A 115,343-nucleotide genomic window follows, 5' to 3' on the forward strand; every position below is an offset into this window, starting at 1 on the left:
CCCACACACTATCTCACACCCCCCCCCCCCCACCCCCCCCCCCCCCCCGCCCGCGGGCGGCCCCCCCTCACCCCCACCCCCCCCCCCCCCCCCCCCCCCCCCCCCCCCCCCCCCCCCCCCCGACCCTCCCCACAAGGGGGAGGGTGAAGACCCCACCATCTGCCTCGCCTTGTCGATCGCGATGTACTCGAGCTGACCGCCGCCGATCGTGCCAAAAGTCGCCGCCTGCGAGACGAGCATGAAGGCGCCCTTCTCGCGGGGGGTCGAGCCCTTGGTACTGGCCACTTCGACCAAGGCAAACCGGTCGGCGCTGGCGAGAAAAGCTCTGAGGCTTTGCACTTTCGACTTCATATTTCGCATTCCCGTACGGGAAATATAGGGTTTTTCAGTCTGAATTGCACGTTTTGCCAGAATCCAGGTCAGAGTCAGGCGCTATTCTTGGCTTCACCCTTCAGCCGTTCGATCGCCATCAGCACCCGTTCTGGTGTTGCAGGAGCGTCGAGACGCGGACAGACCTTATGATCGGCCACACTTGCCACCGCGTCCGACAGCGCATGCAGCACAGACATGCCGAGCGGGAAGGGCGGTTCGCCGACCGCCTTGGAACGGTGCACCGTCGGCTCGTTGGCCTCCGGCCAGTCGGCCAGCGTGACGTTGAATATCTTCGGCCGGTCGGACGCGAGCGGGATCTTATAGGTCGACGGCGCGTGCGTGCGCAGCCGGCCCTTGTCGTCCCACCACAGTTCCTCCGTCGTCAGCCAGCCCATACCCTGGATGAAGCCGCCCTCGATCTGGCCGAGATCGATGGCGCGGTTCAGCGAGCGGCCGGTGTCATGCAATATGTCGGTGCGCTCGACGACATATTCGCCGGTCAACGTGTCGACCGAGACTTCCGAGCACGAGGCGCCATAGGCGAAATAATAGAACGGACGGCCCTCGCCCTTGTCACGGTTCCAGTGGATTTTCGGCGTCTTGTGAAAACCCGCCGCCGACAGTTGGATGCGGGCCATATAGGCCTGCTTGACGAGGTCGGTGAAGGCGATCTCCTGATTGCCGATGCGCACCCGGTTGGGCAGGAAAAGCACCTGCTCGCGCGGCACCTGGTATTTTTCGGCGGCGAAGTCGGTCAGCCGTTCCTTGATCTGGCGGGCGCCGTTCTGCGCCGCCATGCCGTTGAGGTCGGTGCCGGACGACGCCGCGGTGGCCGAAGTGTTCGGCACCTTGCCGGTGGTCGTCGCGGTGATCTTGACCTGGTCGAGGTCGATCTGGAACTCTTCCGCCACCACCTGCGCCACCTTGACGTAGAGGCCTTGCCCCATCTCGGTGCCGCCGTGATTCAGATGCACCGAACCGTCGGTGTAGACATGCACCAGCGCGCCGGCCTGGTTGTAGTGGGTGGCCGTGAAAGAGATGCCGAATTTGACCGGCGTCAGCGCCAGGCCGCGCTTGATGAAGCGGCTGTTGGCGTTGAAGGCCTGGATGATGCGGCGGCGCCCCGCATAGTCGGCGCTCGCCTCCAGCTCGGCGACGATGCGGTGGATGATGTTGTCCTCGACCGTCTGGTGATACGGGGTGACGTTGCGGCCCCCGTCTTTATCACCACTGGTGCCATAAAAATTCTGCTTGCGGATTTCGAGCGGGTCCTTGCCGACGGCAAAGGCAACCTCGTCGATGACGCGTTCGGCGCCGACCATCCCTTGCGGGCCGCCGAAGCCGCGAAACGCCGTGTTCGACACGGTGTTGGTGTAAAGCGGCGCCGATTGCGCATGCACCGCCGGCCAGAAATAGGTGTTATCGCAATGGAACAGCGCGCGGTCGGTGACCGGGCCGGACAGGTCCGATGAAAAGCCGCAACGCGCCGCGAACATGAAGTCGACGCCAAGAATGTTGCCGGCGTCGTCGAAACCTACTTCGTAGTCGACGAGGAAGTCATGGCGCTTGCCGGTGGCAATCATGTCGTCGTCACGGTCGGGCCGAATCTTGACCGCGCGATGGTGTTTCTTGGCGGCGATCGCCGCCAATGCCGCAAACTGGTTGCCTTGCGTCTCCTTCCCGCCGAAGCCACCGCCCATACGGCGGATTTCCACCGTGATGGCATTGCTCGGCACGCCCAGCGCATGGCTGACCATATGCTGGACTTCGCTCGGATGCTGGGTCGAGGAATAGATGGTGACGTCCTGGTCCTCGCCGGGAATGGCCACTGCGATATGGCCTTCGAGATAGAAATGCTCTTGGCCGCCGATGCGCATCTTGCCCTTCAGCCGGCGGGGCGCCGCCTTGATCGCGGCAGCGGCATCGCCACGCTTCAGCGTGAGCGGCGGCGTGACCAGCTTGTCCTTGCGGGGGTCGAGATCGCCAATGTCGGTGACGAAAGGCAATGGACTGTATTCGACCTTGGCCAGCCGGGTGGCGCGGCGCGCCTGTTCGCGCGTCTTGGCAATAACGCAGAAGATCGGCTGACCATAAAACTGCACCTTGTCGTCGGCCAGCACCGGCTCGTCGTGTCGACCGGTCGGCGAAATGTCATTTTCGCCCGGAACGTCCTTGGCCGTCAGCACATCGACGACGCCCGGCGCCGCGCGCACCGCCGACAGATCCATTTTGCTGATCGTCGCATGCGTCGCCGTGGACAGGCCGAGGCAGCCATGCAGCATGCCCGCCGGTTCCGGCATATCGTCGATATAGACCGCGCTGCCGCTGACATGCTTGTGCGCGGAATCGTGGCGCTGGTCGGCGGCGACGCCACCGGAAATCTTCTGCGCCTTGAGATCTGGAGAGGCGTGCTTGTTCATCAGGCCGCCTCGTTGCGTGACACCTGGAACGGCGCCTTGCTGCCGCTGGTTTCGGCAAAAAAGCGCAGCAGCAGGTTCCTGGCCGCCAGCGCCCGGTACTCGGCCGATGCCCGCATATCGGTCAGCGGGGTGAAATCGCCGGCATATTCAGCCATGGCCGCTTCCACCGTTGTCTCCGTCCACGGCTTGCCGAGCAGCGCTTTTTCGACACCGAAAGCCCGCTTCGGGGTGGCCGCCATGCCGCCATAGGCGATGCATATATCGGCCACGGTTCCGTCCTTGGCCAAGTCGAGGAAAAAGGCGCCAAGGGCTGCGGTGATGTCCTCGTCGCGGCGCTTGGTGATCTTGTAGACGGCAAACTTCGTGCCCTTGGCCGGCACGGGAACGTGCACGGCCTCGACGAATTCGCCTGGCTGCCGGTCCTGCTTGCCATAGGCGATGAAGAAATCCTCGAGCGCGATGGTGCGCCGCTTCTTGCCGCGGCGCAGCGTCAGTTGCGCACCAAGCGCGATCAGGGGCGGCGGCGTGTCGCCGATCGGCGAGCCATTGGCGATGTTGCCGCCGATGGTGCCCATGTTTCGTACCTGTTCGCCGCCGATGCGGTCGAACAATGGCCCGAGCGCGGGGATGCGCTTGGCCAGTGTCGCGAAGGCGTCGGTGTAGGTAACGCCGGCGCCGATGGTGATGACGTCATTGTCTTCGGAGATCGCGCACAGCCCCTCGAGATTGCCGATGAAGACTACCGGTGAGATGTCGCGCATGTGCTTGGTGACCCACAGGCCGACGTCGGTCGAGCCGGCGACAACAGTGGCGTCGGGTTCCTTATCCAGTACAGCGGCGAAATCATCGGCGTTGGCCGGGACGACCAACCTCAGCTTGCCGGCGCCGATTTCGACGCGGGCACCGTCATGCATAGCCTCGAGCCTGGCGGTGATCGCCTTGCGCTCGGCCGCCAGCGGATCCTTCGCCGCCTTGCCGTAGCTGGAGATGGCACGCGCGGCGCGCATGATTGCCTCATAGCCGGTGCAGCGGCAAAGATTGCCTTGCAAGGCCTTCTCGATCGCCGCATTCGACGGGTCCGGCGACTTCATCCACAAGCCGTAGAGCGACATGACGAAGCCCGGCGTGCAGAAGCCGCATTGCGAAGCGTGGAAATCGACCATCGCCTGCTGCACCGGATGCAATTGGCCAGGCGCGCCGCGCAGATGCTCGACGGTGACGACATGGGTGCCGTCGAGCGAACCGAGGAAACGGATGCAGGCGTTGACGCTTTCATAAACCAGCTTGCCGGCGGACAATTTTCCGACCAGGACCGTGCAGGCGCCGCAATCGCCCTCGGCGCAGCCTTCCTTGGTGCCGCGCAGCGAGCGGTCGAGCCGCAGCCAGTCGAGCAAGGTCGCGTCGGGCGCCACCGACGACAGCGCGACATCCCTGCCATTGAGGATGAAGCGGATCTCGTTGCGTATTGTGATCTTGGCCATGCGTCAGCTCCCCCTGTAGGTCGAGTAGCCATAAGGAGAGATAAGCAACGGCACATGATAATGCACGGATTCCGCCATGCCGAAGCGGATCGGCACACTGTCGAGGAAGGCCGGTTCCGGCAGTTTGGTGCCCTGGCCGCGTAGATAGTCACCGGCGGCGAACACCAGTTCGTATTCGCCGAGGCGGAATTCCGCTCCTGCCAGCAGCGGCGCATCGCAGCGGCCGTCGGCATTTGTGACGACGGTCTTCAAATGTATCCGCGCGTCGCTCTCAAGATGATAAAGCGCGATCGACAGGCCCGCCGCCGGCTTGCCGGTCGCGGTGTCGAGCACATGCGTCGTCAGACGTCCGCCATCGGCTTTCGACGTTTCTGCCACTGGCGCCTCCCATTTCCGATACAGCCGAACAAAGCAGTGAATTGTGCGCCAATTAAAGGCGATGCATAAGTCCCGGTCGAGCGGAGTGGCACAAAAACACTTTCAAAAATTTCGGGGGAATGCGCGAGCAACCCTTTCGACTATCCTGATCACAACTTCCGGCAGCGTCCGGCGGGGAGGGGCAATGCGTTACTCTAGAGACATGCGCGGCTACGGAGCCAATCCGCCGGATCCGAAATGGCCGGGCGGTGCGCATGTGGCCGTCCAATTCGTCGTCAACTACGAGGAAGGCGGCGAGAACTGCGTGCTGCACGGCGACAAGGCCTCGGAAGCCTTCCTGTCGGAAATCGTCGGCGCCGCGCCCTGGGTCGGCCTGCGCCACTGGAACATGGAATCGATCTACGAATATGGCGCGCGGGCAGGCTTCTGGCGGCTGCTGCGCCTGTTCAGCGAGGCGCAAGTGCCGGTGACCTGCTATGGGGTCGCCTCAGCATTAGCCCGGTCGCCCGACCAGGTGGCGGCGATGCAGGAGGCCGGCTGGGAAATGGCCTCGCACGGCCTGAAATGGATCGACTACCGCGACCACAGCGCCGAGGACGAGCGCCGCGACCTCGAAGCGGCGATCAAGCTGCACTACGAGGTGACGGGCCAACGGCCGACCGGCTGGTACACCGGCCGCACCTCGGTCAATACGGTGCGGTTGGTGGCCGAAGAGGGCGGCTTCGACTATGTGTCGGACACTTATGACGACGAACTGCCCTACTGGTTCGAGCACAGCGGCGGCGCGCAACTCGTCATCCCCTACACGCTCGATGCCAACGACATGCGTTTCGCCACGCCGCAGGGATTCAATTCCGGCGACCAGTTCTTCGCCTATTTGAAGGACAGTTTCGACACGCTCTTTGCCGAGGGCAAAGCGGGCCGGCCGCGGATGATGAACATCGGCCTGCATTGCCGCCTCGTCGGACGTCCTGGTCGGGTGGCGGCGCTGAAGCGCTTCGTCGACTATGTGAAATCGCACGACAAGGTCTGGCTGGCGCGGCGGATCGATATCGCCAGGCACTGGCAGAAGAACCACCCCTACCAGCCGGCGGCGCTCAAGCCGTCGAAGATGGAGTTCGAAACCTTCGTCGACACTTTCGGCGGCGTGTTCGAACATTCGCCCTGGATCGCCGAACGTGCCTATGAGCTGGAGCTTGGGCCGGCGCATGACAGCGCCGGCGGCCTGCACAATGCGCTCTGCCGCGTCTTCCGCGCCGCCAGCGAAACCGAGCGGATCGGCGTCCTCAACGCCCATCCCGATCTCGCTGGCAAACTGGCCGAAGCGAGACGCCTCACTGCGGAATCCACACGCGAGCAGGCCTCCGCCGGCCTCGACGCGCTGACCGACAAGGAGCGCGAGCTGTTTTCCAAGCTCAACGCCGCTTACGTCACCACCTTCGGCTTTCCCTTCATCATCGCGGTGCGGGGCAAGACCAAGGAGGAGATCCTCGCCGAGTTCGAGGCGCGCATCGGCAACAGCCGTGGCGTAGAACTCGATACCTCCTGCAAACAGGTCGAGCGCATCGCGCTGCTCCGCCTGAAAGACATGCTCCCGCTCTAATGAAATGACTGAGGGGTCAGGACCCAATGGATATGATCAAGACTGACCAGAAAACCTATTATGCACCGCATGGCGGCCATCCCGGCCAAACTGAGCTTTTGACCGGCCGCGCCGTCTTCACCGAGGCCTATGCCGTCATACCGAAGGGAGTGATGCAGGACATCGTCACCAGCCCACTGCCGTTCTGGGACGAGACCAGGGCCTGGATCATCGCCAGGCCGCTTTCGGGTTTCGCCGAGACATTTTCGCAGTACATCGTCGAGATCCTGCCTGGCGGCGGCAGCGACCGGCCCGAGCCGGACGCCGGCGCCGAGGGCGTGCTGTTCGTGGTCGAGGGCGAGTTGACCGTTTCGCTGGCCGGCAAGAAGCACGTGCTTCAAGCCGGCGGTTTTGCCTTCCTGCCGCCGGCCAGCGGCTGGACGGTGCGCAACGAAGGTCGCGACGCCGTACGCTTCCACTGGATCAGGAAGGCCTATGAGGCCGTCGACGGCATCGACGCGCCGGAAGCCCTGTTCAGCAGTGACCAGCAAGTGGCGCCGACGCCGATGCCCGGCACCGAGGGCCGCTGGGCGACGACCCGTTTCGTCGATCCGGCCGACATGCGCCACGACATGCATGTCACCATCGTCACGCTCGAGCCCGGCGCCGTCATCCCGTTTGCCGAGACGCATGTCATGGAGCACGGGCTCTATGTCTTGGAAGGCAAGGCGGTCTACCGCCTCAACCAGGACTGGGTCGAGGTCGAGGCCGGCGACTTCATGTGGCTGCGCGCCTTCTGCCCGCAGGCCTGCTACGCGGGCGGCCCAGGCAAATTCCGCTATCTCCTTTACAAGGACGTCAACCGGCACGCCAAGCTCGGCGGGGCGGGCATTGGCGGTCGCGCGCGGTGACCCGCATCACAGCGCGGCCGCTGACCCGCGAAAGCTTTGCCGGCTTCGGCGATGTCATCGACATGGGCGGCGGCAATCACTACCCGATCAATGGCGGCAAGACCGAGCGCTACCACAATCTCGCCACCGCTGAAGCCGCGGGACCGAATGCCTGCGTGCTGATCTCGATGGCGCGCGGCACGCCTTACGACCTGCCGCTGAAGCTGACCATGGTCGAGCGCCATCCCTTAGGCAGCCAGGCGTTCATCCCGCTGTCACCGCGCCCTTTCCTGGTCGTCGTCTGCCATGACGGCAAGGACGGTCCGGGCGAGCCGCACGCCTTCATCACCGCACCCGGGCAAGGCGTCAACTATCCGCGCAATCTCTGGCACGGCGTGCTGACGCCGCTCGGCGAAGCGCAGGATTTCGTCATCGTCGACCGCGGCGGTGACGGCTCCAACCTCGAAGAGTTCCATTTCTCGCACACCTACGAAATCCATCTCCCCAACGAGACCTGAGAAATGACCGACATATCGCTGATCGACCGCCTGCTCGATGTCATCGAGCACGACATCGTGCCGAAAACGGCAGAGGGCGTGGCCCATGGGAACAAGCTGTTCGGCGCCGCCATCCTGCGGAAGGGCGACCGCTCGCTGGTGCTGGCCGAAACCAACAACGAGATGGAAAATCCGCTCTGGCATGGCGAGGTGCACTGCCTGAAGCGTTTCTATGAAATGCCGAAAGCCGAGCGCGTCGACACCAAGGACGCCATCTTCATCGCCACGCATGAGCCCTGCTCGCTCTGCCTGTCGGCGATCACCTGGACCGGCTTCGACAATTTCTACTACCTCTTCAGCCACGAGGATTCACGCGACAGCTTTGCGATCCCGCACGATCTGAAAATCCTGAAAGAGGTCTTCACTCTTGATCCCGGCGGCTACAATGCCGAGAACGCTTATTGGAAGAGTTTTTCCATTCGCAGGCTGGTGCGGACGCTGCCCGAGGCCGAGCGCGGCCGGCTTGAGGCAAGGATCGGCAATATTTCCGCCCGCTACGACGAACTGTCCGGCGCTTATCAGGCGCGCAAGGCCGAAAACGACATTCCGCTGAACTGACGCGGATTGCCTAGCCTACCTTCGCGTTTTTCAGCACCTCGTTGATCCTGGCCTGCCAGCCCTTGCCGGTCGCCTTGAATTTACTGATGACATCCTGATCCAGACGGATGGACACGACTTGCTTAGGCTTCTCCACGGCTGGCCGGCCACGAGCACGCCTTATGCTCTCGAAAAGTTCTGGAAACACTTCCGCGAAAGGCCTGGCTTGCGCCAACTGTTCGTCTGTCGTCTCCGCATCGTCGGGATCATCAACAATTTGTCTTTGAATTTCCACTTCCTCCGCATCGGTAAGCGGTCGAACACGCGATTTAGGATTGTTCATATACTGACCTTTCCTTTCGGCTGGCACGGCGCATCGAGATCACCTCCGAACCAAGCGGCTTGAAAATCACGGCCAGGATGATCTCTCCGAATTCGCCAATCGCCTTGAACCGGTCGGCCTTGGCTGGAAGGACGGTTGAAGTCGCAAAAAAACTCAATATCGAGTTCGGCAAAATCGAGACCCCGGCTGTCCAGGTTCGTCACGCGCTTTGGCTCATCCCAAACGATTTTCAGGCGAAATCCTCATCACGTTGGGTTCAGTTAATAAATGTAATACATTAATTATAATCCTGCAACATCAGGGCAAAACAATCGGGCTACATATCGTGGCGTCGTCGCGGCGACACCGGCCGTCGCCCGTTTGACTTCATGACATGCCCGCTCCATGCGTCACTGACATCCTGGAGCATCGCATGAAAACCATCACCGAATTTCCCCGCAAGGTCGTCGAATTCCCCGATATGGGCATCGTCATGCCGGATGGTTGCCGGCTGTCGGCGCGGGTTTGGATGCCGGAGGACGCCAGCAGCGATCCGGTGCCGGCGATCCTCGAGCACCTGCCCTACCGCAAGCGCGACGGCACCATCTTTCGCGATCAGCTGACGCATCCCTATTTTGCCGGCCACGGCTACGCCTCGATCCGCCTCGACATGCGCGGCAATGGCGATTCCGAAGGTCTGATGGACGACGAATATTCCGAGCAGGAATTGCAGGACGCCTGCGATGTGATTGCCTGGGCGGCAGCACAGCCCTGGTGCAACGGCAGTGTCGGCATGATGGGCATTTCCTGGGGTGGCTTCAACTGCCTGCAGGTGGCGGCCAAGCAGCCGCCGGCGCTGAAGTCGGTGATCAGCCTGTGCTCGACCGTCGACCGCTACGCCGATGACATCCACTACAAGGGCGGCTGCCTTTTGACGGAAAATTTCGGCTGGGCCTCGACCATGTTGTCCTATTCGTCGCGACCGCCGGATCCGCTGATTGCGGGCAACCGCTGGCGCGACCTCTGGCTGACGCGGCTGGAGAACCAGTCTTTCCTTCTGCCGCTCTGGCTCAGCCATCAGCATCGCGACGCCTATTGGAAACGCGGTTCGATCTGCGAGGATTTCTCCGCGGTCAAAGCCGCCGTGCTGTCGATCGGCGGCTGGCATGACGGCTACCGCAACACGATTTCGCATCTGGTCACCAACATCCAGGCGCCGGTGAAGGGCATTGTCGGGCCATGGATCCACAAATACCCGCATTATGCCGAACCCAAACCCGCCATCGGCTTCCTGCAGGAGGCTTTGCGCTGGTGGGACAGCTGGTTGAAGGGCGTCGACACCGGCGTCGAGGCCGACCCGGACTACCGCGCCTATGTCATGGACAGTGTGCGGCCGGCGCGCTGGCACCCGGAGCGGCCGGGCCGTTGGGTGGCCGAACAGGAATGGCCGTCTCCCAACATCAAGGTCGGGGCGATCGAACTCATTGCTGACGGCGTCAGGCCGGCGATCGTGGCGACCCCGCAAAGCTGCGGGCTCGCCGGCGGCGAATATTTTCCCTTCACCTTTGGCCCGGAACTGCCCGGCGACCAGCGCCCGGACGATGCGCTGTCCGTCTGCTTCGATCAGCCTGTGCTTGCCGAGGCACTCGACATCGTCGGCGCGCCGGAGCTTCTCATCCGGGTGTCGTCCGATCGCCCGCAGGCGAACATCGCGGTGCGGCTGTGCGACGTGCACCCCGACGGCGCCTCGGAACTGATCTCCTACGGCGTGCTCAACCTGACGCATCGCGCTTCGCACGAACAGCCGCAAGCGCTGGTGCCGGGCGAAACGGTTTCGGCGCGCGTTATTCTCGACCAGTGCGCCTACCGCGTGCCGGCCGGACACCGCCTGCGCATCGCTGTTTCCAACGCTTACTGGCCGATGATCTGGCCGTCGCCGGAGCCGGTGCGGCTCGACCTTTCAGCGGCGACGCTGAGGCTGCCGCTGCGCCCGCTCGCAACAAGCGACGAGACTTCATTCCAGTCTCCCGAAGGCGCAACACCCTGGGCAACCGCGACAGTTCGTGCAGCGAATTCCGAGCGTCACGTCGATCGCGATGAGAAGACCGGCATCGTCACGCTCTCGATCACGGATGATTTCGGCGAAGTGCGCGATCTCGCGCATGGACTGGCCAATGGCAGCATTGCCCGCGAGAGCTGGACGATCCATCCCTACGACCCGCTGTCTGCCTCGGGCCGGACGCACTGGACGCAGACCTTGTCGCGAAACGGATGGTCGGTGCGCACCGAGACATCGGCTGAAATGCGCAGCGACGCGCAAAACTTCGTCGTCAGCGCCAGAATCGAAGCCTATGAGGGCGAAACGCTGGTTTTCGAACGCGATTTCGAAGAGACGATCCCGCGCGACCTGCTCTGAGCGTCCACGCGACTGGTCCAGTTGCGACGCACGATTTACGCCACGGCATGTCGCATTCCGTCTTGCTTACCGCTTTGCCTTCCGGTCAATATCCCTTTGGTAACAACAAGCAAAAAACGACCATAAGGTCGAACCAACAGAGTGAGGAACTCAAATGTCCAACGAACTCGAATATCTGAGCCGGCGCGTTGCGTCCGGCAAGCTGAGCCGTCGTGATTTCCTCGGCCGCGCCGCAGCACTCGGCGTCACAGCGCCCTTCGCCAATATGCTGCTTTCCAGTGCGGCTCGCGCGGAAGGCCCGGTCAAGGGCGGCACGCTGAAGGCCGGCCTCGTAGGCGGCGAATCCACGAACAGCCTGGACCCGGCTTTGTTCATGACGCAAGTGCCGTTCGCCTTTGGCAAGATGTGGGGCGAGCTGATCGTCGAGCTGTCCCCGGAAGGCAAACTCGAGAACCGCATCGCCGAAGAGATCGGCTCGTCGGACGACGCCAAGGTGTGGACGCTGAAAATCCGCGACGGCGTCGAATTCCACAACGGCAAGACGGTGACCGCTGAGGATGTGGCGGCAACCCTCGAGCGCCATTCCGATGAAAAATCGAAGTCCGGCGCGCTGGGCTACATGAAAGGCATCGATAGCATCAAGGCCAGTGGCAAGGAAGTCGTCCTGACGCTGAAGGAGGCCAACGCCGACCTTCCCTATCTCCTCAGCGACTACCACCTCATCGTCCAGCCCAACGGCGGCAAGGACAAGGCGGATGCCGGCATCTCGGCAGGACCCTACAAGGTCACCACCAACGAGCCCGGCGTGCGCCATGGCGGCGAGCGCTTCGCCAATTACTGGCAGGCCGACAAGATGGGCCATGCCGACCAGATCGAGATCATCGTCATCAACGACGCGACCGCGCGCACGGCGGCCCTGCAGGGCGGCCAGGTCAACATGATCAACCGCGTCGAGCCGAAGATCGTCGACCTCATCAAGCGCGTACCGGGCGTCACCATCCGCAACCATGCCGGCCCCGGCCACTATGTCTTCATCATGCATTGCAACACCGCGCCCTTCGACAACAGCGACCTGCGCATGGCGCTGAAGCTCGCGATCGACCGCGAAGAGATGCTGAACAAGGTGCTGCGCGGCTACGGCTCGCTCGGCAACGACTTCCCGATCAATTCGTCCTATCCGCTGTTTTCCGAGATCGAGCAGCGCAAATATGATCCCGACAAGGCCAAGTTCCACTACAAGAAGTCGGGCCATGACGGCACCGTGCTGCTGCGCACCTCCGACGTCGCCTTCCCGGGCGCGGTCGACGCCTCGCAGCTCTTCCAGCAGAGCGCGGCCAAGGCCGGCATCAAGATCGAGCTCAAGCGCGAGCCCGGCGACGGCTACTGGAACGAGGTCTGGAACAAGCAGCCCTTCTGCGCCTCCTATTGGGGCGGCCGCTCGACCCAGGACCAGATGTACTCGACCGCCTATCTGTCGACCGCCGACTGGAACGACACCCGTTTCAAGCGTCCGGACTTCGACAAGCTGGTGCTGGCCGCACGCGCCGAACTCGACGAGACCAAGCGCAAGCAGATGTACCACGACATGGCCGTGCTGGTGCGCGACGAGGGCGGCCTGATCCTGCCGATGTTCAATCAGTTCATCGATGCGACAGGCGCCAAGGTCGGCGGCTGGGTAGACGATCCGCATCAGGAGCTGATGAACGGCTACGCGCTGGCGAAGTGCTGGCTCGAAGCCTGAGCCCGGCTTTGCGGATATGTCCTCACCCGTCGTGAAACTTGTGGCCCAGCGCGTTGCGCTGGGCATCGTCCTCTTGCTGGCCGTTTCGGTCCTGATCTTCGCCGGCACCCAGATCCTGCCCGGCGACGTCGCGCAAGCCATTCTCGGACAGTCGGCGACGCCGGAATCGCTCGCCAATCTGCGCGAGCAGCTCGGCCTGAATCAGCCGGCTTACATCAGGTATTTCCATTGGCTAGGCGGTGTGCTCACCGGCGATCTTGGCACGGCGATGTCGAGCGGCCAGGATATTGCCACGTCGATCAAGGGGCGGCTGTGGAACACGCTGTTCCTCGCCTTCTGGGCTGCGATCGTGGCCGTGCCGCTGGCCATCATCCTCGGCCTGATCGCCGTGCGTTACCGCAATGGCTGGGTCGACAAGCTGATCTCCGGCCTGGCGCTCGCCTCGACATCTTTCCCGGAATTCTTCATCGGCTATGTGCTCGTCTATTTCTTTGCCGTGAAGTATCAATGGTTCCCGGCCATTTCCACGGTCTATGACGGCATGCCGTTCGGTGAGCGCATGCAGGCGATCGCGTTGCCAGCCACCGCGCTGACGCTGGTTGTGCTGGCGCATATGATGCGTATGACCCGCGCGGCCATCCTCAACGTCATGCAGTCGGCCTATGTCGAGACGGCAGAACTGAAAGGCCTGTCGGCCTTCAACGTCATCCGCAAGCATGCGTTCCCCAATGCCATAGCGCCGATCATCAACGTCGTCATGCTCAACCTCGCCTACCTCATCGTCGGCGTCGTCGTGGTCGAGGTGATCTTTGTCTATCCCGGCATGGGACAATATCTGGTCGACCACGTCACCAAGCGCGACGTGCCGGTGGTGCAGGCGGTCGGCCTGGTCTTCGCCGCCGTTTATATCAGCCTGAACATCATTGCGGACATCGGGGCGATCGTCGCCAATCCGCGCCTCAGACATCCGAAATAGGCGGCGGGCATGCTCGACATCAAACGCATCCCCATCCCCGCGCTGATCGGCATCGTGCTGACGGCTATGTTCGTGTTGGCGGCAGTTTTCGCACCGTTGATCGCACCGTACGGCAATGCCGAAATCGTCGGCGATGTCTGGGAACCGATGACGGCGGCACATTTGCTGGGCACCGACAATCTCGGTCGCGATCTTCTGTCGCGCATGATCTACGGCGCTCGCATCACGCTGTTCATCGCGGTGCTGGCCACCGCGCTGTCATTCTCGCTCGGCGCCATCCTCGGCTTTTCGGCGGCGGTGTTCGGCGGCTGGTTCGACACGCTTCTGTCGCGCCTTGTCGATCTGCTGATGTCGATCCCGACCCTGATCATGGCGCTCGTCGTGCTTTCGGTGCTGCCGACCAATCTGGTGACGCTGATCCTGGTGATGGGCGTCCTCGACTCGACCCGCGTCTACCGGCTGTCGCGCGCGGTGGCCGTCGACATCAACGTCATGGACTATGTCGAGGCCGCCAAGCTGCGGGGCGAAGGCAGCGGCTGGATCATCTTCCGCGAGATCCTGCCCAACGCGCTTTCGCCGCTGGTCTCGGAACTTGGCCTGCGCTTCATCTACGCGGTGCTGTTCTTGTCGACGCTCTCCTTTCTCGGGCTTGGCGTGCAACCGCCGGATGCCGACTGGGGCGGCATGGTCAAGGAGAACAAGGACGGCATCGTCTTCGGTATCGGGGCGGCACTCATTCCCGCCGCGGCGATCGCAGCACTGGCGATTTCGGTCAATCTGGTCGCCGACTGGGTGCTCAACCGCACGACAAGCCTGAAGGGAGGACGCGGGTGATGGCTGACACAAAAGCAAAGCCCGGCCTGCTGCTCGATATCCGCAATCTGCGCATCGAAGCGACAGTGTTTCCGCCCGGCGAGGCGCCGAAGAACATCGTTTTGGTCCACGATGTCTCGCTGACGCTGGAAAAGGGCAAGGTGCTCGGCCTGATCGGCGAGTCCGGCGCCGGCAAGTCGACCATCGGCCTGTCGTCGATGGGCTATGGCCGTGGCGGCGTGCGCATCACCGGCGGAGAGGTGCTGCTCAACGGCCGCGATATTCTCAAGGGCGGCAAGGAAGGTTTCCGCAAATTGCGCGGCCGCGAGGTCTGCTATGTCGCGCAGTCGGCGGCCGCGGCCTTCAATCCGGCGCACAAGCTGATGGACCAGGTGGTGGAAGCAACGCTGCTGCACGGCACGGCGACACGCGCCGAGGCCGAGAAACGTGCCGTGGCGTTGTTCAAGAAGCTCAGCCTGCCAAACCCCGAAATCATCGGCGAACGCTTCCCGCACCAGGTCTCAGGCGGCCAGTTGCAGCGCGTGATGACGGCTATGGCGCTGTGTTCGGAACCTGACCTGATCGTCTTCGACGAGCCGACCACGGCGCTCGACGTGACGACGCAGATCGACGTGCTGGCGGCGATCAAGGACGCCATCCGCGACACCCATGTCGCGGCGCTCTACATTACCCACGATCTTGCCGTCGTCGCCCAGGTCTCGGACGAGATCATGGTGCTGCGCCATGGCAGGCTGGTCGAATGGGGCGGCACTCGCCAGATCATCAAGGAGCCGCGCCAGGAATACACCAATGCGCTGGTCTCGGTGCATGAGATCGAGCATGCCGAGCAGAAGCCCGGCGCCGCGCCGTTCCTGTCGGTCAAGAACGTCACCGCCGCTTACGGCGGCAGCCACGTCAAGGTGCTGAAGAACGTCTCGGTCGAGATCTATCCGGGACAGACGCTGGCGGTCGTCGGTGAATCCGGCTCTGGCAAGTCGACGCTGGCGCGCGCTATCACCGGGCTGTTGCCGCCCGAGGAAGGCACCGTCACCTTCGATGGCAGGCCGCTCGCCAACCGGCTTGCCGACCGGCCGAAGGAGGATCTGCGCCAGTTGCAGATGATCTATCAGATGGCCGACGTGGCGATGAACCCGCGCCAGACCGTCGGCACCATCATTGGCCGGCCGCTGGAATTCTACTTCGGCATACGCGGCCGCGAGCGCGACAAGCGCGTCGCCGAACTGCTCGACGAGATCGAGATGGGCAAGGGCTTTCTCGATCGTTATCCGGCCGAACTCTCCGGAGGCCAGAAACAGCGCGTCTGTATCGCCCGCTCGCTCGCCGCCAAGCCCAAGCTGATCATCTGCGACGAGGTGACATCGGCGCTCGACCCGCTGGTGGCCAACGGCATTCTCAAGCTGCTGCTCAACCTGCAGCAGCACGAGAAGGTCGCCTACCTCTTTATCACCCACGATCTGGCGACGGTGAAGTCGATCGCCGATTCGATCGCGGTGATGTACCGCGGCGAGGTGGTGCGCTATGGCGCCAAGAGCAAGGTGCTGACGCCGCCCTTCGACGCCTATACCGACCTGCTGCTGTCGTCCGTTCCCGAGATGGAGATCGGCTGGCTGGAAAAGGCGATCAAGGGACGGCGCATGGCGAGCGCGGGGAATTAGTAGGGAATTCGCGGCCTTTGTCGCGAAAACTTCCTTCAACGGCAAAAGCTTTCCGGAGCCGCCCATGGCGCTCAAGACCAAACTGCTGCTCATCATTCTCGACGGCGTGCCCTACCGGAACTGGCGCCGGCTGATGGGCAATCTCGAGGGCTGGGTGCAGTCGGGCGAGGCGCAGGTGTGGAAGATGCGCTCGGTGCTGCCGTCGACCTCGGCCTGCTGCTATGCCTCGATCCACACCGGGGTTTCGCCGCAGGAGCACGGCATCCTATCCAACGAGAACCGTTTTCTCGTCAACAAGCCGGATATTTTCTCCGAGGTCAGCAAGGCCGGCGGCAAGACCGGCGCGGTGACGCATTCCTACTGGTCGGAATTCTTTCGTTCCTATCCGTTCGATCTGGTCGAGGACATGGAGTATGACGAGCCCAACGGACCGATCGCGCATGGCCGCTTCCACACCATGACCGGCTACAATTTGCGCAACCAGATGACGCCGAGCGATGTCGATTTGTTTGCGACACTGACCCAGCTGACCCGGCGCCACGCCATCGACTACGGGATCCTGCACACCTGCACGCTGGATTCGATGGGCCATCGCTTCGGCCATGACTGCCACGAAATGGACCATGCCTGCTATGCGATGGACGGCATGCTGGCAGCCTTCCTGCCGGGCTGGCGGCAGGCCGGTTACGAGGTGATCGTCACCGCCGACCACGGCCAGACAGACCGCGGCCATCATGGCGGCCGTGACGATGAAATGCAGGATTTCGCGCTGTATTATTTCGGAGCCGGCAAAGGGCCGGATCCGGACACGCTGCTTGATCAGCTGCAACTGGCGCCGACGGTGCTGAAGCGGCTGGGTGTGCCGGTGCCGGAGACCATGAAGGCTAAGCCGTTTTTGGGGTGACGGAGGTCCCGCCGTTCGCTACCCCCTCTCCCCGTCGCTATACGGGGAGAGGGTAAGGGTGAGGGGCAGCGCTAACATCAAAATAAATACCCCAACGCCGGCGCCGCCCCTCATCCGCCTGCCGGCACCTTCTCCCCGTATAGTGACGGGGAGAAGGGAGACGCTCTGGCAACACTCCCTCTCTTCGGTTAGCTTCGCCAAAATTCCTTGGCGGAAGGATGAACCTTTTTGAACCTATCGGCGACAGAGCAGACAGGAGCCAGGCGGCTCGACCGGCCATGACGGCAGCGACCGAGACTGATCGCGCGCTTGTCGACCGGGTCGCGAAGGGCGACCGTGCCGCTGTTCGGCTGCTGTTCATGCGTCACCACGCGCGGGTCTACCGCTTCGTGGTGCGCCAGACGGGATCGGAAATGATGGCCGACGATATCGCAAACGAGGTCTTTCTCGAGCTGTGGCGCCAGGCGCCCGGTTTCGAAGGGCGCTCGGAAGTCTCGACATGGCTGCTCGGCATCGCCCGGTTCAAGGCGCTGTCGATGCTGCGCAAGAAAAAAGAAGACTGGATCGATGACGATGATGCGGCGCAGGTTCCCGATGGCGCCGACACGCCGGAAGTCGCCACCATGAAGGAAGACAAGGGCGCCGCCTTGCGGCGCTTCGTCGATGCCTTGCCGGAGGAACACCGCTCGGTGATCGACCTTGCCTATTACCATGGACAGTCGGTGACGGAGATCGGCGAGGTACTCGGCATCCCGGTCGCCACTGTCAAGACCCGAATGTTCTACGCCCGCAAGAAACTCGGCGAAGCCCTCAAGGCCGCCGGTTACGACAGGGGGTGGCCATGAGCAATCCTGAAGACATGAGCGCCGCTGAAAAAATGTCGCGCCGTGACGAAATGGAAACGCTGCTGCCGTTCTACCTGAACGGCTCGCTGGAAGGCTCGGACCTCGAAGCCGTCGAGGAATGGCTGGCGTCCGATCCGGCGGCGATGGCGGCGCTTGGCGAGGCTGAGGCGGAATTCTCCGGCGCCACCGCCGCCAACGAGGCGATCCGGCCACCGGCCGATGCGCTCAGCCGCTTTGCCAGGGCGCTCGACGCCGAAGCCGGACCGGTCCGCGCTCCCGCGGGCCGTTCCTGGCTGGCGCAGGCACTCGGCCGTTTCATGGCGGTGCCGGTCGGTGTCGCCTGGGCGGCAGCGGCGGTGCTGCTGGCGTTGGTCGTGGTGCAGTCCTACGTGCAGACCGGCGGCAAGAGCCATGATTTCGAGATTGCCGGCGCCGAGGATGATCTGGCCAAACTGCCGTTCGCGCTGGTCAAGTTCAAGCCGGATGCGAAGATGTCCGACATCGCTGTTTTCCTCGACCAGAACGCGCTGAAGATCGCCGGCGGGCCGGCCGCCTCGGGCGTCTTCCGCATTGCCATCCCGGTCAAGACCGGAGCAGACTACACCAGGCTCGTCGGCCTTATTGCCGCCCAGCCGTTCGCGGAGACTGTGATCGAGGGAAGGAAACCGGTTGATGGCAGCTAGGGCGGTCATTCGATTTGCGGCGATCCTGGTGGCGGCGACGACAATCGTCGCCGTGCCGGCGTCGGCGCAGACCAATGATCCCAATGCCGGCCGGGCCGACTGCACCGACGCGGCCGGAGCGGCGGCTGCCGACTGCCCGAAAGACGGCAATGAGGCCAACGTCGGCGGCGAACCAGGCGCAGTTACCCTTCCGGCCCTGATCGTCGACCTGTTTCCCAACCCACCGGCTCCCGTAGCGCCCGTGCCGACGCCGCGGCCGTCAGCGCCGCCTGCCGACACGCAGGCCGGGCCACCCGCCGGCGGGGCGATCGTTTCGCCGACCGATCTTGTCGCGACCGCGCCGCGCCGTGCCATCGCCGGCGAGTTCGTGCCCGACGAGGTGCTGGTGACCGTCGACGGCGATGCCGGCGCCGTCCAGCAGATCGCCGCCTCCTTCGGCCTTGAAGTGCGCTCGCAGCGCCAGTCGCGGCTGCTCGGCACCACGCTGGTGCGCTTCGGCATTCCCGACGGCCGCCCGGTCGGCGCCGTGCTGGCGCAGCTGGCCGCCGATGGCCGCACCCTGCGGCGCGAGCCAAACCATATCTATTCGCTGCAGCAGGCGGCCGGCATCGTCAACTATGCCTTCGAGCGCATTCAGCTCGACAACAAGCAAGCCAGTGGCGAAAACGTGCGCATCGCCGTCATCGACACCGGCATAGACGACACCAATCCGGCGCTGACCGGCGTCATTGCCGACCAGTTCGACGCCATGCCCAACGTGCCGGTCGAAAAGCGTGACCACGGTACCTCGGTCGACGGGCTGATCGCCGGCGTCGGCGCGCTCGAAGGCATGGCGCCCGGCGCCAGGATCTATCACGCCCGCGCCTTCGAGGACGGCAGGTCGACCATGGATGTCATCCTGTCGGCGCTCGACTGGGCGGCGGACCAGAATGTCAGCATCATCAATATGAGTTTCGTCGGCCCCAAGAACGATCTGCTCGCCACCGCCTGCCGCAATGCGCGCGGGCTCGGCATCATCCTGGTCGCTGCTGCCGGCAACAACGGGCCGAAAGCGCCCTATGGCTACCCCGCCGCCTATGACGGCGTGATCGCGGTCACCGCCACCGACGCCAAGGACGGGCTGATGCAGCAGGCCAATCGCGGCGCTTATGTCTTCATCTCGGCGCCCGGCGTCGAGATGGTGGCGCCGAGCGGCGCCGGCTCTGACGTCGTCACCGGCACCTCGTTTGCCGCCGCGATCGTGTCCGGCGCTATCGCCAATTTGATCCACGCTTCACCCGAGCGCTCCGCCGACGACATCGAAAAGGCGCTGGCCGCCACCGCCAGGGATCTCGGTCCGAAGGGACGGGACAATGATTTCGGTTATGGGCTGCTGGATACGAAGGCGGCGGCGAACAAGTAAACCGGGCGAAATTCGCGCCACCAATTCAGAGCGCCGGGCCCAGCCGGACAGGGCTGCCATCATGGAAGCGTGACAGGCGGAAGCGGCTGAGGTCGTGTCCGGTCTCGTTTCCCTGAATCATGTCCGCAACGACCCGGCCTATGCCAGGCCCGATACCGAAGCCGTGACCGCTCATTCCCGTCGCGACGAAAAGACCGCCGACGGCCTGCACATGATCCACGATGGGGACGACGTCCGGCATGGCGTCGATCATGCCGCCCCAGCCTGCCTTCAGGCGAACCGTCTCGAACTGCGGAAAGAGGTGCTTGAACTTGCGTTCTATCGAACGCAGACGGGCCGGTTCCGGGGCCGGGTCGAGCACCCGCATTCTCTCGAAAGGGCTGTGCGAATCCGGCGCCCAATCGCGCGGCGTCGACCAGGCATCGGGGTAACCTGACGGCGCGAACGGAAAGTAGCGTGTCCCCAGCGGATTGTCCCTCAGCGCAGGAAGGTATTTGGAGGCGTGCCGGAATGCATCAGGTCCCAGGTAATGCAGATGGCTGCCGCCCGCGGCGAGCGTGTAGCCGCCATCCTGCCGGCGCCGGAAAGCGATGTGTTCGTCAGTCGCCGCGCCTGCATAGATTTCAGCCAGGGGCTCGGTTGCGGCGACGGTTACCCTGACACTGAGCTGGGGGATGGAGACGCCGTGTCTTCTCAGGAACAGGGATGACCAGGCGCCTCCGGCGACCAATACGCTGGAGGCCTCGATATACCCCGCCTCGGTCCACACGCCCTTGACCTTGCCGGCCGAGATTTCGAGGGTTCGCGCCGCGCAGTTCTCCACGATTTTGACGCCTTTTCGCACGGCGAGCCGGGCAAGTGCAGGCACCGCCAGCCAAGGCTCCGCACGCATGTCGGAGGGCGTCGTCATCGCGCCCTTGAATTTGCGCGACATGCCTTTGATGAGTGTCGCGGTTTCGTCTGCATCCAGGAGACGGGTGTCGAGCGCATGCATCGCGGCGATCTTCATGAACGCTTCGAAGCCGGCCATGTCCTTGTCGGTGTTCGCCAGGTAGGTCACACCTGTTTGGGTCAGGCCGATGTCCTCGCCGCATTCCTCAGCCAGTTGCCGCCACAGGCGAATAGCCTCGATGACGATGGGCAACTCGTCGGCGTCGCGTCCTTGCTTTCGAATCCAGCCCCAATTCCGGGACGACTGTTCAGCCGCAATGCGTCCTTTTTCCAGCAGCGTCACCGGGATGTTCCGCTGTGCCAGGAAAAGCGCCGTCGTCACACCGATGATGCCGCCACCGACAATGACCACCTCCGACGTTTTCGGCGGTGGGCCAGGATGCCGGATTGGATCCGTTTCGGAGAACGGGAATATGGGCAAGTGGCGCACCCTGAGGACTGGTTGATGGCTCTGGCTTACTGGTTGCCACCCACTCGAAGCCAAATCAAGGACAGGTCCAGGCAGACCGTTGTCCCAACGAAGTCAATCTATCTGCGGGCAACATCCACATGGGTGAACTTGCCCAGCGGAGCAATTGGATTAATCCCTAAACCGGCGCGCCGGCGACCGAGCCTCTCACCACCAGGTCGACAGGCCAGACCTCGCCTCGCGCCCCTTCTTCCAAGCCGGAAATGCGCGCTGCCAGGCGTTCGGCGATGCGGGCGCCGGCGAGGCGGATCGACGAGCGCGTCGTCGACAGCGGCACGGAAAAATTCTCCGGCTTCAGCCATGGAAAGACGTCGTCATGGGCAATCAACGACAGGTCGCCGGGAATGGTCAGGCCAAGGTCGCGCACCGCGCGCACGACGCCGAGCGACATGATCAGGCTGGAGCAGGCGATCGCCGTCGGCCGCTCGCTCTGTTCGAGCAGGCGCCTGGCGGCGCGGTAGCCGTTCTCCTCGGTCATGGTGAGTGAACAGACATGGCGCTCGCCGAGCGTCAGGCCGCTCGCGGCCAGCGCCCTGCGCATGCCGCGCTCGCGGTGGATGGCGAAGGTCTCGCGGTCGTCGCCATTGATCAGCGCCAGCCGGCGGTGGCCGAGCTGAACCAGCAGCCGGGCGGCGTCGTGGAAGCCGCCCTCATTGTCGATGTCGGTGAAGGGGTAGTCGAAATCGAAGCCTTCGCTGCGGCCATGGACGATGAAGGGAATGCCGAGCGTGTTGACCAGCGCCACCCGCCGGTCGGCCGGGCGCGGCGAGGAGATGTAGACGGCGTCGACCTGGCGGTTGGCGACGATGCGGCGATAGGTGGTTTCCTGGTCGTCGGCATCGGCCGGCGACAGCACCAGGTCGAGCTCGTGCGAGCGGGCATAGTCGCCGAGACCCGACAGGAACTCGACGAAATGCGGGTCGATGTCGACGGAGGCGCCCGTCGGCAGCACATACCCGATCATGCCCGTCTTGCCGGTCGCCAGCCGGCGCGCGCTCGGGTTGGGCCGGTAGCCGTGGCGCTTGGCGGCATCCAACACACGCCGGCGGGTTTCCTCGTTGACCTCGGGATAGCCGTTGAGCGCACGGCTTACCGTTGTCTGCGACAGGGCCAGCATATGAGAGAGCTGCTTCAGGTTCACTGGGAGGCCTCCAAGCCTCAAAGCGCTTTTAATTTTGAAGCCACGCGGCGCCACAATGGGCGCGGCCGAACTGGTCGACCATACGCACTGGTCCGGCCAGTTTGAAGCTTAATACGGTGCTGCACCGCCGTAAAACTGTGCTGCAGTGCACTTTACCAAGTCTTGCGGCCCGCAATTAAATCGATTAGCCCACCGCCCTCTTGACTTCCAGCCGATTCAATGGCGAGATCAAAAAGACCAAAGCGCTTTGGAAGACTCTTTCGAAAGGTTGCGGTTCCTTTCTGAACGAGTCACAGTCCTGCAGCGTCGGCGGGCGGAATGGAGGTTCCGCCCGGGTGTATGTGTCCACACTGGGAGGAATACCGATGAAGAAGATGCTTCTGCTTGGCGCAGCGTTTGCCACACTCGCCTTGTCCCTGCCGGCGCAAGCCGAACTGAAGTTCAAGCCCGGGGAAGACAAGCGCTTCAACTGGGCCAATTACGAAGAGCTGAAGAAGGTCGATCTCAAGGGCGAGACGCTGACCATCTTCGGGCCCTGGCGCGGCGAGGACGAAGGCCTCATTCGCACTGTTCTCGAATATTTTCAGGAAGCCACCGGCGCCGAGATCAAATACTCCTCGTCGGAAAATTACGAACAGCAGATCGTCATCGATACCCAGGCCGGCAGCCCGCCCAATATCGCCGTACTGCCGCAGCCGGGCCTGATCCAGGATCTGGCGTCCAAGGGCCTTTTGACGCCGCTGGGCGACGACACCGCCAAATGGATCAAGGACAATTACGGCGCCGGCCAGTCATGGGTCGATCTCGGCACCTTCAAGGACAAGGACGGCAAGCCGGGCTTCTTCGCCTTCCCCTACAAGGCCGACGTGAAATCGCTGGTCTGGTATTCGCCCGACAATTTCGAGGAAGCCGGCTACAAGGTTCCCAAGACCCAGGAAGAGCTCGCCGACCTCGAGAAGAAGATCATCGCCGACGGCGGCACGCCGTGGTGCATCGGCCTCGGCTCAGGCGGCGCTACCGGCTGGCCGGCGACCGACTGGGTCGAAGACATCATGCTGCGCACCCAGACGCCCGACGTGTATGACAAGTGGGTAAAGAACGAGATCCCGTTCAGCGATCCGGCGGTGGTCAACGCCATCGACATTTTCGGCAAGATCGCGACCGACGACAAGATGGTCGACGGTGGGGCCAAGGCGGTTGCCGCGACCGACTTCCGCGACAGCCCGAAGGGCCTCTTCTCGGTGCCGCCGAAATGCTACCTGCACCATCAGGCATCGTTCATCCCGACCTTCTTCCCGGAAGGCACAAAGGTTGGACAGGACGCCGACTTCTTCTACTTCCCGCCCTATGCATCCAAGCCCGAGCTGGGCACGCCTGTGCTCGGCGCCGGCACGCTGGCCATGATCACCAAGGATTCGAAGGGTGCACGCGCGTTCATCGAATTTCTGAAAATGCCGCTGGCACATGAAATCTGGATGGCCCAGGGCGGCTTCGTCACCCCGCTCAAGTCGGTCAACAAGGATGCCTATGCCAGCGACGCGCTGAAGAAGCAGGGCGATATCCTTGCCAATGCCTCGACCTTCCGCTTCGACGGTTCGGACCTGATGCCGGGCAAGATCGGCGCCGGCGCCTTCTGGACCGGCATGATCGATCTGGTCGGCGGCAAGTCGGCGCAGGATGTCGCCACCGACATCCAGAAGAGCTGGGACGCTATCAAGTAGTCAGCTGGCAAGCAGTCAGCTGGCAAGTAACCACTGCCAAGTAATCAGCCGCTTTGGCGGCAAATTCAGGACTTCCTCCACAGACTGGGTCCGGGCCGCTATGGCCCGGATCCGACCGGCGCCTTACGCCGGACCGATTTGCGTTCGTTCGTTTCAGAATAACTTAAATCGGCGCAGAGCCACATCGCCAGGGCTGTTCAAGGCCCGGCCGATCATGCGCAGGGAAGAGGGACCCATGGCTGCTCAGATCTTATCGGCCATTTTTGTCATCATCATCGGCGTCGGCGGCTGCGTCGCCTATTTCTGGGGCGCCAACAAGCTGGTCGACCTGATATTCCCGTCGCGCGGCGTGGCCGGGGCTGCGGCCATCGACAATCTGCGCCGGCAAGGACTGGTCCGTCCGTGGCTGTTCGTCGGCCCGGCGATGATCATCCTCACCGTCTACCTGATCTATCCGGTGGTGGCGACGCTCTGGCTGTCCTTCCTCGACCGCGGCGGCCAGCATTTTGTCGGCTTCGCCAACTATGAATGGGCGTTCGGCGACCGCGAGTTCCGCAACTCGATCCTGAATAACATCATCTGGCTGGCGGTGGTGCCCGCCGCCTGCACCTTTCTAGGGTTGATAATCGCCGTGCTCACGGACAAGATCTGGTGGGGCACAATCGCCAAGAGCCTGATCTTCCTGCCGCTGGCGATCTCCTTCGTCGGCGCCAGCGTGATCTGGAAATTCATCTACGAATATCGCGGCGAGGGCCAGACGCAGATCGGCCTGCTCAACGCCATCATCCAGTATTTCGGCGGCCAGCCGCAGGTCTGGATATCGCTGCCGTTCTGGAACAATTTCTTCCTGATGATCATCCTGATCTGGATCCAGACCGGCTTTGCCATGGTCATCCTGTCTTCGGCGTTGCGCGGCATCCCCGAAGAGACGCTTGAAGCCGCGGTCATCGACGGCGCCAATCCGTTCCAGATCTTCTGGAAGATCATGGTGCCGCAGATCTGGGGCACCATCGCCGTGGTCTGGACGACGATCACCATCCTGGTGCTGAAAGTGTTCGACATCGTGCTGACCATGACCAACGGCCAATGGAACAGCCAGGTGCTGGCCAATCTGATGTTCGATTGGATGTTCCGCGGCGGCGGCGATTTCGGCCGCGGCGCCACCATCGCCATCATCATCATGATCGCGGTCATCCCGATCATGGTCTGGAACATCCGCCAGGCGAACAAAGAGACGGGAGGACATTGAGATGGCCGTCGCGACCGGAAAGTCCTTTGCCAGCCGCTTCGGCGTCCACATCGCCGTGCTTGTCTTCGTCGCCGTCTGGACCGTGCCGACGCTCGGCATCCTGGTCTCGTCGCTGCGCGACAAGGACCAGATCATCGCCTCGGGCTGGTGGAACTCGTTCTCCAGCTCCAGCCAGACTGAAGCCGGCCGCCTGCCGCCGGCCTCGGCGCAGGTCGAGAAGGACGGCAAGTTCGTGCTTGCCGGCAATATCTTCGGCGACGGTGCTGCGCGCAACATCAGCGCCTTCGGCGTCAAGTCGGCGGCACCGACGCAATATCCGGCCGGCACCACTGCCGATCTCGGCGACGGCGTGACCTTGCAGCTCAATGCCGACGGAACGTTCGTCATGAGTTCGCCCAAGGCTTTCGAAGGCGACCGTGGCCAGCGCGTCTATTACGCCTCGTCGGCGCCACCGAAATTCACCACCGACAATTACAAGACCGTGCTGTTTTCGGAGGGCATCGGCCGCTCGTTCATAAACTCGCTGACCGTCACCATCCCGGCGACGGTCATCCCGATCCTGATCGCCGCCTTCGCCGCCTATGCATTGGCGTGGATGCGTTTTCCCGGCCGCGCCTTGCTGATCGCCACAATCATCGGCCTGCTGGTCGTGCCGCTGCAGATGTCCTTGATCCCGCTTTTGAAGATCTACAACGGCGTCGGCATCTTCTTCGGTGTGCCGTCGAAAACCTATCTCGGCATCTGGCTGGCGCATACCGGCTTCGGCCTGCCCTTCGCCATCTATCTCCTGCGCAGCTATATTGCCGGCCTGCCGCGCGAGATCATGGAATCGGCGCGCATAGATGGCGCCAGCGATTTCGAAATCTTCGTCAAGATCGTGCTGCCGCTGTCCTTCCCGGTGCTGGCGTCCTTTGCAATCTTCCAGTTCCTGTGGGTGTGGAACGATTTGTTGGTGGCAATGGTTTTCCTCGGTACCGAAGGGGACCAGATCGTGCTGACCGCGAAGCTCAACGCGTTGCTCGGCTCGCGCGGCGGCGACTGGGAAATCCTGACGACATCGGCCTTCGTCACCATTATCGTGCCGCTGATCGTGTTCTTCTCGCTGCAGCGCTATTTCGTCCGCGGGCTGCTGGCCGGCTCGGTCAAAGGAGGTTGAGACTTATGCAAGCCGCTTTGAAGGCGACCTCGAAGCCCGATCTCGCCGTCGATCGCGACTGGTGGCGGGGCGCGGTGATCTACCAGATCTATCCGCGCTCCTATCAGGACTCCAATGGCGACGGCATCGGCGACCTCAAGGGCATCATCCGCAGGCTGCCCTACATCGCCTCGCTCGGCGTCGACGCCATCTGGATTTCGCCCTTCTTCAAGTCGCCGATGAAGGATTTCGGCTACGACGTCTCGGACTATTGCGACGTCGACCCGATGTTCGGGACGCTCGCCGATTTCGACGCGCTGGTTGCGGAAGCCCATCACCTCGGCCTCAAGGTGATGATCGACGAGGTGCTGTCGCACACCGCCGACAACCATCCATGGTTCAAGGAGAGCCGCGCCAGCCGTAGCAATCCCAAGGCCGATTGGTATGTCTGGGCCGACGCCAGGCCGGACGGCACGCCGCCCAACAACTGGCTGTCGATCTTCGGCGGCTCGGCCTGGCAGTGGGACACCAGCCGCCAGCAATATTATCTGCATAATTTCCTGTCCGAGCAGCCGGACCTCAACTTCCACAATCGGGAAGTCCAGGACGCGCTGCTCGACGTCACCCGCTTCTGGCTGGAGCGCGGCGTCGACGGCTTCCGCCTCGACACCATCAATTTCTACTTCCACAGCCAGGGGCTGGAGAACAATCCGCCGCTGCCGCCCGAAGAGCGCAACGACCAGACAGCACCTGCGGTCAATCCCTACAACTACCAGGACCATATCTACGACAAGAGCCGGCCGGAAAACCTTGCCTTCCTCGAACGGTTCCGGGCGCTGCTCGACGAATATCCGGCGGCCGCCGCGGTCGGCGAAGTCGGCGATTCGCAGCGTGGGCTGGAAGTGGTCGCCGCCTACACCGCCGGCGGCAAACGCGTCCACATGTGCTATTCCTTCGATTTCCTGGCGCCGGAAAAGATCAGCGCCGCCAAGGTGCGCCAGGTGCTGGAAGCCTTCGGCAAGGTCGCCAGCGACGGCTGGTCGTGCTGGGCCTTTTCCAACCACGACGTGATGCGTCCGGCCTCGCGCTGGGCCGCCGACGAGGCCGACCCGGCCGCCTATCTGAAGGTTATCTCGGCGCTGCTGATGTCGCTGCGCGGTTCGGTCTGCCTCTATCAGGGAGAGGAGCTTGGGCTGGGCGAAGCCGAGTTGCAGTTCGAGGATCTGCAGGACCCCTACGGCATTCGCTTCTGGCCCGAATTCAAGGGCCGCGACGGCTGCCGCACGCCGATGGTGTGGGATGCAACCGCCAGCAATGCCGGCTTTTCGACGGCCAAGCCCTGGCTGCCGGTGCCGGGCAAGCACTTGTCGCAAGCGGTCAATGTTCAGCAGGGCGACGCGGCCTCGCTGCTCGAGCACTACCGGCGCTTTCTCGGTTTCCGCCGCCAGCATCCGGCCCTGGCCAAAGGCGACATCGAGTTCATCGAAAGCGAGGGCGACACCGTCGCCTTCACCCGCCGTGAGGGCAATGAGCAGATCGTCTGCGTCTTCAATCTGGCCAGCAAGCCGGCCGAGGTCGATCTCGGTGGTCAGGCGCTGCTGCCATTGGCCGGGCACGGTTTTTCGGGACAATCCGGCACAGGTTCCATCCGCCTCGGCGGCTACGGCGCCTGGTTCGGGCGCATCGACTGAGTTTTTGACGAAACTGGATTTTTTGAGGAAATCCAGGTTCTCTAGGGAAATCACTGGGAGGAAATTATGGCCGATGTCACGCTGAGACAGGTGAAGAAATCATACGGCAATCTGCACATTCTCCACGGCATCGACCTCGACATAAAGTCGGGCGAGTTCATCGTCTTCGTCGGCCCGTCGGGTTGCGGCAAGTCGACCTTGCTGCGGTCCATCGCCGGGCTTGAGGAGATCACCTCCGGCGAGCTGAAGATCGCCGGCGAGGTGGTGAACGACGTGCCGCCTTCCAAGCGCGGCATTGCCATGGTGTTCCAGTCCTATGCGCTCTATCCGCACATGACCGTCTACGACAACATGGCCTTCTCGATGAAGATCGGCAAGGAAAGCAAGGCCGAGATCGACAAGCGGGTGCGGCAGGCCGCCGAAATCCTGCAGCTGACCAAATATCTCGACCGCCTGCCCAAGGCGATGTCGGGCGGCCAGCGCCAGCGTGTCGCCATCGGTCGCGCCATCGTGCGCAATCCGAAAGTGTTCCTGTTCGACGAGCCGCTGTCGAATCTCGACGCGGCGCTGCGCGTCGCGACCCGCATCGAGATCGCCAAGCTCAAGGAATCGATGCCTGCCACGACCATGATCTACGTCACCCACGATCAGGTCGAAGCGATGACGCTCGCCGACCGCATCGTCGTGCTGAAGGACGGCCATATCGAGCAGGTCGGCACGCCGATGGACCTCTACAAGAAGCCCGGCAATCTGTTCGTTGCCCAGTTCATCGGCTCGCCGGCCATGAACATCCTGCCGGCGACAATCGACAGGACGGGCAACCCGACAATCGTCAGCCATGTCGGCGGCCGCAAGGCAACGGTGCCGATCGCAACGCCGGCGTCAGCAAAGGGTGCGGCAGTCAGCTTCGGCGTGCGGCCGGAGGATCTGTCGGCCGCCACCGGCGCGGAATATCTTTTCGAGGGCGTGGTGGACTATGTCGAGCAACTCGGCGAGGTGCAGCTTGTCTATGTCGATATCGGCCGCGCCGACCTGCCGTTGGTGACCAAGCTGCCCGGCAATGTCGAGGTCAAGCGCGGGGCAAAGCTGCGACTGACCGCGGATGCCGGGGACCTGCACATCTTCGACGCCGATGGGCACTCCTTCTCGCTCAAGCCGGTGGAAGTGAAGGCGGCTTGAGATAGCTGCGTCGTACAGGCATGAAAAAAGAGCGGCGGGCCAGGCCCGCCGCTCTTTTTTTAAGCTTCGGCTGTTAGTTGTTGCCGAACCGATCCCTGTCGCTGCTCTGAGGAACGAACTTCTGTTGGTCGTTCGACGAGTTCAGCAGCTTGTAGACCGCCGAGTTGGTGCCGGTCGACGAAGTGCGGGTGGTGTCGACGGCAGCGGCCGGCTGGTTGGCGCCATTGGAGCCATAATTGTCGCTGCCGGCAAAGGCAGCGCTCGAAACAGCCAGAACGGCTGCGGTGGCAAGAACGATCTTCTTCATTTTAGTCTCCTGAATTTTTCTGATGCCGCCAGCTGCAGCGGATAAGCCCGCCACGTGCTGGAAACCGGCTTTTAGCGGCCGAAAAGGTTACGGTCGGCACCGTGGGCAGGCGCCTGCTCGGCTGGAGCCGACTTCTCAACCGAAGCCGTATGGCCACTATCGGTCGACGTAATCGCAGGCTGGTTGGCGCCGTTCGAACCGTAGTTGTCGCTACCGGCGAAAGCGCTGCCGGAGATGGCCAAAACGGCGGCGGCAGCAAGGATGATCTTTTTCATTTCAAATACTCCTGAATTTTTTGGGATCCCGAGAGCGACGGGTTAGCCGCCCTTCTTTGGTCGGGATCAGCGATTGCCGTAGAGGTCGCGGTCGGCGCCCTGAACGACAGGCTGCTTGTCAGCGTGCGCCGGCTTCTGAATGGAAGCCGTATACGAGCTGTCGACCGAGACGGCTGGCTGGTTCGCACCATTGGAACCGTAATTGTCGCTACCGGCGAAGGCGCTGCCGGTGATCGCCAAAACGGCTGCGGCAGTGAGGATGATCTTTTTCATTTTTAGGACTCCAGTTTGTCTGTCCGTCTAGCGGCGTGTCTTGGGAGGAATTCGCGTCGTTCGGACAGCCCCGATGTGGGAAAGCCATAGGCTGGTTTCCAATCACGAAGTTGTTCCGTGTGGACCACGGTCCTGCACCTTGAAATTGTGCCAGGAAGTTCTTCTATGGTCATTTATCGTATTGTTTTCAGTTGCTTATGTCGAACCGAGTGGTTCGCTCCGGTGTCGGTTTCCGGGCCGTCGTTCACACCGTCCTGCACGCATTGTCAACAGAAACGAACCGTTCGGTTCGATTAGAGATTGCTAATAGTAACTTTTCGATACCGTTGAGCCCTTTTTGCCCCCGATCGGAACTGGATCCGCAGCGATTCGAAACGGCGATGATAGCGCCGCAAGACAGGATCTCAGCCCTTCGGTGGTCGGCGGGGCGTATGCCGCGCGTGTCGCGCCGCATGGATATGATGTCGCTTTCATGCCGACGTCGCGATCGCTGCCGTGATTAGATGATCGCATCTCAGGTGCCGCTTCGTGACGACGCAGCGGAGAATTGGGAAGCCGGTCAGAATCCGGCGCTGCCCCCGCAACGGTGGTGGAGTTGAAGTCGCAACGGGAGACCACTGGGCAAGAGCCTGGGAAGGTGTCGCGATGGTCCGCAAGGACAACTCCAGAGCCCGGAAACCAGCCCGAGATGCATAGACTCGACTGATCGCGGTGGGCGGTCAAGAGGTGGATAGTGCATGTCCGGCGCCGCGCCGGCCTGAGTCCGATCCTTCCTCCATCACCACCAAGTTCAGTCCTTAAACCACGAGGACAGAACTATGGATACGCGCAACGACATGCTGAGGCTCCTGAACGGCCGCAAGCAAGGCTTTTCGCTGGAACAGCCCTTCTACACCGACCCGGACTATTTCAAGCTCGACATGGAGCACATCTGGTATCGCGACTGGCTGTTCATCGGCCATGATTGCGAACTGCCGAAGCCCGGCAGCTATATCACCGTGCAGATCGGCGATTATCCGGTGGTGCTGGTCCGCGACCAGAAGGGCAACATCAACGCCTTTCACAATTCCTGCCGCCATCGCGGCAGCCGTGTCTGCAACACTGAGAAGGGCATGGCGGCAAAGCTTGTCTGCCCCTATCACCAGTGGACCTACGAGCTTGACGGCCGGCTGCTGTTTGCCCGCCAGATGGCCGACGGTTTCGACAAGAGCCAGTTCGGCCTGAAGCCCGTCGCCTGCGAGAGCGTCGGCGGCTACATCTTCATCTGCCTGGCGAAAGAACCTGCCGACTTTGCGCCGATGCGCGCCATGATAGAGCCCTACCTCAAGCCGCACCGGCTGAATGAAGCCAAGGTCGCCTTCGAGAGCACCATCATCGAGAAGGGCAACTGGAAGCTGGTCTGGGAAAACAACCGCGAATGCTATCACTGCGCCGGCAATCATCCGGAGCTGTGCAAGACATTCCCCGAAGCGCCGACGGTGACCGGCGTGCAGGGCGCCGACAGCGATCCGGAGATGCTGGCGCACTGGGCGAAATGCGAGGCGGCGGGCCTGCCGAGCAAGTTCCGCATCGATCCGGCCGGGCAATACCGCGCCACCCGCGCGCCGCTGCTGCGCGATGCCGTCAGCTACACGATGTCCGGAAAGCGCGCGGTGACGAAGAACCTGTCCGACACTGTTGCCGCCGACCGCATCGGCACCTTGATGCATTACCACTATCCGACGACCTGGAACCACATACTGATCGACCATGCGGTCACCTTCCGGGTGCTGCCGATCAGCGCCACCGAAACCGCGGTGACGACCAAGTGGCTGGTGCACAAGGATGCGGTCGAGGGGGTCGACTACAACCTTGAGGAGCTCACCCATGTCTGGACGGAGACCAACGACCAGGACCGCCGCATCGTCGAGGAAAACGCCTTTGGCATCCTGTCTCCGGCCTATGAGCCCGGCCCCTATTCGGAGCTGCACGAGGGCGGCGTGATCCAGTTCGTCGAATGGTACGCGGCCTTCATCGGCCCGCGCCTTGCCGAAGGCGGCCGGCCGGCGCTGCGCAGCGTCGCGTGAGCTGGAGCAGGCGAAGAGGGACCAGAGGATGAATGCGATGACGGATCTTGGGCTCTATCGCCATCTCGACCAGATGGCGCCGTGGAACGATAGGCTGCAGGTGCTGGAAGTGATCGGCGTCAGCGACGAGGCGCCCGACGTCAAGACCTTCACCTTCCGCTCCGACAACCAGACCTGGTTCCGCTACAAGCCGGGCCAGTTCCTGACGCTGGAACTGCCGACACCGGACGGGCCGCTGATGCGCACCTACACGCTGTCGTCGTCGCCATCGCGGCCGTTTTCGATCGCGGTGACGATCAAGGCGCAGGCCGGCAGCATCGGCACGCGCTGGATGTTCGACCATCTGGCACCCGGCTCGCACGTCAAGGCCTATGGACCGGCGGGCGACTTCTCGTTGCACAGCCACCCGGCGGCCAAATACCTGTTCATTTCGGCCGGCTCCGGCGTGACGCCGATGATGTCGATGCTGCGCTGGCTGAACGACTGCGCGCCATGGACCGATGTCGGTTTCGTCAACTGCGCGCGGCGTGCCGAAGAGATCATCTTCCGCAAGGAACTCGAACTGCTCGGCGGCCATATGCCCGGCCTGTCGCTCGGCTTCATGATCGAGGAACGTTCCAGCCGCGAGGGCTGGTACGGTCATATGGGGCGCATCGACGCGATCCGGCTGCCCCTGCTGGCTCCGGATTTCCGCGAGCGCGAAATCTTCTGCTGCGGCCCCGATCCGTTCATGCGCGCCGTGCGCGGCATGCTGGATGCCGCCGGCTTCGACATGACGAAATACCATCAGGAGAGCTTTGCCGCGCCTGTGGTGGAGGAAATTCCGGCGCCGTTTGCCTCCCCGGTCGAGGACGGCATCGCTGCACCTGTCGAAGCCGTGACGCCGATCCGCTTCTCGCTTTCGGAGGTCGATGCCGGCTGCGTCGCCGGCCAGACCGTGCTGCAGACCGCGCGCAGCTCGGGCGTGCGGATTCCCGCCGCCTGCGAGTTCGGCCTGTGCGGCACCTGCAAGGTGAAGAAGGTCTCCGGCGAAGTCGAGATGAGCCACAATGGCGGCATCCTCGACCACGAGATCGATGACGGTTTCATCCTTGCCTGCTGCTCGAAACCGTTGTCGGCGCTCGAAATCGAGGCTTGAGCCGGTCGACTTCGCCGCAACGGTCGCCGACGCAGGCGTTGTGTTCGCGGGTCTTTGTCTTGCCAAGCATAGGCCGAGTGATTTAGACGCACTTAGGAAGGGCTGGGCAGACCGTGAAACCGGCGCATCCCTTCATGGGCGCATGGAACGGGGGACAGAGCGATGCAACAGCGGGTCTACGCGGTCGCAAGCAAGGACATCGTTTTCGAATCATTCGATGGCGAAGCCGTCGTTCTCGATCTTTCGAACGGTAAGTATTTTGGCTTTTCCGATTCCGGCAGCCGGGTCTGGCAGGCTTTGTCGTCCGGCGTCGCCACTGAAGCGCTGGTCGGAGCTGCCGCGGGCGCCGCAAAAATAAGCCTAGCCGACCTCGAAAGCTTCGTTGCCCGACTGCTCGATTTCGGGTTGCTTGCGCCAGCCGAAACACCGGCACAACCGCTTTCGGGCGAGCTGTCGGCTGCGCTTGCTGCCAGCAATGAGCCGCTCAAGGTCGATGTCCATGACGACCTTGCCGATCTCATCATTGTCGACCCGATCCATGAGGTCGAGGAACCTCTCGGCTGGCCGGCGGTGAAACAGGCATAATCGTTTCCCTAAAGCGCGTCGCGTTTGAACGGACTCAGGCGACGCGCTTAGATCTTTGATTTTATGCATGTCGTCGTCTCAAAACCGGGGCCACCCCGAGCGACATGCATCAGGCGACCCGGCGCAATTCTGGACGCTGAACAACCAACACATGCCTTTGATCACGCTGCAAACCCTGCCGGATTATGCCCGCCATGTGCTGGCGGCCGCGGAAAGCGCCGCCGCATTCTATCCCGTTACCGCCAGCGTGCGGTTGCCGGGGCTGGACCTGAGTGTCCATCTCGACCATGGCACGCTGGCAGATACCATCGGCCATGCCTTCATACCGGCTCCGGGCAATCCGTCTGCATCTGACGGCTGCCGCATTTTCGTCGCCCACCGGGGCATCGATGGCGTCCCCGCCCCGGCCACCTGGGGCCGAGGCGATTACAACCATCATGCCTTTGCCAACCGGCTGGAAGAGGCCGGATTGCGCGGCAGCTACTATCATGACCTCGACTTCTGGCAGTTCCATGATCCGCAACGCCATGTCGGGGCGCAGCTGATGATGTCGGCCGACGCCTTTCCGCCATGGGAACAAGGGGCGCCGCTGCGCGCCTTCCTGCATTGGGAATATGCGGCGCGCGGCATGCGGCTCACCCATGCCGGCACGCTGGGCATCGATGGCAAGGGCGTCCTGCTGGCGGGCTCCGGCGGTGCCGGCAAATCGGGAACGGTCGTCGCCGGCCTGCTCAATGGGCTCGATAGCGTCGGCGACGACTATGTGCTGATCGACCGGACCGAGGGGGTGACGGCCTATCCGCTGTTTGCCACGCTCAAGCAGGATCCGGAGGGCTTCAGGCGGCTGAAGCTGGAGGGTCGGCTAAAGTCGTACCAACCGCTGAACTGGCAAGGCAAGCATGCCTTTCACATCGACGAGATCGCGCCTCGACCAACTCCTGCAAGTCTGGACATTATTGCTTTGATAGTGCCCCATATCAGGGGAGGTGCGAGAAGCTCGGTCATGCCCATATCGCGCAAGGATGCCATGATCGCCTTGGCCCCGTCAGGAATCGTGCAGATGCCGGGGGAGCGGGAAGCGGGCTTTCGCTTTTTCAGCGAGCTTACCCGCGACCTGCCATGCTACCGGCTGTCGCTGGGGACCGAGCCGCGCGAGATCGCCGGCACGATTGCGGATTTTGTCCTTCGGGGCGCTGCATGAAGTTGAGCATCATTGTGCCGGTCTACAATCGGGAGATCTATGTCGTTTCGACGTTGCGGTCCCTGCTCAGGCAACGCGACGATGCCGATCTCGATATCATCCTTGTCGACGACGGCTCGACCGACAGCTCCGTTGAAGCCGTCCGCGCCATCATGCGAGAAGCGTCGTGCATCCGCCTGTTCCAGCAGGCCAACCAGGGCGTGGCCAACGCCCGCAACACAGGGCTGAAGCAGTTGCTGCCGCAAACCGAACTGGTGTCGTTCCTGGATTCGGACGACATCTCGCCGGCTGGACGATTCAAGACTGACCTACCCCTGTTCGCGGCCGACCCTGCGCTCGAGCTGACCTACTCGCTGATGACGCGCGTCGATCTCATGGATGACGAAAGCCTGCAGCCGGCACCGGGCGGCGCAGGTCCCACCGTGCGCGGCGTCAGCCTTAGCGCCGGGATATTCCGCAGGGCACTCATCGACCGTGCTGGTGCTTTCGACGAGGAGTTCCGGCAGGGGGAAGACGCCGACTATCTTCTGCGCATTTTCGAAACCAGCCCGAAGCACATTTTTCCCGACACCGTCGCGGTATACTACCGGCGCCACCCCGGCAATTTGACCAAGCAAAGGGATGTGGCGGTGCGCGAATATCTGCGTGTAATTCAGAAATCCTTGCGGCGGCGCAAGGCCGATCCGTCGCGGCGCCCGGTCGAGGGGCTTTTCGAGATCAGGCGCCCGGCAGAGTGGTGAAAGAATGAACAGATCACAGCCTGGAATGCGTGCGTGAAGCTGAGCGTGATCATGCCGGTCTACAACCGCGAACGCCATGTCGGCTCGGCGCTGCGCTCGCTGCTGAGGCAGCGCGATGCCGCCGATCTCGACATCATCGTTATCGATGACGGTTCGACCGACAGTTCGGTGGCGGTCGTGCGCTCGCTGATCGCGGAGGCGCCGTGCATTCGCCTTTTCCAGCAGCAGAATGCCGGGGTGACGCGGGCACGCAACGCGGGCTTGCGGCAATTGCTGCCGCAGACCAGGCTGGTATCGTTTCTCGATTCGGACGACATTTCCCCGCCGGGCCGCTTCAAGGCGGATCTGGCCTGTTTCGACGCAGACCCCACCCTCGAGCTGACCTATTCGCGCATGACGCTGGTCGACGACATAGATGACGATACGCTGGAGCCGACAGCCGACAGCCACTCGGTGACGGTTCGCGGCATTCACCTGTCTCCCGCTATCTTCGTCCGGCGGTTGGTCGAACGCATCGGCAGCTTCGACGAGGATTTCCACCAGGCCGAGGACACCGACTATTTGCTGCGCACTTTCGAAAGCGGGCCGAAATTCACGATGCCCGACACTGTTGCGCTCTATTACCGGCGCCATCCCGGCAACATGACCAGGCAGGCCGATGTTCCTTTTCGCGAATTCATGCGCGCCGTCTACAAGTCGATGAAACGGCGCGAGGCCGACCGCTCCTTGCACCCTGTCGACGGCATCTTCGATTTCAAGGAACTTGCGAATTGGCGTTTCCTGTGATGGCCAGCTACGGCGTCGTCATTCCGGCCTTCAACGCGACCGCCACCATCGCCGAGACGCTGCGATCGGTCGCGGCCCAGACGGTCCAGCCCGACGCCATAATCGTCGTCGATGACGGCTCGACCGACGATACGGTCGCGGTGGTCAATGCGCTGGGCATGCCGGTGCAGGTGTTGCGCCAGGACAATGCCGGACCAGGCAGCGCCACCACCAGGGGCATCGCCGCGCTGGCGACGCCCTTCGTCGCCACGCTCGATGCGGACGATCTGTGGCTGCCGACCAAGATCGAAAGGCAGCTGGAGCATTTCGAGCGGTTTCCCGCGACGGCAGGAGTCTTTGCCCACTGGCGGACGTTTCGCGATGACAAGCCCGATGTGCAACAGGACGTGGCGGTGGCGGGCTGGTCGCGCACGACGATGATGATCCGCCGGGAGGTAGCCGAGGCCGTCGGTCCGATCATCGACCCGCAAGGCGGTCGCGGCGACATGGTCGACTGGATCGCCCGTGCCCGCGAGGCGGGCTTTGCGCTTGCCATGCTCGACGATGTCCTGACCTTGCGCCGCATCCGGCCCGACAGCATGTCCTATGGACGCGACCCCGTGCGCGACCGCGGTTATGTCGAAGTCGTAAGGCTGGCCATGCAAAGGCGAGCAGCGAAAAAGGCGAGCGCCGACTGATGGCCAATGCCATGCGCCGTATCGGCCGTCGGTTTCCGGACTACGGTTGGTCATGGCCAACTGGCGGACTCGACCAGCTGCTGAAGGCCGCATTGCTGCCCGATGAAGAAGCGGCAGGGCGTTACGCGGCGCGCTGGCTCGACGAGAACGATATCGACCATGTTGCCTTCCGAGAGCATCGGCTGCTGGCCGCGATCTCCGACAGGTTCGGCCGCAAGCTCGCTGGGCATCCGGCCTATCCACGTCTTGTCGGCCTGCAAAAGATGCTGTGGACCAAATCGCGGCTGGCTGCGCGCGAGGCCGAGCCGGCGCTACAGGCCATGATCGACGCCGGCTGCGCGGTGATGCTAATCAAAGGCGCCAGCCGGATCGCCGTTAACGCGTCGGCGCAGCGCGGCCGGGTGGCGCATGACATCGACATACTGGTGCGCCCGCAGGCCATGATTGCCGCCTTCGATGTGCTTAGCGAACGCGACTGGCAGATCGCCACCGGCGTCAGTCCGCAATATCTGCGCACCAGGCTGGCGTCCTTGCGTTCGATGAATTTTTTCAAGGGCAGTTTCGGCGACATCGACCTGCACCAGTTGGCCTATGACGGATCGCAGCAGAGCACCGAAGACGATCTGGCGGTCTGGCAGCGGGCCCTGTCGGCCGAATTCAATGGCGTCCGCGTGCTTGTGCCCTCGCCTGCCGACCGCATGACGCTTGCCATCGCGCATGGCGGCCTCGATGCCCACACCCACAGCGACTGGCTGGTCGACTGCGCCGTCGCCATCGAGGGCGACGAGGTCGACTGGGACGTGTTCGCCGACATCGTCGCCAAGCGGGGCCTCGCCGTAGCCGCGGCGGTGGCGCTGTCCTACCTCAGCCTGGAAATCGGCATTGCAGTGCCGCCGGCTGAACTGGCACGGACGGTTGCGAACGCCGATCACGCCGGCCTGTCGCGCTGGTCCTCGGTGCTGCAGGCCAAGCCGCGCACCGATTTCGGCGGTCTCGTCTGGCTGTCGCGCGGCTTTGCCAAGCAGTTGCGCCTGAAACGCAAGAAGGGCCGACTGCAGCATCCGACGCCTGCTGCCGTCTGGCGCGGCAGGCCGACATTGCGCAAGGTAAGAGCGACGCCGGAACCGTTCGCGCTTTCTCAGGCCCTGCCGCGTCCGGACAGGACTGGAGAGATGATGCTGGACGTCACCGTCAGGATCGTCGTTCCGCCAGTCCGCCGCCGCATCGAGATGGAAATCAATGCCGGCAGCGGTCACGTCGCCCGCTTGCGTTCCATGGTGATCAGCCGCGCCGGCGGCGGACGTGTGCTGCGCTTTCGCGGCAAGGTAACGGTGGACGACACCGGCCGGCCTCTGGTGATCGAGGCACGGCCATCGCGCCAGTTCCGCAACTGGGACAATGAGGCCGAAGTCGCCGCCTATGGCGCGCTGCCGTTCCAATTGCTGTCGGCAAGGTTTTCACCCGCCTGAGAGCGGGTCGCTGTCTCCATGAAACGGTGAACCACTGTGGCCCTCTCAGACGCCATAGCGCTCGGTGCGGATGATTTCCGCTGGTATGCCGGCGTCGATCAGCGCCCGGGCAGCCGCCGAGACGAAGGTGTTCGACCCGCAGACGAAGGCGAGCGCCGGCGGCCGCGGCAGCCGCGTGAGCGCCTGCATGACCATTGCCGTGTCGATGCGCCTCGAATAGTCGGACGGGCGCCGTGGCGCCTCGCGTGTCAGCGTCAGCACCAGCTCGAACCCGTCGCGGCCGTCGCCGAGGCCGATCAGCTCGTCGCGGAAGATCACCTCGTCCCAGACCCGCACCGAAAACATCAGCGCCACCGGCACCGCCGATTTGCGCAAGGTTCTATGCCGCACCATCGCCATCAGCGGCACCACGCCGGAGCCGCCGCCGACCAGAAGCAGCGGCCCGCCATCCCCATCGGACCAGACGAAATGGCCGCCGAGCGGCCCGCGCAGTTCGATCTCGTCACCGACCGCGGCGATGTCGTGGAAGAAGGGCGAGACTTCACCGTCGTCGAGCTTCTCGATCGCCAGCTCGATCGTGGCGCCGCTCTCCGGCGCCGAGGCGATGGAATAGGAGCGGCGCGCTTGGTAGCCGTCAGGCGCAGTCAGCCTGACATCGACATGCTGTCCGGCGCGATAGGCGAATGGCCGTGACAGCGCGAAAAAGAAACTGGTGACGCGTGGCGTCCGCTTTTCGATCCGGGTGATTTTCGCCGTCTGCCAGGGAGATTGCGGCGCTTCGCTCATGGATCGCCGCTATAGCGCTGCTCGCGCCACGGGTCGCCATAGATGTGATAACCGCGCAATTCCCAGAAGCCCGGCTCGTCGCGCTCGGTGAACTGCAGCCCGTTCAGCCATTTGGCCGATTTCCAGAAATAGAGATGCGGCACCAGGAGCCGCGCCGGGCCGCCATGGTCGGCAGTGATTGGCTTGCCTTCATAAAGCAGCGCCACCATCGCCTTCCCCGCGGTGAGATCCTTGGCCGGCACGTTGGTGGTATAGCCGTCATAGCCATGCGCCAGCAGGAAGCCGGTCGGCGCTTCGATGCCTGCATCGGCAAGGATGTCGTCGACCAGCACGCCTTGCCAGGCGGTATCGAACTTGGTCCAGGCGGTAACGCAATGGATGTCGCGCGTCATCTTGGTCAAGGGCAGCGCGTTGAACTCGGCCCAGTTCCATTTCTTGATCGGGCGCGGCCCGTGCTTGAGCGTGAACGACCAGTCCTCGGTGCGCACGCGCGGCGTCGGCCCCGCCGACAGCACCGGAAAGCCCTGTTCGAGATACTGACCGGGCGGAATGCGCGCATCGGTCTCCGTCGGAGGCTTTCGACCGGAGGAAAAACCGCGAGTGACCATCGGACTGTCCGTTTTTAGCAGGCCATTGCCGGCCTGCCGTAATGTTCTCGAAGATGTCGCGGCGGGCAACAGGAATTTTGGCGGCCGTGCGGCAGGCCTGTCGGTGGTCCGGCGAGCCTGCCATGATGTCTCAACCGGCGGCGAAGGGTACGGCGACGAAGATTTGCGCGTCGCCCCGGTCGACCAAAAGCAGCACCGACTTCCGGCCCGATCTGCCGGCCTCGGCGATCGCCTGGTTGGCTTGCCGCGCATCCCGCACGGGCGACCGGTCGACGGCGACGATGACGTCGCCCGGCTGCAGGCCGGCATTGGCAGCTGCCTTGTCCGGATTGACGCGCTCGACCACGGCGCCACGCTGGTTCCAATCCCAATGTCGTCAGAGGCCTCCGGTGCGCCTGAGATAGGCTGTGGCGATCTCGCGCATCCGGTTGCCGTCGAAGCTCGGCCCATGGCCGCCATGGCCGAGGCGAACAGGCAGGTCAAGGAGCCGCTGCATGGTACGGCGATAATCAGGCCGGGAGGAATCCGGCAGGTCGTCGATCAGCGTGGAATCGTAGATGGCGTCGCCGGCAAAGAACAGGCCGTCTGCCTCGTCGAACAAAGCGATCGAATCCGGCGAATGTCCGGGCAGATGCAGGACGCGGAACTGCCGGTCGCCGAGGTCGACGATGTCGCCCTCGTCCAGCGTGCGCGTCAGCGGCGCCGGCGGAATCTTGTAGTCGGCCGCCGTCCAGCCCGGCGCCGGCAATTTCGAAACGGCGCCGTCGAGATTACAAAACATGTAGGCGTAGGTCACCTGATCGTTCATGGTCTCGAAATGCTCGGCACTGTGCCGCGGCCCGGCGCGCAGCGGAAACTCGTGCAGCGAGCCGACATGGTCGAGATGGATGTGGGTGGCGACAACGATGAGCGGCTTGCCCTCGGGCGTGTCGATCTCAGGCGCCAGCGGGCAGATGCCCATGCCGGTGTCGACCAGCAGGTCGGCGTCGCGTCCCCTGAAATGCCAGATGTTGGCGCGCACGAAATCATGCACGAACGGCTCGGTCAGCATCGTCGTGCGGTCGTCGATGATCGTCTTGCCGAACCAGTCGCCGACAACGCGCTCGCCACCAAAACGGGTGCCGCCAAAACGGCCGCCCATCAGACGAAGGGCTTTCCCACCTTGTATTTTTCCGGCACCAGCCGCTTCAGGTAAGCCATGCCCGCTTCCGACAGCTGGTTGACATCGGGCTTCATGAAATCGTCGGGCATATGGCGCGTCTTGCCGGCGACGTTCTTCAGCGGCACCTTCTTCAGCAAGGTTTTCGTGCCGTCATATTGCAGCGCCACCGAGCCACCGCCTTCGCCGGCAACGGCAACCGCGAAGGCGCCGGCGTCGAAAGCCTCCTGCGCGTCGACGGCACTGATCGAGCCGACATAGCCGCGCGGCATGTAGCCAAGCGCATCGACGCGGGCGCGCTTGCCCGGCAGGCCTTCGGCGAGCGCACGTTCCAGAGCTGACGGCAGGTCGCTGCCCGACAGTTTGACGTTGCCATGCGCGTCGCGCTCGAGCTTGTCCGGCGGCACCAGGCTTTCGACCAGCGCCTTGCCGTCGGCGGTGCTGACACCTTCGGAGACGGCGACGATGCAGCGCTTGTGGCGGTCGAGCGTGGCGCGCACGTCGTCGATGAAACCGGCGGCGGAGAATGGCCGTTCCGGCACGTAGACCAGATGCGGGCCGCTGTCGGGATCGAGCTGCCAGGCTGCAGCCGCCGCGGTGAGGAAGCCGGCATGCCGGCCCATGACGATGCCGACATAGATGCCGGGCAATGCGCGGAAATCGAGATCGACGGACAGGAAGGCGCCGGCGACGAATTCGGCCGCCGAGATGAAGCCCGGCGTGTGGTCGTTTTCCTCGAGGTCGTTGTCGATGGTTTTTGGCGCATGGACGAAAGCGATGCTGCCGCCGGCGGCGTCGGTCAGGATCTGCTGCGTGCCCGACGTGTCGTTGCCACCGATGTAGATGAAAGCGTCGGCGCCGGCCTTCTTCAACCCGTTGAGGATGACTTCGCAATAGGCAGCGTCGGGCTTGTCGCGTGTCGAGCCGAGCGCGGCACTCGGCGTGCCGGCGATCAGCCGCAGCCGGTCCTCGGGGATGGCGGAGAGGTCGACATAGTTGCCGTCACGAATGCCGCGCACGCCGTGGAGCGAGCCCAGCACCTTGGCGCCGGGATGGCGCTTGCGGACTTCCAGCGTGGCCCCGACAACCGTCTGGTTGATGACGGCGGTCGGGCCGCCGCCCTGTGCGATGACAAACGTTCCAGCCATGCTCGATCTCTCCCGGCGCTGTGGTTTTCAAGGCACCTTGGCCTAGCTTGCCGCATCGCGCAACGGGAGTTTCCAGCGGCGCCAAACCGCCGCACAGGATCAGACGACCACGACCGGGTTCTTCTTGGAAACGCGGCTGTAGAGGTCGATGATATCCTGGTTGATCAGGCGCACGCAGCCCGACGACATCGCCTGGCCGATGCTCGCCCATTCCGGCGAACCGTGTATGCGGTAGCCGGTGTCCTTGCCGTCCTGGTAGATGTAAAGAGCGCGTGCGCCGAGCGGGTTGGTGAGGCCACCGGGCTGGCCGTTTTGCCACTTCACCAGTTCCGGCTTGCGCTGGATCATCTCCGGCGGCGGCGTCCAGGTCGGCCATTCCTTGCCGTACTGGATGTTGGCGCGGCCGGACCAGCGGAAGCCGTCCTTGCCGATGCCGACGCCGTAGCGGATGGCGTCGCCGCCCTCCTGCACCAGATAGAGCTTTCGCTCCTGCAGATGGACGACAATGGTGCCGGGCGCCTCGCCGGTCTCGTTGACGACGATCTGGCGGCGGAACTCCGGCTTGACCTTCTGATAGGGCACCGCCGGCACTTCGAAGCCGCCATCGTTGAGCGAAGCGTACATGACATCGGGGCCGGTGACGTTCTTGTCGACGCTGATCGCCGGACGGATCGGCCGCACCGAGCCGGTGACCGTGTCATCCAGCTGGAATTGCGGCAGCTCGAGCGTCGAAGTGCTGCAGCCGGCCATGCCGAGCAGCGTCATGGCGCCGGCCCCTGACAGGACGAAGCGGCGGGAATAGAGATGTTCGGTCTCGTTTGCGTCGCCATTTGCTGGCGGCGTCACATTCTGCGGCAACTCACGCATGCACCCAAACCCTACGCTGTCGGCGGGAAACACGGTCCGGCCGGATAGCAGGCAGTTTCGCCAAACATGGTTGAAAAAGGGTGAAGGCCCAACGACCGGTCTTAAGCCTGTGCCGCCAATAGCCGCAGCGATCTGGCGAAATGGTCCGCCGTGCATTTTTGGGAGAGGGCTCTTTACATTCCTCCGCACACGAGGATTTATCCTTTTCTTTGCGCTCAAGGAGACAAAGATGTCGTTCGAAAACTGGGCCGCCTTCGCCGCCGCCTCCACCGTCCTGCTCATCATTCCGGGCCCGACCATTCTTCTGGTCGTGTCCTATGCGCTGGGCCAGGGCTGGCGCACTGCCTTGCCGATGGCCGTCGGCGTGGCGCTGGGCGACTTCACCGCCATGACCCTGTCGATGCTGGGCATCGGCGCGCTGCTGGCCGCGTCGGCGACCGTGTTCACCATTCTGAAGCTGATCGGCGCCTGCTATCTGATCTATCTCGGGGTAAAACTGTTTCGCGCCGGCGGCGCGCTCAAAGCCGAACCACGCACAGATGCCGTCTCGGCCGCCAAGATGATGGCGCACGCCTGGCTGGTCACCGCACTCAACCCGAAGAGCATCACCTTCTTCGTCGCCTTCCTGCCGCAGTTCCTCAACCGGGAAGCCGATTTCTGGACACAGATGCTGATCTTCGAAGCGACCTTCCTGGCGCTCGCCTTCGCCAATGCCTTCGGCTACGCGCTGATCGCGGCGCGCGCCCGCAACGTAGTACGCAACCCCAAGGCGATCCGCATCTTCAACCGCACCGGCGGCACGCTGCTGGTCGGCGCCGGCATCGCCACGGTGGCGATGCGCTCGGGCAATTAGGAACTGCGGAGCATCAGGGCCGATATGGCAGTAAGAGATCCATTCGGCCTAATGTTTTCGGGCGCGACCGAGGCCGGGTTTTCACCCTACAGCCAGGCCGTGCATGAATTGCAATGCTTCGTCGGCGACCCGGTCGGCTCCGTTGACCGCGCCATATCGGCGGATCCCGGTTTCGTCATGGCGCATGTCTTCAAGGGGTATCTGTTCGGCCTCGCCACCGAACGCGAGGCAACGGCGGTCGCCCAGGCATGCCATGCTGCGGCACTGCCGCTTGCCGCGACGCCGCGCGAACAGGCGCATGTGGCGGCCCTTGGCCACCTTGCCGCGGGACGCTGGCATGACGCCGCGCGCCTGCTCGAAGATATCGCCATCGACAACCCGCTCGACGCGGTGGCGTTGCAGGTCGGCCACCAGATCGACTTCTTCACCGGCAATGCCCGCATGCTGCGCGACCGTATCGGCCGCGCGCTGCCGTCCTGGCAGAGCGGCATGCCAGGTTACCACGCCATTCTCGGTATGCAGGCCTTCGGTCTGGAGGAGATGGGCGACTATATCAGAGCCGAAAGTTTCGGCCGACAGGCGATCGAGATCGAGCCGCGAGACGGCTGGGCGCAGCATGCGGTCGCCCATGTCATGGAGATGCAGAGCCGGCAACGGGACGGCATCGCCTGGATGCGCGCCAACCCCGAGGCGTGGACCAAAGAAAGCTTCCTGCAGGTGCATAATTGGTGGCATCTCGCGCTGTTCCACTACGATCTCGGCGAGACCGATGAGGTGCTCAAACTCTATGACGGGCCGATCTATGGCGAGCGTTCGACGCTGGCGCTGAACATGGTCGACGCCTCCGCGATCCTGTGGCGGCTTTATCTCGGCGGTGCCGATGTCGGCGACCGCTGGGCAGCGCTCGCTGCCAACTGGGCGCCGAAGGCTGGAGCCGGCAATTACGCCTTCAACGATGCGCATGCGATGATGGCATTTGTCGGCACCGGGCTGGAAGGGCCGGCCAAGATCTTGCTCGAAGCCCAGCACGAGGCGATGCGCGGCAGCGACGACAACGCCGCCTTTACCCGGGATGTCGGCCAGCCACTGACGGAAGGCATCAAGGCATTCGGCGAGGGCAATTACAGCGAAGCGGTGCGCCTGATTCGACCGATCCGCGCCATTGCCCATCGCTTTGGCGGCAGCCACGCCCAGCGCGATGTGATTGATCTCACGCTGATCGAGGCGGCGTTGCGCGCCGGTGACCCAGCGCTTGCCCGGGCGTTGACGGCCGAGCGCGCACTGGCCCGGCCGGACAGTCCGCTTTCGGCGCTGTTTTCGCAACGCGCCGCCAATTTGTCAGAGAATTGACCCGCGGCGGATCTTGTTTTAAAAAATGGCAAGCCAGATTTTTTCGAGACCCGAAAAAATTAATGGCAATGGGAGGAATGCATGTATCTCGGCCTCGATCTCGGCACGTCGGGCGTCAAGGCGCTGTTGATCGATGCCGGGCAGAAGATCATCGGCTCCGGCCATGCTTCGCTTGACGTATCGCGGCCGCATCCCGGCTGGTCCGAACAAAACCTCACGGACTGGATCCGCGCCTGCGAGACGGCCATTGCCGAGCTGAAAGCCTCGCACCCGAAAGAGCTTGCCGCGGTCAAGGGCATCGGCCTTTCCGGCCATATGCATGGCGCCACCTTGCTCGATGCCGGCGACCAGGTGCTGCGCCCCTGCATTCTGTGGAATGATACGCGCAGCCACGCTGAGGCCGCGGCGCTCGATGCCGACCCGCGCTTTCGCCAACTCACCGGGAATATCGTCTTCCCCGGCTTCACGGCGCCGAAACTCGCCTGGGTGAAGAACAATGAGCCCTCCGTCTTCGCCAAAGTGGCGAAGGTGCTTTTGCCGAAGGATTTCCTGCGGCTGTGGCTGACCGGCGAGCATATCTCAGAAATGTCCGACTCGGCCGGCACCTCCTGGCTCGATGTCGGCAAACGGCGCTGGTCCCCCGAGTTGCTTGCGGCGACATCGCTCGACGAAAGGCAGATGCCGTCGCTGGTCGAAGGCACGGAGAAGGCCGGAGCCTTGCGCGCCGAACTGGCCGCCAGCTGGGGCATAGCATCGGGCACCCCGGTTGCCGGCGGCGCCGGCGACAATGCTGCTTCGGCCTGCGGCATGGGCACGGTCGGCGCCGGCCACGCTTTTGTGTCGCTGGGCACATCTGGCGTGCTGTTTGCCGCCAACGCTTCCTACCTGCCCAATCCGGCAAGTGCGGTCCACACCTTCTGCCATGCCCTGCCCAACACTTGGCACCAGATGGGGGTCATCCTGTCTGCGACCGACTCGCTGAACTGGCTGTCGGAGATTTCAGGCAAGAAGGCCGGCGAATTGACCGCCGAACTTGGCGATGTGCTGAAAGCGCCGAGCGGGGTGTCGTTCCTGCCCTATCTCTCGGGCGAGCGCACGCCGCACAATGATTCCGCCATTCGTGGGTCCTTCACCGGACTGGCGCATGAATCCGGCCGCGCAGTGCTGACGCAGGCCGTGCTAGAAGGCGTCGCCTTCGCCTTCCGAGACAGTCTCGAAGCCTTGAAGACGGCGGGCACGATCTTGACGCGGGTGACGGCGATCGGCGGCGGCTCGCGCTCGCGCTACTGGCTGAAGGCGATCGCCACGGCGCTGCAGGTGCCGGTGGACATTCCGGCCGACGGCGATTTCGGCGCGGCGTTTGGGGCGGCAAGGCTTGGGCTGATCGCTGCAATCGGAGCCGATCCGCTGGCGGTGTGTACGGCGCCGAGGACGGATGCGACGATCGAACCGGATGTCCCGCTTGGCGGGGCGTATGCCGATGCCTATCAGCGCTACCGGGCGCTGTATCCGGCGATCAAGGGCGCCATGGCGTGAGTGAGCGCGAGGCACCCCCCTCTGCCCTGCCGGGCATCTCCCCCGCAAGGGGGGAGATCGGCAGCGTCGGCGGGTATGCCAGTCTTGTAAGGTGGGTGATTAGCGAAGGCGTGGATGCCAGCCAATCTCCCCCCTTGCGGGGGAGATGCCCGGCAGGGCAGAGGGGGGTGTCTCGCGCCACCCTTAATCGATCACTGCGCCGACACCTTGTCGAGAAACCCGGTGACGCTCTTCAGACGGCCGTTCTCGATAACACCGATATCGGTGCCTTCGATAACCGACGGCACGCCTTCCGGCCCAAGATTCCACGAGAAGCGGATGCGGTCGCCAAACCCGTCCGGCTGGCCGTTCAGCGAGAACCGGAAGCCGGCGAAGCGCTGCTGTACACCGTCGATCAGCTTGGCTACGCCGGCATGGCCGTCGCCTTGCATCAGCGGATCGCGGTAGCTGACGTCTTCCGTGAAGGTGGCCTTGAGCAGTTCGGCGCGGCGATCCGCATCGGCCTCGTTCCAGGCGGTGATGTAGTTCTGGGCGATCGTGTTGAGGTCGGTCATGGTCTGTCTCCTTCGTTGAGTGGCTTTGACACGAGCCTTTTCACCCCAAGCGAGAGCGAAACCAATTACGCCTGAGGTAATCAGGGCGAACTATTCGAGAGAGGACAGAAATCATGAGCAGCGGATTTTTCGGCGACATCAAAGCGATCAAGTATGAGGGGCCGGATTCGATCAACCCGCTGGCCTACCGCTTCTACAATCCCGACGAGGTGGTGGCCGGCAAACGGCTGGAAGACCATCTGCGCTTCGCCGTCGCCTACTGGCATTCTTTCGCCTGGCCGGGCGGCGATCCCTTTGGCGGCCAGACCTTCGACCGGCCCTGGTTTCCCAAGGCTGGCGGCGTCGACACGATGGAACTGGCCAAACTGAAAGCCGACGTCGCCTTCGAGATGTTCTCGCTGCTCGGCGCGCCCTATTTCTGCTTCCACGACGCCGACGTGCGGCCGGAAGGCAAGGATTTCTCCGAAAGTGCCGCGCGGCTCGACGAGATCGCCGACTATTTTGCCGCCAAGATGAAGAAGACCGGCGTCAAACTGCTCTGGGGCACGGCCAACCTGTTCTCCAACCGCCGCTTCATGTCGGGCGCCGCCACCAATCCCGATCCGGATGTCTTCGCCTATGCGGCGGCGACGGTGAAAAGCTGCATCGACGTCACGAAGCGGCTGAAGGGCGAGAATTATGTACTGTGGGGCGGGCGCGAGGGCTATGAAACGCTGCTCAACACCGATCTTGCCCGCGAGCAGGAGCAGGCTGGGCGCTTCCTCAGTCTCGTCGTCGACTACAAGCACAAGATTGGCTTCAAAGGCACGATCCTGATCGAGCCGAAGCCGCAGGAGCCGACCAAGCATCAGTACGACTACGACGTTGCCACGGTCTACGGCTTCCTCAAGCGCTTCGGGCTGGAGAAGGAAGTGAAGCTGAACATCGAGCAGGGCCACGCGATTCTTGCCGGCCATTCCTTCGAGCACGAGCTGGCGCTGGCCAATGCGCTCGGCGTCTTCGGCTCGATCGACATGAACCGCAACGACTACCAGTCGGGCTGGGACACCGACCAGTTCCCCAACAATGTGCCCGAGATGGCGCTGGCCTATTACCAGGTGTTGCAGGCCGGCGGCTTCAAGACCGGCGGCACCAATTTCGACGCCAAGCTGCGCCGCCAGTCGCTCGACCCGCAGGACCTGCTGATCGGCCATATCGGCGGCATGGATTCCTGCGCACGAGGCCTCAAGGCAGCCGCCAAGATGGTCGAGGACAAGGCGCTGTCGGGTCCGCTGGCCGAGCGCTATGCCGGTTGGAACACGGCCGAGGGCAAGGCGATGCTGTCGGGCAAGCGCTCGCTGGAAGACATCGCCGAGCGCGTGGTGAAGAAGAAGATCGAGCCGCAGCCACGCTCCGGCCGCCAGGAGTTGCTGGAAAACATCGTCAACCGCTACGTCTGAGGGCGGAAAGCCGATTCGTTGTGCTCAAGGGTGGCTGGATAACATTCCGGCCGCCCCGGAATGGGGTTTGCGCAAGACCCTATCCGACGACAAGGGTTTGCCCTTTGGCGCCCCTCAATGACCTCGCTCTTGCCTTCAAACTGCCGTCACGTATCTCGTATAAGGATGCGGTTGTGGCGGGTGAAAAGGAAGGAGGCGAACCGATATGCAGCATGAACGCGAAATCGACGCCCTGCTCTCATCCGGCGAGACCGGATCGATCATCGACCGGCTGATGGCGCTGCCGCGGCCGACCGACAGCGTGAAAAACGAATGGGATCGCGCTGTCAGCAGCCGATTTGAACTCCGTCTGGCGAGGCAGATCCGCTCGCAGATTGACGCCGGCGGCGAACGACAGAACGCAGCCTGATCTCCCTTTGTCTGTGCATGTCGTTATCCCAAAACCGCGACACACTTTTGGGCGACATGCATCAACCTCGGCGCAGCCTGACCGGGGCTTCGCCGAACGCTCTTGAAAACGCTCTGGAAAATGCCGCGGCGGACGAGAACCCCGTCCGCCCGGCAATATCCGCCATGGCGATGCGCGTGTCGACCACCAGCCGTCGCGCCGCGCCCAACCGCAGTCTGAGATAATAGGCGCCCGGCGTCTCGCCGATTGACTTGCGAAAAATGCTCTCCAATGTCCGCGCCGTCACCCCGGCGCGTTTTGCCACCGCGTCGATGGTCAGCGGCTGGTCGACATGCGATTCCATCAGCCGGATGGCCTGCGCCAGACGCGGGTCGTAGCCGTCGAGCCGGCCGAGCGAGACCAGCGGCTGCGCGTCGGTCGCGGCGCGCGCCTGATCATAGATGAAGACGCTGGCGACATCGAGCGCCACGGCCATGCCCAGCCGCGTGCGGATCAGATGCAGCATCAGGTCAAAGGTCGGCGACGCCCCGCCGGAGGTGAACACCGGTCCGTCGATGACGTAGCGGTCCGGACGCACGTCGACGCCGGGAAAGGCGGAGGAAAAATCCTCCATGTCTTCCCAATGGGTGGTGGCGCTGCGGCCTTCGAGGAGGCCGGCGCGCGCCACCAGCCATGTGCCGGCCTCGACGCCGCCGCAGGCGCGAGCCGCGCGGGCCGCTCGCCGTAATCCGGAAAGCAGAGCCGATGTCGCGTAATTCTGGGTGCCGAAGCCGGCGACGACGACAAGCACGTCGGTCGGCTCGGCCGCATCGAAGCGGCCCCTGACCGCCACCGCCAGGCCGCATGTGGTGACCGGCGCCTCGCCGGTGACCGAGACCAGTTTGAAATCGAACAGCGTCTCGCCTGAGATGCGGTTGGCGGCGCGCAGCGGGTCGACGGCCGACGCCACGCACATGATGGACGAGCCTGAAAACACCAGCAGCGTCACCTTGAGCGGCGATCGCTCAGCGCGAAAGATGGTAGGTTTTTCGCTTTTGATCACGAGAGCTTCGTAAATTGCAAAACAGTTTCCGGCAAGTCGGTCATTGTTAGGGTCTGTTTCTATGGGGAGGAGATGTCCATGCCGCTCGCGATGAACCGTGAGGTTTTCATTACCTGTGCCGTGACCGGGTCCGGCGGCTCGCAGGACCGCTCCCCGCATGTTCCACGCTCGCCCAAGCAGATCGCCGATTCTGCCATCGACGCGGCCAAGGCCGGTGCCGCCATCGTCCACTGCCATGTCCGCGACCCCGAGACCGGCAAGCCGCGCCGCGATGTCCATCTCTACCGCGAAGTGACGGACCGCATCCGCGCGGCAGAAGTCGATGTGATCCTGAACCTGACCGCCGGGATGGGCGGCGACATGGTGTTCGGCTCACCGGAAGCGCCGCTGCCGCTCAATGAAAAAGGCACCGACATGGGCGGCGCCACCAACCGCATGGAACATGTGCGCCAGTGCCTGCCGGAGATCTGCACGCTGGATTGCGGCACCATGAACTTCGCCGAGGCCGATTATGTCATGACCAACACGCCCGGCATGCTGCGCGCCATGGGCGGCATGATGACGGCGCTCGGCGTCAAGCCGGAGATCGAAGCTTTTGATACCGGCCACCTCTGGTTCGCCAAGCAGCTGGTCGAAGAAAAGGTCTTGAATCCCGACGCGCTGGTGCAGCTCTGCATGGGTGTGCCGTGGGGGGCGCCGGACGACCTCAACACCTTCATGGCCATGGTTAACAACGTGCCGTCGACCTGGAACTGGTCGGCCTTCGCCATCGGCCGCAACCAGATGGCCTATGCAGCCGCTGCAGTGCTCGCCGGCGGCAATGTCCGCGTCGGTCTCGAAGACAATCTCTGGCTCGACAAGGGCGTGCTGGCCACCAATGCGCAGCTGGTCGAGCGCGCCGCCAGCATCGTCACCAATCTCGGCGCCAGGATTTTGGGGCCGGAGGAAGTGCGCAGGAAGCTCAACCTCACCAAGCGGGCGCCGATCGCAGCGGCTGCTTAAGACGGGAGCGGATCATGGCTACCGTCAAATTCACCGCGATGAAGGATGGCGACAGGCAAGACTACGAGTTCCTAACCGCCCATGAGATCGACTATGCCGCCAAGACCGGCGAGCGGCTGCTCGACGCTTTGGTGCAGCTCGACGAAGGCCTGTCCGGCTACAAGATCACCCGGCTCGGCCATTCGCTGCAGGCGGCGACTCGTGCCTGGCGCGACGGCGCCGACACCGACTGGATCGCCTGCGCGCTGCTGCACGACATCGGCGACATCTACGCTCCCTACAATCACGACGAATACGCCGCCTCGATCCTGAAACCTTTCGTGCGCGAGCAATGCACCTGGGTGGTGGAAAAGCATGGCGACTTCCAGCGGCTCTATTACGCGCATCATCTCGGCGGCAACCGCCATGCTCGCGACCGCTTCGCCGGCCATGCCTATTTCGACGATTGCGACCAGTTTTGCGAACGCTGGGACCAGTCGAGCTTCGACCCGGACTACGACACGCTGCCGATCGCATTCTTCCGCCAGTTCGTGCTCGAAGTCTTCGCCCGCAAGGCCTACGACCCCTCCGTGATCCGCATCGGCGAGCGCGTGCCTCTCATCGACCCCGAAACCGCCACGACAAGAACCGGAGCCTGACCATGAGCATCATCAACAAGGCAGCCGCCATTGGCGGCGGTGTCATCGGCGCCGGTTGGGTGGCGCGGTTGCTGCTCAACGGCATCGATGTGTCGATCTTCGATCCGGACCCGGAAGCGTCGCGCAAGGTCTCGGAAGTGATGAAGGGCGCGCGCCGCGCCTACAGGCAGATGGTTCCCGGCGGCCTGCCCAGGGAAGGCAGACTGACCTTTGCCAAGACCATCGCCGAGGCGGTGGCCGATGCCGATTTCATCCAGGAGAGCGTGCCGGAGCGGCTCGACCTCAAACACCGCGTGCTGGCCGAGATCGATCTCTACGCGCCGGCGAACGCCATAGTCGGCTCGTCTACCTCCGGCATCAAGCCGACCGACATGCAGGTCGCGATGAAGAAGCATCCGGAGCGTCTGGTTGTCGGACATCCCTTCAACCCGGTCTACCTGCTGCCGCTGGTCGAGATCGTCGGCGGCGAGCAGACGTTCCCCGAAGCGATCGAGGTTGCCAAGGAAATCTATGCCTCGATCGGCATGAAGCCGGTGGTGATCCGCAAGGAAATCGAGGCCTTTGTCGGCGACCGCCTGCTGGAGGCGGCCTGGCGCGAGGCGCTGTGGCTGATCAAGGACGGCATCTGCACGGTCGAGGAACTCGACGACATCATGCGCTATGGCTTCGGCCTGCGCTGGGCGCAGATGGGCATGTTCCAGGTCTACCGCGTCGCCGGCGGCGAGGCCGGCATGCGCCACTTCATGGCGCAGTTCGGGCCGTGCCTGAAATGGCCGTGGACCAAGCTGATGGACGTGCCGGAGTTCAACGACGAGCTGGTCGATCTTATCGCCTCCCAGTCGGACGACCAGGCGCACGGCCTGTCGATCCGCGAGCTGGAAAAGATCCGCGACGACAATCTGGTCGCGATCATGGATGCTCTGTCGAAACAGAACAAAGGCAAGGGCTGGGGCGCCGGCGCCTTGCACAAGGACTATACCAGGCAGCTGGCCAAGCTGGCAGCGAAGAAGCCGGCCGCATCCAGGGCCGCCGAAAAGGCCAAGGCATCCAAGCCGGTGAAGAAGGCGGAAAAGCCGAAGAAAAAGAAGAAGGGCTGAGGACCATGGATTTCGGTCTTTCGGAGGAACAGAAGCTCATCGTCGAGACGACGCGCGCGTTCGTCGAGAATGAGCTTTACCCGCATGAACGCGAGGTCGAGCGCACCGGCGTGCTGCGCCGCGAGTTGATCGAGGAGATCAAGGTCAAGGCAATCGAAGCCGGACTGTATGCGGCCAACATGCCGGCCGATGTCGGTGGCGCTGGCCTCGATACGGTGACTTGGCTGCTCTACGAGAAGGAACTCGGCCGCGCCAACTATGCGCTGCACTGGACCTGCGTCGCGCGCCCCTCCAACATCCTGCTCGCCGGCACGCCGGAGCAGCGCGAAAAATACCTGTTCCCGTGTATTCGTGGCGAGAAGTGGGACTGCCTGGCGATGACCGAGCCCGGCGCCGGCTCCGACCTGCGAGGCATGAAGGCGACCGCGGTGCAGGACGGCCACGACTGGGTCCTTAACGGCACCAAGCATTTCATCTCCCATGCCGATCTTGCCGATTTCGCGATTTGTTTCATGGCTTCGGGCGAGGAAGAAACGCCGCGCGGCAAGCGCAAGAAGATCACCGCCTTCTTCGTCGACAAGGGCACCAAGGGGTTCACGGTGCGCGACGGCTACCGCAACGTCTCGCATCGCGGCTACACCAACGCCATCCTCGAATTCGATGATTGCCGCCTGCCGGCAAGCCAGGTGCTGGGTGAGGTCCACAAGGGCTTCGACGTCGCCAATTCCTGGCTCGGCGCCACGCGCCTGCAGGTCGGCGCCACCTGTCTCGGCCGCGCCGAGCGGGCGCTCGGTCATGCCATCGAGTATTCCGCGCAGCGCCAGCAGTTCGGCCAGCAGATTGGCAAGTTCCAGGGCGTGTCGTTCAAGCTCGCCGACATGGCGACGGAATTGAAGGCGGCGGACCTGATGGTGTTCGAAGCCGGCTGGAAGTACGATCAGGGCACCGTCACCGATCAGGACATGGCCATGGCGAAGCTGAAGGCTACCGAAATGCTCGCCTTTGTTGCCGACGAAGCAATCCAGATCCATGGCGGCATGGGGCTGATGGATGACCTGCCGCTGGAGCGCATCTGGCGCGACGCCCGTGTCGAGCGCATCTGGGAAGGGACGTCGGAAATCCAGCGCCACATCATTTCGCGGGCGCTGCTGCGCCCGTTCGGGGCTTAAAAAGAAGAGACGGGGAATATGCACAAGCTTGAACGCCTCTTGCGCCCAAAATCCATCGCGGTGTTCGGCGGGGCCCAGGCCGCTGCCGTCGTCGCCCAATCGATCAAGATGGGCTTTGCCGGCGAAATCTGGCCGGTGCATCCGAACAAGGACGAGGTCGCCGGCCGCAAGGCCTATCGCTCGGTCGCCGACCTTCCCGGCGCGCCGGACGCTGCCTTTGTCGGCGTCAACCGGCATCTCACCATCGAGGTGATCAAGGCGCTGGCTGAGCGCGGCGCCGGCGGCGCCGTCTGTTTTGCCGCGGGCTTTCTCGAGACCGAGGCCTATGACGACGATGGCGAGCGGCTGCAGGCCGAACTGGTGGCCGCGGCCGGCCAGATGCCGATCATCGGCCCGAACTGTTATGGCCTGATCAACTACGCCGACGGCGCGCTGTTGTGGCCCGACCAGCATGGCGGCATCCGGCTGCCCGAAGGCGCCAAGGGCGTCGCCATCATCACCCAGTCCTCCAACATCGCCATCAACATGACGATGCAGAAGCGCGGCCTGCCGATCGCCTTCCTGATGACCGCCGGCAACCAGGCGCAGACCGGCCTCTCCGAAATGGCGCTCGGCCTGATCGAGGACGAGCGCGTCACCTCGCTCGGCCTGCACATCGAAGCCTTCGATTCGGTAGCAGGCTTCGAGAAGCTGGCGGCGCGGGCGCGCGAACTGAAGAAGCCGATCATCGCCATGAAGGTCGGCCGCTCCGAGCAGGCGCGGCAGGCGACGGTCTCGCACACGGCATCGCTGGCTGGCTCGGACGCTGCCTCGGGCGCATTCCTGCGGCGGCTCGGCATTGCGCGCGTCGATTCCATCCCCGCCTTCATCGAGGCGCTGAAGCTGCTGCATGTCACCGGGCCGCTGCCCGGCTATCGTCTGTCGTCGATGAGCTGCTCCGGCGGCGAGGCCTCGGTGATGGCCGACAGCGCCGAAGGCCGCTGGGTCAACTTCCCGGAGCTCACCAGCAAGCACCGCGCCCATGTCAAATCGACGCTCGGGCCGCTGGTCGCGGTCGCCAATCCGTTGGACTACCACACCTTCATCTGGAACAACGAACCGGCGATGACCGCCACCTTCACCGCCATGGTGTCGGGCGGTTTCGACCTCAACATGCTGGTGCTCGATTTCCCGCGCCCCGACCGTTGCTCGGTCACCGACTGGTGGGCGACGCTGCGCGCCTTCGAATCGGCGCTGAAGACCAACAATGCGCATGGCGCGATTGTCTCGTCGCTGCCGGAGAACCTGCCGGAGGAATACACCGCCGAACTGATGGCGCGCGGCATGGTGCCGTTGTTCGGCATTTCCGAGGCCATGGATGCCGCAGGCGCGGCGGCCTTCATCGGCTGGGCCTGGGCCGAGCCGCAGGCGCAGCCGATCGACACATCGGCTGCCGGTGCTGCCGGCGGCGACCATGTCACGCCTGATGAGGCCGAGGCCAAGGCGCGGCTGATCGAGGCCGGCTTGCCGGTGCCGAAGGCCGAACGCGCCGCCAATGCCGTCGAAGCGGTGATTTCGTCGATGGCGCTCGGCTTCCCGGTGGCGTTGAAGGCGCTTGGCGTCACCCACAAGTCGGAAGTCGGCGCTGTCAGGCTTAACCTCAAGGACGCCGAATCCGTCAGCACCGCGGCGCACGATCTCTTGCCGCTCGGCACCGGGCTCTATGTCGAGCGCATGGTGCGCGACGGCGTCGCCGAGCTGATTGTCGGCTTTACCCGCGACCCGATGTTCGGCGCCGTCATGACGCTGGGAACTGGCGGCGTGCTGGTCGAGCTGTTGCGCGACAGCGTGACCTTGATGCTGCCGGCAACGCGCGACGATATCGAGGCGGCGCTACGCGGCCTGAAACTGTTCCCTCTGCTTGAGGGCTATCGCGGCCGGCCGAAGGCCGATGTCGCCGCGGCCATCGACGCCATCGCAGGCATTGCCGGCTTCGTGCAGAAGAATGCCGGCGAGATCGAGGAACTCGACATCAACCCGCTGATCGTCTGCGCCGAAGGCAAGGGCGCCTGGATTGCCGACGCGCTGCTGGTGCTGGGAGAGAAGAAGAATGTCTGACGTCATTTCAACTCGCCGCGAAGGCACCATCCTCGAGGTCACGCTCGACCGGCCCAAGGCCAACGCCATCGACCTGAAAACGTCGCGGCTGATGGGCGAGACCTTCAAGGCGTTCCGCGACGATCCGGAACTGCGCGTCGCCATCGTCAAGACCGCCGGCGACAAGTTCTTCTGCGCCGGCTGGGATTTGAAGGCAGCAGCCGGTGGCGATGCGGTCGACGGCGACTATGGCGTCGGCGGCTTTGCCGGCCTGCAGGAGCTGCGCGACATGAACAAGCCGGTGATCGCCTGCGTCAACGGCATGGCGGTGGGCGGCGGCTTCGAATTGGCGCTGTCCTGCGACCTCATCTTCGCCTCGGATCATTCCTCCTTCGCGCTGCCCGAAATCCGCGCCGGCACGCTGGCGGATGCCGCGACGATCAAGTTGCCGAAGCGCATTCCCTATCACGTCGCCATGGACCTCTTGCTCACCGGCCGCTGGATGGATGTAGCGGAAGCGCATCGCTGGGGCCTGGTCAACGAAGTGTTGCCCAAGGAAAAGCTTGAAGACCGCGTCTGGGAGGTCGCAAGGCTACTGGCCAGCGGCCCGCCGCTGGTGTTTGCCGCGATCAAGGAGACGGCGCGGGTGGCCGAGGCGCTGACCTTCCAGGATGCCATGAACCGCGTCACGCGCCGGCAACTGGCGACGGTCGATGCGCTTTATGGCTCCGAGGACGGTATGGAAGGGTTCCGGGCGTTTGCGGAGAAGCGCGACCCGGTGTGGAAGGGGAAGTAGCCTCTTTACCCTCCCCTCGATGGGGAGGGTCGGACCGAAGGTCCGGGGTGGGGTGATGCGCCACCCCCCCCACCCGCCGCTTCGCGGCGACCTCCCCCATCAAGGGGGAGGTAAAGGAGCTGCATGACCGACTACAAACCCCTCATCGATGCCGAGACCTGGGCCTTCATCGAGCGGACCAATTCCTATTACCCGCCCGATACGATCGACTACACCATCGCCCAGCAACGTGCGATTTATGACCGGATGTGCCGCGAGTTCTTTGCCGGCTATCCCAATGGTGTGACGGCGGAAACGACTTTCATTGCCAACCGATCACACGACATCCCGATCCGCATCTATCGCAGCGCTACCCCGAACACGGCGGCGATGGTGCTCTACATCCATGGCGGGGGTTTCATCCTCGGCGGCCTGGACAGCCATGACGATGTCTGCGCCGAGCTGTGCGCCCGCACCGGTTACGAGGTGGGTTCCATCGATTACCGGCTGGCGCCGGAGCATTTGCACCCGGCCGCTTTCGACGATGCTTTACGTGCCTTCGAATGGGCAGCCAAAACCTACGACCGCCCTATTCTGCTGTGCGGCGACAGCGCCGGCGGCAATCTCTGCGCGGCTGTTGCTCACGCAACGCGTGGCCATGCCAAAAAGCCGATCGGCCAGGTGCTGATCTATCCGGGCCTCGGCGGCGACCGTTCGAAGGGCTCGTATGTCACGCACGCCGAAGCACCGATGTTGACCATGCGCGATCTCGAATTCTACAAGCACATCCGCACCGGCGGCGCTGACGGTACTGGTGACATCACCTTGTCGCCGCTCGCCGACACCGATTTCACCAAACTGCCGCCAACCGTTCTGATCACCGCGCAATGCGACCCGCTGTCGTCCGACGGCGAGGCCTACCGCGACCGCATCCTTACCGCAGGCGGCCATGCCGCCTGGTTCGAGGAGCCGGGACTGGTGCACGGCTATCTCCGGGCCAGGCACACGGTCGGCCGGGCCCGCGCCAGCTTCAACCGTATCGTCGAAGCGGTGTCGGTGCTGGGCAAGGGCGACTGGATCTGGTGATCCGGCTCAACCGCGGACAAAGGCGATCAGTTCCTCAGCCATGCGATCGTTGAATTCCCGACGAAAGCGGTTTTTCTTCAGCCATTCAGGGTTTGAGCCGACGGTCTTGTTGGCATCCACGACAACGCCTTTGCCATCGACAATGAAATAGTCGATGGCGCCGAAGTCCAGGTTGAGCCGCTGCCGCACCGCCAGCACTTCCGGTGGCACGGCGCCGCCCACCTCATTGCTCAGGATTTTTGAGCCGGCGCACAACACATCGTCGTAGACCTGCCGCATGTTGACCTCGGCACCGAGCAGGAACATGTAGCGGTGCTTGACGATGGGCAGGTCGAGCGTATCGAAAGCGAACTTTTCCACCATCAGGCGATTGTTGCGCCATACATCCCGCGGAACCTCGCCGATCGTCTGGTAGACCTTATAGGGCGGGCACAGGCGGTCCTTGTAGCCGGGTTCGAAGAGCTTGCGGATGGCATGCGCGCTCCTGGTCAGGCCGTTGCGATGCTGCCACCAGCGCTGCTCTGGTCGGCCCCTGGAGTTGAGGACCGTCTTGACGACAACCGGCCCCTCGTGGCTGTCCCCTGCCTCCAGCTTCAGTGTCGAATAAAGGTGCCGGTGGATGGACAGCGCGCGGCCATTGATGGTGCGGTCGTAGAGGTGGCCGAGCCCGCGGTACGTTGGCGGCACGACTGTCAGGTCGACATGCAGAAAGGCCACCGGCGCCCGATCTCGGCCGGCTGGCCGGTCGAGCAGGCGCACTTTCAATCCAGCCTGTTCCAGGTAAGGCAGCAACTGCGCGATGCTATAGCTCCGCACCAGTCGGAAATTGCGCAGGCTCTCTACATAGACATCGAGATCGGCGGCAGACACCGAACGCTATTCCTTGATATCGACGCCCGAGAAATCATGGTGATCAAAGGGGTCCATGACATAGCCCGTCACCTGTTCGCGCATCGGCATCGAGACCACGGAGTGGGCGATAGCGACCCACGGCATCTGCTCCCTGAAGATCGTTTGCGCCTGCGAATAGAGTTTTGCGCGGGCAGCGGGATCGACGATCCCGGCTGCCTGCTTGAGCAGATCGTCGAAGGCCGGAAAACACCAGTTGGCACGATTGGTGGTGCCGACGCCGGCACAGCCAAGCGGCACCGACAGGAAGTTGTCGGGGTCGCCATTGTCGCCGGTGAAGCCGAACAGCATGGCGCCGTCGCGGTCGCGTGACTTCGAGCGCGCAAGGTATTCTGTCCACTCATACGTCACGACTTCCACGTTGACACCGATCTTTGCCAGGTCGGACTGGATCATTTCGGCCATACGCTGCGCATTCGGGTTGTAGGGACGCTGCACCGGCATCGCCCAGATCTTCATGTGCAGGTCTTTTACGCCGGCATCGGCGAGCCCCCGCCTGGCGGCAGCGGGGTCGAAGACATGATCGGGGCTCGTCTTGTCATAGGCCCAGGAGGTCGGCGGCAGCGGATTGCGTGCGACTTCACCGGTGCCGCGGAACACGACGTCGACCAGCGCCTGGGTGTCGATGGCCATGGCGATCGCCTTCCTCACCCTTGGATCGTCGAAGGGCTTCTGCAAGGTGTTGAAGGCGAGGTATCCTGTGTTGAGGCCCTCCTGCCGCATGACCTTGATACCGGGTGTCGCCTTGATCGCGTCCAGGTCGGCCGGATTTGGATAGGGCATGAGATCGCATTCGCCGGCGCGCAGCTTTTCCATGCGAATGCTGGCATCGGTGGCAATGGCGAAGACGAGATCGTCGATCTTCGGCTTGCCGCGCCAGTAGTCCGGATTGGCCTTGTAGCGGATGACTGCATCCTGCTGGTAGTCGACAAGCTGGAATGGACCCGTCCCGATCGGCTTCAGCGCCAGGTCGAGCAGCCGCTTCTCGGCGACGAGCTTGTCGGCATATTCCTTGGAAACGAGCGAAGCGAAATCCATCGCCAGGTCGGCAAGCATCGGCGAATGCGGCGCCTTCAGCTTCATCACCACAGTCAGGTCGTCAAGCTTGCGCCAACCGGCGACAAGATCCGGCATGCCGATGCCGTCGAAGTAAATGTACTGGCGTTTGGCGTAATTGTTGAACGGGTTCTGCGCGTTGGCCTGCCGGTCGAAGGTGAACAGCACGTCATCGGCATTGAAGTCGCGACTAGGCGTAAAGCCCTCGACGCTGTGGAATTTCACGCCCTGCCGCAGGTGGAATGTGTAGGTGAGACCATCGTCGGAAATCTCCCAGCTTTCGGCAAGGCCGGGGCGCACCTTGGTGGTGCCGGGCTCGAACTCAACCATGCGGTTATAGAGAGCGGTGGCCGAGGCGTCGCGGGATCCGGAGGCGAGTGCGGGATCGAACGTATCGGGGCTAACCTCGGTGCAGTAGACCAAGGTCTTGGCTAAGGATTGATGGACCGGCAACGCACATGGAAAAAGCGCCGCCAGCAATAGAACGAAGTGCCTGCGTGTCATGATACCCCCCAGGGTTGGGAAGACGCTAGCAGAAGCCGGCACTGACGGTAAGTAAGCCGGCCGGTCTTTCGCGCGCCAAGACTGTTTTCCACCTGAGTTGACACAAGGAATTAGCCGCGCCTCTGTGAAATGGCGGACAGACCCGGCCGCCGTTTTGCATGAACCTTTCTGCTCCAGCCGGCGACTGACGACCAGGCGCCGCATGGTGCGGGCCGGAAAGGATGCCCCATGACCAGGACCCCAGAGGCTCCACGGTCTCCGGGACCAACGCAAGCTCAGCGCGACCACCGCCTTCGGGATGGAGTCGATGCGCTGGGCTTTCGGCTGATTCCGTTGACCCTGCGCAGGAGCAGGCGTATCGTGAAGATGAGGAAAGCAGACAATTCGATCAGGGACGAACGTGCCGGAACGCCGCGCCTTGCCCTGTTTCGCGCGGCCGGACCGGATGTTCCTCCCGAAAACTTCGGGGGGAGTTTTATGTCCTGCGATCGCGGCGCGTCCATGTCGTTTCCAAGCGGTTTCCGCCGTTCGCTCCATCTGGGCGGCGGTTTGCTTGCCCTGGCGCTGAGCGCCACGCTCTGGTTGGGCACAGCCGCCCAAGCGCAGGAAACCCAGATCGTCTATCCCGGCTCGATGGCGGTCACCGGATTTTCCGGCACCGTCATTCCCAATTTCGACTCTGCCGATTCCGAAAGGGGGGGGCTGCCGCCCGGCGTCGACCCGGTCGACGAAACCTTCATCGACACGACGCGCGCCACCTTGCGCGTCTTCGACGTTTCGGCGCTCGGCGGACCGGCTTCCGGCCAGCTCGTCTACACACCGCCGCCCTTCGAGGTGACGGCCGAACAGATTGGCCAGGTGTTCGCCATCACCTATGATGACGGTGTGCGCGACGGCGTTCCCTCGGGCGTCCCCAACCTCTATGCCGGCGCTACCTCCCTGCACGGCATCCGTATCGTCACCCCGGACGAAGATGCCGACGGTCGGCCCGAGCGACAGCGCCGCGGAACCGCAGGCGCCGTCTTCATGGACGGCCAGTTCGGCACCGAAAGCGGTGGCGGTCCGGGCACGATCTGGAAGATCGACGGCATCACCGGCGCGGTCTCCAAATTCGCCGACATTGACACCAACAGCGGTTCCGGCATCGGCGACATCAGCTTCGACAGCAATCACCGCGAGTTCTTCGCCAGCGATCTCGACACCGGCCTCATCCACCGCCTCGATGCCAACGGCACGCTGATCGACACATTCGATCACGGCGTTGCCGGGCGGCCGGCGCATGGGCTGGCTCCCGTCGCTGATGACGGTGCGGTGATGGACATACAGGGTGCTGCCTTCGACTCGGAAGACCCCGACACATGGGGCTACACGCAGGACGAACGCCGCGTCTGGTCCGTCGCCTATCATGGCGGCCGGCTCTATTATTCGGTTGGCGAAAAGGCCGAGATCTGGTCGGTTGGCATTGCCCGCGATGGCAGCTTTGCCGGTGATCCGCGCTGGGAGCTGACGGTCAAGGCCGACAAGGACTACGCCGTCACCGACATCGCCTTCGACAACCAGGGTTTCATGTATCTGGCGCAGCGCGGCCCGGTCGAGAATCGCTACGATTACAGCCAGTTCGCCGATTCCGGCAAGGGCGAGGTCATCCGCTACTGGCGCGAAAACCCGGACGATCCGGCGACGGAATCGGTCTGGGTGGAAGAGCCGCAGGAATATGCGGTCGGCTTCCCGCAAGGCAACCGGCAGTCGGCCGGTGGGCTCGACCTGCAATATGGCTATGACGCCGACGGCAATCTCGACACCGGCGTGTGCACCGACACGCTGGTCAACACCGGCGACAAGCTGCGCGACAACCCGACACTTGCCGACCAGCTCGCCGCCGGCGGGCCGCTTGCCGTGCACGGCGTGCAGATCACGCCGACGCCGTTGGTCAAGCCGGCCAACGTGCCGCCTTTCGGCTCGTGGTTCGTCGACTTCGACGGCTATTTCGAAGACCCAGAAGTGGAAGGCCATGTCGGCGACGTCGAGGTCTGGCACCCCTGCGACGGCCGTGCCGGCTATTATGAAGAGATCCCAGGCGGTTATCTGCCGCCGTTCTATCCGCCGGACTTCCCACCGCCCGGCGATCTGCCTCCGTGCATCGATGTCGAGGATGTTCAGTTCTACTGCACGCCTCGCGGCCTCCAGGCCGACCTCTATCTCCATGACCATGCCGGCTTTGGCGGCGATTCGATCAAGGTCCAGCCTTCCAGTGAGACAAAGTCCATGACACCAGGCGTCGGGGTGACATCACCCCAGTCGCATGCTCCCGGTAAGCCTTACACGGTCGACATCACCGGCCATTCTCCGGGCGACAGAGTCGATGTTGGACTTTGCTTCTACAGGCAGTCCGACAAGGACAAGGGTGGCTACTACCCTTGCTGCAAGATGACTTTGCCGCTCAGAACCCCAGCCCTCAGCTGCGAACGTTGAGGAGGGGAAGATGAAAAATCTCGCACTTTCCCCGACCGCGAAGAGCAGTCAATCCACCGGCAAGCAGCCAACCGTCATGGAGACCATCATGAAACCCCTGTCATATGCCAGGCGCGGCGCGCGCTGGCTGATGGCGGCCGGTATCGCGGTCGCCGTGTTCACCCCTGTCGCAAGCCACGCCGAAGATGCAGTCCCGATCACTCCGGAACTGCGGCTCGACCTGGACAATTCAAAAATCGTCAATCCGAGGCCGGAACGGATCGTGCCGTTCTTCACCAAAACAGGCACACAGAGGAGCTGCGACTACGTCGTCTACTCTCTGAGCTTTGGCCTGCGCGGCGACCCGCAAGGCTTTGCCGACCCAAGCTTTTCGGCCAGGCTGAAGAAACTCCAACTCGACTTCAAGGATCAGCTTCCGCACGGTCTTGCGATCGTCAACGTCAACGTGTCCGGCGACGGCACGGGTGCGTCCGGCGGACCGCTGCCGGGTGCGACAATCAGCACCTCGGCTAATCCGAACGATACGGCAACGGTTTCCGATTTCCGGATTTCCGCCACCGATCTCGACGGCGCTGGGGCTGGCAATGAACGCGTCATCAATTTCAAGATCACCGCCAAGATCGACCATGCGGCGTTTCCTTCGCCGACCATCGTCGACAACCAGGGCATGATCAAGGTGACGCCGGGCGTCGGCACGGGGGCCATCATCCCGTCGCAGGATCCGGGCAAGCCCGACGATGGAGACTACAAGACCGGGGCCAAGACCTCGATCAAGATCGACCTCACCAACTGTGACAAGCGGCCTCCGCCTCCCGACCGGGAATGTTTCAAGGTGGAGCGCGGCACGGTCGATTGCGTGCAAGGCGGCGGCGCGTTCATCTACCACATGCCTGTCGGCCCGGAGATGGGCGGCAAATGGGTGCAGGTATCGACGGCGACCCCAGGCATCACCATCATCCCCGACACGCAATTGGTGCCGGCGGGCGGCGGTGTGCTGAACTGGAAGATCGTCGGTGCGTCGCCCGGCGACGTCATCCACCTCATCGTCACCGGCATCGAGACCTATGCCGGCCCGAAGGAGGGCTGGGGACTATGCTGCACGCAGACCATCGACATCGTCATCCCGCGTGACTTGAGATGTCCGCCCAAGGACAAGGAACCGGACCTCAAGGTCGAGAAACGCGCCGACGTGACGCGTTGCACGATGGGCGGCGGCTGCGACTTCACCATCAAGGTCACCAATGTCGGCGACGGGCCGTATCACGGCAAGATCGTGCTCGACGAGGTGACGCTGCCGGCCGGCTCGACTCTGGATTCAGGGCCCAATCCGCCCTGGGTATGCATGCCCGGCGTGACCCCGATGACGTGCACCTATCCGGTGACCACGCTCAATCCGGGGGCCTCCATCAACCTCAAGCTCGGCTTCAAGCCGGCGGGTGGTTGGCAAGGCAGCGCGCTGCGCAACTGCGCCACCTATAATTACGGCGCCAGCGGCAAGCCGCTGTTCGGCAGCCAGCAGAACGATCGCGGCTGTGCCTCGATCCCGATCTGCCGGCGTGGCGACCGCGACCGCGATTGCCGGCCCCCGGTCGACAAGAAGGTCGACCTGATCCTGAAGAAGCGTGCCCGCATCCCGGTCTGCACGCCCGACGGCATCTGCTACTTCGTGATCGACATCATCAACAATGGCAGCGTCCCCTATAATGGGCCGCTGACGGTTATCGACAATTACCCGGGCGGCGCGCCGGCCTCTTCGACCTTCGGCCCGTCTCCGCCCTGGACATGCGGACCGAACGGTCCCGGCCAGTTCCGCTGCGACAATGCCGGCATCGTGTTGATGCCGGGCGCATCGACGCCGATCGTCGTCAAGGCGGTCATGCCGGCCGGCTACCAGTCGGATTCGGTCGAGAACTGCGCGGCGCTGAAGCCCGTCTCCGGTGAGGTCGACCTCACCAACAACAAGGCCTGCGCCAAAGAACGCTTCCGTCATCCCAATGGCGGCAAGCCGACCCTACGCATCACCAAGGTCTGCAATGGCTCGCTCGCCGGTGCGGCGGTGGTTTCCTGCCGCATCACCGTCATCAGCCTTGGCACCTCTGCCCCCACCGGTCCGGTGCGGGTCAACGATGCTGCCACGCTGATATCGGGTGGCGCGCCGGTCCAGATCCAGACCGTCACACCCGACGGTGCGGAATGGGCCTGCGGAGCGGTTCCGGCCAATGCGCTGTCATGCCAGATACCCGGCGCCGCGATGACGCCCGGAACCTCCAGGCACTTCGACGTGACGGTCTTGGCCAATGGCGCGTTCGAGAACTGCGCACGCGGCTCATACGGCCCGGCCCCTGGAGACGACGTCGTCTACCCGATCGGCCAGGCCTGCGCCAAGGGCGGCGGCACATCCACCGTCAGCGTCAAGAAGACCGGCGATGCCGAGTGCCAGCCGGGGCAACCCTGCTCGTTCGAGATCACCATCACCAATGATGGCCAGACCGCCTTCTCCGGTCCGGTCCGCATCGGCGATGCGATCGGGGTGGACGGGCTGGGGCGGCTGCAAGGCGTCGCGATCACCTCGATCGAACCGCCCTTTGGCTGCTCGCCCGAACCGACGACCTTGCCGTTGACCTGCATTGCCAACCTGACGCTCGGCGCCGGGGAAAGCCATGTGCACAAGGTCACCGTGGTCCTCCCGGATGCTCCCCTGGCCAATCTGCAGGGCAACGTCAGCGGCCAGAACTGCGTCGGCGTCTTGTCTCCCGACACCAGGGTGCAAGGCGGCGGCGACGTACTGCCCGGCGACCTGACCAACGTCCAGGGCGATCGCGGCAAGGCCTATGCCTGCCATCCCTTCACCATCAAGCGCGAGGTGAAGAAGGAATGTTCGCCAGGCTTCGTCATGAACGATGCCGGCCGGTGCGTGTGTCCGGAAGGCACGACGTTCCGCAACGGCCAGTGCTCGCCCGACGGCGGCGTCATCATCCAGCCGAAGGATCCGAGGCCCTGCGTGCTGCTCAAGGGCCAGATCCGCACCGAGGATGGACGCTGTGTCTGCCCACGCGGAACCGAACTTGAGAACGGCGCTTGCGTCAAGACGGACAAGCCTGGCTGCACCATCCCCGGTTCGGTCCCGACGTCGGACGGCAATGGCTGCTACTGCCCGGAGGGTACGCATCTCGACCGACAGGCAAATGCCTGCGTGCGCGACAAGCAGAAGCCCGAGCAGTGTAGCATACGCGGCCAGGTTCATGACGCCGATGGCGATTGTGTCTGCCCGCGTGGGACAGAGGTGCGCAATGGAGCCTGCCGGCCGATCCGGCCAAAGCCTGAACAGTGCTCGGTCCGTGGTCAGATCCACAACGCCAATGGCGATTGCGTCTGCCCGGACGGCACAGAAGTCAGGGGCAAGGTCTGCCGGCCGATCCGGCCGAAGCCCGAGCAGTGCTCGATCCGCGGCCAGGTCCACGACGCCAATGGCAATTGTGTCTGCCCGCGGGGTACCGAGGTGCAAGGCAATGCCTGCCGGCAGAAGAAGCCTGTGCTGGAACAGTGCGACATACGCGGCCAGGTGCACAACAAGCGCGGCGGGTGTGTTTGCCCGCGCGGCACCCAGGCGATCGACGGCGCGTGCCGCAAGCCGAGGCCGCAGGTGGGAGACTGCGCCCCGGGCTCGCAGATGGTCGGCGGCCAGTGCGTGCCGATCATCAAGCGGCGCTGCCCCGAAGGCACGGTTGGTCGGTTCCCGAACTGCAGGGCGATCCGGCAGCAGCCGTCGCTCGATCCGACCCTGTTGCTCAATCCAGGTGTCCTTCAGCAGTTCATACCGAAGCGCACGCCGCAGACGCAGGTACAGCCGCAAAGGGATCCGGCGGCCAACTTCAAGCCATAGGATCTGGATACGAGTCAAAATTCAGAACCCCGCCGGAGCGATCCGGCGGGGTTTTTCCTTGGGCGCGCTGCGGCGATCGGGCGGCCAGGTATTCGCCGAACCCGCTGCCGGCCGCAGCAAATACCGACTTTCCCTTTTCGGGATCATGGTCTAGAGCAGTTCATCGTTTCGTGGAAACGCCGAACCGCTCTATCTCTTTGTTTTGACGCAATTCCGGACGGAAAGCCGTTCCCACTTTTCCTGGAATTGCTCTAGCAGTCGTCAAGGCCGCGCCCGCAAACAGGGCGCCCAAAGGGGCCGCATCATGAGCAGGAAGACCCTGATCGCGCCATCGGTGCTGGCGTCGGATTTCTCGAAGCTCGGCGACGAGGTCGAGGCGGTGGCGGCGGCCGGCGCCGACTGGATCCATCTCGACGTGATGGACGGGCATTTCGTGCCCAACATCACCTTCGGCCCGCCGGTGATCAAGGCCATCCGCAACCGCACCAAGGCCTTCTTCGACTGCCATTTGATGATTGCGCCGGCCGATCCTTATCTGGCCGCCTTTGCCGATGCCGGCTGCGACGGCATGACCGTGCATGCCGAGGCCGGACCGCATCTCGACCGCTCGCTTCAGACCATCAAGGGTCTCGGCAAGAAGGCCGGCGTATCGCTCAATCCGGCGACGCCGGAAAGTGCGATCGAATATGTGCTCGACCGGCTCGACCTGATCCTGATCATGACCGTCAATCCGGGCTTTGGCGGCCAGGCCTTCATCCCGGCCATGGTCGACAAGGTCAAGCGGGTGAAAGCGCTGATCGGCAACCGGCCGATTCGCATCGAGATCGACGGCGGCGTGTCGCCGGAAACCGCCCCCCTGGTCACATCAGCCGGCGCCGATGTGCTGGTGGCAGGCGCCGCCATCTTCAAGGGCGGCAGCGTCGAAGCCTACCGGGCCAATATAGAAGCCATCCGAACCGCGGCCGACCGGGCTGCCGGCTGACATCAGTTCCAGGGCAAGTTCCCGGCTGGTCGGTTCTCCTCGGCCTGATCTCCCTGCCTGATCCTTCGATCTCCCAAAAGCCGTCAACGGGTGGCAGCCGCAAGGGCATCGCGGCAACCGACAGGATCGCGGCATCCGGCGCTAGTTTTGGCCCATAAATCTAGTGGATAACTGCCGAAGGGATCTGCATGCTGGGAGAGGTCAATCCGGCGGCATGACGCGCGTTAAGAAAAAATTAGCCGTATTCGGGATCTCGAAGCTGTTTCTCGAGGGCTCCTGCCATGCTGGCAGACAAACTTTCTTCAGAAGAACAAGTTTTTCACGATTTTAGTTACTTCCGGCGGATAAGATGCGGTCAACCTTCCTCTTTAAGTCGAATATCGTGATCTTTCGCTTGAGGGGCGGATGCCTTAGGAGTTACAGTAAATTTACAGGGGAAATCGTTTGCTTCGCGAACGGGCTAGCGGAGCATGGGAGAGCTACAGGAGTCATATTGACCTACGGATCTGCCGATATGAGCGAAGGCGCGAGACCCAAGAGCACACTCGCTAGTACGGTCTATCAACAGCTTCGCGACGATCTCCTGCGCGGCGTGTTTGAAAGTGAAAGCAAGCTTCGTGTCGAATGGGTGGTTTCCCGTTACGGCGCCGGCGCCTCGCCGGTTCGCGAGGCTCTCAACCGACTTGCTTCGGAAGGCCTGCTCGGCCGCCACGACCAGCGCGGTTTCTTCATCATGCCGGTCAGTGCCCCGGAACTCGAGGAATTGACGCGCACCCGCTGCTGGCTGGAAGAGCGGGCGCTGCGTGAATCCATTACCAACCGCACCGGCGAATGGGAAGAGCAGCTCGTGCTGGCCTTGCATCGCCTGGCGCGTGCCCCGCGCCGCTTGCCGGAGGACCCGTCCTCGAACAATCCGGAATGGGAAAAGCTGCACCGCGCCTTCCATCGGGCACTGATCGCAGGCTGCCGATCGCATTGGCTGACCGGCTTTTGCGACCAGCTTTCGGATCAGGCCTCCCGCTACCGGCTGATCTCCCAGGACGGCAGCGAGCGCGACGAAGTCGGTGAACATCGGCTTATTGCAGAGCGCACGGTGGATGGCGATGCCGACGGCGCCGTTGAAGCCCTGCTCAACCACTACCGTCTGACGGCAGCCATGTGCATGGAGCGCTTCAACGAAAGCGGCGATCCACGAACAAGCGCTGCCAAGGCATTGCGCGGCCGCAGATAACAGGACTCCGGCTGCGATCCTGCTGCTGCGGTTTCCGAAAAGCGGTTGTTTTTTTTCAAGGCCATGCGCTAGGGATGACGCATGAGCAATCACCTGTTCGACGCTTTTCGCAACCGGATGTCAGCCCCCGGGCGCGCCCTGATGGAAACGGATGACGGGCGCTCAATCCCTTATGGCGACATGCTGGCGCAATCGGCACGTCTGGCACATGCGCTGAAGCATTTCGGCGTCGAGCCGGGCGACCGCGTTGCCATGCAGGTCGAAAAAAGCCCCGAATGCATCTTCCTTTCCCTCGCCTGCCTGCGCGCCGGCGCGGTCTTCTTGCCGCTCAACACCGCCTACACGCTGGCCGAGCTCGGTTATTTCTTCGGCGATGCCGAGCCGCGGCTGGTCGTCTGCGACGCGGCGCGCGCCGGCGCTATCGCGCCGCTGGCGCAGGCGTCGGGGGCGGTTACCGTCACGCTCGACAGCAATGGCCGGGGATCGCTCACCGACTGTGCCGCGCAGCAGCCCGCGGATTTCGACGATGTGGCGCGCGGACCGGACGATCTGGCCGCAATCCTTTACACATCGGGCACCACCGGACGCTCCAAGGGCGCCATGCTCAGCCACGAAAACCTGGCCTCCAATGCGCGCGTGCTGGTCGAGCAATGGCGTTTCACCGGGGATGACGTGCTGATCCATGCCCTGCCGATCTTCCACACGCACGGCCTGTTCGTCGCCACCAACGTCACCCTGATGGCCGGCGCCTCGATGCTGTTCGAGCAGAAATTCGACGCCGGCCGCATCGTCTCGCTCTTGCCCCGCGCGACAGTGCTGATGGGGGTGCCGACCTTCTATACCAGGCTCCTGCAGCAGGACGGGCTGGATGCCCAGGCGGCGAAGAACATCCGCCTGTTCGTTTCCGGCTCGGCGCCGCTGCTCGCCGAAACGCACAAGGCCTGGCGCGAGCGCACCGGCCACGCCATTCTCGAGCGCTACGGCATGACCGAGACCAACATGAACACGTCGAACCCCTATGAGGGCGAGCGTCGGGCCGGCACGGTCGGCTTCCCGCTGCCCGGCGTTTCGCTGCGCATCGCCGACCCTGACAGTGGCGATGCGCTTGGCCAGGGTGAAGTCGGCATGATCGAGGTCAAAGGTCCGAATGTCTTTTCCGGCTATTGGCGCATGCCGGAAAAAACCAAGGCGGAGTTTCGCAAGGACGGCTTCTTCATCACCGGCGACCTCGGCATCATCGACGCGGACGGCTACGTCCACATCGTCGGCCGCGGCAAGGATCTCATTATCTCCGGCGGCTACAACATCTATCCCAAGGAGATCGAGAGCGAGATCGACGCCGTTGCCGGCGTCTTGGAAAGTGCCGTCATCGGAATTGCCCATCCCGATTTCGGCGAAGGCGTCACCGCTGTCGTGGTGCGGGCGCCGGCATCGCAGATCACCGGGGCCGAGATCGTTGGCGCCATTGCCGGCCAGCTGGCCAAATACAAGCACCCGAAGCAGGTGATCTTCGTCGATGAGCTGCCGCGCAACACGATGGGCAAGGTGCAGAAGAACCTGCTGCGCGAGACCTACAAGGGTCTCTACGGCTAATCCATAGCCTGCTAATGTCTTTGCCCAAGCGCTTCGCCTGGACATCTGTTCGCGGTTCGGCAGTGGCGCCTTTTACCTGCGCGGCTTTTTCACCCGAGTGCTGGAACCCCACAAAGCGCGGTTCAGCAGGCTGCGTTTGCGCTTGCGCGGGATGAGGTCGACGTCGCTGACGAGCTTGGCGCCGCCCTCGCGCCGCTCCAGGGTGATCTTGCGGCTGTGGAAGGCTTCGAGCTCCGCACGATGCGCCACGCTGATGATGGTGACGTCAGGCAGTTCGCGGATCACCGTCAACATCATCGTGTCCTGGCTCTTCTCGTCGAGCGCCGAAGTCGCTTCATCCAGCACCACGATATCGGGGCGATGCAGCAGCAGGCGCGCGAAGGCGAGGCGTTGCTTTTCGCCGCCCGACAGCGTCTGGTCCCATGGCGCCTCTTCCTTGATCCTGCCGGTGAGATAGCCAAGCCCCACCTTGTCGAGGGCAGCCTTGATTTGCTTGATGGTCCACTTGTCCGCCGCCGCGGGATAGGCGACCGCGCGGCGAAGCGTTCCGGAAGGGATGTAGGGGCGTTGCGGCAGCATGAACAGGCGCCTGTCGGTGTGGAAATTGACGCTGCCGCCGCCCCATGGCCACAGGCCCGCGACGGCCCGCACCAGCGTCGACTTGCCTGAACCGGATTCGCCTGAAACCAGCACCCGCTCGCCCGGCTCGATCACGACCTCGGTTTCCTTGACCACGGAGGTGCCGTCGTCGAGTGTCACGGAAAGATTGTCGAGGCTGAGGATGGCGCCGTCTTCGGCTTCGCCTCGGTTGATGCGTCCGAGCGCATCGCTCTGCTCGGCGCGCTCGAGCCCGTCGAGCGACATCATCAGCGAGGCAATGCGCCGCGCGGAGGCGTTCCAGTCGGCGAGGCGCGGATAGTTGTCGACCAGCCAGCCGAACGCGCCTTGCACGATGCCAAAGGCAGACGCCGCCTGCATCACCTCGCCAAGCGTCATCGAGCCTTCGAGGAATTTTGGCGCGCACAAAAGGATCGGCACGACCGGCGCAAACAGGCTCGATCCCTGCGACACCGCCGCCGTGCGCATGTGCTGTCCGGTCAGCAGAGCCCATTGCCTCAGCACGTGGCCGAAATTTCTGTCGATACCGCTGCGCTCCTCGTCCTCGCCTCCCAGCAAGGCGATGCTCTCGCCGTTTTCGCGCACGCGCGTCAGCGTGTAACGCAGTTCGGCCTCCGCCTGGTTCTTCCGCTCGGAGAGCTGGACGAAATCGCGGCCGATGACCACCATCGAGGTCGAGGTGATGGCGGCATAGATGATCGCGGTGATGACCAGAAAGCCGGGAATGGTGATGCTCTCGCCGCCGATCGGCAGGGTGAGCGCGCCGCCGATGGTCCACAGCACGACGATAAAGGTCGAGGCCGACAGGAACGCGTTGAGGACGCCGGCGGTGAAATCGACCGGCGACTCGGTGGCGATGCGCAGGTCCTCGGTCATGCGGGCCTCGGGGTTCTGGTGGTCGCCGCCCACGAGGTTCAGCTGGTAGTATCGGCCGTTTGCCAGCCAGCGCGCGACGACCCCGGTGGTCAGCCAGGAACGCCAGCGGCGCTGGATCGTCATGCGCAGATAGACCTGCGCGACGACAAGGCTGCCGCTGCAGATCACCAGCGGCACGAATACGGCGCTGAGGAGATAGACCGTGCGGGCGTTGCGCTGCTCGAGGGCATCGAACATCGAGCGGTTCCAGACGTTGATGCCATACTGGAAACCGATGTTGATGCAGATCAGCAGCAGCACTCCGATCGTCAAAGGCCAGGCGAGCTTGTCGCCATGCCTCCCCCAATAGCCGCGCCCGCTGATCCAGAAACGCCGCAGCAGATATTTTTTGCGCGCCTGCTCGGCCTGCTCGGGCGTCAGCTTGGGATCGGGTTCGACGGCATCCGGCGGCGGCGCAGCCTCGCCAACGGGCTCAGACGCGGCTTCGGCGGCCGATGCTTTTTTCTCGCGCGGCGTGTCCTCGCGCGGTCCATCTCCGCGCGTTTGCCGTGACGGCTTTTCCCGACGCGACTTCGTGGCATCGCGCGCTTCGATGCCGTCGGCCGGTTTCGATTTGGGTTTTGCCTCGGACATATGCCCCGACAACGACCTCCATATCAAAAGGTTTCATGGTATGCGCCTGCCCGACGTTTCAGGAAACGCCCGTCATTGCGGATATAAAAGCCCAACGACATGTTCTGCGATGGCGAGGCTGGCGGTAAGGCCAGGGCTCTCGATGCCGAACAGATTGACGATCTGGCCGTCCCCGTGGTCAGCCGGTCCCAGGATGACGAAGTCGGCGGCCGGCTGTCCCGGACCGGACAGTTTCGGCCTGACACCGGCATAGGCCGGTTGCAGGGCGCCATCCGCCAGGCCGGACCAGTAGCGCCTGATTTCGTCGTAGAAGGCAGCGCCTCGTGCGGGATCGACGGTATAGTCGACGCGATCGATCCATTCGACATCTGGGCCAAAGCGCGCGCTCCCCGACATGTCGAGGGTCAGGTGCACGCCGAGGCCGCCATGGACTGGCACCGGATAGATCAGCCGCGAAAAGGGCGAGCGGCCGGAAAGCGCGAAATAATTGCCGCGCGCCAGCCACAGCGGCGGAACACGGTCTTGCGGGAGGCCTTCGATGCGGCCGGCGAGCGCCTGCGCGTCGAGGCCGGCGGCGTTGATGAAGGCGCCGGTCTTCAAGGTGAAACCCTCGCCATCGGCGTCGCGCGTGTCGATCCGGATGCCGTCCGCTTCGATGCTCGCGCCTGAGACAACGGTGAGCAAGGCGAAAGATGCGCCGGCCGCTTCCGCGTCTCCACGCAATGACAGCATCAGCGCCTGGCTGTCGACGATGCCGGTTGACGGCGACAGCAGCGCGCCGGCGCAGCTCAGCGCCGGTTCCAGGCTTTCGGCCTCTGCGCGCGTCAAAAGCTTGAGGTCACCGACTCCGCATTGCGCCGCGTTGATCTGGATCGCCTGCAGTTTGTCCAACTGGTCGGGTTCGACGGCAACGATCAGTTTGCCGGTGCGATGATGGGCGACGTCGTGCTCGCGGCAATAGGCATAGAGACGCTCGCGGCCGTTGACGCAGAGACGGGCCTTCAGGCTGCCCGGCGTATAATGAAGCCCGGCATGGATGACTTCCGAATTGCGCGAACTGGTGCCCGTGCCGATGGCTGCGGCCTTCTCGACCACCAGCACCTCGCGGCCCGACAGCGCCAGCGCGCGGGCAATGGCGAGGCCGACAACACCGGCGCCAGCGACAACGCAGTCGACATCATGCATAAGTGGACTTTAGCGCGAACTTCCCGCGCCTGCAAAAACCTTGTCGCCGCCAATCCACGCACCGGTGACGTCGAGGGCGTCCGACAGAGCGACGATATCGGCAGCCGTGCCATTGGCGAAGCGGCCGATCCGGTGGGCCTGGCGGACCGCCTGCGCCGGATAGAGCGAGGCCATGCGCAACGCTTCCGACAGGTCCAGCCCGACGATCCGGTGGACGTAGCGAACCGCCGAGATCATATCGAGATCGGCGCCGGCCAGCGTGCCGTCGGCCAGCCGCAGACTGCCATCCTTGCGATAGATGATGCGGCCGTTGAGGGTGAACGATGTCATGTCGGTGCCGATCGTTGCCATGGCGTCGGTGACCAGCACGATCCTGCCCGGCCCCTGCTTGGCGCGCAGCGCGATTGCCATGGTGGCGGGATCGACATGGATGCCGTCGGCGATGATCCCGGCCGACAGACTGCCTATGTCGATGGCCGCACCCGCCAGCCCCGGCTCACGGTTGCCGATCTGGCTCATGGCGTTGAACAGATGTGTGACCACGCTGGCGCCGGCATCGGCAAAGGCTCTGGCCGTGGCGTAGCCGGTGTCGGAATGGCCGAGGCTGACAATCACACCGGCCTTGGCCAAGGCCGCAACGCGGGCAGGCTCGACGGATTCAGGCGCTATCGTCGTCAGCAGCACCGGCAGGTTTTTGCGTGCCGCGACCAGCGCCGCTTCATCCGCATCCGTCATCGGCCGGATCAGCGCCGGTTCATGCGCGCCCTTGCGGGCGACGGAGAGATGCGGCCCTTCGAGATGCAGGCCGAGAAATCCCGGCAGTTTTTGCCGTGCCGCCCCGGTGCCGGCGGCAATGGCCGCGGCGGTGATGTCAGGCGTATCTGTGATCAGCGTCGGCAGCAGTGCGGTCGTGCCGAACGGCGCATGCGCCCGGCAGATTGTTGCCAGCGAGGCGACATCGGGATGGTCGTTGAGCATGACGCCGCCGCCGCCATTGACCTGCAGGTCGACAAAACCCGGCACCAGCATGCCGCCCCCGGCGTCGATGCGGGCAACGCCCGACGGAATGGCGCCGACGGGATGAATGCCTTCGACCACATCGCCGTGCACGACAAGGGCGGCGTTGTCATGCCAGTCGTCGCCATCGAAAATTCGGGCGCCAGTCAGGGCAAAACGGTCGCTCATACGGTTTCCGTCACCTTGCGCAGATTGCGCGGTACATCCGGATCGAGGCCGCGATGGCGGGCGAAGGCTTCGACGAAGCCGTAGAAGGAGACGATCAGCGTCAGCGGGTCAGTCAAGGGATGACCGGTGGCGACATGCGGCAGCCGCGCCGCGCTCTTGGCTTTGTCCGAGGTTACAAAAACGGCTGCACCCTTGCCGGCAAGGTTGTCGGCAGCCTCTGCCACGGACGGCTCGGAGGCATCGCGGGCGGCGAGCGCCAGCACCGGGAAGCCTGGCCCGACCAGGGCCAGCGGGCCGTGCATGACTTCGGCGGCGCTATAGGCCTCTGCATGCATGCCGCAGGTCTCCTTGAATTTCAGCGCCGCCTCGTTGGCCATCGCCGCCGACGGGCCACGTCCTAGGATGAACAGCGATTGCGGCGTCTCCAATGCGCCGGCCAGCGCCATCCAGTCGCAGGCGATCGCCTTGCTGAAATGCTCGGGCAGGCGGGCAAGGGCGGCCAGCAGTCTGTCGTCGCCGGTGCAATGCGCCATCAGCGCCAGGCCGGCGACCGCCGAATTGACGAATGTCTTGGTCGCCGCGACGCTGCGCTCGGGGCCGGCCAGAATGTCGATGGCAAAATCCGAAGCCCGCGCCAGCGGCGAATCGGCGGTGTTGGTGATGGCGACGGTGAGCGCACCGCCGGCTCGTGCCGTCTCGGCCATGGCGACGATATCAGGGCTTTTGCCGGATTGCGAGATGGCGAGGCAAGCCGAACCGGCGAGCTTGAGCTTGGCGCCGTAGATCGAGGCGACCGATGGACCGACCGAAGCGACGGCCAGGCCGGCGGTCAGTTCGACGGCATATTTCATGAAGGTGGCGGCATGGTCGGACGAACCGCGCGCGACGGTAACGACGAAGCTCGGATCGCGCTCGCGAATGCCGCGTCCGGCCTCGGTCAGCACCGCCGCCGAGCCATCGAGCAGACGCGCGACGGCTTGCGGAATTTCGTCGATCTCGCGCCGCATATGGGTGGTCTTGGGGATCATGGTCGGCCCTCTTCGCTCGGCCCTGTCAGGCGCAGTTCGGCGACGAAATCATAGGCGTCGCCGCGGTAGATGGAGCGGGTGAACTCGATCACCTTGCCGCTCGCGAGATAGGAAATGCGTTCGATGTGCAGGCCGGCAATGCCGGATGGCACTTCGAGCAGACGCGCATCGGCGTCGCCGAGATTGGCGGCGGAAATGCGCTGCACCGCCCGCACCGGCCGGTTGCCGGTCAGTTGCAGCGCCGCATAGAGTGACGAGCCTATCCCGGCCGGATCCGGCAGCACGCTGGCCGACAACGAGGCGCGCTCGATGGCCAGCGGCGTGTCGTTTGCGATGCGCAGGCGCGCCACGCGCGCCACCAGCTCGTTCGAGGACAGGCCGAGCACCATCATCTCGTCGGGCGAGGGCGGGTAGAGGTCGCGGTCGAGCCAGGCTGAACGCACCGCCATGCCGCGCCTTGCCATGTCCTCGGTGAATGAAGTGAGCCTGGACAGCGACTGCTCGACGCGCTCCATGCGCGGCGCCACGAAGGTGCCGGAGCCGTGGCGCTGCACGAGGATGCCGCCCTTGACTAGGTCCTGCACCGCCTTGCGGACGGTGACGCGCGAAATGTCGGCCTTGGTGGCGATGTCGCGCTCGGAAGGCAGCGCATCGCCCGGCCCGATCAGGCCGCGATTGACGGCGTCCTCGATGCTTTTCCTGAGCTGCAGGTAGAGCGGGGCGCCGCTCTGCGACGACTGCCTCAGCGTGGCGAAGATCTGGTCGGCGGCATCGCTCATCGCGTCGCCTCCGCTTTGACGAAGATGCGGGCCGCCATCTGCACGGCGCCGCCCAGGGCATCGTCGAGCGGCGCTTTCAGCAGCGCCTGGTAGCGCTGGGAAAGGCGCGGCCCATAGAGCGGCGCCAGCCCGCCGAGCAGGCAGAGCGGGGCGTCATCAGAGAGGTCGAGCGCGTGGAGCGACGCCTCGACATCGGCAACCGACTTGTCCACGATCCAGTTGGCGACGCTGTCGCCCTTCTCGGCATGCTCGAAAACCTTGGGCGCGAAGCCGCCGAAATCGCCGGGCTTGGCATTGGTGGTGAACTCGACCACGTCTTCGGGATTGTTGCGGAAAATGGCCATCATGCTGTCGGTCAGGGCTGAGCGCGGCCGGACGCCGTCATGGGCGAGCAGCGTCTGCTCCAGCAGGTCGCGGCCGATCCGGGCGCCGCTGCCTTGATCACCGACCTGAAAGCCCCAGCCGCCGATGGCGCGCGACGTGCCGCCCTTGCGCGCCATATAGGCGGTGCCGGTGCCGAGGATGGCCATGGCGCCGTCACCAGAGCCGACTGCCCCTTCGAGCGCGATCTCGGCGTCCGTCTCGACGCGGCTGATGCTGAACGGCAGGATCGCTTCAAGCTGCTGGCGATAGGTGCCGACATTGGCGCCGGCAAGGCCGAGAATGGCTGGTGTCTGCGGGATCAGGTCCGGATCTTGCCCGGCGGCGATGAAGGCCTGGCGAGCAGCCTCGACGATGTGGGTGCGAGCGCCGGTGAGATCGGTGCGGATGTTGGCGGCGCCGCTTTTGGCACGGCCAATGACAACGCCATCGCCTGTCGCAAGGGCTGCCCTGCAGCTGGTGCCGCCGCCGTCGATACCGAGCACGAATTTCACGCGATGTCTCCTCCGGGCGGATAATACCAATAAAATACCAATAGCCAAGGGATTAATTTCCGTTTCAAAAAGATTAAGGCGCATCAGGTTGAAAAACCCGGGAATTTTGCCGACTCAACGATTTCCAGTTCGCAATTTCGTTAATGCGTGTGGACAAGTGGTATTTTTTTGGTATTGTTCTTCCATCGGAGGGACAGGGATGACCGAACCGCGCACCGAAGCGCTTCACAGCAATGCCGAGGGACTGGACATCCAGGCCCCGGACGCCATCCTTTCTTCTTTGGTCAATGCGCAGATCGAGGCCGCCAAGGCTGTGCGCGACGCCATTCCCGCCATCGCCGCCGCAGCCGAAATCATCGCCGGGCGGCTGAACGGCGGCGGCAAGCTCGCCTATGCTGCGGCCGGCAGCTCCGGCCTGATGGCGCTGGCCGACGCGCTGGAGTTGCCCGGCACCTTCGGCATCAAGCGCGAACGCATCGCCATCCTCATCGCCGGTGGCGACGACGCTTTCAAGACCCTGGCCGGCGGACCGGAAGACGACACCGACGAAGCCTCGACGGCAATTGCCGGCGCCGGCATCGGCAAGGGCGACTGCCTGATCGCCATTTCGGCCAGCGGCTCGACGCCTTATGCGGTGCAGGCGCTGAAGGATGCGCGCAGCCGGGGCGCGGCAACCATCGCCATTGCCAACAACAAGGACACGCCCCTGCTCAGGCTGGCCGACGTCGCCATCCTGCTCGAGACGCCACCGGAGGTGATTGCCGGCTCGACGCGCATGGGCGCCGGCACTGCCCAGAAGATCGCGCTCAACATGCTGTCGACGCTTACCGCCATTCATCTCGGCCATGTCCATGACGGCTACATGGTCAATCTCACCGCCGACAACATCAAGCTGCGCGACCGCGCGGCTCGCATCGTCGCCGCTATCAGCGGCCGCGACCGGCAAGACGCCGTGCGGCTGCTCGAAGCGAGCGGCGGCGTCGTCAAGACAGCCATTCTGCTCGCCGCCGGCGCTGCCAACGCCGTTGCGGCCGAGAAGATACTGGAAGGGACCGGCCAGAAGCTGCGGCCAGCCCTTTCCGCGATCGAGGGGAACAAGGGCGTGAAGGCCCCTGTTCTCAAAACCGAACCTGAAAAAGGTCAACAGGGAGACTAGCATGACAACGAAATTACTGACGGCACTGCTTCTCGGCACCAGCATTCTCGGCACCGCCGGGTTGGCTCACGCCGATGACGTAACGCTCAATATCGAAAGCTGGCGCGGCGACGACCTTGCCATCTGGAAGGACAAGCTGATCCCGGCCTTTGAGGCCAAGAACCCGGGCATCAAAGTGGTGTTCGCACCGTCGGCGCCGACCGAGTATGACGCCGCACTCGGCGCCAAGCTCGCCGCCGGCTCGGCTGGCGACCTGATCACCTGCCGCCCGTTCGACAAGTCGCTCGAACTGTTCAAGAAGGGCAACCTTGCCGACCTGTCGGCGCTGCCCGGCATGGAAAACTTTTCGACCGTTGCCAAGGCCGCCTGGCAGACCGACGACGGCAAGGCGAGCTTCTGCGTGCCGATGGCCTCGGTCATTCACGGCTTCATCTACAACAAGGACGCCTTCGACAAGCTCGGCCTCAAGGTGCCGACGACGCGTGACGAGTTCTTCGCCGCGCTCGACAAGATCAAGGCCGACGGCACCTACATCCCGATGGCCATGGGCACCAAGGACCTCTGGGAAGCCGCGACCATGGGCTATCAGAACATCGGTCCGAACTACTGGAAGGGCGAAGAGGGCCGCGCAGCGCTGATCAAGGGCGACCAGAAGCTGACCGACAAGGACTGGGTTGCTCCCTATGAGGAACTGGCCAAGTGGAAGCCTTATCTCGGCGACGGCTTCGAGGCCCAGACCTATCCGGACAGCCAGAACCTGTTCACGCTTGGCCGCGCCGCCATCTACCCGGCGGGATCGTGGGAGATCGGCCTGTTCAACACCCAGGCGCAGTTCAAGATGGGCGCCTTCCCGCCGCCGGTCGAGAAGGCCGGCGACACCTGCTACATCTCCGACCATACCGATATCGGCATGGGCCTGAATGCGGCGTCGAAGAATGCCGACGCGGCCAAGACCTTTCTGTCCTGGGTCGCCTCGCCGGACTTCGCCACCATCTACGCCAACGCACTGCCGGGCTTCTTCAGCCTAAATTCCACCCCGGTGAAGATGGAAGACCCGCTGGCGCAGGAATTCGTCTCCTGGCGCGACAAGTGCAAGTCGACGATCCGCTCGACCTACCAGATCCTGTCGCGCGGCACGCCGAACCTCGAGAACGAAACCTGGGTTGAATCGGCCAACGTCATCAACGGCACCGACACGCCGGAAGCTGCCGCCAAGAAGCTGCAGGACGGCCTCGACAGCTGGTACAAGCCGGGCAAGTAAGCTCAGAGACAGACAGGGCCCCAAGTGGACGGCCCTGCGTTTTTCGAAAGCATCATCGACTGCGAACGACGGCGCCGCCCCTCATCCGCCTGCCGGCACCTTCTCCCCGTATAGTGACGGGGAGAAGGATCAGCCGAAACGCAGGCGCCCCCTCTCCCCGTCCTTCACGGGGAGAGGGTAAGGGTGAGGGGGCAGCGCTGCCGTCGAAGGCATTGCTAAACCTCGGCGGGGACCGCACTCATGGCCGCACAAACACGACCGAAACGACCGTTCCGCTGGCATATCGGCGTCTTCCTGGCGCCGGCGCTGCTGGTCTATACGGCGATCATGATCCTGCCGCTCGCCGGCACGCTGCAGCTGTCGCTGTTCCGCAATGTCGATCAGCATCAGGTGTTCGTCGGTTTCACTAATTTCCGTACGTTGTTCGGCGACCCCAACTGGTCGGTCGGCTTCTGGAACGCGCTGCGGAACAATACCTGGTTCTTCATCATCCACATGGTGGTGCAGAACCCGATCGGTGTCATGCTAGCGGCATTGCTGTCCAGCCCGAGGCTGAGATTCGCCGCCTTCTACCGCACCGCGATCTTCGTGCCGACCATCCTGTCCTTCGTCATCGTCGGCTTCGCCTGGAAACTGATCCTGTCGCCGTTATGGGGCGTGGCGCCGCATCTGATGGACCTGGTCGGCTTGAAAAGCCTGTTCACGCCGTGGCTGGGCAAGGAGCGATATGCGCTGACCGCGCTCAGCCTGATCTCGGTGTGGCAGTTCGTCGGCATCCCGATGATGCTGATCTATGCAGCCCTTTTGTCGATCCCCGAAGAGGTGATCGAGGCGGCCGAATGTGACGGCATCACCGGCATGTCGCAGTTCTGGAAGATCAAGCTGCCGCTGATCCTGCCGTCGATCGGCATCATCTCGATCCTGACCTTCGTCGGCAATTTCAACGCCTTCGACCTGATCTACACCGCGCAAGGGGCGCTCGCCGGCCCGAACTATTCGACCGATATTCTGGGCACTTTCCTCTACCGCGCCTTCTTCGGCTTTCAGCTGCAGACCGGCGATCCCAATATGGGCGCGGCGATCGCCACGATGATGTTCCTGATCATCCTCGGCGGCGTCTGCGTCTACCTCTTCCTCGTCCAGACGCGCCTGCGTCGCTACCAGTTTTAGAGGGGCGAGATGTCGAGCTTGAACACCCCCCTCTGGCCTGCCGGCCATCTCCCCCGCAAGTGGGGAGATTGGCAGCTCTGGCCTTGCCGCTCGTCTTGCAACGTTGGCGATTGGCGAAAGCAGTCGCGGCATCTGATCTCCCCCCTTGCTGGGGAGATGTCCGGCAGGACAGAGGGGGGTGCCTTGGCGCCAACCTCGCCTGCCTTGGCTCGTCAGGAGACCTTCCAATGAGCACCGCCACTCGTTCGCTGCCCCGCACCATCGGCGCCCACGCGATCCTGCTGACCTACACGGCGATCGCGCTGTTTCCGGTGATCCTGGTCATCATGAATTCGTTCAAGTCCCGCGCCGGCATCTTCAGCGAACCGCTGACGCCGCCGACGCCAAAGACCTTCGACCTGATCGGATATACCACCGTGATCGGGCAGGGCGACTTCATCCACTATTTTCAGAACAGCCTCGTCGTCACCGTCGCCTCGCTGTTCTTCGTGCTTCTGTTCGGCGCGATGGCGGCGTTCGCGCTGTCGGAATACCGCTTCCGCGGCAACACGCTGATGGGGCTTTACCTCGCGCTCGGCATCATGATCCCGATCCGGCTCGGCACCGTCGCCATCCTGCAATTGATGGTGGCGAGCGGGCTGGTCAACACGCTGACGGCGCTGATCCTGGTCTACACCGCGCAGGGGCTGCCGCTGGCCGTCTTCATCCTGTCGGAATTCATGAAGCAGGTGTCCGACGATCTGAAGAATGCCGGCCGGATCGACGGCCTGTCGGAATACACCATCTTCTTCCGGCTGGTGCTGCCGCTGGTGCGGCCCTCGATGGCGACGGTCGCCGTCTTCACCATGATCCCGATCTGGAACGATCTGTGGTTCCCACTGATCCTGGCGCCGTCGGAAGAGACCAAGACGGTGACGCTCGGCGCGCAGTTGTTCCTCGGCCAGTTCGTCACCAACTGGAACGCCATCCTGGCCGCACTCTCGCTGGCGATCATGCCGGTGCTGACCCTCTACGTCATCTTCTCGCGGCAGCTGATCCGCGGCATCACATCCGGAGCCGTCAAGTGAGCGGAGCCCTACAAATCTCTGCTGGAGCCTTCACCCCACCCGGCGCTGCGCGCCGACCTCCCCATCAAGGGGAGGTAAAAGGTCGTGGCTTCATTCACGACCGCCAAAGGGCGACTTTCGGAGAAGCTTCTTTGGCAGTGAGGGTGTTCGCGCCAACGTCCTACCTCCCCTCGATGGGGAGGTCGGCGCGAAGCGCCGGGTGGGGTGACACCCTCTCAGAAGGAACAACTGGAACATCTGGAGTAGTTAGGTGACCTCTAAATCGCCCCTTCGCGTCGTCGTCGCAGGCCTCGGTAATATGGGGCGTAGCCATGCGCTGGCCTACCACACTAATCCGGGCTTCGAGATCGCGGCCCTGATCAACCGCTCCGACGTGCCGTTACCGGACGGGCTGTCGGGCTATGGCATCAGGCGCTCCTTCGACGACGCGTTGCGCGATGAAAAGCCGGATGTCGCCTGCATCGCCACCTATTCCGACAGCCATGCCGACTATGCGGTGAAGGCATTCGAGGCCGGCTGCCACGTCTTCGTCGAGAAGCCGCTCGCAACGACGGTGGCGGACGCCAAGCGCGTCGTCGCCGCGGCCAAGGCCAACGGCCGAAAATTGGTGATCGGCTACATCCTGCGCCACCACCCGTCCTGGGTCAGGCTGATCGCCGAGGCGCGCAAGCTCGGCGGCCCTTACGTGTTTCGCATGAACCTCAACCAGCAATCGTCAGGCCCGACCTGGCAGACGCACAAGCAGTTGATGCAGACGACGTCGCCGATCGTTGATTGCGGCGTGCACTATCTCGACGTGATGCTGCAGATCACCGACGCAAGGCCGGTCGAGGTGCGCGGCATGGGGCTGCGGCTGACCGAGGAGATCGCGCCGACAATGTACAATTACGGCCATCTCCAGGTGCTGTTCGACGACGGCTCGGTCGGCTGGTACGAAGCTGCCTGGGGACCGATGATTTCGGAAACGGCGTTCTTCGTGAAGGACGTGATGTCGCCCAATGGCTGCGTGTCGATCGTCATGAAGGAAGGTGTGAAGTCGGACGACATCGACACCCACACCAAGACCTCGACCATCCGCCTGCACAGCGCTGCGACGGGTGCGGACGGCAAGTTCGCCAGGCCGGACGAGATGCTGTCGATGGACGGCGAACCCGGCCACCAGGACCTCTGCGACCTCGAACAGGCCTTCGTGCTGAAGGCGATCCGGGAAGACATCGACCTGACCCGCCACCTGGACGACGCGGTGAAATCGCTCGCCGTCTGCCTTGCCGCCGATGAGAGCGTGCGCAGCGGCGCCCCAGTTAAGCTCTAGTAGGGCAAACTCTAGAACAAGGACGAAGCCGTGGGCTCGCTGGTAATCGAGAATGTGAAGAAGGCCTTCGGGCCGGTCGAGGTGCTGAAAGGCATCAACCTCGAAGTGACCGACGGCGAATTCGTCGTCTTCGTCGGCCCATCTGGCTGCGGCAAGTCAACCTTGCTCAGGGTCATCGCCGGGCTGGAGGATTCGACCTCCGGCAGGGTGGTGATCGACGGCGCCGATGTCTCGGCCACGCCCCCGGCAAAACGCGGCATCGCCATGGTGTTCCAGACGTACGCGCTCTACCCGCATCTGACGGTGAAGAACAATATGGGCCTCGGCCTCAAGCAGGCCGGCACGCCCGCCCCGGAGATCGAACGCCGCATCGGCGTCGCCTCGTCGATGCTGTCGCTGGAACCGTATCTCGAGCGGCGGCCGGCGGAACTGTCGGGCGGCCAGCGCCAGCGCGTCGCCATCGGCCGCGCCGTGGTGCGTGAGCCAAAACTGTTTCTCTTCGACGAGCCCTTGTCGAACCTCGATGCAGCGCTGCGCGTCAACACGCGGCTCGAGATCGCGCAGCTGCACCGGCGGCTGAAGGCGACGATGATCTACGTCACCCACGACCAGGTCGAGGCGATGACGCTGGCCGACAAGATCGTCGTGCTCAACGCCGGCCAGATCGAGCAGATCGGCGGCCCGATGGAGCTTTACAATTCGCCGGCAAACGAGTTCGTCGCCGGCTTTATCGGCTCGCCGAAGATGAATTTCATCGACGGCGCCAGATTGGGCGAGACGGCCAAGACGATCGGCGTGCGGCCGGAGCATCTGACCGTGGATCCAAGGTCCGGCGCGTGGAAGGGAACGGTGGTGCATGCCGAACATCTCGGCGCCGACACCAACCTCTATCTCGACTGCGAAAAGGCCGGGCTGATCACGGTCCGCATTTTCGGTGTCTACGACGCCGAGCCAGGTGCGACGCTGTATGCAACGCCGGAGCCGGGTAAGACATACCGGTTTGGGGCGGACGGGAAGACGATCAAGTAATCCTTCGCCGACAGCAACCACGGCGATCATACCGTACCGAGCAGCACCGCGCCGTGGATCGCCGCCTGCCAGCCCAGGGCCGCCCAGCGTATGTCCAGAGGCTCTACAACAAGCGAATGCGGCAGGCTCTCCGCGATGCGCTGCTTGAGCGCCTTGCGGGGATAGGCCTTCATGTCGACGATACCGCCGCCGATCAGGATCGTCTGCGGGGAAAACAGGGCTGCTGCCGTTGCGACGGTCACCGCCTGCTGCCAGACGATCTCATCGAGCCATTCGCGCAGCGATGGCGGCTGCCCGGCCGCCGAAAACAGATCGGCCACCGGGATATCGTAGTCCGTCGCGAGTTCGACGAGCGTTGCTCCCAAGGCATAGGTCTCGACCCGGTTTGGCGGTCCGCTTTCGTCGGGTCGGTAGATCGGCATGTGGCCGATCTCGAGCGCCCAGCCGCCGCCCCTGAAAATGCCGTCCTTGCCGAGATAGGCTGCACCAATGCCGGTGCCGAGATAGACCGCCAGCACCTCCTTTTGCTGCTTCACCGCGCCGGCAACGCTTTCGCCCAGCAATTGCAGCACGACGTCGCGTTCGAGCCGCACGGGAACGCGGAGCCGCGATGCCAGTTCCGTACCCAGCCGGATGCCGTTCAGCTCGCGAATGTTGGCCGTGTGCAGCACCGTGTCGAAGTCGCGGTCGATGAACCCAGGCACCGTCGCAACGACCCGTGCAGGTTTGAGCCCGGCATTGCGGCAGGCTGCGGTGACCGCATCTGCCAATCCCACCACCGGCGCGCCCTGGCGCAGTTGCGCGGTAGGGTAGGTGCGGGCGAAATCCACCGGGTGGCCGCGATCGGCAAAGCCAACCTTGACCGACGTGCCGCCGATCTCGACCACGGCGATGGTCTCCTCCGTCGTTTTGTCGGTCATGCGAGCGGTTCCAGGAATTCCGAAAGACAGGCGCGGAATTCCAGCCGGTAGGCGGCGCGATCCTGCGATTTGGCTGTGATGGTGCAAAGCCGGGCCGACGGAATGAGTCCGGCCAGCGTCTGTGCGTCGGCCAGGCGATGGACGAGGTCATGGTCATGGCCGATGACAAGAGTCGGCACCGCGATAGCGCGGATGTCCGCCTCGCTCACGCCGGGACCATCGCCGGCGATCGCCGAAAGCAGCCTGCCGAACAGAACCGGGTCCGGGCGAGTGAAGAAGCCTTGCAGGCTGCCGAGATTGTCCGGCGCCAATCTGGCCAGTTCGCCGGCAACAGCGCTGTCATCGAACAGACGCCTGGCGTCTTCAGGCGAATGCCGCATCAAGAGATCGCCGACGACGGCATAGGGCCTCATATTTTCCGGAGCCGCCTGGGCTACCCAGGCGGGCCGGGCGAGCACCAAAGCGCGCACACGGGCCGGCCTATGCACCGCCAGGCGCAGCGCCAGTGCGGCACCCATCGAGATGCCGCCGACGACGGCCGAGCCGATGCCTAGAGCGTCGGCCAGCGCTTCGACGTCTTCGGCAAACGTCGCAACCGAAAGCCGCTCGACCGGCCCGTAGCCGGATCCACCCTGGCCCCGGCATTCGAGCGTCACCCGCCGGGTCACCGGCAGATCGGGAAACAGGTCGGCGACCTGCGCTTCATCACCGCCCAGCCCATGCTGAAAGATGACGGGAAGCCCGGCGCCGACGTCCCGGTAGGCAAGATCGACGCCATCGCGGCTGAAGGTCTCTTTCACGCGCGCTCGCTCTCTTCCAGTACGGTGCGCAGAAAGGCGCCGACACCTGGCGCCTCGGCCTCTGTCAGGCCATGTGTGATCAAGGGGCCGTCGAACCCGGCAGCCTTCAGGCGGCCGATGAAATGCGGGAAGTCGACCACGCCCTTTCCGGCTGCGGCAAAACTGCCATCGGCATGGCGGTCCTTGGCATGGGCCATGCCGATCTCGGCGGCCAGCAGATCGATGGCTTCGTCGATGAGGCGATGACGCTCCGCGCTGTCGGCCACTTCGAACAGATTGGCCGGGTCGAGCACGATGCGCAGCCGCGTGCTGTTCATTTCGTCCAGCAGGCGGCGCGCGGCCCGGGCGCTGGAGAGGACATTGGCCAGTTCCGGTTCGATGCCAAGCTCGATGTCGAAGCGCTCGGCAATCGCGATCGCCGCTTCCATCTCCGTCCGCAGATCGCTCCATGCCGCCTCGCTTGCATTGTCGGGATGCCAGCGCCACTGATCCTGCGCATCCCTTGTGCCGGTGCACAGCGTAATCAGACGGGTGCCCATATCGGCGCATGACGCGGCCAGTACCTCAAGCCGGGCAAGACCTGACACACGAACCGTGCGATCCGGGTGGATCATGTTGTAGGTTCCCGAAACCGCCGCGATCGAAACGCCGGCCTCGCCGCTCGCCTCAGCGACGGACCGGGCCGCGCCGAGCTCAATGCTGTCCGGCATCGACGGCAGTCCAAGGCACGCCATGTTGAACTGCGCCGCCGTGTAGCCGCCGTCCGCGACCGCGCGCAGCACCGGCAAGGCGCCGGTGGTGGCGAAGGTCTTGGCGAAAATCCCAAGCTGCATCACACGACCCCGTCGACATCGGCCAGACGGACGGCGCGGCCGCCGGCAGCGGCCGAGCGGGCGATGGCCGCCATGCCCCTGACCGAGGCGATGCCGTCCTCGATGCCGGCGCCGATCATCGGCGCGCCATTCAGCACGACATCGGCAAAGCCTTCGAGCTGCCGGCGATAGAAGTGGCCGTCTGCGCCAAGCGTGCGATGCCAGCTGCCATCGGCCTCGCGGAAAATGTCGACCTCGCTGCTCTTGTAGTACCAGGGGTTATAGGTCTTCGCGAGAACGCTGCCGTTCTGACCATAGATCTGAAACCCTTCGTGCCAGTCCATGCGCACGGCAACCGTCAGGTCGAGATGGCCGACCGACCCGTCGGCGAAGATGGTGGTGATGAACCAGCAATAGGCGCCGTAGCGCTCGGTGAGCCGGGCCTCGACCGCCTCGATTGGGCCGTGCAGATGGCGCGCCGTGTCGATGAGGTGGCTGCCATGCGCCAGCATGTAATACTGGCGCAGATCCGCCTTGGGATTGACGGAAGGCTTGCGCGCCTTGGCGCTGGTGATGATGAGCGGTTGCACCGCATCGGTCATCGGGTAGCGGTGGGTGCTGTCGCAGTACCAGCCTTTGAACGCCAGCCGCTCGCCCATTTCGTCGTCGACGAAAGCCTTGGCCGCCTGGATGCCGGGATCGAAGCGCTTCATATGGCCGACCTGGAGCACCTTGCCGCTCTTGTCGAGCGTGGCCCGCAAGCCTTCGACCTCCTCGACCGAAACGCCCAGCGGCTTTTCGCAAAGCACATACTTGCCGGCATCGAGCGCCAGTTCCGCGGCCTTGACGTGAAAAATGTCCGATGTCGCGATGATGACGGCATCGAGATCGGGATCGGCCAGCATCAGGCCGTAGTCGGCATAGGATTTTTCAGGCGCGTAGGTCGCCGCCATCCTGTCGCGCAGATCGTCGGCGACATCGCAGATGGCATAGAGATCGGTATTGCGTGCCTTGGTGCAGGATTCGAAATGCGCCGCCTGGGCAATCGGACCGCAGCCGAGCACGCCGACACGCAGCCGCTTTTCGTCTTTGCGAGGCATGGAATCTCTCCTGATTAGCGCGCGGCGAGGCCGCGAAGTTGAAATTGCGGATCGCCCGACAAAGCTGCCTGATGCAGCAGACAGGCAGCGCCCAATGCCGGACCGTCGGCCCCGACGCGCGACAGTTCGACCGTAGGAACGGGGTAACCTTCAGCCAGGAACTCCAGCAAGAAAGCTTCCACCTGCTCGGCGACAAAGGGATAGACAGCATTGACGGAGCCGGAGAGGATGATGCGCTCCGGCTGCAAGGTGCAGGCAAGTGTCGCCAGGCCGCGGCCGAACCAGAGCGCCCAGTCGCGCGCGGTGGCAACGGCTGCCGGATCGCCGCCGGCCAGCGCTGCGACAAACTCATCCACGCCGGCGCGCAGTCCGCTTATGTGCAAATAGCGAGCCAGTAAAGCATCCTTGCCGACATAGGATTCCAGTCGGCCCGGGCGCTTCGCGTCGAAGACAAAACCTTCGTCGCCGATGCGCAGATGCCCGATTTCGCCGGCGCCGCCGAGCCGGCCGCGATGCAGCCTGCCGGCATTGATGATGCCGCCGCCAACGCCGTTCTCGATCAGGATGACCAGAGCATCCTCATGGTCCTTGCCCGGCTGCGCCCGGTATGTCTCGGCCACCGCCACGGCATTGGCATCGTTTTCCAAGAGGATTGGAAAGTCCGCGCCAAAGGCAGTGCGCAAAAGCTCCGCCAGATTGACCCCGTGCCAGCCAAGGATGGTGGCATGGTATGAAATCCCGTCGGCGGCGGGGAAGCCGGGCACGGCGACATTGAGCCCGTAGGGGCGCGTGCCCGCAGGCAATTGTGAGCGGATCTCGGCGACGAGTTCCCCGATGATGTCGACCGCGGCTTCGGGCGTGCTACCGGGGCCGGCAAATGCCCTAGAGGCGCTCGCACGCCGCGCGCCGGCAAGGTCGACAGTCACGACTGCGATCCAGTTGACGCCGATATAAGCGCCAAGGAAGAAGCCGCCATTGCCGTCGATCTCGACCAGGATACCGGGACGGCCGACCCGACCCTCGCTATCCTGCTCGTCATCCGCTCCATCCGACCGCTCGCGCGCCAGACCGGCTTCCGTCAGCCCCAGCACCAGGGCGCCGGTGGTCGACCGGGTCAGGCCGAGATCGCGTGCGAGCGCCGCTCGGCTCGACGCGCCGGCACGAAACAGCGCCGCAAGTGCCCGCGTTTCGTTCGGCCGAAGATCGGTCGACACCAGCACGTCGTTCTCCACAATTTGTTTGATTGACATACTAATAGAATTTCTAGGCGGTTTGAAAGACCCACGGTTGGGGGCATTGCAACAAATATTCAGCATCCCCAAGCCCATTGACCCAAGTTTCAAACGATGATTTGTGTCAGAAACTTACAAATTTGCATGGGAGGATGCGATGCCGGTTCTAGCGCGTCTCGAACACATCGTGAAGGATTTCGGTGCCGTTCGCGCGCTGGACAACGTCTCGCTCGACATCAATGAGGGCCAGGTTCTCGGCCTGACGGGCGACAATGGTGCCGGCAAATCGACGCTGGTCAAAACCATCGCCGGAAATTTGCAGCCGACGTCAGGCGCCTCCCAAGCCTGTCCTCCGGCCGCATCGGACGGGGGACATCTCCTCGAAGGAAGGCTTGTCAGTTGCCCGCTTCGCAATCAGAGACTGCTTGCGTCTCTCCAGCAGGCGATCAGATGACCGTCGCCGGCCTGCCTGACGGGTGGTTGCGCCTTTCGGCAATCGGGCAGCGCGACAGGACAGCGGGCGGCAAAGGAGCATCCGGAGGTCTCGGCATCGTGTGCCGCGGCGTGGAGCTGAGCCGGAGCCCTCGGCGCCGTCTCATCCGAGGACGCGGCCAGAAGCAGCTTCGTGTAGGGGTGGTTGGGGCCACGGAAAATCTGCTCGGATGACCCCGTCTCGACCAGCCGGCCGCGATAGAGCACGCCGATCCTGTCGGCCATATAGCGCACCACCCTGAGGTCGTGGCTGATGAACAGATAGGTGGTGTCCTTGTCGCGCTGCAGGTCGTTGAGCAAATTGAGCACGGTCGCCTGCACGGAAACGTCGAGCGCAGAGGTCGGCTCGTCCAACACCACGAGCTTCGGCACGCCGGCAAAGGCGCGCGCAATCGCCGCCCGTTGGCGCTGGCCACCAGACAGCGATCTCGGCTTCTGGTCGACGGTCGTAGCGGCAAGACGAACCGAGGCCAGGAGATCGCCGACACCCTGCTTCACCTCGCTGCGGCTAAAGCCGGCGAGCCGCCGCAGCGGACGGCCGAGGATCCTGCCGATCCGCTGGCGCGGATTGAGCGTGCGGTCGGGTGACTGGAACACCATCTGCACGTCGCGGCGTTCGCTCAGGCTTCTTTTCTCGACGCGCGGCGCGACCACGCGGCCGAACAGCTCGACCGTTCCGGCGTTCGGCGTCTGCAGGCCGGCCACGATTCTTGCCAATGTCGACTTGCCGGAGCCGGATTCGCCGATCAGCCCGAACGTCTCGCCCTGGGCTATCTCCAGGTCGATATCGTGCAGGACGGCTTGGGAGCCGAAGGCGTGGCTGATGCCTTTGCAGGCGACGGCGATCGGACGCGCGGCTTCCGGTTGATCGCTGCGGACAGGCTTCGACGGGCCGGTTGTGTGCATCTCGGCCAGCCTGCCGTCGCGCTTGGTGAAGTTGAGCGCCGGGATCGAGGCGATCAGCGCCTTGGTGTAGGCGTGAACAGGGTTCTCGAAGACATCGTTGGCGATGCCGCTTTCGACCACCGTCCCCGACTGCATCACGGCCACCCGATCGCAGGCCCAGCGGACCATGTTGATGTCATGGCTGATCAGCAGAACGCTGGTTTTGTGGTCGCGGCGCAAGTCCTGCAGGATGGCGATGATCTCGGACTGGACGCTGGCGTCAAGCGCCGTCGTCGGCTCGTCCAGCACCAGCAGCGACGGGTCGAGCGCAATCGCAATCGCGATGTTGGCGCGCTGCTGCATGCCGCCCGACAATTCATGCGGATAGAGATCGAGCACCCGCTCCGGATTGCTCACCCTGACACGGCTCAGCAGCCCGGCGGCGCGGGTGCGTGCTTCGTCCTGCCGAACCGGGCGATGCCGCATAATCGTCTCGGTGATCTGCCGGCCGATCGTCATGGCCGGATTGAGCGCCGCACCCGGATGCTGGTAGACGGCCGCGATGCGATCGCCCCTTAGCCGGCGCAGCTGTTCGCCGGAGAGATTGCGGATCTCGCGGCCCTGGAACTCGAGCGCCGACGCGGCGATCCGGGCGTTGCGCGGCAGATAGCGCAGAATAGCGAGAGCCACCGAGCTCTTGCCCGATCCGGACTCGCCGACAAGGCCGAGCGCTTCGCCTTCGCCGATGGCAAGCGACACGCCGTTGACGGCCGGATGCGATCCCCGGCGTCCATCATAGGCGACGGTGAGCTGCTCGACGTTCAGAACCGATGACGACATGTCTTGCTGAAACCACTTTCTTTCGGCGCGGTCTTCTAGGGCAATCGCTTCCGCTTTCACGCCGCACAATCTCTATAAAATTACTCGAATTAAGCTGGAGCGCAATCTACCTTTCACCGCTCAGGAGAGATTGTCGCAGCCGGTCGAGGCATCGCGACGGTCCCTTGGAGCAGTTCTGCAAGGAGGCCGACATGGCACGCGACCACATGATCCTCAGCGCGTTTTTCTTCAACCCGCAGGGCGATCATCGTATGTCATGGCGCCATCCGCGCGCGCCCGGCCGCGAAGTGCTCGACTTCGACTTCTACCGCGATCTCGTCCAGTCTGCCGAGCGCGCCAGGATCGATACGATCTTCGTCGCCGACCATGTCGCGATCTGGGATTCCGTACAGAGCGGCGTCGCCCATTACGCCAATGCCCGCCTGGAACCGCTGACGCTGTTGTCGGCACTTGCCGGCGTGACCAGGCATATCGGCCTCATCACAACCGCCTCGAGCTCCTACAGCGAGCCCTACAATGTCGCCCGCATGTTTGCCTCGCTCGACCATATCAGCAAGGGCAGGGCGTCTTGGAATGTGGTGACGTCGGCCATGGACGAGGAGGCCCGCAATTTCGGCCGCGACGGCAATATCGAGCACGCCTTTCGCTATGAGCGCGCCACCGAATTCCTCGATATCGTCAAGGCACTGTGGGACAGCTGGGAAGACGAAGCCCTGCTTATCGACAAGGCATCGGGCTATTTCGCCGATCCCGACAAGGTCCATGCTATCAACCACAAGGGCCCGCACTTCAAGGTGCGCGGACCGCTCAATGTCTCGCGCCCGCCGCAGGGCCATCCGCTGATCGTCCAGGCCGGCTCGTCCGAAGACGGCAAGAATTTCGCTACCGCGCATGCCGATGCGCACTTTGCCATCTACAGCACCAAGGAAGACGGCATCAAATATAGGCAGGACATCAACGAGCGCCTCGCCCGTTACGGCCGCAAGCCCGAGAGCTTCAAGATCCTGCCGGGCATCCTGCCGATCGTCGCAGCTTCCGAAGCGGAGGGACGCGAGCGGCAGGAGTATCTGCAGAGCTTGCTTCCCGATCGGGTCGGCATCGACCTTCTCTCGAGCTGGAGCGGCGTCGATCTCTCCGTATATCCGCCGGACGGCCCGCTGCCGCCGCTGCCGGACGAGAGCACCTTCAATGGCGGCCGCACCTCGCTCAATCGCGTCAAGGAATGGTCGAAGCAGAACCTCACTCTGCGCGAGATCGCTCGCAAGCTCGCCAACAGCGGTTCGGTGCCGACCGTCGTCGGCACACCGAACCAGATCGCCGATCAGCTGCAGGACTGGTTCGAGGCAGGTGCCGCCGAGGGCTTCAACCTGATGTTCCCGCTGCTCCCGGAGGATTGGGTGAATTTTGCCGAGCAGGTCGTGCCGGAACTGCAGCGCCGCGGCGTATTCCCCACCGAATATGCGCCGGGGACGCTGCGTGACCGTTTCGGCCTGGCTCGGCCGGCCAACCGCTTCGCCGAACAGCGCGACAATGTGCGCGCCGTATCCTGACTTGGGGCAACTGATATGACCGCAGCGCCAAAACTTCAGCCCCGCGAAGCCACGGCTCCGCAGCTCATCAATGTTCTGCACAGCCCCAAGCGCATTCGGGTCAAATTCGCCGGCCGCACCATCGCCGACAGCCGCAACGTCCTGGTGCTGCGCTCCAACCATTTTCTGCCGATCTATTTCTTCCCGGCCTCCTCGGTGGACCGCTCGCTCTTAAAGCCGTCCGAGCATAGCCAGCCCCATCCCGTCGGTGGCGAAACCACCTATTGGAACCTGGAGACGGGAGAAAAAGCTTCGCCCAACGCGGCCTGGTCGCTTGTCGCGCCGCCGGATGAAAATCTGTCGCCGCTGGACGGGCGTATCGCCTTCACCTGGAAGGCGGTCGACCAATGGTTCGAGGAGGAGGAAGAAGTCTTCATCCACGCCCGCGATCCATACGCACGCATCGATGTGCTGCAGAGTTCAAGTCACGTCCAGATCTGGTTCGACGGCGAACTGATCGCCGACAGCCATCGCCCGGTGCTGCTGTTCGAAACGCATCTGCCGACGCGTTTCTACCTGCACCCGGACGATGTCAGGCTCGACCGGCTGACCGCTTCGGACAGCACGACGCGCTGTCCCTACAAGGGCATCGCCTCCTACTGGTCGGGCCGGCGCGCCGACGGCTCGGTAAGCCCCGATGTCGCCTGGAGCTACCGCGATCCCATTGCCGAAATGCCCAAGATCAGGGGCCTCATCGCCTTTTACCCGCAAGCCGTCGACCGCATCCATCTCGACGGCGAACCAGTCGCTTAAGCCATTCAACAGTCATTTCAGACAGGGGTTTCAAAATGACCAAACGCAACGACATCGATACGCTTCGCAATCTGTCCGGCGACATCTGGAACGTCGCCGTCGATGAGCACCAGGCCGGCTTCCTCAAGCGCCGCGATCTGCTGAAATACGCAGCCTTGATCGGCCTCACCGGCTTTGCCGCCTCGCAGGGACTTGCTGGTTTCGGCACGGCGCGCGCTGCCGGCGCCGGCGGCACGGTCCGCGTTGGGCTCGGACAGCCGACCAAGGCGATCGATCCCGTCTCCATCACCGATCCGGCCAGCATCGGCGTCATCAGCCAGGTCGGCGAATATCTCATCCTCGACGATCCCAAGGACGGTCTGCAGCCCAAGCTCGCTCTGTCGTGGGAGGCCGACGAGACCGCCAGCCGCTGGACCTTCAAATTGCGGCCGGGCGTAAAATTCCACGACGGCCGCACCGTCACCGCCAAGGATGTGGTGGCGAGCTTCGAGCGGCTGGTCGATCCGGCCAGCGGTTCGTCCGCTTTGTCGGCCTATAAGGGCATCCTGTCCAAGGGCGGCGCCAAGGTCGTCGACGACCAGACAGTCGCCTTCGATCTCGACGGGCCCAACAGCAACTTCCCCTTCTATGTCTCCTCCGACGTATACAACGCCGTAATACTGCCGGCCGATTATGCCGGCGATTTCGAGAAGAATTTCAACGGCACCGGCCCGTTCAAGCTCGAATCCTTCCGCCCCAAGCAGGGCGCCAGCTTCGTGCGCAACCCTGACTATTGGGGCGACAAGGCGCTGCCCGACCGCGTCGAAATCAAGTTCTTCGACGACGAGCAGGCGCAGGTGCTGGCGCTGCAGGCCGGCCAGCTCGACGTCATCCCGAGCACGACCCGGCTGGAATTGGCGATCGAGGGCAATCCCAACTTCAAGCTGCTCAGCGTGCAGGCAAGTTCGCATGACCAGGTGCATCTGCGGACCGACCAGGCGCCGTTCACCGACAAGCGCATTCGCCGCGCCTTGGCGCTCACCATCGACCGCGAGGCGGTGGTCAAGGGCTTGCTCAAGGGCCGCGCCATCGTCGGCAACGACACCCCGTTCGCGCCGATCTTCCCCTCGGCCGATCCGTCGGTGCCGCAGCGCAAGCAGGACATCGCCGAGGCCAAGCGCCTGCTTGGCGAAGCCGGCGTGCCGAACGGCTTCCCGGTGACGCTGACCACCGAGCGCGCCTATGACATTCCCGATTATGCCGTGCTGATCCAGAATTTTGCCAAGAAGGCCGGCATCGACATCAAGCTCAACGTGCTGCCGCAGGACGCCTATTATGGCTCGGCGAAGTTCGGCTCGTCGCCATGGCTCGATTCCAATCTCGGCATTACCGATTTTGGCCATCGCGGCACGCCCGACATCTTCCTCAATGCCACGCTGAAGAGCTCGGGCGCCTGGAACGCCGCGCATTTCAACAACCCGGCCTATGACGGGCTGCTGCTCGAATATGGCAAGGCCCGCGACCTTCAGGCGCAACGCCTTGCCGCGGGCAACATCCAGACCTTGCTGCTGGACGAGACGCCGCTGATCATCAGCTACTTCTCGCAATACAGCCGCATCGTCTCGTCGAAGGTCGAGGGCGTCCGCTTCACGGCGATCTCGCATCTGCTGCTCGATCGCGTGACGTTCGCCCAGGCATGATTGTGAGACGTCCAGCCACTCCGGGCACCACAATCCGATGCTGACCGGCCGCACTGTGTCGGTGCGGGCAGCCTCGCTTCTGCTCACGCTGTGGCTGGTCAGCATGCTGGTGTTCTTCGCCGGGCAGGTTCTGCCCGGCGATGTCGGTCGCCTCATGCTCGGGCCGTTCGCCGATGCCGATGCCATCGCGGCGCTGAACAGGCAGCTCGGCGCCGACCAGCCGGTGCTCGTGCAATACTGGCACTGGTTCAGCAGCGTGCTGTCAGGCGACTTCGGCACCTCCCTGTCGCTGCGTTTGCCGGTGGCGCCCTTCGTTCTGGAAAGCTTCAAGCGCTCGGCGGCCCTTGCCGGAATTATCCTCGTCTTTCTGCTGCCGCTGGGCATCGGCGCCGGCATCGTCGCCGGTCTCAACCAGGGCCGCTTTATCGACCGCCTGATCGTACTCGCCGGCGTGTCCTTCGGCATCGTCCCGGACTTCGTCTCCGGCCTGCTGATGCTCATCGTCTTCGGCCTGTGGCTGAACTGGTTCCCGATCACCGGCGCTGCTCCCGATGGCGCCGGGCTCTGGGTCAGTGGCTATTACCTGATCCTGCCGGCGCTGCCGCTGGTGCTGAACCTTGCCGGCTACATCGCCCGCATGACGCGGGCCGGCGTGATCGAGGCGCTGGCCGCCGACTATACGCGCACCGCCGTCCTGAAGGGCCTCGAGCGTCGCGAGATACTCATCCGGCACGTGCTGCGTAATGCGCTGACGCCGACCATCGCCGTGCTCGCGACCCAGACCGGTTACATGCTGGGTGGTCTGGTGGTCATCGAAGCCCTGTTCGGCATACAGGGCCTCGGCAACCTTGTCCTCAACGCCGCCAAGGCGCGCGATTTCCCGATGCTCGAAGCCGGCGTGCTGGTCATGGCGACCATCTTCGTGCTGTCGGCCGCGGCAGGCGATCTCGTGAATGCCTTGCTCGATCCGCGGCAGCGCCGCCGTGTCTCGCCATGATGGAACTGATGGAATTGCCGGAGCGCCGTACGCTGCGCTGGCGGGCAGCAAGTCGCATCCGCGAGACTGTTTCGCAGCTGCCGCCCTCGGTCATCATCGGCTCGCTGATCCTGCTGTTCTGGGTCGGCTGTGCCGTGTTCGGCAGCCTGTTTGTGCCCTACGATCCCTATGCCGAGGATTTCCTCGTCATGCTGGCGCCGCCCGACGCGGCGCACTGGTTCGGCACCGACCAGCTCGGTCGTGACGTGCTGTCGCGCATCGTCGTCGGCTCGCGTGACATCCTGCTGGTCGCGCCGGCAGCAACCCTGCTCGGCGTAGCCGCCGGCAGCGTGCTTGGCCTCGTGCTCGGCTATTTCGACGGGCTGGTCGACGCCATCGGCGCCAGGCTGCTCGACACGCTGATGGCCTTTCCCTTCATCGTCCTCGTCACCATGGCGCTGGTCGCGCTTGGGCCATCGAACCTCACCGTCATCCTTGTGATCGGCATTGCCTATGCGCCGCTGGTGGCAAGGACAGTGCGCGCCGCCGTGCGCGAGCAGCGCGAGCGCGACTATGTCAGCGCCGCCCGGCTCGGCGGCGAGAGTTCCCTCGCCGTCATGTTCCTGGAGATATTGCCCAATGTCAGGGAAACCATCCTCATCGAGCTGGTCACAAGGCTTGGCTACGCCTTCTTTTCGATCGCCACGCTGAGCTTCCTCGGCCTCGGCATCCAGCCTCCCTCAGCCGATTGGGGACTGGCGGTCGCCGACGGCTACGGCTTCCTGACCGGCGGCAAATGGTGGGTGGTGATCTTCAACTCCGCAGCCATCGTTTCGCTTGTCATGGCAACCAATCTGATCGCGCAAGGCATGGGGGCCTTCGAAAACAGCGACCGGTGAAGAGCGGAACGCTCAGCAAAGCTGACGCGCAATCGCGGACCGTGCGCTAAAATCGTTCCTCGTGATTCGGCTCTGACAGGGCCTCAAAGCAAGGAACGGCATGAGCAAGGCCCTCATTACATTCGCATTGGTCGCGGTGCTCACCGCATTGCTCATGGCGCTCAGCCTGGCGGTCGCCAGGCACGGCTATCCCTATGGCGCGATCGGGGTGAGGCGGCTGGACGGCATCGCCGATGCCGGGTCGTTCCTGCCGCTCGCCGCCGTCTATTTTTTCGGCGCCATGCTGATGATGATCCTGCCGATCCGCGCCGCCGGCATCGTCTTGACCCATGCTGCGGATGCGCTGTTCTGGGCGGTGATTGCCCTGTTCGCCACCATTGTCGGCTGTCTCGTCGCCCGCTGGGCTTTCGGCCAGAGCAGCGTGCTGTGGGCGCTCCTGAACTGGCGTTTCCTGTTCGCCGCGGCCATCGTTGGCAGCCATTTCACCATGAACGAGCTGCGCCGCAACATCCTGCTCAGGAGCTTGTTCTTCGTCATCTTCGCCGCGGCGACGCTGGCTTGCCTGTTCTGGACTTTTCCGACCTGACAGGGCCGCTTCATATTGTCCATCTTGAGGTCGCGGCTTTCATAGCCGCGCGCCATCGGCTATCCAGTCCGCAGCTAGATTTCAGCCCTCACAGTGTCGTCATTTGTCTGATAAATATTCAGGCGTACGGCACCCCCAGCGAACCAATACAAGGAAACCGCGACATGAGCCTGTTTCGTAAAAATCTGATCGATGGCGAGTGGGTGGGCGAGGCCGGCTCGCGCAACATCAATCCCTCGAACACGGGCGATGTCGTTGGCGAATATGCCTCGGCCGGCGCCGAACAGGCAAAGCAGGCCATAGCGGCGGCCAAAGCCGCCTTCCCGGCCTGGTCGCGTTCGGCGCCGCTGGTGCGCCACGCCGTGCTGAAAAAGGCGTCGGACGAGATCATGGCGCGCAAGGACGAGATCGGCCGCGCGCTGTCGCGCGAAGAGGGCAAGACGCTGGCCGAGGGCATTGGCGAGACCATCCGCGCCGCCCAGATCTTCGACTTCTTCGCCGGCGAGACGCTGCGCCTGTCGGGTGAATTGGTGCCCAGCGTTCGCCCGGGCGTCGGCGTCGAGATCACCCGCGAAGCCGTCGGCGTCGTCGGCATCATCACGCCGTGGAATTTCCCCATCGCCATTCCCACCTGGAAAATCGCGCCGGCACTCACGCATGGCAACACCATCGTCTTCAAGCCGGCCGAACTCGTCCCCGAAAGCGCCTGGACCATTGTCGACATCCTGCACCGCGCCGGCCTGCCGAAAGGCGTGCTCAACCTGGTCATGGGCAAGGGCTCGGTGGTCGGCCAGGCCATGCTCGACAGCCCCGACCTCAACGCCATCACCTTCACCGGCTCGGTCGGCACCGGCAAACGCGTCGCCGCGGCAAGCGTCGAGCACATGCGCAAGTTCCAGCTCGAAATGGGCGGCAAGAACCCGATGGTTGTGCTCGACGACGCCGACCTCGCCACGGCTGTCGAGTGCGCCATCAACGGCGCCTATTTCTCGACCGGCCAGCGCTGCACGGCATCGTCGCGCCTGGTGGTGACCGAAGGCATTCACGACCGCTTCGTTGCCGCGCTCAAGGAGCGCCTGGAAAAGCTCGTCATCGGCGATGCGCTCGATGCCAAGACCCAGATCGGGCCCGTCGTCGATGCGAGCCAGCTGAAGCAGGACGAGGACTATATCGCCATCGGCAGCCAGGAAGGCGCCAACCTCGCCTTCGGCGGCGAGCGGCTGGACCGCGAAACACCCGGCTTCTATCTCAGGCCGGCGCTGTTCACCGAGAGCACCAACGCCATGCGCATTTCGCGGGAAGAAATCTTCGGGCCGGTCGCCAACGTCATTCGCGTCAAGGACTATGACGAGGCGCTTGCGGTTGCCAATGACACCCCCTTCGGCCTGACCTCCGGCATCTGCACCTCTAGCCTCAAGCATGCCACGCATTTCCGGCGCAATTCCGAGGCCGGCATGGTGATGGTCAATCTGCCGACCGCCGGCGTCGATTTCCACGTCCCGTTCGGTGGCCGCAAGGGATCGAGCTACGGCCCGCGCGAGCAGGGCCGCTATGCCGCGGAGTTCTACACTACGGTGAAGACAGCCTACACCTTTGCCGGCTAATCGACGGGTGAACCGATGACAGCGGCGAAAGAGGAACTGACCTGGCTCAACCCGCCGCCGCACCATGCTTTCGGTAATGGCATCGTGCATGTGCGCACCGGCGGGGAAACCGACTTCTGGCGCGAAACCTTTTACGGCTTCTGGCGTGACAATGGCCATTTCCTCTATCGCCCGGTTGAGGGTGACTTCAGCGCCGAAGTCACCGTCAAGGGCGACTACAAGGTGCTCTACGACCAGGCCGGGCTGATGCTGCGGCTGAGTGAAACGCACTGGATCAAGGCCGGCATCGAATACACCGACGGGCTGGCTTACTTTTCGGTGGTGGTCACCAACGACACCTCGGACTGGTCGCTGCTCAGCATTCCCACCGGCCCCGACGGCGTGCGCATCCGGCTGACCCGCCATGCCGAGGCGATCCGCATCCAATATCTTGATACCACCGATGGCAAGTGGAAGCCGGTGCGGCTGGCTTATTTCCCGATCTCCAAATCCGTCGATGTCGGCATGATGTGCTGCTCGCCGCAGCGCGAAGGGTTTGAGGTAACATTCTCCGGCTTTACTGTCGGCCCGCCGATTTCCAGGCAATTGCACGACTGACGGCCATATCGATGGCGGACTAACCGTCTGCCCGATGCTGGAAGAACTGCAAAAACAGCTCCCGTTCGGTGGTTATGTCGAGCTTCTCGTAGATGCGGCGGCGGTGGTTCTTCACCGTGCCGACGGCGATGCCGAGCCGTTCCGCGATGTTGGCGGTCGGATGTCCCGCCAGGATCAACTGCACCAATTCCCGCTCGCGCAGCGACAGCTCCGGCCACAGGCTCGCCGGGATGGTCGGCTCCTGCCGGGGCGAGGCGCCGGGGCCGGTCGGCGCCGATGTGCGGGAGAACTCGGTGCCGCGCGCCTTGATGTCGAGCGCATGCAAGGCCTCGAACACCGGCAGCCGCTCGTCCAGCAGGGCGATCTCGCTGTCCTTGAAGGTGGAGGTCGAGCGGTCGAGGAAGATGCCGAGGCACCAGTCGCCGCCATCGGCCAGCATGATGCCGACCTCGTCGCAGATTTCCGACTGCGCCAGGAAGCCCGCTATGTACTGGCCGCGCTTGGCCTCGTCATCGGCAAGCCGCTTCAGCGGCAGGATGCCCAGCCTCTGCTCACGCCGCCACGAGGCATAGAACGGGTCGAAGACGTAGTAATTGTCGAGATAGCGCCGGACCATCTCGTCGGAGAAGCGCCGGTGCTTGATGAATTCCGGCGTCTGCGTCGCCGAATATCGGGTCACGGTGACGAGATCGTGCTCGATGTCGGCGCCGATCAGGTCAATCAGGCAGTCGACATGCCTGTCCGTACCGGTGGCGGCAATCGCCCTGGCGAGCGGCCCCCAGATATTGCCCATGCGCATGCCCTTTTCTCGGCGATCCCGGTCCGGCGGACATTGTGTCTTTTGGCATATGGCGCAAGGCCGCCCAAGGAATCTAGCTTGAGCCATCCTACAGCAATCCTGAGGCGACCGTGACCCAACCCAACCTCACCAGCCCCATCGTCGGCAATCCAATCGTCATCGGCATCGACGCCGGCGGCACCATGACCGACACGATCCTTGTCGACCAGGACGGCCACTTCAAGATCGGCAAGTCGGCAACCACGCCGAAGAACGAGGCCGAAGGCTTCCTCGCATCGGCCGAAGACGCGGCCGACGCCTGGGGCATCTCGCTGGAGCAGCTGTTCTCCGGCGTCAACGTCGTGCTCTATTCCGGCACCGGCATGCTCAACACACTGTTGTCGCGCACCGGGCGCCGGCTTGGCCTGATCACCACCAAGGGTCTGGAAGACATGATCCTGATGGGTCGCGGCCTGCAGGCCTGGGCCGACTATTCCTATGCCGACCGGCTGCATGCGGTGACCCACCATCATCCCGATCCGCTGGTGCCGCGCCGTCGCACCCATGGCGTCACCGAGCGCATCGACCAGTTCGGCGACATCGTGCTGCCGCTCTACGAGCATGAAGTCGCGATTGCGGCCAGGAAGCTGATTGCCGACAAGGTCGAGGCGATCTGCATCATGACCATCTTCTCGCACGTCAATCCGGTGCACGAAAAGCGCATCGCCGAGATATGCCGCGAGGAGGTGCTGAAAGCCTGCGCCGACATCCTCATCTACACCAGCCACGAGGTCCGCCCGGTCATCCGCGAACAGTCGCGGCTGAACTCGGTGCTGATCGAAGCCTACGCGACGTCGCGCGGCCGCAAGCAGCTTAGGGGTATCGAGGACGTTTCGAAAAAATACGGCTTCAAATACGGCGTGCAGACGCTGCTGTCCTTTGGCGGCCTGACCTCAATCAACCATCCGCGCCTGCACGAAACCATGATTTCCGGCCCGATCGGCGGTATTCTCGGCGCGGCCTATGTCGGCAAGCTCATCGGCAACGACTCCCTGATCTGCTCGGACATGGGCGGCACCTCCTTCGACATGGGCGTCATTTCGCGCGGCCAGACGCGGATCGAGAACGAGCCGCTGATGGACCGTTTCAAGCTCAACGTGCCGACGCTGCATCTCGACACGATCGGCGCCGGCGCCGGCATGATCCTCAAGGTCGACCCGCTGACCAAGAAAGTCTCGCTCGGGCCGGAAAGCGCCGGTTCCGACCCCGGCCCCATCTGCTTCGCCAAGGGCGGCACTGAACCCACCATCGCCGATTGCGACGCCATACTAGGCCGCCTCAACCCGTATTATTTCCTCGGCGGCAAGGTCGTCTTGCAGGTCGAGAAGGCGCGCAAAGCGTTTGAGGAAAAATGCTCCAGCATCCTTGGCGTCGGTGTCGAGGAGGCTGCCGAAGGCATGATCGACCTGCTGGAAGCCGATGCCAACAACGCGCTGCGCCGGGTCATCTCCGGCCAGGGCATCCATCCCTCGGAATTCACGCTGCTGTCCTATGGCGGCTCGGGTCCGCTGCATCTGGCCGGCTGCTCCAGGGGCATCGGCTTCAAGGACATCATCACCTTCCAGTTTGCCGCCGCCTTCTCGGCCTTCGGCTGCACCACCGCCGATTTCATGCGTCGGCATTCGGTCTCGACGCAGCACGACGTCGGCGCCCGCGCAAGCGATGACGAGCTGCTCGCTTTCGGCAAGAAGGTCACCGACGTCTGGAATGATCTCACCAAGGCGGCGGTCAACGAGATGATCAGCGACGGCCATATCAGAGACAAGATCAAGACCGTGCCGTTCCTGATGATGCGCTACACCGGCCAGCTCGAGGATGTCGAGGTCATGGCACCGCTTGCCGAGGTCAATTCGGCTGACGACATGCGTAGGGTCATCGACGAATTCGAGGCGGTCTACGCCAAGGTCAACCATCGCGTTTCGCGCTATGGCGAAGCCGGCTTCACCATCACCGAGCTCGGATTGATCGCCACCGCCGACAAGGTCAAGCCGGTGCTCTTGAAGCGCCCGCTCGGCAAGTCGGCCCCGGCAGCAGCGCACAAGGGCGTGCGCGAGGCCTATATCGGGGGACGCTGGCACAAGGCCAATCTCTACGAGATGGACCTCCTGCAGCCCGGCCATGAGGTGATCGGTCCGGCCATCATCGAACATCCCGCCACCACGCTCGTCGTTCATCCGCAGGACCGTGTCCATGTCGATGAGTGGACGCTGCTGCATTACACCCATTCTTGAAAGGGCACCGCCATGTTGGACAAACCTGCCTCGGCCCTGCGCCTTCGCGAACGGCTGCTCGATTCAGAACGGCTGATGGAAGAGACCGGCTGCTATGACGGCATCACCGAGCTCACGCTACGCAACCAGGACCCGCTGAAATTCGAGACGCTGCACACCAAGCTGCGCGCCTATTGCGTCTCGGCCCGCGAAATGGCCCGCCGCATCTCGGCCTCGCCCGGCGTGCGCGAAGTCGGCGAAATGGTAGTGGCGATCTATACGCCCGAGGGCGATGCGATCGCGCTGTCCAACGGCATCATGGTCCACGTCCACACGATGAGCCGCTTCATCAAATGGATGATCAAGAACAATTACGAGGAAAACCCGAAGATCCGCGAAGGCGACATCTTTGCCAACAACGATGCCTTCATCGGCACGGTGCAGGTGCCCGACGTCATGGACGTGGTGCCGATCTTCCATGAAGGCACGCTGGTCGGCTGGGCCGGTGCGGTCTGCCACGAGCTCGAAGCCGGCGGCATCACGCCCGGCGGCGACGTCTGCCTGGCGCAGGAGCGCTTCACCGAAGGCCTGTTCGTCTGCGCCGAAAAGATCGGCGAGAATGACGAGATCCGCCGCGACTACGTCATCCGCTGCGAGCGCAATCTGCGCATGCCGATCTACTGGGTGCTCGACGAGAAGGCCAAGGTCGCCTCCTGCGTTGACATGCGCGAAAGCGTCAAGCAGCTGATCTCCGAGATCGGCCTCGACTACTGGATGAAGGTGTCGAAGGAGTTCATCGAGGAGGGCCGTCGCGCCCAGCTCGCCCGCACCTGCCAGCTCACCGTGCCCGGCATCTATCGCGGCCACACCTTCTACGGCCATGTCACGGCGGGCAAGCCCGGCTTCCAGCTGCTTGGCGATCCCGACTGGCTCTACAACATCCCGATCGAGATGGAGATCACCACCGACGGCAAGATCACCATGGACTTCGAGGGCACGCAGCCCTGGGGCTACCATTCGATGAACTGCACGCCGGCCGGCATGGATGGAGGCATGTTCGTCACCTTGACCCAGCACATGAACTTCGAAGGCCTGGTCAATGACGGCGCCTGGATGGCGACCGAGCTGAAGCTGCCGCACGGCACCTGGACCAACCCCGACAATGAGATGGTGGCGACCGCCACATCCTGGGCGCTGCTGCTGCCGGCCTATGGCGTGTTCCAACGCCTTTTGTCGCGCGGCTTCGTCGCGCGCGGCTTCGTCGAGGAAGCCTTCGTCGGCCAGGTCAACAGCCCGATGATCGAGATGGGCGGCGAAAGCCAGTACGGTACGCCGTTCGGCATGGCGCATTTCGAATGCGCCGCCGCCGGCTCCGGCGCGCTGGCCATCGCCGATGGCCTCGACACCGCCTATGTCGGCTGGAATCCGGAATCCGACATGGGCAACATCGAGGTCTGGGAACAATCGATGCCGATGGTCTATATCGGCCGCTCGATCGTCCCCAATTCGGGCGGCGCCGGCAAATATCGCGGCGGCTGTTCCTTCGTCTCGACCTGGCTGATCAACAAGACCTCGCACCTGCGACTGCACACCTCGGAACACTCCTCGCGGGTATTCGACAATGGCGGCATGTGTGGCGGCTATCCCGCGCCGACCTGCCAGAAGCATCGCGCGGTACGCAATTCCAACATCCATGAACTGGCGGCAAAAGGCGAACCGCTCGCGCATGCCCCAGGTATCGATCCGCATGTCTCCGACTACGAGAAGAACATCGGCGGCGACCATGCCGTGGTCGAAGGCCCCTACATCACCTCGCCGCACAAGTCGGGGGACATCTTCAGCCATTCCTACAATGGTGGCGGCGGTTACGGCGACGTGCTGGAGCGCGATCCGGTCAAGACCGCCTGGGATGTCGAGAACGGTTTTCTCACCCGCCAGGCGGCGATCCAGATTTTCGGCATCGTGCTGAAGGACGACTCCGAGGGTTATCCGGTTGCCGATATCGACGCCACCGTCGAACGTCGTGCCGCCATGCGCAGAGAGCGTCTGGCCAAGGCGATCCCGGTTTCGGACTGGATCGCTGCCGAACGCGGCCGTGTCGAGAAGGCCGACTTCGCGCCCGAGGTGAAGAAAATGTATGCCAGCGCGATCAAGCTATCGTCGCGCTTCACCAGGGATTTCAGTGATTTCTGGACCATCGACGCCAGATCGATCTTCATGCCGGGAGCAAAGCCATGACCTCATACAGCAAGGAAGTCCTCGGCGATCTCTCAGCCGGCAAGCTGCCCTGGCCTCAGACAAAGCGCATCATGAGCGCCTACAAGGACGACGACCGCTTCTTCAAGATGCTCGCCGTCTATCAGGACCGTGTCACCTGGAAGGACCCGATCCTGCTGCCGGTCTCGGATCACCTCTTCATCTGCCAAAGCGGCGATGAACGGATCACCCGCTGCGAATGCGGCCACTCTTTCGGCGACTACCGCAAGAACTGGAAGCTCAAGGCTGCGATCAACGTGCGAAACACCGAGGAAGCGCTGCGCGAGATCTATCCCAACAGCGATATCCCCGATCCGCAATGGATGGAAATCCGCGAATTCATCTGCCCGCAATGCGGCACCATGCACGAGGTCGAGGCGGCAGCACCCGGCTATCCGATCGTGCATGATTTCGAACCCGATCTCGAAGGCTTCTATCGCGAGTGGCTGGGCAAACCGCTTTAGCGACGTCGTGACAAGCCCTGCAGGCAAGGTAGCGCTCGTCACCGGGCTGGGTCTAAGACTATCGCATCAAACGTCGGTATCGGAGACTGCCCACCATGACAGACCTTTCCGGCCGCAGCGCCATCGTCACCGGCGGGTTTTCCGGCATGGGTTTCGCCATTGCTACGGCCCTGGCGCAAGCCGGCGCCAATGTCGCCGTCGGCTCCTACATCGCGCCCGCCGGCGCCGACAGATCCGACGCCGCCTATTATCCCGGCGCCGACGAAATCGAGCGCGTGCGGTTGGCCCTGTCGGCACACGGCACCAGGGTTTATGCCGCCCATCTCGATGTCCGCGACAGCGATGTGACCGACCGGTTTGCGGCTGACGCACAAGCCGCCATCGGCCCGGCCGACATACTGGTCAATGCCGCGGGCACCACCGCCGAACAGCCGGTCTGCGGCCATTCCGACGCACTGTGGGACAAGATCGTCGACACCAATCTCAGCGGAGCGTTCCGCGTCACCCGAGCTGTGCTGCCCGGCATGATCGCGCGCGACTGGGGCCGTATCGTCAACATCGGCTCGACAGCGGCTTCCGTCGGCTGGAAGGACAACCCGGCCTACTGCGCCTCGAAGGCCGGGCTGCTCGGCCTTACCCGCTGCGTGGCGCTGGAAGGCGCCGCGCACGGTGTCACCTGCGTCATGATCAGCCCCACCTGGGTCGAGACCGAACTGATGCGCCGCAACGTGGCGCAGGTCGTCGAGCGTGAGGGCAAGGGCAGAACCGCCGAGGAAGCGGTGGCCGAGATCGCCAAGGGCAATCCCCAGCAGCGCCTGCTGCAGCCGCAGGAGATTGCGGCACTAGCCGTGTTCCTGTGCTCGGATCTGGCCAAGGGCATCACCATGGAAAACATTCAGGTCACCGGCGGAGCGCTGTGGTAGCGGTCACCGTTTGAATTTTCGAACGAGCGAGCCGTATTAACGCCATTTGTCGGTTGCATGGTCGTTTTGGCCCTGCCCGCGGCAACTTTACCCCTCGCGGCAAATTTACCATTGAGTGACAGGCGATAGAGGTTATATTGTGCACTGCACAATGGATGCCCGCTGATCGGGTCCGGCAAGGGCAGGTTCCGGCGATCGCGCATGCAAGGGCGGACCTGACGCAGAAAAGCCGACCATGGGCGCTTCAGCCCAGCCGAAAGGCGGTAGCATGAGAAATCCGGTACGGATATGAAGATCCCGAAATCCATTCTGATCGATCCGGACAACAACAAGGCCTATGCCGCCTTCGCCGTTGCGGTGTCGGTGTTTGCCTTCGCCTACTCCACCAATTTCGGCCAGATCCTGATCCTCGCCTACTATCTGGTATGGCTGCCGCTGCTGTTCGTCGATTATCGGCGTTTCGCCCGCGATCTCTCCAGCGCCTGGCTGCCGCTGCTGTTTGCGGCCTATGTCTGCCTGTCGCTGTTCTGGTCGCAAGCGGCCGGCACCAGCGCGCGGGCGGGGCTGCAATATTTCTCCCACATGCTGTGCGCCTACATCGCGGCGCGCACCATCAGCACGCGCACGCTGGTGCTGGGCTCGCTGATCGGCATCTTCATCGTGCTGCTGTATTCGCTGAAGGTTGGCGCCTATGCGCTCGACACTATCGACGGCACCACCAATTTCGTCGGCGCCTTCGGCTCCAAGAACCAGATCGGCTTCTTCGCCTCGCTCGGCATCTTCTTCTGCTTCGCTTTTCTGGCCTTCTACCGGCGCAACTGGATGAGCTTCGTCTGGACCGCGCCGATCATCCTGCTGTCGGTCTATATGCTGGCGATCGCCCACTCGGCGACGTCAGTCGCTTCGCTTCCGGCGGTGATCGGTGTCGTTGCTTTGCTTGCCATGAGCAAGGTTCTGTCACGCCGCTACCGCCGCGTGCTGTTCGTCGTCGGCGCTACGGCGCTGGTCGGCGGTGTGATGGCTGCGCTGAACCTTGGCCTGCTCGATGTCGTGCTCGGCATCTTCGGCAAGGATTCGACGCTGACCGGCCGCACCTATCTCTGGGAACAGGGCTGGGCCGCCGCGCAGCAGCGTCCGGTGCTCGGTTATGGCTATGCCGCCTACTGGATCCAGGGTTTTGCCGATCCGGAACGGCTCTGGGCCGAGTTCTACATCTCCACCCGCACCGGCTTCCATTTCCACAACACCTATATCGAGACGCTGGTCGAGCTCGGCTTCATCGGCGTGACGATGCTGGCGCTGATCATCCTGCGCTCCTTCTGGGGCCATGTTTCGAAGGTGGTGTTCGGTGACTGGAGCGCCGATTCAGTGGTGCTCGCCGGCGCGGTCGGCATGATGCTGATCCGCTCCTTCTTCGAGGTCGAGATCCTCGGCCCCTATTTCATGGCCTCGTTCATCGTCTATTACGGCCTGTTCAAGCTGCGCCCGGTGCCGCTCGCCAGGGCAAGGCGGGCCTATGTTCCGGTGCCGGACGAGAACACCGCCAACGGCCGCATGCCGGCGCGCGTCTGACTTGCTTATCTCAGGCCACGGCGCGCTTGCGCAGCATCAGCCGCTGCAGGAAGCGGCGCAACGGCTCGTCATAGACGCGCGTGGCGATGTCGGCGATGACGATGACCGAAACCGCCATGACGATGCCGAACCAGGGATGATGCGCGAACGGGTCGATCGCTGCGGCCTTGCCCGCCCCGGCGATGATCATCAGCAGCGGCGTGTGGATGATGTAGATCGGGTAGGAAATCCGCCCCAGCCAGCCATAGAGGCCTGACAGGCGCGGCGCCGTCGTCGCAATAGTGCCGACCACCACCAGCGCCGGGAAGACCAGGACGACGCAGGCGAGATCGTAGGCGACGCGCGCGCCGCCGGCCGGCGCGATGGCAAAGACGATGAGCGTCAGCGCGATCGCACCCTCGACCCACCAGCCGCGCCGCAGGAAGCCGAGGGCGCTTTGATAGCGTGTCATGGACCGGCAAAGCAGCACGCCCAGGAAGAACGAGAAACAGACGCGCGGCAGGCCGCTGATGATGGTCGAGCCGGTCATGCCGAAGTCGAGCGTGCCGGCAATGATAGAGGCGACCACCAGCAGCACCAGGCTGACGGCGATGAGCGTGCTCAGCACGCGTTTCGTCAGCAGGAAGAAGACGGCGACATAGGCTATGTTGACGATCAGCTCGAAGAACAGCGACCACGACGCGGGGTTGAGCGGAAAGATCGTGTGATAGGCATCGCTGACCAGCGGGATGAAGAACATGCCGGTCGTCAGCATGGTGCCGATCTCGGAGATCGGCATGTATTCCGCCGGAATCAGCCGGTTCTTGACGATGAGATAGAAGAAACCGAGCAGCGTGCCGGCGAGGTAGAGCGGGTAGAGGCGTATCAGGCGGATCGCCAGGAACGTGCCGAAGCCCATGCCGTTTTCGATCTTACGGTCATAGGCATGCGCGATGACGAAGCCGCTGAGCAGGAAGAACAGGTCGACCGCCAGATAGCTCGACGGCAGCACCTTGCCGGCGGCCAGGAACGGCGAGAAGTGGTAGAGCATGACGCTGATCGCCGCGACGCCGCGGATGGCATCGAGATTGAGGTAGACGTGGCGCGGTGCGGCGGGCTGCATGGAATGCCTTCAAGCGGTCGGAAAACGGAAGTTCCCGCCCGCACCCTGGCGCGAACGAGCCGAACTTGTTCCTCCCGCCTCCATCGCGCGGGCCTCGCCGAGCGAGCCCGAGCGCTAGAGCAATTCCGGGAAAAGTGGGAAACGGTTTCCGTCCGGAATTGCTCCAAACAAACAGGTTACTGGCTGGCCGTCGGCGCCAGCTTCACCTTGATAACGTCGCCCGGCAGCACCGGCGTATCTTCCTTGGCGTCGATCTCGCTGGTCTTGCCGTCGGTCACGCGCACCAGCGAATAGATGAGCGCCGGCTCTTCATTGTTGTTTGTGATGGCGGCGGTCGTGGCCGGGTCCGATGCCTGGGCCATCAGGCCCTGTTGCATGTTGACCCTGAGTGCGGCTTCGTTGAGGTCTGCTTCGACCTGCTGCCGGTCGGCGGCAAGTCTCGAGTTCAACGTGTTCTGGGCATCGATGGCATCCTGCGTCGCCTTGCTGACCGACTGCTTGGCGGTGAGGATCGCCGTCTCATAGTCCAGGATCTTGCCCTGCAGATCGGTGACCGACTGTTGCGAGGAAAGCAGGCGTGCGTTGGCGACCAGGCCCTTTTGCGCCAGCGGACCGATACTGTCCGCCTGCTGCTGCGCCAGGTCGACCTGTTTTTGCTGGTTGACGATCTTTTTCTGCAGCGCCTCGATTTCGGACTGCAGGACCCCTTTCAGATCGTCAAGCGCCTGCAGCTTCAGCTTCAACGCTTTCTGGTCGGAGATCAGGATCTGCATTTCGTCGGAGACGATTGTCGCCAGGCGCGGGTCGCCCTCGACTTCCTTAGGCGCCTCGAAACTCTCCTTGCCGGCGAGATCGGCATCGATGCGGGCACGCTTGACGATCAACCGCACGCGCTGGTCGTCATAAATGTCGAAATTGCCCTTGGCGGTGATCAGGTCCTTGCCGAGCTGGGTCCCCAAATCGGCGTTGCGCCGGATGCCGCCGGCGATGCTGATCGCCTTGAGCACGGTCAGCTCCGGCACATAGGGAAACTGGCCAGGCGTCTGGATCTCGCCCGAGATGTAGAACGGCCGGAACTGCACCATTTCCACCGAGGCTTCCGGCTTGTCCGACAAGGCAAGCTTGCGCTGCAGGGCGACGCTGATCGCGGCCGCAACCTCCGACGTGGTCTTGCCGGCGGCCGGCAGTTCGCCGACGAACGGAACCGACAAATTGCCGGCGGGACCGACCGAATATTCGCCGTTTACCGCCGACCAGTCACGGAACGTGCCTTCCACCGTCTGCCACTCGGCGACGCGGATGTTGAGCTTGTCCTGCGAGCCGAGCCGGTACTCGTCGGCCATGGCTGGAACCGCGAGCGACAGAGCGAGGCACGTGGCGACAAGCCGTGCCGGCCGCATCGGGCCGGCAAGGCGAAAATACGCTGATATGTCTGTTTTCAACTGAACGTTTCCGATCCGTTTTGGCCCCATCCGCCCGATAGGCCTGCTGCCGAGTGCCTCCTTCGGAACCTGGCAGAATACTATGGCTGCAATGCGAGACCGGCCCATCGCCGAATAGCTTTGGACCGGATTGGCTTCGGGCCGTACCGGCCGATTGCTGACCAGTTGCGGTCGGTCAGTAGGAACCGCGCGACATCCACACCGCAGGCACGGTCTTGAGGATGATGCGAACGTCTTCGAACAGCGACCAGTTCTCGACATAGTGACGGTCGAACGCGACGCGACTGTCATAGGAGACATCGTTGCGTCCGCTCACCTGCCAGAGCCCGGTCAGGCCCGGCCGCGACTTCAAATAATAGACCGCGGCGCTGCCGTAGATCTCAAGCTCGTCACGCACCACCGGGCGAGGCCCGACAAGGCTCATGTCGCCCTGCAGGATGTTGATGATCTGCGGCAGCTCGTCGAGGCTGAGCTTGCGCAGAACGGCGCCGACGCGGGTGACGCGCGGATCGTTCTTCAGCTTGCGGGTCGCGATCCATTCGGCGTTGGCTTCCGGGTTGGCCGCGAGATAGGCGGCCAGCACACGTTCGCCGTCTTCGACCATGGTGCGGAACTTGAGGCAGGGGAAAATCCGCCCACCGCGTCCGATGCGCTTGTGGCCGTAGAAGATCGAGCCGCCGTCGGAAAGCTTGACCAGAAGGGCCACCATCAGGAACAGCGGGCTAAGCGCCACCAGGCCGACAAGTGAACCGAAAATATCGAAACTGCGCTTCAGCAGCCCGCCAATGGGTGGCGGAAAATCTACGCCGACATGCGAAAATGCCGCATTGGCCGACTTGGCAACGTCCCTCATGCAAAAGCTCCATACGTTGAACGGATGGTTTATGCCACGATACCAAAAAAATGCTGCAGCGCAACACACAATTTCCCATATGGCTGAAATAGTCACGTCAGGAATTGACTAAATAATAAACGCTCCTTGCCCAAATTTTGCCCTTTATGGCGGGTTTGTGACGAATAATTAGCAACCGTAGGAAATGTAATGCCTTTTTTCGGCGGGTTTTGGGCAAATCGTCCTTTGCCGCAGAGGGAACGGCTTTAACTGATTTTCGAATCACTGGCTTTGCTAAATTAATCAAGTAAAATACTAATCAACATTGTAGATTCTACTGTAGTATAAAGCGCATGACGAGTTAGGTCACCACCCCTGCGTGTGCATCGCAGCATGGCGGAGTCCAAGCCGCCGCCAAGCCGAAAATTATTGCAGGTTGCCCTTGCCGTCAGTTTCGCGCCTTAATAGAGTCGCAAATTATTCCTGATAGAGTCTGGATGGGTTGGGAAGGCCGGAAGCAACCGGCCGAAAAAGAGCAGCTAAATAAGCTCGCATGGCGAATGGGGAGATACTCGGGTGGGTAAGTCATCGCTTTTGCATGCTCGGGCCGGTTGACGGGCCGCCGAACATGTCATTACCAAAATTCGTCATTGGAATGGTTTTCGCCCTCGCGATCGTGGTCGCGTGGTCCTATGTCGACGGCGCGACGGTCACCACAACGGTGCTTCGCGTCATCGGCTGCGCTGTCCTCATCCAAGTCGGTTATTTCCTGCTGGTGTATGTTATGATCGCCAGGAGCGCGCCGACATCGGCCGACAGGGCTCGCGACGCCGAAAGAAGCCTCGGCGCCGACAAGGCGGTTGAAGGCGAGAAGCTCTCGGCGAGGCGCAGCGTGCATTGAGTAGTCTGAAGCCGCAAGGTCGGCCTCGGATCATCTTGCAGCCGGACTCAGCCTGCTTCGGCCGGCTCGGGTTCCGATTGCTCGCCTGAAAGCATTTTCGACAGGCGGCTGCCGGCCTTCGCTTTCAACCTCTGATATTGCCCGACTTCGACGATTCGCCCGTTTTCGACTGCAACCACCCAGTCGGCGAAGGCGATCATCGATGGCCTGTGCGCAATGGTCAGGATCGTCATCGATCCGCGCAAGCCGTCGATCGATTTGGCGATCAGGGACTGGTTCTGCCAGTCGAGCGCGCTGGTCGCCTCGTCGAGAATGAGCAGCGAAGGTTTGCGCAGCAGCGCGCGCGCCAGCGCGATGCGCTGGCGTTCGCCGCCCGAGAGCCGGACGCCGCGGTCGCCGACCACCGTGTCGAGCCGCAACTCCAGCCGCTCGACGAAGTCGGCGCCATGCGCAGCGCGCAGTGCAGTCCACAGCTCCGCGTCACTGGCTTGCGGCGCGGCAAGGCGCAGATTGGCGGCGATCGTATCGTGCAGCAGGAACACGTCTTGCGGCACATACGCCACCTGGTCGCGCCAGCGCCGGCGATTGGCCGCGCCGATCTCGACGCCATCGGCCAGGATCTTGCCCTCGCTCGGTTCGAGCAGGCCAAGCAGCATGTCGGCAAGCGTGCTCTTGCCCGATCCTGACGGACCGATCAGCGCCGTTACCTTGCCGGCGGGAAGGCCAAACGTCACATCGCTCACCACCGGCTTGCCGCCGGCCTCATAGGCAAAGGAGACGTTGCGGATGTTGAGCCCGACATCGAGCGACAGCTTGGCATCCGATTCGAGGTTTGCCGGCTCGCGTTCGGCATCGAAACGCGCCTGCATGTCGCGCATCGAGGCATAGGCCGGCAGGTTGATCAGCACCTGCTGCGCCTGCATCTGCATGTCCATGAAACGCGGCGCAATGCGCATGAACACCAGAAGCAGCACAACGATCTCGGCCAGTGAGAGGTTGAAGCGGATCAGGGCGACATAGATGAACAAGCTCAGACCAATGACGCTGGCGACCTGGAACAGAGCGGTGCCGATGGTACTGTTGCGGACGTAGTTGATGTTGTCGGCCTTCATCTTCCCCAGCGTCGAGCGAAGCTGTGCGTAATAGGTCGCCTCGACATTCAGGCTCTTGGCCACCTTGATGCCGCCGAGGAACTCCGAGACCGTTCGGTACTGCTCCTGGCGATTGCTGGTCAAAACCCGGCCGAAGGCGCTGGCTCGTGCCCGAAACGGCTGCAGCGCCAGGAAGGTGACGATGCCGACGACAATGGCAAACGCCGTCATCACTGGCGAAATGAACAGCGAGACAACGAGATAACCCGCCAAAAGCACGGCGATCTGCACCAGCATCAGCAGCGAGAACGCCGCCGACTGCACGCGGTCGATATCGCCGGTCAGCGCATGGTCGAGATCGGAGCTGCGCATGCGCGCGAATATCCCCCACCGCGCCTTGCCGATGCTCTCGAACAGGTTCATGCGCAGGCGATTGATGAAGTCGAGCAGCAGCCGCGCCATGTAGACGGATTTATAGCGGTTGAACGCTGCCTGCAGCGCG

Annotated in this window: 98 protein-coding genes, 4 pseudogenes and 1 riboswitch (1 of these 103 running past the window's edge); of the genes and pseudogenes, 64 read left to right on the forward strand and 38 right to left on the reverse strand. The window is 63.5% G+C overall.

The genetic code is table 11. The annotated features are described in order from the left end of the window. Positions 1-144: 144 nt before the first annotated feature. The 4 genes and pseudogenes from NKI15_RS21545 to uraH form a co-directional block, all read right to left on the reverse strand. Positions 145-351 (reverse strand): annotated as a pseudogene (locus NKI15_RS21545) (XdhC family protein); the annotation flags it as partial. 74 nt (positions 352-425) lie between these two features. After that, complete coding sequence (gene xdhB / locus NKI15_RS21550; protein WP_352886897.1) at positions 426-2,792, reverse strand: xanthine dehydrogenase molybdopterin binding subunit; 2,367 nt, start codon at positions 2,790-2,792, stop codon at positions 426-428. Beyond that, a complete protein-coding gene (gene xdhA, locus NKI15_RS21555; RefSeq protein WP_023823872.1) occupies positions 2,792-4,273 on the reverse strand; it encodes a xanthine dehydrogenase small subunit in 1,482 nt (493 codons plus the stop codon). Before xdhA ends, xdhB begins: the two co-directional genes overlap by 1 nt. 3 nt (positions 4,274-4,276) lie before the next feature. Beyond that, the gene (gene uraH, locus NKI15_RS21560; RefSeq protein ID WP_023694734.1) at positions 4,277-4,651 is read right to left on the reverse strand and encodes a hydroxyisourate hydrolase; all 375 of its coding nucleotides are present in this window, start codon (positions 4,649-4,651) and stop codon (positions 4,277-4,279) included. Between the two features lie 184 nt (positions 4,652-4,835). Here uraH and puuE point away from each other — a divergent pair, with 184 nt between their 5' ends. Genes puuE through NKI15_RS21580 form a run of 4 tightly spaced genes read left to right on the forward strand, consistent with a single transcriptional unit; the run spans position 4,836 to position 8,238 of the window. Further along, positions 4,836-6,254 carry an allantoinase PuuE gene (gene puuE / locus NKI15_RS21565; RefSeq protein ID WP_023700408.1) on the forward strand — a complete coding sequence of 473 codons (1,419 nt, stop codon included), beginning with the start codon at positions 4,836-4,838 and terminating at the stop codon, positions 6,252-6,254. Positions 6,255-6,286: 32 nt separating this feature from the next. Then, positions 6,287-7,144 (forward strand): bifunctional allantoicase/(S)-ureidoglycine aminohydrolase, encoded by an 858-nt coding sequence (locus NKI15_RS21570; protein ID WP_460221814.1) that lies wholly within the window; start codon positions 6,287-6,289, stop codon positions 7,142-7,144. Then, on the forward strand, positions 7,141-7,641 hold the full coding sequence (locus NKI15_RS21575; RefSeq protein WP_023700406.1) for an ureidoglycolate lyase: 501 nt from the start codon (positions 7,141-7,143) through the stop codon (positions 7,639-7,641). The genes NKI15_RS21570 and NKI15_RS21575 overlap by 4 nt, the downstream gene beginning before the upstream one ends. Before the next feature lie 3 nt (positions 7,642-7,644). Then, a complete protein-coding gene (locus NKI15_RS21580; protein ID WP_023742576.1) occupies positions 7,645-8,238 on the forward strand; it encodes a nucleoside deaminase in 594 nt (197 codons plus the stop codon). A gap of 10 nt (positions 8,239-8,248) precedes the next feature. Here NKI15_RS21580 and NKI15_RS21585 read toward each other — a convergent pair whose 3' ends face one another. Both NKI15_RS21585 and NKI15_RS21590 read right to left on the reverse strand, forming a co-directional pair. Continuing rightward, on the reverse strand, positions 8,249-8,560 hold the full coding sequence (locus tag NKI15_RS21585; protein ID WP_023671384.1) for a BrnA antitoxin family protein: 312 nt from the start codon (positions 8,558-8,560) through the stop codon (positions 8,249-8,251). Continuing rightward, positions 8,547-8,793, reverse strand: a pseudogene (locus NKI15_RS21590) (BrnT family toxin). Before NKI15_RS21590 ends, NKI15_RS21585 begins: the two are co-directional and overlap by 14 nt. A 179-nt stretch (positions 8,794-8,972) precedes the next feature. On the opposite strand from NKI15_RS21590, the gene NKI15_RS21595 reads away from it, so the two are divergent. The 9 genes from NKI15_RS21595 (at position 8,973) to NKI15_RS21635 (ending at position 19,995) form a co-directional block, all read left to right on the forward strand. Then, a complete protein-coding gene (locus NKI15_RS21595; RefSeq protein WP_352514618.1) occupies positions 8,973-10,955 on the forward strand; it encodes a CocE/NonD family hydrolase in 1,983 nt (660 codons plus the stop codon). A 154-nt stretch (positions 10,956-11,109) separates the two neighbouring features. Further along, a complete protein-coding gene (locus tag NKI15_RS21600; protein WP_023671387.1) occupies positions 11,110-12,696 on the forward strand; it encodes an ABC transporter substrate-binding protein in 1,587 nt (528 codons plus the stop codon). 16 nt (positions 12,697-12,712) lie between these two features. Further along, complete coding sequence (locus NKI15_RS21605; protein WP_023671388.1) at positions 12,713-13,672, forward strand: ABC transporter permease; 960 nt, start codon at positions 12,713-12,715, stop codon at positions 13,670-13,672. 9 nt (positions 13,673-13,681) lie between these two features. Next, positions 13,682-14,506, forward strand: a complete 825-nt coding sequence (locus NKI15_RS21610) for an ABC transporter permease (protein WP_023671389.1) — start codon at positions 13,682-13,684, stop codon at positions 14,504-14,506. Then, entirely contained in the window at positions 14,506-16,161 is a 1,656-nt protein-coding gene (locus tag NKI15_RS21615; RefSeq protein WP_023725919.1) for an ABC transporter ATP-binding protein, read from the forward strand. The genes NKI15_RS21610 and NKI15_RS21615 overlap by 1 nt, the downstream gene beginning before the upstream one ends. Positions 16,162-16,225: 64 nt before the next feature. Beyond that, complete coding sequence (locus NKI15_RS21620) at positions 16,226-17,065, forward strand: alkaline phosphatase family protein (protein WP_023823867.1); 840 nt, start codon at positions 16,226-16,228, stop codon at positions 17,063-17,065. Positions 17,066-17,343: 278 nt separating this feature from the next. Continuing rightward, complete coding sequence (locus tag NKI15_RS21625) at positions 17,344-17,910, forward strand: sigma-70 family RNA polymerase sigma factor (RefSeq protein ID WP_023683483.1); 567 nt, start codon at positions 17,344-17,346, stop codon at positions 17,908-17,910. 14 nt (positions 17,911-17,924) lie between these two features. After that, positions 17,925-18,593, forward strand: a complete 669-nt coding sequence (locus NKI15_RS21630) for a hypothetical protein (RefSeq protein ID WP_023703636.1) — start codon at positions 17,925-17,927, stop codon at positions 18,591-18,593. Next, entirely contained in the window at positions 18,583-19,995 is a 1,413-nt protein-coding gene (locus NKI15_RS21635; RefSeq protein ID WP_352514617.1) for a S8 family serine peptidase, read from the forward strand. Before NKI15_RS21630 ends, NKI15_RS21635 begins: the two co-directional genes overlap by 11 nt. Positions 19,996-20,020: 25 nt before the next feature. On the opposite strand, the gene NKI15_RS21640 is transcribed toward NKI15_RS21635, so the two are convergent. Together NKI15_RS21640 and NKI15_RS21645 are read right to left on the reverse strand one after the other, a co-directional pair. After that, positions 20,021-21,367: an NAD(P)/FAD-dependent oxidoreductase gene (locus NKI15_RS21640; RefSeq protein ID WP_023702527.1), complete on the reverse strand. Its 1,347-nt coding sequence runs from the start codon at positions 21,365-21,367 to the stop codon at positions 20,021-20,023. 166 nt (positions 21,368-21,533) lie between these two features. After that, positions 21,534-22,556, reverse strand: coding sequence for a substrate-binding domain-containing protein (locus NKI15_RS21645; protein ID WP_023702526.1), 1,023 nt, complete (start codon positions 22,554-22,556; stop codon positions 21,534-21,536). A gap of 365 nt (positions 22,557-22,921) precedes the next feature. On the opposite strand from NKI15_RS21645, the gene NKI15_RS21650 reads away from it, so the two are divergent. From NKI15_RS21650 to NKI15_RS21670, 5 genes are all read left to right on the forward strand, one after another. Further along, positions 22,922-24,277 carry an ABC transporter substrate-binding protein gene (locus tag NKI15_RS21650; RefSeq protein WP_023684298.1) on the forward strand — a complete coding sequence of 452 codons (1,356 nt, stop codon included), beginning with the start codon at positions 22,922-22,924 and terminating at the stop codon, positions 24,275-24,277. 235 nt (positions 24,278-24,512) lie between these two features. Next, positions 24,513-25,526: a carbohydrate ABC transporter permease gene (locus NKI15_RS21655; RefSeq protein WP_023668891.1), complete on the forward strand. Its 1,014-nt coding sequence runs from the start codon at positions 24,513-24,515 to the stop codon at positions 25,524-25,526. A gap of 1 nt (position 25,527) precedes the next feature. Next, positions 25,528-26,682 (forward strand): carbohydrate ABC transporter permease, encoded by a 1,155-nt coding sequence (locus NKI15_RS21660; protein ID WP_023668890.1) that lies wholly within the window; start codon positions 25,528-25,530, stop codon positions 26,680-26,682. Between the two features lie 5 nt (positions 26,683-26,687). Then, entirely contained in the window at positions 26,688-28,352 is a 1,665-nt protein-coding gene (gene bglA / locus NKI15_RS21665) for a beta-galactosidase BglA (protein ID WP_031205894.1), read from the forward strand. Positions 28,353-28,418: 66 nt separating this feature from the next. After that, positions 28,419-29,531, forward strand: coding sequence for an ABC transporter ATP-binding protein (locus tag NKI15_RS21670; RefSeq protein WP_023668888.1), 1,113 nt, complete (start codon positions 28,419-28,421; stop codon positions 29,529-29,531). A gap of 73 nt (positions 29,532-29,604) precedes the next feature. Here the strand turns inward: NKI15_RS21670 and NKI15_RS21675 are convergent, their stop codons facing one another. From NKI15_RS21675 to NKI15_RS21685, 3 genes are all read right to left on the reverse strand, one after another. Further along, the gene (locus tag NKI15_RS21675) at positions 29,605-29,838 is read right to left on the reverse strand and encodes a DUF680 domain-containing protein (RefSeq protein WP_023715518.1); all 234 of its coding nucleotides are present in this window, start codon (positions 29,836-29,838) and stop codon (positions 29,605-29,607) included. 71 nt (positions 29,839-29,909) lie between these two features. Then, the gene (locus tag NKI15_RS21680; RefSeq protein WP_023668886.1) at positions 29,910-30,113 is read right to left on the reverse strand and encodes a DUF680 domain-containing protein; all 204 of its coding nucleotides are present in this window, start codon (positions 30,111-30,113) and stop codon (positions 29,910-29,912) included. Positions 30,114-30,179: 66 nt separating this feature from the next. Further along, complete coding sequence (locus tag NKI15_RS21685) at positions 30,180-30,386, reverse strand: DUF680 domain-containing protein (protein WP_023668885.1); 207 nt, start codon at positions 30,384-30,386, stop codon at positions 30,180-30,182. A 499-nt stretch (positions 30,387-30,885) separates the two neighbouring features. Further along, a riboswitch (cobalamin riboswitch) is annotated at positions 30,886-31,087 on the forward strand. 117 nt (positions 31,088-31,204) lie between these two features. On the opposite strand from NKI15_RS21685, the gene NKI15_RS21690 reads away from it, so the two are divergent. From NKI15_RS21690 to NKI15_RS21725, 8 genes are all read left to right on the forward strand, one after another. Next, positions 31,205-32,452, forward strand: coding sequence for an aromatic ring-hydroxylating oxygenase subunit alpha (locus NKI15_RS21690; protein ID WP_352673587.1), 1,248 nt, complete (start codon positions 31,205-31,207; stop codon positions 32,450-32,452). A gap of 37 nt (positions 32,453-32,489) precedes the next feature. Further along, positions 32,490-33,590, forward strand: a complete 1,101-nt coding sequence (locus tag NKI15_RS21695) for an FAD-binding oxidoreductase (RefSeq protein ID WP_023738042.1) — start codon at positions 32,490-32,492, stop codon at positions 33,588-33,590. A 162-nt stretch (positions 33,591-33,752) separates the two neighbouring features. After that, a complete protein-coding gene (locus NKI15_RS21700; RefSeq protein WP_023668882.1) occupies positions 33,753-34,175 on the forward strand; it encodes a PqqD family protein in 423 nt (140 codons plus the stop codon). Between the two features lie 151 nt (positions 34,176-34,326). Further along, complete coding sequence (locus NKI15_RS21705; protein WP_352514615.1) at positions 34,327-35,376, forward strand: serine kinase; 1,050 nt, start codon at positions 34,327-34,329, stop codon at positions 35,374-35,376. Beyond that, a complete protein-coding gene (locus tag NKI15_RS21710) occupies positions 35,373-36,116 on the forward strand; it encodes a glycosyltransferase family 2 protein (RefSeq protein ID WP_352514614.1) in 744 nt (247 codons plus the stop codon). The genes NKI15_RS21705 and NKI15_RS21710 overlap by 4 nt, the downstream gene beginning before the upstream one ends. A gap of 33 nt (positions 36,117-36,149) precedes the next feature. Continuing rightward, entirely contained in the window at positions 36,150-36,902 is a 753-nt protein-coding gene (locus tag NKI15_RS21715) for a glycosyltransferase family 2 protein (RefSeq protein ID WP_352514613.1), read from the forward strand. Next, positions 36,887-37,579: a glycosyltransferase family 2 protein gene (locus NKI15_RS21720; protein WP_245260725.1), complete on the forward strand. Its 693-nt coding sequence runs from the start codon at positions 36,887-36,889 to the stop codon at positions 37,577-37,579. Before NKI15_RS21715 ends, NKI15_RS21720 begins: the two co-directional genes overlap by 16 nt. Next, a complete protein-coding gene (locus NKI15_RS21725; protein ID WP_023746587.1) occupies positions 37,579-39,048 on the forward strand; it encodes a nucleotidyltransferase family protein in 1,470 nt (489 codons plus the stop codon). Before NKI15_RS21720 ends, NKI15_RS21725 begins: the two co-directional genes overlap by 1 nt. Positions 39,049-39,093: 45 nt before the next feature. Here the strand turns inward: NKI15_RS21725 and NKI15_RS21730 are convergent, their stop codons facing one another. The 6 genes and pseudogenes from NKI15_RS21730 to NKI15_RS21755 form a co-directional block, all read right to left on the reverse strand. Then, complete coding sequence (locus NKI15_RS21730) at positions 39,094-39,834, reverse strand: FAD-binding oxidoreductase (RefSeq protein WP_023746588.1); 741 nt, start codon at positions 39,832-39,834, stop codon at positions 39,094-39,096. After that, positions 39,831-40,442, reverse strand: coding sequence for a sulfite oxidase-like oxidoreductase (locus NKI15_RS21735; protein ID WP_023684287.1), 612 nt, complete (start codon positions 40,440-40,442; stop codon positions 39,831-39,833). Before NKI15_RS21735 ends, NKI15_RS21730 begins: the two co-directional genes overlap by 4 nt. Before the next feature lie 130 nt (positions 40,443-40,572). Next, positions 40,573-40,803, reverse strand: a pseudogene (locus NKI15_RS21740) (PDZ domain-containing protein); the annotation flags it as partial. Positions 40,804-40,818: 15 nt separating this feature from the next. Next, positions 40,819-41,583: an MBL fold metallo-hydrolase gene (locus NKI15_RS21745; RefSeq protein ID WP_031196287.1), complete on the reverse strand. Its 765-nt coding sequence runs from the start codon at positions 41,581-41,583 to the stop codon at positions 40,819-40,821. Further along, on the reverse strand, positions 41,583-42,749 hold the full coding sequence (locus NKI15_RS21750) for a diphosphate--fructose-6-phosphate 1-phosphotransferase (RefSeq protein ID WP_023707783.1): 1,167 nt from the start codon (positions 42,747-42,749) through the stop codon (positions 41,583-41,585). The genes NKI15_RS21745 and NKI15_RS21750 overlap by 1 nt, the downstream gene beginning before the upstream one ends. Before the next feature lie 99 nt (positions 42,750-42,848). Next, complete coding sequence (locus NKI15_RS21755) at positions 42,849-43,616, reverse strand: L,D-transpeptidase (RefSeq protein ID WP_023668871.1); 768 nt, start codon at positions 43,614-43,616, stop codon at positions 42,849-42,851. A 229-nt stretch (positions 43,617-43,845) separates the two neighbouring features. Here NKI15_RS21755 and NKI15_RS21760 point away from each other — a divergent pair, with 229 nt between their 5' ends. The 3 genes from NKI15_RS21760 (at position 43,846) to xylB (ending at position 47,355) form a co-directional block, all read left to right on the forward strand. Beyond that, positions 43,846-44,469 carry a LysE family translocator gene (locus NKI15_RS21760; protein ID WP_023696914.1) on the forward strand — a complete coding sequence of 208 codons (624 nt, stop codon included), beginning with the start codon at positions 43,846-43,848 and terminating at the stop codon, positions 44,467-44,469. Between the two features lie 24 nt (positions 44,470-44,493). After that, positions 44,494-45,819 carry a tetratricopeptide repeat protein gene (locus NKI15_RS21765; RefSeq protein WP_023703619.1) on the forward strand — a complete coding sequence of 442 codons (1,326 nt, stop codon included), beginning with the start codon at positions 44,494-44,496 and terminating at the stop codon, positions 45,817-45,819. Positions 45,820-45,900: 81 nt separating this feature from the next. Further along, positions 45,901-47,355: a xylulokinase gene (xylB, locus tag NKI15_RS21770; RefSeq protein ID WP_352886911.1), complete on the forward strand. Its 1,455-nt coding sequence runs from the start codon at positions 45,901-45,903 to the stop codon at positions 47,353-47,355. Between the two features lie 191 nt (positions 47,356-47,546). On the opposite strand, the gene NKI15_RS21775 is transcribed toward xylB, so the two are convergent. Further along, a complete protein-coding gene (locus NKI15_RS21775) occupies positions 47,547-47,909 on the reverse strand; it encodes a nuclear transport factor 2 family protein (RefSeq protein ID WP_023703617.1) in 363 nt (120 codons plus the stop codon). Between the two features lie 113 nt (positions 47,910-48,022). On the opposite strand from NKI15_RS21775, the gene xylA reads away from it, so the two are divergent. Together xylA and NKI15_RS21785 are read left to right on the forward strand one after the other, a co-directional pair. Further along, positions 48,023-49,348, forward strand: coding sequence for a xylose isomerase (xylA, locus tag NKI15_RS21780; RefSeq protein ID WP_023703616.1), 1,326 nt, complete (start codon positions 48,023-48,025; stop codon positions 49,346-49,348). Between the two features lie 205 nt (positions 49,349-49,553). Next, positions 49,554-49,757: a hypothetical protein gene (locus NKI15_RS21785; protein ID WP_023703615.1), complete on the forward strand. Its 204-nt coding sequence runs from the start codon at positions 49,554-49,556 to the stop codon at positions 49,755-49,757. A gap of 61 nt (positions 49,758-49,818) precedes the next feature. Here NKI15_RS21785 and NKI15_RS21790 read toward each other — a convergent pair whose 3' ends face one another. Next, on the reverse strand, positions 49,819-50,799 hold the full coding sequence (locus tag NKI15_RS21790) for a GlxA family transcriptional regulator (RefSeq protein ID WP_023703614.1): 981 nt from the start codon (positions 50,797-50,799) through the stop codon (positions 49,819-49,821). A 78-nt stretch (positions 50,800-50,877) separates the two neighbouring features. Here NKI15_RS21790 and bcoG point away from each other — a divergent pair, with 78 nt between their 5' ends. From bcoG to NKI15_RS21825, 7 genes are all read left to right on the forward strand, one after another. After that, positions 50,878-51,801 carry a 3-dehydrocarnitine:acetyl-CoA trimethylamine transferase BcoG gene (gene bcoG / locus NKI15_RS21795; RefSeq protein ID WP_023668863.1) on the forward strand — a complete coding sequence of 308 codons (924 nt, stop codon included), beginning with the start codon at positions 50,878-50,880 and terminating at the stop codon, positions 51,799-51,801. A gap of 14 nt (positions 51,802-51,815) precedes the next feature. Then, a complete protein-coding gene (locus NKI15_RS21800; protein WP_023703613.1) occupies positions 51,816-52,439 on the forward strand; it encodes an HD domain-containing protein in 624 nt (207 codons plus the stop codon). A gap of 2 nt (positions 52,440-52,441) precedes the next feature. After that, positions 52,442-53,536: a carnitine 3-dehydrogenase gene (locus NKI15_RS21805; protein WP_023703612.1), complete on the forward strand. Its 1,095-nt coding sequence runs from the start codon at positions 52,442-52,444 to the stop codon at positions 53,534-53,536. Between the two features lie 5 nt (positions 53,537-53,541). Then, positions 53,542-54,705, forward strand: coding sequence for an acyl-CoA dehydrogenase family protein (locus NKI15_RS21810; protein ID WP_023694246.1), 1,164 nt, complete (start codon positions 53,542-53,544; stop codon positions 54,703-54,705). 18 nt (positions 54,706-54,723) lie between these two features. Beyond that, positions 54,724-56,802 carry an acetate--CoA ligase family protein gene (locus NKI15_RS21815; protein ID WP_023703610.1) on the forward strand — a complete coding sequence of 693 codons (2,079 nt, stop codon included), beginning with the start codon at positions 54,724-54,726 and terminating at the stop codon, positions 56,800-56,802. Further along, positions 56,795-57,577, forward strand: coding sequence for a carnitinyl-CoA dehydratase (locus tag NKI15_RS21820; RefSeq protein ID WP_023696923.1), 783 nt, complete (start codon positions 56,795-56,797; stop codon positions 57,575-57,577). Before NKI15_RS21815 ends, NKI15_RS21820 begins: the two co-directional genes overlap by 8 nt. 123 nt (positions 57,578-57,700) lie before the next feature. Continuing rightward, positions 57,701-58,642 carry an alpha/beta hydrolase gene (locus tag NKI15_RS21825; RefSeq protein WP_023703609.1) on the forward strand — a complete coding sequence of 314 codons (942 nt, stop codon included), beginning with the start codon at positions 57,701-57,703 and terminating at the stop codon, positions 58,640-58,642. 6 nt (positions 58,643-58,648) lie between these two features. Here NKI15_RS21825 and NKI15_RS21830 read toward each other — a convergent pair whose 3' ends face one another. Next, entirely contained in the window at positions 58,649-59,512 is an 864-nt protein-coding gene (locus tag NKI15_RS21830) for a hypothetical protein (RefSeq protein ID WP_023707784.1), read from the reverse strand. Positions 59,513-59,518: 6 nt separating this feature from the next. Then, a complete protein-coding gene (locus tag NKI15_RS21835) occupies positions 59,519-61,111 on the reverse strand; it encodes an ABC transporter substrate-binding protein (protein WP_352886913.1) in 1,593 nt (530 codons plus the stop codon). Positions 61,112-61,588: 477 nt separating this feature from the next. On the opposite strand from NKI15_RS21835, the gene NKI15_RS21840 reads away from it, so the two are divergent. From NKI15_RS21840 to NKI15_RS21860, 5 genes are all read left to right on the forward strand, one after another. Then, on the forward strand, positions 61,589-63,583 hold the full coding sequence (locus NKI15_RS21840; protein WP_023707786.1) for a hypothetical protein: 1,995 nt from the start codon (positions 61,589-61,591) through the stop codon (positions 63,581-63,583). A gap of 10 nt (positions 63,584-63,593) precedes the next feature. After that, positions 63,594-67,466, forward strand: coding sequence for a DUF7929 domain-containing protein (locus tag NKI15_RS21845; RefSeq protein WP_352514604.1), 3,873 nt, complete (start codon positions 63,594-63,596; stop codon positions 67,464-67,466). A gap of 304 nt (positions 67,467-67,770) precedes the next feature. Further along, positions 67,771-68,448 (forward strand): ribulose-phosphate 3-epimerase, encoded by a 678-nt coding sequence (rpe, locus tag NKI15_RS21850; RefSeq protein ID WP_023684266.1) that lies wholly within the window; start codon positions 67,771-67,773, stop codon positions 68,446-68,448. Positions 68,449-68,941: 493 nt separating this feature from the next. Continuing rightward, a complete protein-coding gene (locus NKI15_RS21855; RefSeq protein WP_352514603.1) occupies positions 68,942-69,679 on the forward strand; it encodes a GntR family transcriptional regulator in 738 nt (245 codons plus the stop codon). Positions 69,680-69,760: 81 nt separating this feature from the next. Continuing rightward, positions 69,761-71,272, forward strand: coding sequence for a malonate--CoA ligase (locus NKI15_RS21860; protein WP_031196282.1), 1,512 nt, complete (start codon positions 69,761-69,763; stop codon positions 71,270-71,272). A 72-nt stretch (positions 71,273-71,344) separates the two neighbouring features. Here NKI15_RS21860 and NKI15_RS21865 read toward each other — a convergent pair whose 3' ends face one another. From NKI15_RS21865 to NKI15_RS21890, 6 genes are all read right to left on the reverse strand, one after another. After that, positions 71,345-73,399, reverse strand: coding sequence for an ABC transporter ATP-binding protein/permease (locus tag NKI15_RS21865; RefSeq protein WP_023806188.1), 2,055 nt, complete (start codon positions 73,397-73,399; stop codon positions 71,345-71,347). Between the two features lie 72 nt (positions 73,400-73,471). Further along, positions 73,472-74,584, reverse strand: a complete 1,113-nt coding sequence (locus tag NKI15_RS21870; RefSeq protein WP_023711286.1) for an NAD(P)/FAD-dependent oxidoreductase — start codon at positions 74,582-74,584, stop codon at positions 73,472-73,474. 9 nt (positions 74,585-74,593) lie between these two features. After that, a complete protein-coding gene (nagA, locus tag NKI15_RS21875) occupies positions 74,594-75,769 on the reverse strand; it encodes an N-acetylglucosamine-6-phosphate deacetylase (protein WP_352500288.1) in 1,176 nt (391 codons plus the stop codon). After that, positions 75,766-76,797, reverse strand: a complete 1,032-nt coding sequence (locus NKI15_RS21880) for an SIS domain-containing protein (protein ID WP_023684262.1) — start codon at positions 76,795-76,797, stop codon at positions 75,766-75,768. Before NKI15_RS21880 ends, nagA begins: the two co-directional genes overlap by 4 nt. Further along, positions 76,794-77,576, reverse strand: a complete 783-nt coding sequence (locus tag NKI15_RS21885) for a GntR family transcriptional regulator (protein ID WP_023668847.1) — start codon at positions 77,574-77,576, stop codon at positions 76,794-76,796. The genes NKI15_RS21880 and NKI15_RS21885 overlap by 4 nt, the downstream gene beginning before the upstream one ends. Further along, entirely contained in the window at positions 77,573-78,451 is an 879-nt protein-coding gene (locus tag NKI15_RS21890) for a glucosamine kinase nucleotide-binding domain-containing protein (protein WP_023668846.1), read from the reverse strand. Before NKI15_RS21890 ends, NKI15_RS21885 begins: the two co-directional genes overlap by 4 nt. A gap of 199 nt (positions 78,452-78,650) precedes the next feature. Between NKI15_RS21890 and NKI15_RS21895 the strand changes: the two genes are divergently transcribed. From NKI15_RS21895 to NKI15_RS21920, 6 genes are all read left to right on the forward strand, one after another. Beyond that, on the forward strand, positions 78,651-79,607 hold the full coding sequence (locus NKI15_RS21895; RefSeq protein WP_023729668.1) for an N-acetylmuramic acid 6-phosphate etherase: 957 nt from the start codon (positions 78,651-78,653) through the stop codon (positions 79,605-79,607). A gap of 1 nt (position 79,608) precedes the next feature. Continuing rightward, on the forward strand, positions 79,609-80,868 hold the full coding sequence (locus NKI15_RS21900; RefSeq protein ID WP_352514602.1) for an ABC transporter substrate-binding protein: 1,260 nt from the start codon (positions 79,609-79,611) through the stop codon (positions 80,866-80,868). 240 nt (positions 80,869-81,108) lie between these two features. After that, a complete protein-coding gene (locus NKI15_RS21905) occupies positions 81,109-82,038 on the forward strand; it encodes a carbohydrate ABC transporter permease (RefSeq protein WP_023668843.1) in 930 nt (309 codons plus the stop codon). A 227-nt stretch (positions 82,039-82,265) separates the two neighbouring features. Beyond that, positions 82,266-83,105: a carbohydrate ABC transporter permease gene (locus NKI15_RS21910; protein WP_023668842.1), complete on the forward strand. Its 840-nt coding sequence runs from the start codon at positions 82,266-82,268 to the stop codon at positions 83,103-83,105. 250 nt (positions 83,106-83,355) lie between these two features. Then, positions 83,356-84,417 carry a Gfo/Idh/MocA family protein gene (locus NKI15_RS21915; RefSeq protein ID WP_023668841.1) on the forward strand — a complete coding sequence of 354 codons (1,062 nt, stop codon included), beginning with the start codon at positions 83,356-83,358 and terminating at the stop codon, positions 84,415-84,417. A 30-nt stretch (positions 84,418-84,447) separates the two neighbouring features. Continuing rightward, the gene (locus tag NKI15_RS21920) at positions 84,448-85,446 is read left to right on the forward strand and encodes an ABC transporter ATP-binding protein (RefSeq protein WP_023668840.1); all 999 of its coding nucleotides are present in this window, start codon (positions 84,448-84,450) and stop codon (positions 85,444-85,446) included. Between the two features lie 26 nt (positions 85,447-85,472). On the opposite strand, the gene NKI15_RS21925 is transcribed toward NKI15_RS21920, so the two are convergent. From NKI15_RS21925 to NKI15_RS21945, 5 genes are read right to left on the reverse strand one after another with little or no spacing between them, the layout of a single operon-like run. Continuing rightward, on the reverse strand, positions 85,473-86,366 hold the full coding sequence (locus NKI15_RS21925; protein ID WP_352514601.1) for an ROK family protein: 894 nt from the start codon (positions 86,364-86,366) through the stop codon (positions 85,473-85,475). After that, complete coding sequence (locus tag NKI15_RS21930; RefSeq protein ID WP_352514600.1) at positions 86,363-87,166, reverse strand: alpha/beta fold hydrolase; 804 nt, start codon at positions 87,164-87,166, stop codon at positions 86,363-86,365. Before NKI15_RS21930 ends, NKI15_RS21925 begins: the two co-directional genes overlap by 4 nt. Further along, a complete protein-coding gene (locus tag NKI15_RS21935) occupies positions 87,163-87,999 on the reverse strand; it encodes a sugar phosphate isomerase/epimerase family protein (protein WP_352514599.1) in 837 nt (278 codons plus the stop codon). Before NKI15_RS21935 ends, NKI15_RS21930 begins: the two co-directional genes overlap by 4 nt. Next, positions 87,999-89,078, reverse strand: coding sequence for a Gfo/Idh/MocA family protein (locus tag NKI15_RS21940; RefSeq protein ID WP_352514598.1), 1,080 nt, complete (start codon positions 89,076-89,078; stop codon positions 87,999-88,001). Before NKI15_RS21940 ends, NKI15_RS21935 begins: the two co-directional genes overlap by 1 nt. Before the next feature lie 14 nt (positions 89,079-89,092). Beyond that, positions 89,093-90,328 carry an ROK family transcriptional regulator gene (locus NKI15_RS21945; RefSeq protein WP_352514597.1) on the reverse strand — a complete coding sequence of 412 codons (1,236 nt, stop codon included), beginning with the start codon at positions 90,326-90,328 and terminating at the stop codon, positions 89,093-89,095. 139 nt (positions 90,329-90,467) lie between these two features. Between NKI15_RS21945 and NKI15_RS21950 the strand changes: the two are divergent. After that, a pseudogene (locus tag NKI15_RS21950) lies at positions 90,468-90,647 on the forward strand (ATP-binding cassette domain-containing protein); the annotation flags it as partial. Positions 90,648-90,724: 77 nt separating this feature from the next. Here NKI15_RS21950 and NKI15_RS21955 read toward each other — a convergent pair. After that, positions 90,725-92,527: a dipeptide ABC transporter ATP-binding protein gene (locus NKI15_RS21955; protein ID WP_352514596.1), complete on the reverse strand. Its 1,803-nt coding sequence runs from the start codon at positions 92,525-92,527 to the stop codon at positions 90,725-90,727. Between the two features lie 191 nt (positions 92,528-92,718). Here NKI15_RS21955 and NKI15_RS21960 point away from each other — a divergent pair, with 191 nt between their 5' ends. The 8 genes from NKI15_RS21960 to NKI15_RS21995 all read left to right on the forward strand — a co-directional run bounded on the left by NKI15_RS21960 (position 92,719) and on the right by NKI15_RS21995 (position 101,210). Next, entirely contained in the window at positions 92,719-94,077 is a 1,359-nt protein-coding gene (locus tag NKI15_RS21960) for an LLM class flavin-dependent oxidoreductase (RefSeq protein ID WP_352514595.1), read from the forward strand. A gap of 15 nt (positions 94,078-94,092) precedes the next feature. After that, complete coding sequence (locus NKI15_RS21965; RefSeq protein ID WP_352514594.1) at positions 94,093-94,869, forward strand: DUF427 domain-containing protein; 777 nt, start codon at positions 94,093-94,095, stop codon at positions 94,867-94,869. A gap of 35 nt (positions 94,870-94,904) precedes the next feature. Continuing rightward, positions 94,905-96,548 (forward strand): ABC transporter substrate-binding protein, encoded by a 1,644-nt coding sequence (locus tag NKI15_RS21970; RefSeq protein WP_352514593.1) that lies wholly within the window; start codon positions 94,905-94,907, stop codon positions 96,546-96,548. Positions 96,549-96,585: 37 nt separating this feature from the next. Then, positions 96,586-97,545 (forward strand): ABC transporter permease, encoded by a 960-nt coding sequence (locus NKI15_RS21975; RefSeq protein ID WP_352514592.1) that lies wholly within the window; start codon positions 96,586-96,588, stop codon positions 97,543-97,545. Then, complete coding sequence (locus NKI15_RS21980; RefSeq protein WP_352514591.1) at positions 97,542-98,423, forward strand: ABC transporter permease; 882 nt, start codon at positions 97,542-97,544, stop codon at positions 98,421-98,423. Before NKI15_RS21975 ends, NKI15_RS21980 begins: the two co-directional genes overlap by 4 nt. 100 nt (positions 98,424-98,523) lie before the next feature. After that, positions 98,524-99,009: a hypothetical protein gene (locus NKI15_RS21985; protein WP_023694218.1), complete on the forward strand. Its 486-nt coding sequence runs from the start codon at positions 98,524-98,526 to the stop codon at positions 99,007-99,009. Between the two features lie 164 nt (positions 99,010-99,173). Beyond that, positions 99,174-100,613: an aldehyde dehydrogenase family protein gene (locus NKI15_RS21990; protein WP_023694217.1), complete on the forward strand. Its 1,440-nt coding sequence runs from the start codon at positions 99,174-99,176 to the stop codon at positions 100,611-100,613. A 15-nt stretch (positions 100,614-100,628) separates the two neighbouring features. Then, entirely contained in the window at positions 100,629-101,210 is a 582-nt protein-coding gene (locus NKI15_RS21995) for a DUF1349 domain-containing protein (protein ID WP_023732560.1), read from the forward strand. Positions 101,211-101,229: 19 nt separating this feature from the next. Here the strand turns inward: NKI15_RS21995 and NKI15_RS22000 are convergent, their stop codons facing one another. After that, positions 101,230-102,009: a helix-turn-helix transcriptional regulator gene (locus NKI15_RS22000; RefSeq protein ID WP_023746611.1), complete on the reverse strand. Its 780-nt coding sequence runs from the start codon at positions 102,007-102,009 to the stop codon at positions 101,230-101,232. Between the two features lie 110 nt (positions 102,010-102,119). Here NKI15_RS22000 and NKI15_RS22005 point away from each other — a divergent pair, with 110 nt between their 5' ends. From NKI15_RS22005 to NKI15_RS22025, 5 genes are all read left to right on the forward strand, one after another. Beyond that, on the forward strand, positions 102,120-104,279 hold the full coding sequence (locus tag NKI15_RS22005; protein ID WP_352514590.1) for a hydantoinase/oxoprolinase family protein: 2,160 nt from the start codon (positions 102,120-102,122) through the stop codon (positions 104,277-104,279). Positions 104,280-104,291: 12 nt separating this feature from the next. Next, positions 104,292-106,496 (forward strand): hydantoinase B/oxoprolinase family protein, encoded by a 2,205-nt coding sequence (locus tag NKI15_RS22010; RefSeq protein WP_352514589.1) that lies wholly within the window; start codon positions 104,292-104,294, stop codon positions 106,494-106,496. After that, positions 106,493-106,978, forward strand: a complete 486-nt coding sequence (locus tag NKI15_RS22015; RefSeq protein WP_023725869.1) for an acetone carboxylase subunit gamma — start codon at positions 106,493-106,495, stop codon at positions 106,976-106,978. Before NKI15_RS22010 ends, NKI15_RS22015 begins: the two co-directional genes overlap by 4 nt. Before the next feature lie 95 nt (positions 106,979-107,073). Continuing rightward, positions 107,074-107,901 (forward strand): SDR family NAD(P)-dependent oxidoreductase, encoded by an 828-nt coding sequence (locus NKI15_RS22020; RefSeq protein ID WP_352514588.1) that lies wholly within the window; start codon positions 107,074-107,076, stop codon positions 107,899-107,901. Between the two features lie 288 nt (positions 107,902-108,189). Next, positions 108,190-109,473 (forward strand): O-antigen ligase family protein, encoded by a 1,284-nt coding sequence (locus tag NKI15_RS22025; RefSeq protein ID WP_023689977.1) that lies wholly within the window; start codon positions 108,190-108,192, stop codon positions 109,471-109,473. 10 nt (positions 109,474-109,483) lie between these two features. Here the strand turns inward: NKI15_RS22025 and NKI15_RS22030 are convergent, their stop codons facing one another. The 3 genes from NKI15_RS22030 to NKI15_RS22040 all read right to left on the reverse strand — a co-directional run bounded on the left by NKI15_RS22030 (position 109,484) and on the right by NKI15_RS22040 (position 112,870). Continuing rightward, positions 109,484-110,575, reverse strand: a complete 1,092-nt coding sequence (locus NKI15_RS22030) for an acyltransferase family protein (RefSeq protein WP_352514587.1) — start codon at positions 110,573-110,575, stop codon at positions 109,484-109,486. A 176-nt stretch (positions 110,576-110,751) separates the two neighbouring features. Beyond that, a complete protein-coding gene (locus NKI15_RS22035; RefSeq protein WP_032891595.1) occupies positions 110,752-111,975 on the reverse strand; it encodes a polysaccharide biosynthesis/export family protein in 1,224 nt (407 codons plus the stop codon). 217 nt (positions 111,976-112,192) lie between these two features. Then, the gene (locus NKI15_RS22040) at positions 112,193-112,870 is read right to left on the reverse strand and encodes a sugar transferase (protein ID WP_023668816.1); all 678 of its coding nucleotides are present in this window, start codon (positions 112,868-112,870) and stop codon (positions 112,193-112,195) included. Positions 112,871-113,477: 607 nt separating this feature from the next. On the opposite strand from NKI15_RS22040, the gene NKI15_RS22045 reads away from it, so the two are divergent. After that, entirely contained in the window at positions 113,478-113,750 is a 273-nt protein-coding gene (locus tag NKI15_RS22045; RefSeq protein WP_023711266.1) for an exopolysaccharide production repressor protein, read from the forward strand. A gap of 47 nt (positions 113,751-113,797) precedes the next feature. On the opposite strand, the gene NKI15_RS22050 is transcribed toward NKI15_RS22045, so the two are convergent. Next, positions 113,798-115,343: the 3' portion of an ABC transporter ATP-binding protein gene (locus NKI15_RS22050; RefSeq protein WP_023732551.1), read on the reverse strand. Its footprint extends 290 nt past the window's final position; 1,546 of the gene's 1,836 nt are visible here — the last part of the coding sequence; the start codon falls outside the window, past its right edge — the gene reads right to left on this strand; the stop codon is at positions 113,798-113,800.

Origin of the sequence: Mesorhizobium sp. M0862, from assembly GCF_040319795.1 — a bacterium.
Lineage (GTDB): Bacteria > Pseudomonadota > Alphaproteobacteria > Rhizobiales > Rhizobiaceae > Mesorhizobium.

Bases quoted from the DNA above. Each gene is read 5' to 3' on its own strand.
- xdhB (WP_352886897.1), bottom strand. From the start codon at position 2,792: ATGAACAAGCACGCCTCTCCAGATCTCAAGGCGCAGAAGATTTCCGGT.
- xdhA (WP_023823872.1), bottom strand. From the start codon at position 4,273: ATGGCCAAGATCACAATACGCAACGAGATCCGCTTCATCCTCAATGGC.
- puuE (WP_023700408.1), top strand. From the start codon at position 4,836: ATGCGTTACTCTAGAGACATGCGCGGCTACGGAGCCAATCCGCCGGAT.
- NKI15_RS21570 (WP_460221814.1), top strand. From the start codon at position 6,287: ATGATCAAGACTGACCAGAAAACCTATTATGCACCGCATGGCGGCCAT.
- NKI15_RS21580 (WP_023742576.1), top strand. From the start codon at position 7,645: ATGACCGACATATCGCTGATCGACCGCCTGCTCGATGTCATCGAGCAC.
- NKI15_RS21585 (WP_023671384.1), bottom strand. From the start codon at position 8,560: ATGAACAATCCTAAATCGCGTGTTCGACCGCTTACCGATGCGGAGGAA.
- NKI15_RS21595 (WP_352514618.1), top strand. From the start codon at position 8,973: ATGAAAACCATCACCGAATTTCCCCGCAAGGTCGTCGAATTCCCCGAT.
- NKI15_RS21600 (WP_023671387.1), top strand. From the start codon at position 11,110: ATGTCCAACGAACTCGAATATCTGAGCCGGCGCGTTGCGTCCGGCAAG.
- NKI15_RS21605 (WP_023671388.1), top strand. From the start codon at position 12,713: ATGTCCTCACCCGTCGTGAAACTTGTGGCCCAGCGCGTTGCGCTGGGC.
- NKI15_RS21610 (WP_023671389.1), top strand. From the start codon at position 13,682: ATGCTCGACATCAAACGCATCCCCATCCCCGCGCTGATCGGCATCGTG.
- NKI15_RS21615 (WP_023725919.1), top strand. From the start codon at position 14,506: ATGGCTGACACAAAAGCAAAGCCCGGCCTGCTGCTCGATATCCGCAAT.
- NKI15_RS21620 (WP_023823867.1), top strand. From the start codon at position 16,226: ATGGCGCTCAAGACCAAACTGCTGCTCATCATTCTCGACGGCGTGCCC.
- NKI15_RS21625 (WP_023683483.1), top strand. From the start codon at position 17,344: ATGACGGCAGCGACCGAGACTGATCGCGCGCTTGTCGACCGGGTCGCG.
- NKI15_RS21630 (WP_023703636.1), top strand. From the start codon at position 17,925: ATGAGCGCCGCTGAAAAAATGTCGCGCCGTGACGAAATGGAAACGCTG.
- NKI15_RS21635 (WP_352514617.1), top strand. From the start codon at position 18,583: ATGGCAGCTAGGGCGGTCATTCGATTTGCGGCGATCCTGGTGGCGGCG.
- NKI15_RS21650 (WP_023684298.1), top strand. From the start codon at position 22,922: ATGAAGAAGATGCTTCTGCTTGGCGCAGCGTTTGCCACACTCGCCTTG.
- NKI15_RS21655 (WP_023668891.1), top strand. From the start codon at position 24,513: ATGGCTGCTCAGATCTTATCGGCCATTTTTGTCATCATCATCGGCGTC.
- NKI15_RS21660 (WP_023668890.1), top strand. From the start codon at position 25,528: ATGGCCGTCGCGACCGGAAAGTCCTTTGCCAGCCGCTTCGGCGTCCAC.
- bglA (WP_031205894.1), top strand. From the start codon at position 26,688: ATGCAAGCCGCTTTGAAGGCGACCTCGAAGCCCGATCTCGCCGTCGAT.
- NKI15_RS21670 (WP_023668888.1), top strand. From the start codon at position 28,419: ATGGCCGATGTCACGCTGAGACAGGTGAAGAAATCATACGGCAATCTG.
- NKI15_RS21675 (WP_023715518.1), bottom strand. From the start codon at position 29,838: ATGAAGAAGATCGTTCTTGCCACCGCAGCCGTTCTGGCTGTTTCGAGC.
- NKI15_RS21680 (WP_023668886.1), bottom strand. From the start codon at position 30,113: ATGAAAAAGATCATCCTTGCTGCCGCCGCCGTTTTGGCCATCTCCGGC.
- NKI15_RS21685 (WP_023668885.1), bottom strand. From the start codon at position 30,386: ATGAAAAAGATCATCCTCACTGCCGCAGCCGTTTTGGCGATCACCGGC.
- NKI15_RS21690 (WP_352673587.1), top strand. From the start codon at position 31,205: ATGGATACGCGCAACGACATGCTGAGGCTCCTGAACGGCCGCAAGCAA.
- NKI15_RS21695 (WP_023738042.1), top strand. From the start codon at position 32,490: ATGACGGATCTTGGGCTCTATCGCCATCTCGACCAGATGGCGCCGTGG.
- NKI15_RS21700 (WP_023668882.1), top strand. From the start codon at position 33,753: ATGCAACAGCGGGTCTACGCGGTCGCAAGCAAGGACATCGTTTTCGAA.
- NKI15_RS21705 (WP_352514615.1), top strand. From the start codon at position 34,327: ATGCCTTTGATCACGCTGCAAACCCTGCCGGATTATGCCCGCCATGTG.
- NKI15_RS21710 (WP_352514614.1), top strand. From the start codon at position 35,373: ATGAAGTTGAGCATCATTGTGCCGGTCTACAATCGGGAGATCTATGTC.
- NKI15_RS21725 (WP_023746587.1), top strand. From the start codon at position 37,579: ATGGCCAATGCCATGCGCCGTATCGGCCGTCGGTTTCCGGACTACGGT.
- NKI15_RS21730 (WP_023746588.1), bottom strand. From the start codon at position 39,834: ATGAGCGAAGCGCCGCAATCTCCCTGGCAGACGGCGAAAATCACCCGG.
- NKI15_RS21735 (WP_023684287.1), bottom strand. From the start codon at position 40,442: ATGGTCACTCGCGGTTTTTCCTCCGGTCGAAAGCCTCCGACGGAGACC.
- NKI15_RS21745 (WP_031196287.1), bottom strand. From the start codon at position 41,583: ATGGGCGGCCGTTTTGGCGGCACCCGTTTTGGTGGCGAGCGCGTTGTC.
- NKI15_RS21750 (WP_023707783.1), bottom strand. From the start codon at position 42,749: ATGGCTGGAACGTTTGTCATCGCACAGGGCGGCGGCCCGACCGCCGTC.
- NKI15_RS21755 (WP_023668871.1), bottom strand. From the start codon at position 43,616: ATGCGTGAGTTGCCGCAGAATGTGACGCCGCCAGCAAATGGCGACGCA.
- NKI15_RS21760 (WP_023696914.1), top strand. From the start codon at position 43,846: ATGTCGTTCGAAAACTGGGCCGCCTTCGCCGCCGCCTCCACCGTCCTG.
- NKI15_RS21765 (WP_023703619.1), top strand. From the start codon at position 44,494: ATGGCAGTAAGAGATCCATTCGGCCTAATGTTTTCGGGCGCGACCGAG.
- xylB (WP_352886911.1), top strand. From the start codon at position 45,901: ATGTATCTCGGCCTCGATCTCGGCACGTCGGGCGTCAAGGCGCTGTTG.
- NKI15_RS21775 (WP_023703617.1), bottom strand. From the start codon at position 47,909: ATGACCGACCTCAACACGATCGCCCAGAACTACATCACCGCCTGGAAC.
- xylA (WP_023703616.1), top strand. From the start codon at position 48,023: ATGAGCAGCGGATTTTTCGGCGACATCAAAGCGATCAAGTATGAGGGG.
- NKI15_RS21785 (WP_023703615.1), top strand. From the start codon at position 49,554: ATGCAGCATGAACGCGAAATCGACGCCCTGCTCTCATCCGGCGAGACC.
- bcoG (WP_023668863.1), top strand. From the start codon at position 50,878: ATGCCGCTCGCGATGAACCGTGAGGTTTTCATTACCTGTGCCGTGACC.
- NKI15_RS21800 (WP_023703613.1), top strand. From the start codon at position 51,816: ATGGCTACCGTCAAATTCACCGCGATGAAGGATGGCGACAGGCAAGAC.
- NKI15_RS21805 (WP_023703612.1), top strand. From the start codon at position 52,442: ATGAGCATCATCAACAAGGCAGCCGCCATTGGCGGCGGTGTCATCGGC.
- NKI15_RS21810 (WP_023694246.1), top strand. From the start codon at position 53,542: ATGGATTTCGGTCTTTCGGAGGAACAGAAGCTCATCGTCGAGACGACG.
- NKI15_RS21815 (WP_023703610.1), top strand. From the start codon at position 54,724: ATGCACAAGCTTGAACGCCTCTTGCGCCCAAAATCCATCGCGGTGTTC.
- NKI15_RS21820 (WP_023696923.1), top strand. From the start codon at position 56,795: ATGTCTGACGTCATTTCAACTCGCCGCGAAGGCACCATCCTCGAGGTC.
- NKI15_RS21825 (WP_023703609.1), top strand. From the start codon at position 57,701: ATGACCGACTACAAACCCCTCATCGATGCCGAGACCTGGGCCTTCATC.
- NKI15_RS21835 (WP_352886913.1), bottom strand. From the start codon at position 61,111: ATGACACGCAGGCACTTCGTTCTATTGCTGGCGGCGCTTTTTCCATGT.
- NKI15_RS21840 (WP_023707786.1), top strand. From the start codon at position 61,589: ATGTCCTGCGATCGCGGCGCGTCCATGTCGTTTCCAAGCGGTTTCCGC.
- NKI15_RS21845 (WP_352514604.1), top strand. From the start codon at position 63,594: ATGAAAAATCTCGCACTTTCCCCGACCGCGAAGAGCAGTCAATCCACC.
- rpe (WP_023684266.1), top strand. From the start codon at position 67,771: ATGAGCAGGAAGACCCTGATCGCGCCATCGGTGCTGGCGTCGGATTTC.
- NKI15_RS21860 (WP_031196282.1), top strand. From the start codon at position 69,761: ATGAGCAATCACCTGTTCGACGCTTTTCGCAACCGGATGTCAGCCCCC.
- NKI15_RS21865 (WP_023806188.1), bottom strand. From the start codon at position 73,399: ATGTCCGAGGCAAAACCCAAATCGAAACCGGCCGACGGCATCGAAGCG.
- NKI15_RS21870 (WP_023711286.1), bottom strand. From the start codon at position 74,584: ATGCATGATGTCGACTGCGTTGTCGCTGGCGCCGGTGTTGTCGGCCTC.
- nagA (WP_352500288.1), bottom strand. From the start codon at position 75,769: ATGAGCGACCGTTTTGCCCTGACTGGCGCCCGAATTTTCGATGGCGAC.
- NKI15_RS21880 (WP_023684262.1), bottom strand. From the start codon at position 76,797: ATGATCCCCAAGACCACCCATATGCGGCGCGAGATCGACGAAATTCCG.
- NKI15_RS21885 (WP_023668847.1), bottom strand. From the start codon at position 77,576: ATGAGCGATGCCGCCGACCAGATCTTCGCCACGCTGAGGCAGTCGTCG.
- NKI15_RS21895 (WP_023729668.1), top strand. From the start codon at position 78,651: ATGACCGAACCGCGCACCGAAGCGCTTCACAGCAATGCCGAGGGACTG.
- NKI15_RS21900 (WP_352514602.1), top strand. From the start codon at position 79,609: ATGACAACGAAATTACTGACGGCACTGCTTCTCGGCACCAGCATTCTC.
- NKI15_RS21905 (WP_023668843.1), top strand. From the start codon at position 81,109: ATGGCCGCACAAACACGACCGAAACGACCGTTCCGCTGGCATATCGGC.
- NKI15_RS21910 (WP_023668842.1), top strand. From the start codon at position 82,266: ATGAGCACCGCCACTCGTTCGCTGCCCCGCACCATCGGCGCCCACGCG.
- NKI15_RS21925 (WP_352514601.1), bottom strand. From the start codon at position 86,366: ATGACCGACAAAACGACGGAGGAGACCATCGCCGTGGTCGAGATCGGC.
- NKI15_RS21935 (WP_352514599.1), bottom strand. From the start codon at position 87,999: ATGCAGCTTGGGATTTTCGCCAAGACCTTCGCCACCACCGGCGCCTTG.
- NKI15_RS21940 (WP_352514598.1), bottom strand. From the start codon at position 89,078: ATGCCTCGCAAAGACGAAAAGCGGCTGCGTGTCGGCGTGCTCGGCTGC.
- NKI15_RS21945 (WP_352514597.1), bottom strand. From the start codon at position 90,328: ATGTCAATCAAACAAATTGTGGAGAACGACGTGCTGGTGTCGACCGAT.
- NKI15_RS21955 (WP_352514596.1), bottom strand. From the start codon at position 92,527: ATGTCGTCATCGGTTCTGAACGTCGAGCAGCTCACCGTCGCCTATGAT.
- NKI15_RS21960 (WP_352514595.1), top strand. From the start codon at position 92,719: ATGGCACGCGACCACATGATCCTCAGCGCGTTTTTCTTCAACCCGCAG.
- NKI15_RS21965 (WP_352514594.1), top strand. From the start codon at position 94,093: ATGACCGCAGCGCCAAAACTTCAGCCCCGCGAAGCCACGGCTCCGCAG.
- NKI15_RS21970 (WP_352514593.1), top strand. From the start codon at position 94,905: ATGACCAAACGCAACGACATCGATACGCTTCGCAATCTGTCCGGCGAC.
- NKI15_RS21975 (WP_352514592.1), top strand. From the start codon at position 96,586: ATGCTGACCGGCCGCACTGTGTCGGTGCGGGCAGCCTCGCTTCTGCTC.
- NKI15_RS21980 (WP_352514591.1), top strand. From the start codon at position 97,542: ATGATGGAACTGATGGAATTGCCGGAGCGCCGTACGCTGCGCTGGCGG.
- NKI15_RS21985 (WP_023694218.1), top strand. From the start codon at position 98,524: ATGAGCAAGGCCCTCATTACATTCGCATTGGTCGCGGTGCTCACCGCA.
- NKI15_RS21990 (WP_023694217.1), top strand. From the start codon at position 99,174: ATGAGCCTGTTTCGTAAAAATCTGATCGATGGCGAGTGGGTGGGCGAG.
- NKI15_RS21995 (WP_023732560.1), top strand. From the start codon at position 100,629: ATGACAGCGGCGAAAGAGGAACTGACCTGGCTCAACCCGCCGCCGCAC.
- NKI15_RS22000 (WP_023746611.1), bottom strand. From the start codon at position 102,009: ATGCGCATGGGCAATATCTGGGGGCCGCTCGCCAGGGCGATTGCCGCC.
- NKI15_RS22010 (WP_352514589.1), top strand. From the start codon at position 104,292: ATGTTGGACAAACCTGCCTCGGCCCTGCGCCTTCGCGAACGGCTGCTC.
- NKI15_RS22015 (WP_023725869.1), top strand. From the start codon at position 106,493: ATGACCTCATACAGCAAGGAAGTCCTCGGCGATCTCTCAGCCGGCAAG.
- NKI15_RS22020 (WP_352514588.1), top strand. From the start codon at position 107,074: ATGACAGACCTTTCCGGCCGCAGCGCCATCGTCACCGGCGGGTTTTCC.
- NKI15_RS22025 (WP_023689977.1), top strand. From the start codon at position 108,190: ATGAAGATCCCGAAATCCATTCTGATCGATCCGGACAACAACAAGGCC.
- NKI15_RS22030 (WP_352514587.1), bottom strand. From the start codon at position 110,575: ATGCAGCCCGCCGCACCGCGCCACGTCTACCTCAATCTCGATGCCATC.
- NKI15_RS22035 (WP_032891595.1), bottom strand. From the start codon at position 111,975: ATGCGGCCGGCACGGCTTGTCGCCACGTGCCTCGCTCTGTCGCTCGCG.
- NKI15_RS22040 (WP_023668816.1), bottom strand. From the start codon at position 112,870: ATGAGGGACGTTGCCAAGTCGGCCAATGCGGCATTTTCGCATGTCGGC.
- NKI15_RS22045 (WP_023711266.1), top strand. From the start codon at position 113,478: ATGTCATTACCAAAATTCGTCATTGGAATGGTTTTCGCCCTCGCGATC.